Source organism: Streptomyces sp. JH34 (genome assembly GCF_029428875.1).
Lineage (GTDB): Bacteria > Actinomycetota > Actinomycetes > Streptomycetales > Streptomycetaceae > Streptomyces.
Genome location: NZ_JAJSOO010000001.1, coordinates 2,226,835 through 2,342,177, shown reverse-complemented (window position 1 = coordinate 2,342,177; position 115,343 = coordinate 2,226,835). Strand labels below are relative to the sequence as shown.

The 115,343-nt window shown below is 70.4% G+C and carries 95 protein-coding genes, 1 tRNA gene and 3 pseudogenes (1 of these 99 running past the window's edge); 65 read left to right on the top strand and 34 right to left on the bottom strand.

Going from position 1 to position 115,343, the window contains the following annotated elements; translation table 11 throughout:
- The 12 genes from LWJ43_RS10060 to LWJ43_RS10005 form a co-directional block, all read left to right on the top strand.
- Positions 1 to 1,614, top strand: partial view of an RNase A-like domain-containing protein gene (locus tag LWJ43_RS10060; RefSeq protein ID WP_277331942.1) — the 3' portion only. Its footprint begins 63 nt before the window's first position; only the last 1,614 of its 1,677 coding nucleotides appear in the window; the start codon falls outside the window, past its left edge; its stop codon occupies positions 1,612 to 1,614.
- A 31-nt stretch (positions 1,615 to 1,645) separates the two neighbouring features.
- Complete coding sequence (locus LWJ43_RS10055) at positions 1,646 to 2,203, top strand: hypothetical protein (RefSeq protein ID WP_277331941.1); 558 nt, start codon at positions 1,646 to 1,648, stop codon at positions 2,201 to 2,203.
- A 9-nt stretch (positions 2,204 to 2,212) separates the two neighbouring features.
- Positions 2,213 to 2,512: an RNase A-like domain-containing protein gene (locus LWJ43_RS10050; RefSeq protein ID WP_277331940.1), complete on the top strand. Its 300-nt coding sequence runs from the start codon at positions 2,213 to 2,215 to the stop codon at positions 2,510 to 2,512.
- A 10-nt stretch (positions 2,513 to 2,522) separates the two neighbouring features.
- Positions 2,523 to 3,200: a contact-dependent growth inhibition system immunity protein gene (locus LWJ43_RS10045; RefSeq protein WP_277331939.1), complete on the top strand. Its 678-nt coding sequence runs from the start codon at positions 2,523 to 2,525 to the stop codon at positions 3,198 to 3,200.
- A 140-nt stretch (positions 3,201 to 3,340) separates the two neighbouring features.
- Positions 3,341 to 3,973 carry an Lsr2 family DNA-binding protein gene (locus LWJ43_RS10040; RefSeq protein ID WP_277331938.1) on the top strand — a complete coding sequence of 211 codons (633 nt, stop codon included), beginning with the start codon at positions 3,341 to 3,343 and terminating at the stop codon, positions 3,971 to 3,973.
- Between the two features lie 209 nt (positions 3,974 to 4,182).
- Entirely contained in the window at positions 4,183 to 4,635 is a 453-nt protein-coding gene (locus LWJ43_RS10035) for an ATP-binding protein (protein ID WP_277331937.1), read from the top strand.
- A gap of 103 nt (positions 4,636 to 4,738) precedes the next feature.
- A complete protein-coding gene (locus LWJ43_RS10030; RefSeq protein ID WP_277331936.1) occupies positions 4,739 to 6,007 on the top strand; it encodes a DUF262 domain-containing protein in 1,269 nt (422 codons plus the stop codon).
- Positions 6,004 to 7,191 carry an AAA family ATPase gene (locus tag LWJ43_RS10025; protein ID WP_277331935.1) on the top strand — a complete coding sequence of 396 codons (1,188 nt, stop codon included), beginning with the start codon at positions 6,004 to 6,006 and terminating at the stop codon, positions 7,189 to 7,191. Before LWJ43_RS10030 ends, LWJ43_RS10025 begins: the two co-directional genes overlap by 4 nt.
- A 48-nt stretch (positions 7,192 to 7,239) precedes the next feature.
- Entirely contained in the window at positions 7,240 to 8,181 is a 942-nt protein-coding gene (locus LWJ43_RS10020; RefSeq protein WP_277331934.1) for a hypothetical protein, read from the top strand.
- 94 nt (positions 8,182 to 8,275) lie between these two features.
- The gene (locus tag LWJ43_RS10015; RefSeq protein ID WP_277331933.1) at positions 8,276 to 15,007 is read left to right on the top strand and encodes a DEAD/DEAH box helicase; all 6,732 of its coding nucleotides are present in this window, start codon (positions 8,276 to 8,278) and stop codon (positions 15,005 to 15,007) included.
- Complete coding sequence (locus LWJ43_RS10010) at positions 15,004 to 17,268, top strand: UvrD-helicase domain-containing protein (protein WP_277331932.1); 2,265 nt, start codon at positions 15,004 to 15,006, stop codon at positions 17,266 to 17,268. Before LWJ43_RS10015 ends, LWJ43_RS10010 begins: the two co-directional genes overlap by 4 nt.
- A gap of 198 nt (positions 17,269 to 17,466) precedes the next feature.
- Complete coding sequence (locus tag LWJ43_RS10005) at positions 17,467 to 19,323, top strand: DUF262 domain-containing protein (protein WP_277331931.1); 1,857 nt, start codon at positions 17,467 to 17,469, stop codon at positions 19,321 to 19,323.
- 216 nt (positions 19,324 to 19,539) lie between these two features.
- Here LWJ43_RS10005 and LWJ43_RS10000 read toward each other — a convergent pair.
- Positions 19,540 to 19,611 (bottom strand) — tRNA-Arg (locus LWJ43_RS10000).
- 229 nt (positions 19,612 to 19,840) lie between these two features.
- Here LWJ43_RS10000 and LWJ43_RS09995 point away from each other — a divergent pair.
- From LWJ43_RS09995 to LWJ43_RS09870, 26 genes are all read left to right on the top strand, one after another.
- On the top strand, positions 19,841 to 20,263 hold the full coding sequence (locus LWJ43_RS09995; protein ID WP_277331930.1) for a response regulator transcription factor: 423 nt from the start codon (positions 19,841 to 19,843) through the stop codon (positions 20,261 to 20,263).
- Between the two features lie 79 nt (positions 20,264 to 20,342).
- A complete protein-coding gene (gene nrtL / locus LWJ43_RS09990; RefSeq protein ID WP_277331929.1) occupies positions 20,343 to 21,404 on the top strand; it encodes an ArgS-related anticodon-binding protein NrtL in 1,062 nt (353 codons plus the stop codon).
- A 27-nt stretch (positions 21,405 to 21,431) separates the two neighbouring features.
- On the top strand, positions 21,432 to 22,823 hold the full coding sequence (gene lysA, locus LWJ43_RS09985) for a diaminopimelate decarboxylase (protein WP_277331928.1): 1,392 nt from the start codon (positions 21,432 to 21,434) through the stop codon (positions 22,821 to 22,823).
- A gap of 95 nt (positions 22,824 to 22,918) precedes the next feature.
- Entirely contained in the window at positions 22,919 to 24,220 is a 1,302-nt protein-coding gene (locus tag LWJ43_RS09980; protein ID WP_277331927.1) for a homoserine dehydrogenase, read from the top strand.
- A 6-nt stretch (positions 24,221 to 24,226) separates the two neighbouring features.
- Positions 24,227 to 25,297 carry a threonine synthase gene (gene thrC / locus LWJ43_RS09975; RefSeq protein ID WP_147959508.1) on the top strand — a complete coding sequence of 357 codons (1,071 nt, stop codon included), beginning with the start codon at positions 24,227 to 24,229 and terminating at the stop codon, positions 25,295 to 25,297.
- A 261-nt stretch (positions 25,298 to 25,558) separates the two neighbouring features.
- Complete coding sequence (thrB, locus tag LWJ43_RS09970) at positions 25,559 to 26,476, top strand: homoserine kinase (protein ID WP_277331925.1); 918 nt, start codon at positions 25,559 to 25,561, stop codon at positions 26,474 to 26,476.
- Between the two features lie 387 nt (positions 26,477 to 26,863).
- Positions 26,864 to 28,930: a transcription termination factor Rho gene (gene rho, locus LWJ43_RS09965; RefSeq protein WP_277331924.1), complete on the top strand. Its 2,067-nt coding sequence runs from the start codon at positions 26,864 to 26,866 to the stop codon at positions 28,928 to 28,930.
- A gap of 207 nt (positions 28,931 to 29,137) precedes the next feature.
- On the top strand, positions 29,138 to 30,922 hold the full coding sequence (locus LWJ43_RS09960; protein ID WP_277331923.1) for a trypsin-like serine protease: 1,785 nt from the start codon (positions 29,138 to 29,140) through the stop codon (positions 30,920 to 30,922).
- 355 nt (positions 30,923 to 31,277) lie between these two features.
- Entirely contained in the window at positions 31,278 to 32,381 is a 1,104-nt protein-coding gene (locus LWJ43_RS09955; protein WP_277331922.1) for an LCP family protein, read from the top strand.
- A 177-nt stretch (positions 32,382 to 32,558) separates the two neighbouring features.
- The gene (gene rpmE / locus LWJ43_RS09950; RefSeq protein WP_099174467.1) at positions 32,559 to 32,783 is read left to right on the top strand and encodes a 50S ribosomal protein L31; all 225 of its coding nucleotides are present in this window, start codon (positions 32,559 to 32,561) and stop codon (positions 32,781 to 32,783) included.
- A 152-nt stretch (positions 32,784 to 32,935) separates the two neighbouring features.
- A complete protein-coding gene (gene prfA / locus LWJ43_RS09945) occupies positions 32,936 to 34,012 on the top strand; it encodes a peptide chain release factor 1 (protein ID WP_277331921.1) in 1,077 nt (358 codons plus the stop codon).
- 52 nt (positions 34,013 to 34,064) lie between these two features.
- Entirely contained in the window at positions 34,065 to 34,910 is an 846-nt protein-coding gene (gene prmC, locus LWJ43_RS09940) for a peptide chain release factor N(5)-glutamine methyltransferase (protein ID WP_203182474.1), read from the top strand.
- 67 nt (positions 34,911 to 34,977) lie between these two features.
- On the top strand, positions 34,978 to 35,625 hold the full coding sequence (locus tag LWJ43_RS09935) for an L-threonylcarbamoyladenylate synthase (protein ID WP_277331920.1): 648 nt from the start codon (positions 34,978 to 34,980) through the stop codon (positions 35,623 to 35,625).
- Complete coding sequence (locus LWJ43_RS09930; protein ID WP_277331919.1) at positions 35,622 to 36,263, top strand: arsenate reductase/protein-tyrosine-phosphatase family protein; 642 nt, start codon at positions 35,622 to 35,624, stop codon at positions 36,261 to 36,263. Before LWJ43_RS09935 ends, LWJ43_RS09930 begins: the two co-directional genes overlap by 4 nt.
- Positions 36,264 to 36,400: 137 nt before the next feature.
- The gene (locus LWJ43_RS09925; protein ID WP_277331918.1) at positions 36,401 to 37,690 is read left to right on the top strand and encodes a serine hydroxymethyltransferase; all 1,290 of its coding nucleotides are present in this window, start codon (positions 36,401 to 36,403) and stop codon (positions 37,688 to 37,690) included.
- A gap of 84 nt (positions 37,691 to 37,774) precedes the next feature.
- Positions 37,775 to 39,151, top strand: coding sequence for an MraY family glycosyltransferase (locus tag LWJ43_RS09920; RefSeq protein WP_277331917.1), 1,377 nt, complete (start codon positions 37,775 to 37,777; stop codon positions 39,149 to 39,151).
- A 262-nt stretch (positions 39,152 to 39,413) separates the two neighbouring features.
- Entirely contained in the window at positions 39,414 to 39,851 is a 438-nt protein-coding gene (locus LWJ43_RS09915; RefSeq protein WP_277331916.1) for a hypothetical protein, read from the top strand.
- 222 nt (positions 39,852 to 40,073) lie between these two features.
- Positions 40,074 to 40,889 (top strand): F0F1 ATP synthase subunit A, encoded by an 816-nt coding sequence (atpB, locus tag LWJ43_RS09910; protein ID WP_277331915.1) that lies wholly within the window; start codon positions 40,074 to 40,076, stop codon positions 40,887 to 40,889.
- Between the two features lie 75 nt (positions 40,890 to 40,964).
- The gene (atpE, locus tag LWJ43_RS09905; RefSeq protein ID WP_073727291.1) at positions 40,965 to 41,207 is read left to right on the top strand and encodes an ATP synthase F0 subunit C; all 243 of its coding nucleotides are present in this window, start codon (positions 40,965 to 40,967) and stop codon (positions 41,205 to 41,207) included.
- A gap of 39 nt (positions 41,208 to 41,246) precedes the next feature.
- Entirely contained in the window at positions 41,247 to 41,792 is a 546-nt protein-coding gene (locus tag LWJ43_RS09900; protein ID WP_205022362.1) for a F0F1 ATP synthase subunit B, read from the top strand.
- On the top strand, positions 41,789 to 42,604 hold the full coding sequence (locus tag LWJ43_RS09895) for a F0F1 ATP synthase subunit delta (RefSeq protein ID WP_277331914.1): 816 nt from the start codon (positions 41,789 to 41,791) through the stop codon (positions 42,602 to 42,604). Before LWJ43_RS09900 ends, LWJ43_RS09895 begins: the two co-directional genes overlap by 4 nt.
- A 146-nt stretch (positions 42,605 to 42,750) precedes the next feature.
- Complete coding sequence (atpA, locus tag LWJ43_RS09890; RefSeq protein WP_031091493.1) at positions 42,751 to 44,322, top strand: F0F1 ATP synthase subunit alpha; 1,572 nt, start codon at positions 42,751 to 42,753, stop codon at positions 44,320 to 44,322.
- Between the two features lie 3 nt (positions 44,323 to 44,325).
- Positions 44,326 to 45,243: a F0F1 ATP synthase subunit gamma gene (locus LWJ43_RS09885; RefSeq protein ID WP_205022365.1), complete on the top strand. Its 918-nt coding sequence runs from the start codon at positions 44,326 to 44,328 to the stop codon at positions 45,241 to 45,243.
- Positions 45,243 to 46,685, top strand: a complete 1,443-nt coding sequence (gene atpD, locus LWJ43_RS09880; protein ID WP_203182484.1) for a F0F1 ATP synthase subunit beta — start codon at positions 45,243 to 45,245, stop codon at positions 46,683 to 46,685. The genes LWJ43_RS09885 and atpD overlap by 1 nt, the downstream gene beginning before the upstream one ends.
- A 109-nt stretch (positions 46,686 to 46,794) precedes the next feature.
- The gene (locus tag LWJ43_RS09875; protein ID WP_014154046.1) at positions 46,795 to 47,169 is read left to right on the top strand and encodes a F0F1 ATP synthase subunit epsilon; all 375 of its coding nucleotides are present in this window, start codon (positions 46,795 to 46,797) and stop codon (positions 47,167 to 47,169) included.
- 143 nt (positions 47,170 to 47,312) lie between these two features.
- On the top strand, positions 47,313 to 47,759 hold the full coding sequence (locus LWJ43_RS09870; RefSeq protein WP_277331913.1) for a DUF2550 domain-containing protein: 447 nt from the start codon (positions 47,313 to 47,315) through the stop codon (positions 47,757 to 47,759).
- Positions 47,760 to 47,902: 143 nt separating this feature from the next.
- On the opposite strand, the gene LWJ43_RS09865 is transcribed toward LWJ43_RS09870, so the two are convergent.
- From LWJ43_RS09865 to LWJ43_RS09855, 3 genes are all read right to left on the bottom strand, one after another.
- Positions 47,903 to 49,777 carry a glycoside hydrolase family 18 chitinase gene (locus tag LWJ43_RS09865; protein ID WP_277331912.1) on the bottom strand — a complete coding sequence of 625 codons (1,875 nt, stop codon included), beginning with the start codon at positions 49,775 to 49,777 and terminating at the stop codon, positions 47,903 to 47,905.
- A 156-nt stretch (positions 49,778 to 49,933) separates the two neighbouring features.
- Positions 49,934 to 50,596, bottom strand: a complete 663-nt coding sequence (locus LWJ43_RS09860) for a response regulator (protein WP_277331911.1) — start codon at positions 50,594 to 50,596, stop codon at positions 49,934 to 49,936.
- Positions 50,593 to 51,789 (bottom strand): sensor histidine kinase, encoded by a 1,197-nt coding sequence (locus LWJ43_RS09855; RefSeq protein ID WP_277331910.1) that lies wholly within the window; start codon positions 51,787 to 51,789, stop codon positions 50,593 to 50,595. Before LWJ43_RS09855 ends, LWJ43_RS09860 begins: the two co-directional genes overlap by 4 nt.
- A gap of 151 nt (positions 51,790 to 51,940) precedes the next feature.
- Here LWJ43_RS09855 and LWJ43_RS09850 point away from each other — a divergent pair, with 151 nt between their 5' ends.
- Positions 51,941 to 52,498 (top strand): hypothetical protein, encoded by a 558-nt coding sequence (locus LWJ43_RS09850; RefSeq protein WP_277331909.1) that lies wholly within the window; start codon positions 51,941 to 51,943, stop codon positions 52,496 to 52,498.
- Here the strand turns inward: LWJ43_RS09850 and LWJ43_RS09845 are convergent, their stop codons facing one another.
- The 3 genes and pseudogenes from LWJ43_RS09845 to LWJ43_RS09835 all read right to left on the bottom strand — a co-directional run.
- Positions 52,499 to 53,071: a cob(I)yrinic acid a,c-diamide adenosyltransferase gene (locus tag LWJ43_RS09845; RefSeq protein ID WP_014154040.1), complete on the bottom strand. Its 573-nt coding sequence runs from the start codon at positions 53,069 to 53,071 to the stop codon at positions 52,499 to 52,501.
- A gap of 13 nt (positions 53,072 to 53,084) precedes the next feature.
- Positions 53,085 to 53,218, bottom strand: a pseudogene (locus LWJ43_RS09840) (ABC transporter permease); the annotation flags it as partial.
- Positions 53,218 to 53,404, bottom strand: a pseudogene (locus LWJ43_RS09835) (ATP-binding cassette domain-containing protein); the annotation flags it as partial. The pseudogenes LWJ43_RS09835 and LWJ43_RS09840, both read right to left, overlap by 1 nt.
- Between LWJ43_RS09835 and LWJ43_RS09830 the strand changes: the two are divergent.
- The 4 genes from LWJ43_RS09830 (at position 53,345) to LWJ43_RS09815 (ending at position 57,807) form a co-directional block, all read left to right on the top strand.
- Positions 53,345 to 53,545 (top strand): hypothetical protein, encoded by a 201-nt coding sequence (locus tag LWJ43_RS09830; protein WP_385455651.1) that lies wholly within the window; start codon positions 53,345 to 53,347, stop codon positions 53,543 to 53,545. The pseudogene LWJ43_RS09835 and the gene LWJ43_RS09830 sit on opposite strands and share 60 nt — an antisense overlap.
- 125 nt (positions 53,546 to 53,670) lie before the next feature.
- A complete protein-coding gene (locus LWJ43_RS09825) occupies positions 53,671 to 54,519 on the top strand; it encodes a 3-hydroxyacyl-CoA dehydrogenase family protein (protein ID WP_277331908.1) in 849 nt (282 codons plus the stop codon).
- Between the two features lie 247 nt (positions 54,520 to 54,766).
- Entirely contained in the window at positions 54,767 to 55,090 is a 324-nt protein-coding gene (locus LWJ43_RS09820) for an STAS domain-containing protein (RefSeq protein WP_014154038.1), read from the top strand.
- Between the two features lie 239 nt (positions 55,091 to 55,329).
- Positions 55,330 to 57,807, top strand: a complete 2,478-nt coding sequence (locus LWJ43_RS09815) for an ATP-binding protein (RefSeq protein WP_277331907.1) — start codon at positions 55,330 to 55,332, stop codon at positions 57,805 to 57,807.
- Between the two features lie 119 nt (positions 57,808 to 57,926).
- Here the strand turns inward: LWJ43_RS09815 and nucS are convergent, their stop codons facing one another.
- Complete coding sequence (nucS, locus tag LWJ43_RS09810) at positions 57,927 to 58,598, bottom strand: endonuclease NucS (protein WP_277331906.1); 672 nt, start codon at positions 58,596 to 58,598, stop codon at positions 57,927 to 57,929.
- 257 nt (positions 58,599 to 58,855) lie between these two features.
- On the opposite strand from nucS, the gene LWJ43_RS09805 reads away from it, so the two are divergent.
- Complete coding sequence (locus LWJ43_RS09805) at positions 58,856 to 59,248, top strand: SCO5389 family protein (RefSeq protein WP_030971516.1); 393 nt, start codon at positions 58,856 to 58,858, stop codon at positions 59,246 to 59,248.
- A 97-nt stretch (positions 59,249 to 59,345) separates the two neighbouring features.
- Here the strand turns inward: LWJ43_RS09805 and LWJ43_RS09800 are convergent, their stop codons facing one another.
- Positions 59,346 to 60,377 carry an LLM class flavin-dependent oxidoreductase gene (locus LWJ43_RS09800; protein WP_277331905.1) on the bottom strand — a complete coding sequence of 344 codons (1,032 nt, stop codon included), beginning with the start codon at positions 60,375 to 60,377 and terminating at the stop codon, positions 59,346 to 59,348.
- Positions 60,378 to 60,588: 211 nt separating this feature from the next.
- Between LWJ43_RS09800 and LWJ43_RS09795 the strand changes: the two genes are divergently transcribed.
- On the top strand, positions 60,589 to 60,918 hold the full coding sequence (locus LWJ43_RS09795; RefSeq protein ID WP_277331904.1) for an ATP/GTP-binding protein: 330 nt from the start codon (positions 60,589 to 60,591) through the stop codon (positions 60,916 to 60,918).
- Between the two features lies 1 nt (position 60,919).
- Here LWJ43_RS09795 and LWJ43_RS09790 read toward each other — a convergent pair whose 3' ends face one another.
- From LWJ43_RS09790 to mce, 7 genes are all read right to left on the bottom strand, one after another.
- Complete coding sequence (locus LWJ43_RS09790) at positions 60,920 to 61,804, bottom strand: ABC-2 transporter permease (RefSeq protein ID WP_277331903.1); 885 nt, start codon at positions 61,802 to 61,804, stop codon at positions 60,920 to 60,922.
- Positions 61,801 to 62,943, bottom strand: coding sequence for an ABC transporter ATP-binding protein (locus LWJ43_RS09785; RefSeq protein ID WP_277331902.1), 1,143 nt, complete (start codon positions 62,941 to 62,943; stop codon positions 61,801 to 61,803). Before LWJ43_RS09785 ends, LWJ43_RS09790 begins: the two co-directional genes overlap by 4 nt.
- A 136-nt stretch (positions 62,944 to 63,079) precedes the next feature.
- Complete coding sequence (locus LWJ43_RS09780) at positions 63,080 to 63,859, bottom strand: ABC transporter permease subunit (protein ID WP_277331901.1); 780 nt, start codon at positions 63,857 to 63,859, stop codon at positions 63,080 to 63,082.
- Positions 63,860 to 63,864: 5 nt separating this feature from the next.
- Positions 63,865 to 64,872: an ATP-binding cassette domain-containing protein gene (locus LWJ43_RS09775; protein ID WP_277331900.1), complete on the bottom strand. Its 1,008-nt coding sequence runs from the start codon at positions 64,870 to 64,872 to the stop codon at positions 63,865 to 63,867.
- 101 nt (positions 64,873 to 64,973) lie between these two features.
- Complete coding sequence (locus LWJ43_RS09770) at positions 64,974 to 65,912, bottom strand: coiled-coil domain-containing protein (protein WP_277331899.1); 939 nt, start codon at positions 65,910 to 65,912, stop codon at positions 64,974 to 64,976.
- A gap of 175 nt (positions 65,913 to 66,087) precedes the next feature.
- Positions 66,088 to 69,882 carry a polarized growth protein Scy gene (gene scy / locus LWJ43_RS09765; protein WP_277331898.1) on the bottom strand — a complete coding sequence of 1,265 codons (3,795 nt, stop codon included), beginning with the start codon at positions 69,880 to 69,882 and terminating at the stop codon, positions 66,088 to 66,090.
- Positions 69,883 to 70,123: 241 nt separating this feature from the next.
- Positions 70,124 to 70,552, bottom strand: coding sequence for a methylmalonyl-CoA epimerase (mce, locus tag LWJ43_RS09760; protein ID WP_277331897.1), 429 nt, complete (start codon positions 70,550 to 70,552; stop codon positions 70,124 to 70,126).
- Between the two features lie 134 nt (positions 70,553 to 70,686).
- Here mce and LWJ43_RS09755 point away from each other — a divergent pair, with 134 nt between their 5' ends.
- Together LWJ43_RS09755 and meaB are read left to right on the top strand one after the other, a co-directional pair.
- Entirely contained in the window at positions 70,687 to 71,889 is a 1,203-nt protein-coding gene (locus LWJ43_RS09755) for an acetyl-CoA C-acetyltransferase (RefSeq protein WP_277331896.1), read from the top strand.
- A gap of 28 nt (positions 71,890 to 71,917) precedes the next feature.
- Complete coding sequence (gene meaB, locus LWJ43_RS09750; RefSeq protein ID WP_277331895.1) at positions 71,918 to 72,880, top strand: methylmalonyl Co-A mutase-associated GTPase MeaB; 963 nt, start codon at positions 71,918 to 71,920, stop codon at positions 72,878 to 72,880.
- A 78-nt stretch (positions 72,881 to 72,958) separates the two neighbouring features.
- Here the strand turns inward: meaB and LWJ43_RS09745 are convergent, their stop codons facing one another.
- On the bottom strand, positions 72,959 to 73,594 hold the full coding sequence (locus tag LWJ43_RS09745; RefSeq protein ID WP_277331894.1) for a PepSY domain-containing protein: 636 nt from the start codon (positions 73,592 to 73,594) through the stop codon (positions 72,959 to 72,961).
- Between the two features lie 118 nt (positions 73,595 to 73,712).
- Between LWJ43_RS09745 and LWJ43_RS09740 the strand changes: the two genes are divergently transcribed.
- On the top strand, positions 73,713 to 74,372 hold the full coding sequence (locus tag LWJ43_RS09740; protein ID WP_277331893.1) for a response regulator transcription factor: 660 nt from the start codon (positions 73,713 to 73,715) through the stop codon (positions 74,370 to 74,372).
- Positions 74,369 to 75,829, top strand: coding sequence for a sensor histidine kinase (locus LWJ43_RS09735; protein ID WP_277331892.1), 1,461 nt, complete (start codon positions 74,369 to 74,371; stop codon positions 75,827 to 75,829). The genes LWJ43_RS09740 and LWJ43_RS09735 overlap by 4 nt, the downstream gene beginning before the upstream one ends.
- 3 nt (positions 75,830 to 75,832) lie before the next feature.
- Here the strand turns inward: LWJ43_RS09735 and LWJ43_RS09730 are convergent, their stop codons facing one another.
- The 4 genes from LWJ43_RS09730 to LWJ43_RS09715 all read right to left on the bottom strand — a co-directional run bounded on the left by LWJ43_RS09730 (position 75,833) and on the right by LWJ43_RS09715 (position 78,462).
- A complete protein-coding gene (locus LWJ43_RS09730; RefSeq protein WP_277331891.1) occupies positions 75,833 to 76,312 on the bottom strand; it encodes a MarR family winged helix-turn-helix transcriptional regulator in 480 nt (159 codons plus the stop codon).
- 97 nt (positions 76,313 to 76,409) lie between these two features.
- Complete coding sequence (locus LWJ43_RS09725; protein WP_277331890.1) at positions 76,410 to 77,183, bottom strand: AIM24 family protein; 774 nt, start codon at positions 77,181 to 77,183, stop codon at positions 76,410 to 76,412.
- Positions 77,180 to 77,830 (bottom strand): AIM24 family protein, encoded by a 651-nt coding sequence (locus LWJ43_RS09720; RefSeq protein WP_277331889.1) that lies wholly within the window; start codon positions 77,828 to 77,830, stop codon positions 77,180 to 77,182. The genes LWJ43_RS09725 and LWJ43_RS09720 overlap by 4 nt, the downstream gene beginning before the upstream one ends.
- The gene (locus LWJ43_RS09715) at positions 77,830 to 78,462 is read right to left on the bottom strand and encodes an AIM24 family protein (RefSeq protein WP_277335850.1); all 633 of its coding nucleotides are present in this window, start codon (positions 78,460 to 78,462) and stop codon (positions 77,830 to 77,832) included. Before LWJ43_RS09715 ends, LWJ43_RS09720 begins: the two co-directional genes overlap by 1 nt.
- Before the next feature lie 209 nt (positions 78,463 to 78,671).
- Here LWJ43_RS09715 and LWJ43_RS09710 point away from each other — a divergent pair, with 209 nt between their 5' ends.
- The 6 genes from LWJ43_RS09710 (at position 78,672) to LWJ43_RS09685 (ending at position 83,742) form a co-directional block, all read left to right on the top strand.
- A complete protein-coding gene (locus tag LWJ43_RS09710; RefSeq protein ID WP_014154016.1) occupies positions 78,672 to 79,022 on the top strand; it encodes a DUF3817 domain-containing protein in 351 nt (116 codons plus the stop codon).
- The gene (locus LWJ43_RS09705) at positions 79,019 to 79,312 is read left to right on the top strand and encodes an MTH1187 family thiamine-binding protein (RefSeq protein WP_015578763.1); all 294 of its coding nucleotides are present in this window, start codon (positions 79,019 to 79,021) and stop codon (positions 79,310 to 79,312) included. Before LWJ43_RS09710 ends, LWJ43_RS09705 begins: the two co-directional genes overlap by 4 nt.
- A gap of 154 nt (positions 79,313 to 79,466) precedes the next feature.
- A complete protein-coding gene (locus LWJ43_RS09700; protein WP_277331888.1) occupies positions 79,467 to 80,867 on the top strand; it encodes a glycosyltransferase family protein in 1,401 nt (466 codons plus the stop codon).
- Between the two features lie 183 nt (positions 80,868 to 81,050).
- Positions 81,051 to 81,560: a MarR family winged helix-turn-helix transcriptional regulator gene (locus LWJ43_RS09695; protein ID WP_277331887.1), complete on the top strand. Its 510-nt coding sequence runs from the start codon at positions 81,051 to 81,053 to the stop codon at positions 81,558 to 81,560.
- 65 nt (positions 81,561 to 81,625) lie between these two features.
- Positions 81,626 to 81,958: a DUF3817 domain-containing protein gene (locus LWJ43_RS09690; protein ID WP_277331886.1), complete on the top strand. Its 333-nt coding sequence runs from the start codon at positions 81,626 to 81,628 to the stop codon at positions 81,956 to 81,958.
- 83 nt (positions 81,959 to 82,041) lie between these two features.
- A complete protein-coding gene (locus LWJ43_RS09685) occupies positions 82,042 to 83,742 on the top strand; it encodes an acyl-CoA mutase large subunit family protein (RefSeq protein WP_277331885.1) in 1,701 nt (566 codons plus the stop codon).
- Positions 83,743 to 83,770: 28 nt separating this feature from the next.
- On the opposite strand, the gene LWJ43_RS09680 is transcribed toward LWJ43_RS09685, so the two are convergent.
- Positions 83,771 to 84,415, bottom strand: coding sequence for a TetR/AcrR family transcriptional regulator (locus tag LWJ43_RS09680; RefSeq protein WP_277331884.1), 645 nt, complete (start codon positions 84,413 to 84,415; stop codon positions 83,771 to 83,773).
- 319 nt (positions 84,416 to 84,734) lie between these two features.
- On the opposite strand from LWJ43_RS09680, the gene LWJ43_RS09675 reads away from it, so the two are divergent.
- The 4 genes from LWJ43_RS09675 (at position 84,735) to LWJ43_RS09660 (ending at position 88,904) form a co-directional block, all read left to right on the top strand.
- Positions 84,735 to 85,712 carry a tetratricopeptide repeat protein gene (locus LWJ43_RS09675; RefSeq protein WP_277331883.1) on the top strand — a complete coding sequence of 326 codons (978 nt, stop codon included), beginning with the start codon at positions 84,735 to 84,737 and terminating at the stop codon, positions 85,710 to 85,712.
- Between the two features lie 600 nt (positions 85,713 to 86,312).
- The gene (locus LWJ43_RS09670) at positions 86,313 to 86,954 is read left to right on the top strand and encodes a DUF6230 family protein (RefSeq protein ID WP_277331882.1); all 642 of its coding nucleotides are present in this window, start codon (positions 86,313 to 86,315) and stop codon (positions 86,952 to 86,954) included.
- A 95-nt stretch (positions 86,955 to 87,049) separates the two neighbouring features.
- Positions 87,050 to 87,616 carry a DUF6114 domain-containing protein gene (locus tag LWJ43_RS09665; protein WP_277331881.1) on the top strand — a complete coding sequence of 189 codons (567 nt, stop codon included), beginning with the start codon at positions 87,050 to 87,052 and terminating at the stop codon, positions 87,614 to 87,616.
- Positions 87,606 to 88,904 (top strand): hypothetical protein, encoded by a 1,299-nt coding sequence (locus LWJ43_RS09660; RefSeq protein WP_277331880.1) that lies wholly within the window; start codon positions 87,606 to 87,608, stop codon positions 88,902 to 88,904. The genes LWJ43_RS09665 and LWJ43_RS09660 overlap by 11 nt, the downstream gene beginning before the upstream one ends.
- 79 nt (positions 88,905 to 88,983) lie before the next feature.
- Here LWJ43_RS09660 and LWJ43_RS09655 read toward each other — a convergent pair whose 3' ends face one another.
- The 4 genes from LWJ43_RS09655 to pta all read right to left on the bottom strand — a co-directional run bounded on the left by LWJ43_RS09655 (position 88,984) and on the right by pta (position 94,484).
- Positions 88,984 to 89,445 (bottom strand): DUF4279 domain-containing protein, encoded by a 462-nt coding sequence (locus tag LWJ43_RS09655; RefSeq protein ID WP_277331879.1) that lies wholly within the window; start codon positions 89,443 to 89,445, stop codon positions 88,984 to 88,986.
- A gap of 217 nt (positions 89,446 to 89,662) precedes the next feature.
- Positions 89,663 to 91,090, bottom strand: a complete 1,428-nt coding sequence (gene pyk / locus LWJ43_RS09650; protein ID WP_277331878.1) for a pyruvate kinase — start codon at positions 91,088 to 91,090, stop codon at positions 89,663 to 89,665.
- A gap of 74 nt (positions 91,091 to 91,164) precedes the next feature.
- Positions 91,165 to 92,415: an acetate kinase gene (locus tag LWJ43_RS09645; protein ID WP_277331877.1), complete on the bottom strand. Its 1,251-nt coding sequence runs from the start codon at positions 92,413 to 92,415 to the stop codon at positions 91,165 to 91,167.
- Complete coding sequence (gene pta, locus LWJ43_RS09640) at positions 92,412 to 94,484, bottom strand: phosphate acetyltransferase (RefSeq protein WP_277331876.1); 2,073 nt, start codon at positions 94,482 to 94,484, stop codon at positions 92,412 to 92,414. The genes LWJ43_RS09645 and pta overlap by 4 nt, the downstream gene beginning before the upstream one ends.
- A 242-nt stretch (positions 94,485 to 94,726) precedes the next feature.
- Between pta and LWJ43_RS09635 the strand changes: the two genes are divergently transcribed.
- Positions 94,727 to 95,752: an ATP-dependent 6-phosphofructokinase gene (locus tag LWJ43_RS09635; RefSeq protein WP_277331875.1), complete on the top strand. Its 1,026-nt coding sequence runs from the start codon at positions 94,727 to 94,729 to the stop codon at positions 95,750 to 95,752.
- 100 nt (positions 95,753 to 95,852) lie between these two features.
- On the opposite strand, the gene LWJ43_RS09630 is transcribed toward LWJ43_RS09635, so the two are convergent.
- From LWJ43_RS09630 to LWJ43_RS09620, 3 genes are all read right to left on the bottom strand, one after another.
- Positions 95,853 to 96,476 carry a helix-turn-helix domain-containing protein gene (locus LWJ43_RS09630; protein WP_277335849.1) on the bottom strand — a complete coding sequence of 208 codons (624 nt, stop codon included), beginning with the start codon at positions 96,474 to 96,476 and terminating at the stop codon, positions 95,853 to 95,855.
- Between the two features lie 165 nt (positions 96,477 to 96,641).
- Complete coding sequence (locus tag LWJ43_RS09625) at positions 96,642 to 97,316, bottom strand: response regulator (protein ID WP_277331874.1); 675 nt, start codon at positions 97,314 to 97,316, stop codon at positions 96,642 to 96,644.
- Positions 97,313 to 98,971: a sensor histidine kinase gene (locus LWJ43_RS09620; RefSeq protein ID WP_277331873.1), complete on the bottom strand. Its 1,659-nt coding sequence runs from the start codon at positions 98,969 to 98,971 to the stop codon at positions 97,313 to 97,315. The genes LWJ43_RS09625 and LWJ43_RS09620 overlap by 4 nt, the downstream gene beginning before the upstream one ends.
- A gap of 154 nt (positions 98,972 to 99,125) precedes the next feature.
- On the opposite strand from LWJ43_RS09620, the gene LWJ43_RS09615 reads away from it, so the two are divergent.
- Positions 99,126 to 100,493 carry a cation:dicarboxylate symporter family transporter gene (locus tag LWJ43_RS09615; RefSeq protein ID WP_277331872.1) on the top strand — a complete coding sequence of 456 codons (1,368 nt, stop codon included), beginning with the start codon at positions 99,126 to 99,128 and terminating at the stop codon, positions 100,491 to 100,493.
- A gap of 143 nt (positions 100,494 to 100,636) precedes the next feature.
- Here the strand turns inward: LWJ43_RS09615 and LWJ43_RS09610 are convergent.
- Positions 100,637 to 102,119 (bottom strand): annotated as a pseudogene (locus LWJ43_RS09610) (glycoside hydrolase family 16 protein).
- 126 nt (positions 102,120 to 102,245) lie between these two features.
- On the opposite strand from LWJ43_RS09610, the gene LWJ43_RS09605 reads away from it, so the two are divergent.
- The 3 genes from LWJ43_RS09605 to LWJ43_RS09595 all read left to right on the top strand — a co-directional run bounded on the left by LWJ43_RS09605 (position 102,246) and on the right by LWJ43_RS09595 (position 103,715).
- Positions 102,246 to 102,665 (top strand): MerR family transcriptional regulator, encoded by a 420-nt coding sequence (locus LWJ43_RS09605; RefSeq protein ID WP_277331871.1) that lies wholly within the window; start codon positions 102,246 to 102,248, stop codon positions 102,663 to 102,665.
- A complete protein-coding gene (gene trxA / locus LWJ43_RS09600) occupies positions 102,662 to 103,006 on the top strand; it encodes a thioredoxin (RefSeq protein WP_277331870.1) in 345 nt (114 codons plus the stop codon). The genes LWJ43_RS09605 and trxA overlap by 4 nt, the downstream gene beginning before the upstream one ends.
- 85 nt (positions 103,007 to 103,091) lie before the next feature.
- Positions 103,092 to 103,715 (top strand): hypothetical protein, encoded by a 624-nt coding sequence (locus LWJ43_RS09595; protein WP_277331869.1) that lies wholly within the window; start codon positions 103,092 to 103,094, stop codon positions 103,713 to 103,715.
- A 76-nt stretch (positions 103,716 to 103,791) separates the two neighbouring features.
- On the opposite strand, the gene glgB is transcribed toward LWJ43_RS09595, so the two are convergent.
- From glgB to LWJ43_RS09575, 4 genes are all read right to left on the bottom strand, one after another.
- The gene (gene glgB, locus LWJ43_RS09590) at positions 103,792 to 106,212 is read right to left on the bottom strand and encodes a 1,4-alpha-glucan branching enzyme (RefSeq protein ID WP_277331868.1); all 2,421 of its coding nucleotides are present in this window, start codon (positions 106,210 to 106,212) and stop codon (positions 103,792 to 103,794) included.
- A 145-nt stretch (positions 106,213 to 106,357) separates the two neighbouring features.
- Positions 106,358 to 107,800 (bottom strand): maltokinase N-terminal cap-like domain-containing protein, encoded by a 1,443-nt coding sequence (locus LWJ43_RS09585; protein WP_277331867.1) that lies wholly within the window; start codon positions 107,798 to 107,800, stop codon positions 106,358 to 106,360.
- A 249-nt stretch (positions 107,801 to 108,049) separates the two neighbouring features.
- Positions 108,050 to 109,756 (bottom strand): maltose alpha-D-glucosyltransferase, encoded by a 1,707-nt coding sequence (gene treS / locus LWJ43_RS09580; protein WP_277331866.1) that lies wholly within the window; start codon positions 109,754 to 109,756, stop codon positions 108,050 to 108,052.
- Entirely contained in the window at positions 109,753 to 111,864 is a 2,112-nt protein-coding gene (locus LWJ43_RS09575; protein WP_277331865.1) for an alpha-1,4-glucan--maltose-1-phosphate maltosyltransferase, read from the bottom strand. The genes treS and LWJ43_RS09575 overlap by 4 nt, the downstream gene beginning before the upstream one ends.
- Positions 111,865 to 112,583: 719 nt before the next feature.
- Here LWJ43_RS09575 and glgP point away from each other — a divergent pair.
- On the top strand, positions 112,584 to 115,193 hold the full coding sequence (glgP, locus tag LWJ43_RS09570; RefSeq protein ID WP_277331864.1) for an alpha-glucan family phosphorylase: 2,610 nt from the start codon (positions 112,584 to 112,586) through the stop codon (positions 115,191 to 115,193).
- The last annotated feature ends 150 nt before the right edge of the window (positions 115,194 to 115,343 follow it).

Genomic DNA, 115,343 nt, shown 5'->3' with positions numbered 1-115,343 from the left:
CTGCACGCGCTCTCGGGCTACGTCGCGTACCTCCAGGACGGTCTGCACAAGGGGGCCAACCAGCTTCTTGATGAGCTCGGCCGGTACCCGGACTGCGGGGGTTACGGAACCGCCGCATGGGAGTTTGCCACCGCGTACAAGAAGGTCGGTAACCGCTTCGTCGAGGTATGGGCCAAGTCGGTGGCGAGCGTCGGAGGCGCCGCGGTCGGCTTCGCCCATACCGCGAACAACTATGCGACCGCCGATGCGGCCACCGACCCTTCCGGCGCCCCGGCCCAGACCCAACCGCCGCCGGCCGTGATCGACACGCCGCCGAATTACGGGGCCGTGACGGACCTCAAGTGGGCGGACATCGACCAGAGCCAGGACATGTTCCAGCTGGCACTGGAAGCAGTGGAAGCCGGAGTCCTGGCGATCATCAGACCTCTCCTGGAAGACGCCTATCGCATGGGCAAGGCGGCCGAGATCATGCCGCTGCCGGACTATCTGGGCTTGGACAACATGTCCGTCGCCTGGGTGTCCGCGAGCATGGTCGTCACCACGACGGACGGCAACCTCAGTAGCGCCCTGCACAACTACACCGATCGGTCGAACGGTGAGTGGGCTGGGGCGATGCGGCAGTTCTGCAGCGCTGTCTGGGGCACGAGCGCGTGGGGCAAGAGCCGCGAGGGCTATGAGTGGAAACATGACACGGCTCAGCCAGGAAAGGCTGGCAGCCACCCGGTCATGGACGTGATGGTCAAGACCTGTGACGTCATGAGTGACGCTCTGGGTGCCTGGGCGATTGCCGCGCAGGATGTGCGGGACGATATCCGCAGGCTCTACTACGAAGCCGTCATCAAGGCCCTGCCGCACATCGACACGAGCGACGGTCTGGGCTTGAAAGATCTCAAAAGCTTCGGGAAGGGTCTTCTCAACATAGGAAAGGGCTTCGCTGAGGGGTTCGCCCTCGAGGTGGACGAGGAAGCGATGAATTCGGCGGTCGAGGCATATAACAACCGCGTGCACCGACAGGTCGTCGAGCTCAACAAACTGCACGAAGCTCTGGATGAGGCATACAACAGTGCCCCCACGTTCCGGGCTGAGTCGGCGCGTGCAGAGTCCTTCGGTGCCCGAGCTCTGACCGATTTCAAGGACGATCCGCTTTACACCGTGGCCGGGGACGACGAAAGCAATCACAAGTACCCCCTCGACCTTGCGAATCAAGAGGGTATGCTCGGGTCCCACGTTGTGGACAAGCATGTAGGCAAGAATGATGAGCAGTTGGAGCAAAGGCTGCGAGACCAGCAAATCGTCAGGCCTTCCGGTATCCGGCCCGAAGCGGTGTCGTCATTCGGGAGCCTCGCGGACGCGCAGCGGTATACTCAAGCGGCCCTTGATGAACCGTCGAATCAAAGAAAGATCGACAATTGGCTCGCAGGTAACCCGGGACCCAACTCGTCACGCTCGCTTCTCTTGACGACGAACGACACCGTAGGAAGATCCTGGGATCGAGGCGACACCGCCGCGCGTGATGTGACCAATGTGTGGGTCGTCCTGAGACCCAACCCGGGGAGTAGCCCGCCGTTCGTCGTCCTTACTTCTATGCCCACAGACAAGACTCAGCACCCGTAGTGCGCACTCCTGGAAATTTGAGGTACGGGCCGTGACACAGATTAACGACGTCTCGTGGAGCCGCTCCCTGCGGGCCATTTTCGGGGAGGGCATGTTCGCAGCAGTGGGAGCGCGGCGACGCGATGACTGGCGACTGGATGCCCTCGACGTCATGCAACTCCGGACTGACGACCCGCGAGGCTGGCCGAGGATTGCCGTGGCGCCGGCAGGAAGCGATTACGGTGCGGGCTTGGAAAACCCGTTCGGTGCTGTCACGCCGGGCGACTTCGATGCGGCTTTCCCTGTGGCCAGGAGTGGGGCCGAACAAATCATGATCACTCTCCAGGGTGAGTGGTTCCAGACGGAGGACATTCAGGATTTTGATGCGCGAGAGGCTGAGTTGATCTCTCACGCGCGAGTGGTCCTGGAGAGGTTCGGAGCAGACGCGCTGTTTTTCACCAACGCGGTGTCGGCGCGCGAAAATCCCCATGCCGACATGTTCGGTCGTGAGGGTATCTATGAGGGATTCACCAGCCACGTAATGGACTGTGGTGTAATCGCTGTCTCTGCCGCGGAAGTCGGCATCTTCTGGGGCTTCACGACTGACTGAGGATTTCCCGTGCGTACTCGTTCCGCCACCTACCCCGACCGCGCGACCGCACAGTGGTGTACCCAGCAGGTCGTCACGCGCAACGAGCAGGCCGTGCACCGCTGGCTGGCCCAGGGAACGCGGCCGAGGCTCACCATCGAGGCCGCTTGGCCCTCCCGTGAGGAGCCCGTCGGACGCGTGTTGCTGCAGGCGATGATGCTCGCTGGTCGCGAACCCGTCGATGTGCGGGCCGCGCGGGTGACGTTGAGACGTGAAGCGTCGAGTCCGCACGGATTCGTCGTGCACGCCACCTACCCGATCTACCTCTGAAGGTGCCGCAGTGTCCATGAAGCCGCTTGAGTTCGACCGCCGGTACGGCGAACTCGACGTCGTCGTCGCAGCCTTCGCCGGACAGGAAGCCGACAGTCCGGAAACGGACACAGCGCCGCCGGCTCTTCAGGCGTACCTCCGGCACACCTGGCACACCAGGCCCTGGGCGCTCTCCGTCGCCGAACAACAACTCCGCGAGTACGCACGGAATCCGCCCGGCCGCCTGCGACAGCGCCTCGGCGAGTTCTATCCGGTGCCCGATCTCGGGCTGTCCGAACCCCAGACGCAGAGCTGGCTGTCCAGGATGGCCGATCACATCAAGCGCAGCATCGAGTCCGGCGATGTGCCTTCGCCGACCACGCCCCAGACGCATTGGGAGTGGCACGCCCGCTTCGGGGAGCTGGGGCAGTTCCTCGGCGGTTGGTTCTCGCAGGACATGCCCGACGAATTCGCCGACCACGATGCCGCGATCCGCGACTACAGGGAATCTGTCGATACCCTGCTGACCGCCAGGCTGGTCGGTGAGATCCACGAACTGCTGGCCCTCGGACTGGAGGACCACGACTACGCCGTCGGCGTGGCCGAGCTCGGTATGGAGGTTGAGCCACCGGCCCCGTTCACGGTCGGGAGTTGGCTCCGGACGGTTGCGGAGCGCCTCGCGACGGCAATGCCCGACTACGGAAAGTGACTGGATCAGTCGGACTTGCTGCTGACGGCCATGGATGGACCACCGGGCTTCCCGCTGAATGGTTCGACGAAACGACGCGCCGGAGGTATCCAGTGACCGCCTTCGCTGCCCTGACCCGACTCTGCCCGCCACCAGAAGAGGTGAGTCGCCGCCGCCCCATCGACTGGCACCAGGTCGAGAGCGTTCTCGGCGTGCCGCTTCCCGAGGACTACAAGCGTCTCGCGTCCACCTACGGCCCGGGGTCCTTCGCCGACTACTTGCGCATGTACCAACCGGACGGGGTCACCGAATGGGTCGACCTCACCGGCCCGATGCCCGCCAGGATCCGGGAGCAGCTGCAGCTGGACCACGACCGAGGCACCTACCCTGTTCCGTACGACCCGCGTCAACTCCTCCCTATGGGCGGCACCGACAACGGAGAGCACCTCTTCTGGATCACTGAACCGCGGTCTACTCCGGACGCCTGGCGTGTCGCCGTGAACGAAGCCCGCGGGCCTCGGTGGTTCACTTACGACGGGACCCTCACCGAGTTCCTCGTCTCCGTACTGAGCGGCGAGACGTCCGTGCCCCAGTTCCCCAAGGACGTCCTCGAGCCGACGACGGAGTTCGTCCCCTCGGACCCCACGCTCTGGACACCACCGCAGGCCCCGGCCCGGCCACCCGTCGACAGCGAGACCATCCGGGAATGGGCTCGTGCCAACGGTCACCAGGTATCCGCCGGCGGACGCATTCCGGCCACGATCCGGGAGGCATGGGAGAACGCCCACAGCTGACTGAACTAGTCGAGGCCGAGCCCCACCGGTTCCTGTAAGAAGAGTCCGGCGAATGCGGACGGTGGTGAGCGGCTCACGGGGGGCGAGCTTCCCGGGTTCTGTCGGCGGCGCACTTTCTTCGATACCGCCCTGGTGCGTGCGCGTACGCTCACACAGCGTACGCGGGTGTCTGCTGGTGATCGGTCCTGATATGCCCCCAGATTGGGCGCATGACACCACCGCTCAACCCTGCGACCGGTCAAACGCTCCCCACGGTCGGCGTGTTCGCCCAGCGCTTCAGCTCCACCCCGCGCGGCGCGCGCCTCGCCCGCCTGCTCGTGCTGCACCAGCTCGACGCGTGGGGCGTGCCGCACGGCAGCCAGGCGTCCGACTCCGTCGCCGTGCTGGTCGCCGAACTCGCGGCCAACGCCGTCACGCACGGCCGCGTCCCCGGTCGGGACTTCGAGCTCGCCGTCCGGCTCCTCGGCCGGACCCTGCGCATTGAGGTCTCCGACGCCCGGGGTGAACGCCGCCCGCTCGTCCCTGGCGTGACCGCCCCCGCGCCGCTCGCCGAGGGCGGCCGGGGGCTGCTCCTGGTGGAGGCGCTCGCTGACCGGTGGGAGGTGCTGGACCGCTTCCCCGTCGGCAAGACCGTCGTCGCCGAGCTGGACCTGCCGCACTGATGGCGCAGGGGGCGGTATTCCACGCGCTTGTCCCAGCGGACCCATCGCACCGTCTATAGGCTGAGCCGGGCACGGCATCGGGCGACGGAGGGCGACGGGCGGCATGGCAGAGGCCGAGGATCACGAGGGCGGCCGGAGCTCCACGGAGAGACGGCCGTACGCCGTGGCGGAGGACGTCGATCAGCCGGACTCGCTGTTCCTGCCGCTGGGGCCCCGCCTCGAAATCGGGTCCGACGGCCGGCTGACCGGGGTCGAACTGGAAGTCACCGACGACGAGGACGGGGGCTACGGGGACGCCGACGGCATCTTCGCCCCGTTCCCGCCCGACAGCATCAGGATCCACACCGAGACCACCATGGTGGATCTGCTGCTTTCGCGGCTGCGGGAGGGCATGCTCGACCTGGCACCGGACTTCCAGCGCCGCTCCGGCATCTGGAGCGACCGTAGGCAGAGCCGGCTGATCGAGTCGCTGCTGCTCCGCATCCCTATCTCCAACTTCCACATGGCGCAGGGCGACGAGGACACGTGGGCCGTCGTGGACGGCGTCCAGCGGCTGACCGCCATCGCCCGGTTCATGGAGCCCGGACTCACCAGCCTGGGGCCGCTGGCGCTCAAGGGCATGGACTACCTGAAGCAGCTCGACGGCAGCACGTACCAGGACCTCACCGGGCGGCTCAAGATCCGGCTTCGGGAGACCCAGCTCACCGTCCACATCATGCAGCAGGGCACCCCGGAGGAGGTCAAGTACAACGTCTTCGCCCGGATCAACACCGGCGGGGTGCCGCTGAAGCCCCAGGAGCTGCGGCACGCGCTGGTGAGCGGCCCGGTCCGGACCTTCCTCGCCGACCTCGCCGAGGACCCGGCGTTCGGCGAGGCCACCCGGTGGAGCGTGTCCGACGAACGGATGGCCGACCGCGAGATGGTGCTGCGCTTCCTCGCCTTCCGCGAGAGCAATCCCGTCGAACACACAGAGAAGGACTTCGACAAGTTCCTCATCGACGCCATGTACCGGATCAACATGCTCACCGAGGAGCGGCGGGAGCAGCTGGTGAGGGAGTTCCGGATGGCCATGCGGTGCGCACGCGAGCTGTTCGGCGACCACGCGTTCCGTAAGTGGCGTGGCGAGGAACGCAGCTCTCCGGTCATCAACAAGGCCCTCTTCGAGACGATTTCCGTCAATCTCGCGCTATTGGATGATCAGGAGCGGAGCCGGCTGGTAGCTTCGCGAGCGAAGGTGCACGACCGCTTCTTCGAGCTGATGGACGACTGGGACTTCGACCGGTCGATCTCCGTGAGCACCGGAGACCCGGGACGGATCCGCACCCGATTCCAGCACGTCGCACGGCTTGTCCGGGGGGTAGCCGAACAGTGATCGACCGTCTGACGCTCCACAACTTCAAGGCGTTCCAGCACACGGAGCTCCAGCTCGGCCCGCTCACCCTTCTCACCGGGCTCAACTCGTCCGGTAAGAGCAGTGTCCTCCAGTCCCTCGCCCTGCTCCGGCAGTCGTACGACTCCGGCGACCTGGCGGTCTCCGCCCTCCTGCCCGAGGGCCACCGGGCAGGCCTCCGCACGAGCGTCAGCAACCAGGGATTCCTGCTCAACGGTGAACTCCTCAGCCTTGGCACAGGAGAGGACGTCCTGCATGAGGACTTCACGGAGGACGAGCCCCGGATCGGCCTCGCCGTCGACGAAGGTCCGTACCACTACGGCTGGACCGCCGAATACGAGGGCGAGCAGAATTTGCTGCCCCTGCGGACAGTGGAACTGCCACGCGACGCGGAAGGAGCCGCCACGCCCACCGGGCCGGAGGCCGTCACGCCCGCGTTCCTCACGGCCCCCTTCCAGTACCTGCACGCCGACCGCATCTCGCCCGCCGAGTTCTACCCGCGCGACCATCACGCCGCCGTTGGACGCGGATTCCTCGGCGTACGCGGCGAACACGCCGTCAACTACCTGCGGCACCACCGTGAGGACCCCGTCCCTCAGGGACCCCTGCGCCACCCCAAGGCAACCTCCGATCTCCTCATCGACCAGGCCGCCGCCTGGATGGGCGATCTGTGCCCCGGGGTGGACATCCGGGCCGACGCCATCGCGGGCGCCGACGCCGTACGGCTCTCGTACGGTTTCCAGGGCACGCTGGGGGCCACACGACGCCGCCGCCCCAGCAATGTCGGCTTCGGCCTCACCTATGTCCTGCCCGTCGTCGTCGCCTGCCTGAGCGCCCGCCCCGGCACGCTGATCCTCCTGGAGAACCCGGAGGCGCATCTGCATCCGCAGGGGCAGACGCAGATGGCCACGCTCACCGCGTCGGCGGCCGCGCAGGGCGCACAGGTGATCATGGAGACGCACAGCGATCACGTGATCAACGGGGTGCGGCTCGCCGTCAAGTACGGGCGGCTGACGCCCGCGCAGGCGGTGTTCCACTACTTCCGCGGCGACGGTACCGGGGTCGAGATCGTCAGCCCGCGGATCGACGCGGACGGCATGCTCGACAAGTGGCCCGAGGGCTTCTTCGACGAGTTGGAGAACACGCTCGACCAGCTCATCGGCTGACACCCGCCGGGGGGCGGGGCACAGCGCACACCATCCGGAGGGGGAGACGTGCCGCAGCTGTTCCTGAACGAGAATTCCTGTGAGACGACAGCGGATCCGGACCGGGTCAACCGGGCCATGACCGAGCTGGTGAAGGCCATCGTCGCCGTCGCCAGGGTGGACCGGCAGGGCACGGAACTGGTGTCCCGGGAACCCGTGAACGCCTTACAGCTGGCCCAGGGGCATCCGATCGGCAAGTGGATCGGGACGCCGGCCGCCAAGGACCTGTGGAAGCGGCTGCTGCAGATGCAGACCAAGTGGCCCCACCAGAAGGTCTTCCCGGAGGGCGAGACCTTTTCCGACGTGGCGTACTACCACGACGACGAGCTCGCGACAGGACTCGGTATCGCCCACCTGATGGACGGGATGGGCATCTCCCTGCCTCTGGAAGCCCGTTGGCAGACTGATCGGATCGCACTGGTCCGAGCGGAGCTCGTGGACGGTGAAGAGGGCCTGGAGCGCACCGAGGTCGACATCCGGCACGCCGCCCGTGCCGAACATGTCAACGTGCACGCGCCGTGGATCCGTGCGGAGCAGGAAGCCGCCCTGCGCGACGACCTGCACACCCTTCGTACCGGGGCCGAGCTGTGGGACCGATGCGCCGACCTTTTCCCCCACCTCCGCTTCCTTCCGCACGTCGAAGCGCAGGTGCGGGAGCTGAAGCAGTACTGGGTGCACCCGGTCCGCAAGCGACTGGCCGAGATGGACCGTGCCGTTCGGCTCTGGGACGAGGCGACCGAGCTCGACGGACCCCTGTGGGGGTCAACCGTCACGCCGGAACACGGGGCTCGCAAGCGTGACTACTGCGCATTCGTCGACCTCGACGGTACGACCGAGTACTTCGACACCCACCTGCGCTTCACCCCTGACGAAGGACGGCTGCACTTCCGGTTCGTGAAGGCCACCAGGCGGGTGCACATCGCACACATCGGGCGGAAGCTCGGCATCTGAGGCGCCGCCGAAGCCGGGTGGGACGCCCCGCTACCGTAGAGCGTCACGGGGTGACGGGCCTCACCCGCCCCACCAGCACCAAGGAGGACCGCGCGTGCGTCCCACACTCGCCGCCGAACAGGTACGGGCCAGTCTGAGCCAGTACCTCGCGACGACGTACGCGCTGGCCGACGAGAGCACCCGCCGCGCCCTGGAGGGCTTCCTCGGCGACGCCGACGACGGCATCTTCCGCGGCCCCTACCTCCGCATCCGCACCCCTTTCCGGAGCGCCGAGGGCGACGACTGGAAGCGGCACCTGACCTGGTGGCCCCGCGGCTTCAATCCGCACCGGCACCAGGAGCTCGCCTGGGAGCGGCTGTCCACCCTGCACGGCCCCGCACAGCCCACCCTCGTGACCACCGGCACCGGGTCCGGTAAGACCGAGTCGTTCCTGATCCCTCTGCTCGACCACTGCAGGCGCGAGCGTGAGGCGGGCCGGGAGGGCGTCAAGGCGATCCTGCTCTACCCCATGAACGCCCTCGCCACCGACCAGGCCCACCGCATCAACAAGCGGCTCGCCGACGAGAAGGACACCCGCCTCAAGGAGGCGGGCGTGCGGGCCGGGCTCTACATCGGCGACAAGCCGTCGCAGGAGTTCAAGCAGGCCAACCCCGCCATCACCGTCGACCGGGACGAGATCCGGCGCACCCGGCCGGACATCCTGATCACCAACTACAAGATGCTCGACCTGCTCCTCCAACGCCCCGAGGACCAGCGGCTGTGGCAGGACCACGCGCTCTCCTACGTCGTCCTCGACGAGTTCCACACCTACGACGGCGCCCAGGGCACGGACGTCGCGATGCTGCTGCGCCGCCTCGGCTCCGTCACCGGACTCGCGGAGGACGGCCGCCCGCTGGGCCCCGTCTGCCCCGTCGCCACGTCGGCCACGCTGGGGGAGAACGGGCGGACGGGCGGCATGCTGGAGGTCGCCGAGCAGGTCTTCGGCGTGCCGTTCCCACCCGAGTCGGTCGTCGGTGAGGACCGGCGCTCCACCAAGGACTTCACGGGCGAGAGCAACTTCACCCTGCCGTTCCCCTCGCCTCAGGAGGTCGTCGCGCTCGGTGACCCCACCCGCGACGAGAGCGCCATGGACGACCTCGTCGCGGCCTTCACCGGCCTGAGCCGACCCAGCCCGGAGAAGCTCGGCGGCGTGCTTCGCCGCCACCGGCTCACCGGAGCCGTCCTGGAGATCCTCGACGGCACGCCCAAGACACTCGCCGAGGTCACGGAGGTACTGCCCCGCTACGCCTACCACTGGGGCATGGCCGTGCAGCAGAGGCCCCGGGTGGCCGCCCAGGCACTCGCCCGCTACATCGCCCTCCTGTCGTACGCCCGCGACCCCGAGCACCCAGAGCGTCCTCTCCTGGCCATCGAGATCCACCACTGGGTCCGGTCCGTCTCCCGCGTGCTGCGCGGCATCAGCGCCGCCCGTGCCGAATTCCGCTGGGACGACGAGCGGGTCACCTCGCACGGCGCCCTGGCCCGCAAGGATCAGGGTGTGTCGGCGCGGACCTCGCCGTACGACGGGGAAGGACCCGTCGTACCGGCCGACGTTGCCGACCAGGCCGTCGTACCGGCGGGTGACAGCGCCCCGCCCCCCGCCGAGGTGTTCCTGCCGGCGGTCTTCTGCCGCGAGTGCGGGCGCTCCGGCTGGGCTGCCTACTCGCCGGAGGTCGACCCTGCCGAACTCGACCTGAACGCCTCGAAGATTCGCCGTGCCTCGGTCGGCCGCGACAAGCGCCGGGTGCGCAACATGATCGCCGCCACCCCGCGGGAAGTGCATGACGCGGCCTTCGCGGCCGGGGCGGAACGGCGACGCGGCGGGCCCGCCCTCATGGTCCTGGAAGGCGCCGGCGGACGGCTGCGCCCGCTCTCGCCCGAGACCGACTTCGACGCCCCCGACGACGGCGACGGACCCCGCCGGCCCAGGCCCCTCCACAACGCCGCATTCGTCCACGCAGACCTCGACGGTGACCGGGCCGCGGAACGCGACCAGTGCCCCGCCTGCCGCACCTTCAACTCCATCCGCTACCTCGGTACCGGCCTCGCGGCGCTCGCCGCCGCCTCCGTCACCCAGCTCTTCACCGGGGGTGAGCTGGACAAGAACAAGGGCGAGAACAAGACCCTCCTCTTCAACGACTCCGTCCAGGACGCCGCCCACCGCGCCGGATACGTCGCCAGCCGCTCCTACACCTTCTCGCTGCGCGCCCTGCTCGCGAGCCGCATCGACCAGGACGAGCCGATCACCCTGGGCGATCTGGCCGCCGACCTGATCGCCGACGTCGTCGACAGCAAAGAGGTGCAGGCAGCGGTCATCCCGCCCGACCTCCACCTGGTCCGGGGCGTGGACACCCTGCTCTCCGGACGCAGCCGCGGGTCCCGGCCCACCTGGGAACTGATCGCGCAGCGACTCGCGTTCGCCACCGTCATGGAGTTCGGTCTCCGGTCCCGGCAGGGCCGCACCCTGGAACTCACCCGCACCGTCGCCGCCGACGTGCCCCTGCCCGACGCCGACGCCGTGGCGGACCTCGTACGCGAGATCCTCCTCACCACCCCTGGAGAGATCGCGCTGCCCGACGGAACCCTGCCCGGCCCCGACCGCTACACCGGCTTCGTCCGGGGCCTGCTGGAGCGCCTGCGCATCCGCGGTGCCGTCCGGCACGCCTGGCTGGACCCCTGGCTCGACCAGGCGGGGGTCCGCCGGTGGGCGATCTGGGGCGGGCGCGAGGCCGGTATGCCCGCCTTCCCGCGCGGGGTCTCCGCGCCCGCGTTCCTGCTCGGCGCCCCGAAGCAGGGCAGCGAGGACTTCGACGTGCTCACCGGCCGGCTCGGCTGGTACCAGGACTGGGCCGTACGTGCCCTCGGGCTGCGCAGGGAGGCCGCCACGGACTTCCTGACCCGGCTGCTGCCCGCACTCGTCGACATCGGGGCCCTCTCCGCGCGCACCGCACTCGACGGGGCCACCCGCGTCTACGGCCTCCAGCCCGGACACATCCAGGTCCGTAAACTCGCCGACGACGCGCTGCCGGACGCGACCGCGCACTGCCCGGTCTGCTTCTGGGAGCAGACCGTGCACCCCGACCTCGCCGACCAGTGGCACGGACAGCCGTGCCCGCGCTACCGCTGTCCCGGAATCCTCGCCACCGGCCGGGACCTCGACAGCGGCCTGCGGCAGAGGGACTTCACCGACGACTTCTACCGGCGCATGTACCGCGAGGCCGGCGTCTTCACCATCAACACGGCCGAACATACCGGCACGCTGAGCCGTGCCCGACGAGAGGCCGTCGAGAAGGCGTTCCGCGAAGGCACCCGCGTCCACTACGCCAACCCCCAGGTGCTGTCCTGCACCCCCACTCTCGAACTCGGCATCGATATCGGCGACCTGTCGGCCGTCGTCCTCGCCTCCCTGCCCAAGGGGCCGGCCAACTACATCCAGCGCGTGGGCCGGGCCGGACGCGCCACCGGAAACTCGTACCTGCTCACCATGGTCGACCGCGGCCCGCGGGACCGCTACTACCTGGAGGAACCCCGGCTGATGATCGCCGGGGACGTCCTGCCGCCCGGCTGCTACCTGTCCGCGGCCGAGATCCTGCGCCGCCAGTACCTCGCGCATCTCCTCGACCTCGCGGGCGCCGGACGGCTGACTTCTCCCGACGGGACCCCCCTGCGGGCGCTGCCCGGGCGCGCCACCGAGCTGTTCGGCGCCTCCGCCTGGCAGGCCGAGTTCACCGAAGCCGCGCTCGCCCAGGGGCCGCGGCTGGCCAAGGGTTTCCTGAGACTGTTCCCCCCCTACGACGAGAGCCGTGGCACCGGCGTCAGCCCGCAGGCCCGCTCCGCTCTCGTCACGTATGCGACCGATCCAGGCGAGGAGGGTCTGGGAGGCGCGCTGGAAGCCGCGTGCAGGCGCTGGGAGGACCGCCGCGCCGACCTGCAGCGCCGGACCGAGGCCATCGACCGGGCCCATGGGCTGCTCGTCGCAGGCGACCCCGAACAGGAACGGCAGGGGCGAGAACTACGCGCCGAGCGCCGGGACGTGGCACGTGTGTCCCGCGAGATCAGCCGTACCACGGCCCACGGCGCGCTCGTCGATCTCGGCCTGCTGCCGAACTACAGCCTGATCGACTCGTCCACGGAACTGGAGGCCACCCTCACCTGGACCGAGAAGCAGGCCGACGGCACCCGTAAGGACCACAGCAAGACCCTCCACCACAGACGCCCCGCACGCCTCGCCCTGTCCGAGTACGCCCCCGGCAATCATTACTACGCCCAGGGCTACAAGCACCGTGTCACCGGACTGGACATCGGCAGCCCGGGTCGGCCCGCCTGGATCTGGTGGCGTGTCTGCCCCGACTGCGGGCACGTCCGCACCCACCGCGCCGAGCAGGACCCCTCGCCATGCCCCCGCTGCAGATCCGCGGCCATCGGAGACGTCGGCTGCCTGCACAAGGTCCTGGTGCCGCGCCGTGTCACCGCACGGGACGAACGCGACGACGTCCGCGTCCGCGACGACAGCGACGAACGGGAGCGTCGGCTCTACACCGTCGTACCCGCCGTCGACATCGACGTACGGGACGTCGAACAGGCGTGGAAGCACCGAAACGCCACCTTCGGATGGGAGTTCAGCCGGCAGGCGCGCATCCGTCATATCAACGCCGGAGCCACCCGCGTGGACAGCGGCACCGACACCGCCTTCGCCGGGCGTGAGGTTCGCCTCAACCCCTTCTGGGTGTGCGACGCCTGCGGCTTCGCCGACCCCGACGGCGGTCCCGCCGCCCAGGACACCGCCGACGCGTCCGTGTACGGCAGGTACCACCGCCCCTGGTGCCCCAGGCGTCGCGGGGGAGCGGACGTCGCACGACAAGGCGAGCGGGTGCTGCTGGCCCACGAACTGCGCACCGATGCCCTGCGCATCCTCATTCCCGCCGTCACCGCCCACACCCAGGAACGGCTCGTCTCCTTCAAGGCACTGCTGCTGGCCGGTATCGCCCGAAGCTACGGCGGTGACCCCGACCACCTGGCCGTCGTCACCGACTCCATGCCCGAGGAAGGCGGCGACACCGCGCTGCGCCGTCACTTCCTCGTGCTGTACGACACGCTGCCCGGCGGTACCGGATATCTGCACCGCTTGGCCGGCCAGGACGGTCTCAGAGACGTCCTGGACCATGCCCGCCAGGTCATCGAGACCTGTGTGTGCGTCGCCGAGGGCCGTCCCGCGTGCCACCGCTGCATGCTGCGGCACGTCACCGACGGCGAGTACGAACTCGTCTCCCGCGAGCACGCGCTGGACATGCTCGGTGAACTCTTCGGCCGCGCCGCGGACCGATGGAGCGTCGAGTCCGTCGCCACGACCCGGGACATCACCCTCGTGCACCAGGTGGAGAGCGAACTGGAGGCACTGTTCCGGAGCGGACTGCTCGAATGGGCGGAGCGGGTGGACGAGGTCAGTGTCCGCACCGCGCTCACCGCCGACGGCACCAGGGACACCACCCTGCGCTTCACCGCACCTGACGGCACGGTCCGCGGCTGGCAGATGGAGACGCAGACCCCGCTCGGCTTCACTCGGCCCGACGTCGTCTTCCGCAGCACCGACGACGACCGGCGGGTGGCGGTGTACCTCGACGGATACCGCTACCACGCGAGCCCCGAGCAACTCTCCGCCGAGGACGACGCGGATAAGCGCACCCGTCTGCGGGCGGACGGCTGGCAGGTCTTCCAGCTCACCTGGGACGACGTGCAGGCGTGGACCGGCCGGACCAAGCCGCCGGCCGATCCTGTCTGGAAGCCGTACCCCAACACCGCGCAGAAGACGGCCATGGACGTCCACCGGCGGATGCACGAGGGAGACCCCCGAGATCTGTCGCGCCTGGTGTGGGCCAACCCCGTGGAGACACTGATCGGATACCTCACCGACCCGGACCCCGACATCTGGCGGCGCCGCACCCAGAGCGCGCTCGCGGGCTTCGCCGCCGTATCGGCGACCAGCCGGGCGCTCGCCGACGGCGAGGAGACCGGCCGCAGGATCGGTGAGGCGCTGTACGGGCAGCGCCTCGGCGGAGGGCACGGAGCCGTTCAGGTCATGGCGACCCGGGACGCGTCAGGATGCCCGCTCACGATCGCCCTCGACCTGCGCAGGGGACAGTCCGGGGCGGTATGGACCGCGCTGACCCTGCTGGACGACAGCGCGGAGACGGTCGCGGCGGACGAGGCCGCACACCGGCGGCGCTGGCAGGGCTGGCTCTACTGGAGCAACCTCCTCCAGTTCCTCGACGCGGGCGAAGGGGACGGGGTCCAGCTCACAGCCGGCATGCTGCCGGGCTTCGACCCGGCTGAACTGGCGGTGACCGGGGGAGCCGGATGGCTCACCTCCCAGAGAGGGGACCGTGGACCCGAGGCGGCCGGGCAGATGCCGGAGGGAACCGCCTCGGCCGTACGCGACCCCGCCTGGCACGAGGTCATCGAGTACCTCATCGACGACCCCGGCCTTCCCGCCCTCGCCCGTACGCTTGCAGGCCTCGGCCTGCCCGCTCCCGTGGCCGGCCACGAACTCGGAGCAGCCGCCTGGCCCGCGGAACTCGCCTGGCCCGAAGAGCGGATCGGTGTCGTTCTCGCGCACCGGCCGGATCCGGGCAGCGACCGGGACATCGATGCCGAACAACGCGACCGTGCCTACCTGGACGCCGGCTGGCAGGTCCGCACCGCTACGGAATGGGACGCCGACGAACTCGCCGCGCTGGTGACCGGAGTCGCCCGCCCGGCAGCGAACGACCACGAGGAGAACGAGCGATGACGGTCACCGGCGCGCCCAGGACCGGCGTGACCCTGCGTCTGCTGGACAAGGCCGACAAGGAAATCATCAAACTGGACCGCACCGTGCTCGGCGCGTTCTACAAGTTCCAGCACGACTTCCGCCGCAACCCGGAAGCCGGCGGCTTCGACCTCAAGCAACTGGAAGGCCACGACCGTCTCTGGTCCGCCCGCGTCAACCGTGAGTGGCGGGCCCTGATGATCCGCCTCGGTGGTGACGACTGGCTCCTCGTCTCGGTCAAGCACCGCAGCCACGTCCACAAGAACATGGACCGGCTCAATTACGGCATCAACCACATCACGGGTGCCATCGAGTACGTGGATCTCCAGGTCGTCGAGGAGAACGTACAGCGCGTAGAGCCCGCTCCGACCGCGGTTCCCGCCCGGAAACCCGCTCCGGGCAAGCCGGTCGAGGAGCCTCTCTTCGCCGCGTTCACCGACGAACAGCTCGCAGACCTCGGCGTCGCCGGACCGCTCATCCCGATCGTCCGGAAACTCACCACGGACGACGAGCTGCTCGGTCTCGCCGAGTACGCGCCCCGCCACACCGGGGAAGTCCTTCTCCGGCTGCGCGACGGCGTCCCCTACGACGCGGTCATGGACCAAGTCACCGCGCCCGTCGCCGTGAGTGAGCCCGAGCAGACCTTCGACGCCGATGACTGGCAGGCGGCCGTCGACCGCTCCCAGACCGTGGTCATCACCGACGACGAGTCCTTGCAGAGCATCCTGGAGGAAGGCGACTTCGGCCGGTGGAAGATCTTCCTCCACCCCACCCAGGAAAAGGTGGTGCATCGTCGGTACTCAGGCCCGGCACGAGTGGGAGGCGGGCCGGGAACCGGCAAGACGATCGTCGCCCTCCACCGCGTGTGCCACCTGGTGCGAGCCCTCCCGCCCGGCCGCAACAAGCCGGTCCTGCTCACCACGTTCAACAAGAACCTCGCCGCGGACCTGCGGGCGCGGCTCCTCTCGCTCGGCGGCCCCGACGTACTCGCCCGGGTCGACATCACCCACGTCGACCAGCTTGCGACCCGGCTCGTCAGCGAGGCCGACCCGGGCAGCGCCAAGCGGCGGATCGACGACGCGACGGCCTTGCGTGAATGGCGCGAACTGCTGGTGGAGGCGGGAGAAAACCGCTGGAGCGCGGAGTTCCTCAGCGACGAGTGGAACCAGGTGATCCTCGGCCAGGCCGTGACGTCCCGGAGTGACTACTTCGCCGCCCGGCGCGCGGGCCGGGGCCGCAGTGTCACACGCGTCGAACGAGCCGGCATCTGGCAGCTGGCAGAACGCTTCACCCAGCGCCTGGAGACCAAAGGGCTGGAGACGCACCGTCAGGTAGCCGAGCGGGCAGCCCGGCTGGAGATCGCCCGTAAGGCCAGGATCGACCGGCGGTCGGGGGAGCGTGACGACCGAGGAGGCCTGGACAACCTCCACGTCGAAGCCGGCTCGGGCGCCTGGTTGCGCTATCGCTACCGGCACATCGTGGTCGACGAGGCGCAGGACCTCAGCGCCGCCCACTGGAAGATGCTGCGCGCCATGGTGGCGTCCGAGCCCGACGACATCTTCCTCGTCGGCGACACCCACCAGCGGATCTACGACAACCAGGTCACGCTCGGAAGTCTCGGCGTCCACATCCGGGGCCGGTCCTCCCGTTTGTCCTTGAGCTACCGCACCACGCGCGAGATCCTGCGCGACGCCGTACGGGTTCTGGACGAGGGGGAGTACGACGACCTCGACGGCGGCTCCGAGACGATCGCGGGATACCGCTCGGTCCTCCACGGTTCGAGCCCGTCCCTGCAGGGCGCACACAGCTGGGACGAGGAGATGGACCTCGTCGTCGCTCAACTGCGTGCCTGGCACGACGTACCCCGTGAGTCGACGGCGATCTGCGTTCCGACGAACGACATGGTCACCCAGCTCGCGGACCGGCTTGCCCGGCGAGGCATCACCCCGACCGAGATCACGCAGGACGGGCCGCGGAACGACCAAGGCGTTCACATCGGCACGATGTACCGGTTCAAAGGACTGGAGTACCGCTGCCTGATCATCGCCGGTGTGGCCGAGGGGCTCGTGCCCCGTACCTCCGTGGATGCGTGGGAGCGTACTGATCCGAGCCGCCACCGGCGTGAACTGCACCGGGCGCGCTCGTTGCTCTTCGTCGCGGCCACCCGGGCCCGTGACGCACTCGCCATCACCTGGCACGGTGAGCCGAGCCGTTTCCTTTCACCGCTGCTTCCTGGAAGGTGAGTTCGGCCCGTGCGTCAGGGCTCCCGGGTGGAAAATGACCAAGAAGGAGGACGCAGCGCAGAGGCTCAGGCAGGGTGGGACATGTAAGTCATGAGCCGGTGGCCGACGGGACCGAAGCCGGGCGAACCCTGAGCGCCCCACCCCCTCGGCTCCGACGAGCGAGCGCCGACGCACGTGTTGGGTGCACAAGGAGAAGACGTGGCGACAGAGACCTTCAGCATCGACAAGCGGCCTTTGCAGGGCCTGCTGGGTCAGGTCGAGGCGGGGAAGATCCAGTTGCCCGAGTTCCAGCGTGGCTGGGTCTGGCCCTGGCCCAACATCGCGAGTCTGCTGGCCTCGGTGTCCCTCAACTACCCGATCGGCACGGTGATGCTGCTCCAGGGTGGCGGGGATGTCCGGTTCAAGTACAGGCCGATCGAGGGGGCGGCCCCGGGCAGGCAGGTACAACCGGAATCGCTGATTCTGGATGGACAGCAGCGGCTCACCTCGCTGTTCCAGTCACTCGCGATGAACAGCCCGGTGGAGACCCAGGACGAGCGCAAACGCCGGGTGCGTGGCTGGTTCTACGTCGACATGGTCAAGGCGATCGACGAGAACGAGGATCGCGAGGAGGCGATCCGGTTCATCCCTCCCTCACGCAAGGTGGTCAACTTCCGGGGCGAGATCCTTGAGGATTATTCGACCCGGGAGCTCGAGTACCAGCACCGCGTTTTCCCGTTGCGATGTCTCTTCGACAACTCATGGGGCGACGGCTTCGCCCGCCACTGCAATTTCGCACCGGAGGCGATGGAGCTCTGGTACCGCTTCCGCGACAGCTTCATCAAGTCATTCGACCTCTACCACTTCCCGGTCATCGAACTCGGCAAGGGCACCCCACGTCAGGCGGTCTGCCAGGTCTTCGAGAAGGTCAACACGGGGGGAGTCACCCTCACCGTCTTCGAGTTGCTGACGGCGACGTACGCCGCCGACGAGTTCGATCTGCGGCGGCACTGGCACGAGTGCCGTTCTGCCTGGGAAGCACCCGAATACGCCATCCTGAAAGACGTCTCCAACACCGACTTCCTTCAGGCGGTCACTCTCCTCGCCACTGCCGAGCGTCGACGCCGGGAGGTAGAGGCCGGCACGGACGAGGAGCGTCTGCCGCGCATCGGGTGCAAGCGCAAGGAGATGCTCGTGCTGGGCCTGGAGGACTACAAGCGGTACGCCCCCGATGTCGTCGCAGGCTTCAAGGCCGCCGCCAAATTCCTGCGCCAGCAGTTCGTCTTCGATACCCGATTCCTGCCGTACGGCACGCAGCTCATCCCCCTCGCGGCGATCTTCGCCCTTGCCGGCAAGGACGCGGAGACCGCGGGTGCACAGGAGAAGCTGGCCCGCTGGTACTGGTGCGGGGTGTTCGGCGAGCTGTACGGCGGCACAACCGAGACCCGGTTCAACCTCGACCTCCCCGACGTCGTCGACTGGATCCGCGGATCGACTCAGGAGCCCCGTACGGTCACCCAGGCGCAGTTCGCGGCGAGCCGCCTGCTGACCCTTCGGACTCGACAGAGCGCCGCCTACAAGGGGATCTACGCGCTCCTGCTCAAGGCGGGCGCGACGGACTGGCGTACGGGGGAGAAGGCGGAGGTGAGCGTCTACTTCGACGAGGCGATGGACATCCATCACATCTTCCCGCAGGCCTGGTGCCAGAAGAACGGACACGAGCGCTCCGTCTACAACTCCATCGTCAACAAGGCACCCTTGACGGCACGGACCAACCGGATCATCGGTGGCCACGCACCGTCCGACTATCTGCAGCGGCTCGCCAAGGCGGCTGAGACCAGTCCGGAGAGCGTGGAGCGGCGTATCAGGACGCACCTCGCGGACCCCGGGCTCATGCGGGCCGACGACTTCGACGCCTTCTTCGAGGGGCGGAGGAGGGTGCTCCAGGAACACATCTCCACGGCGATGGGAAAGCCGGTGGTCGACGACCACATTCCGGGACAGCGGCCCGGGGAGGCGATCCAGGCGGCGGAGAACGAACTGCAGAACGGCGTCCCGTTTCCCGCAGTTCCCTGAAAACCCGGTCCGGGGCCGAACGCCGGGTGCGCGCCGGGACCGTCCGTCACCAGCGGTTGTAGCCACCACGGCCCGGACGCCGGGCCGTGGTTGTCGCCAGGGACGGCCGTGGGACCCGCGCCTTCCGGCGATAGCCGTCGGCGGCGGAGGATGCAAAAAGACCCCCTGCGCAGTGTTTCCACTGGCGAGAGGGTCTTTTCGGCACTTCCTGCGAAGTGCCCCCGGCAGGATTCGAACCTGCGCACCCGGCTCCGGAGGCCGATGCTCTATCCCCTGAGCTACGGGGGCGATGTCGCTGCGCTTGGCGGCGACGAGTGAAACCCTACCAGCTACCGGCGGGTGTCCGGGAACAGATATCCCCGCGTCGTCCGGGCCGGCGCGGGAGGTCGCGGGGGTGCCTGACGGCCCGGGTGCGGAGCTCTCCACGGCGGGCCCCGGACGGGCCCCGGCCACCTCTCCGGGGGCGGAAGTGGGCAAAACCCGGACGCAGCACCTCCGCCCGACCTACCCTCGAAGGGTGTCAGGGGCGTACGGCCGCGTGCTTGTTGTGGACGACAACAAGGTCATCCGGCAGCTGATCAGGGTCAATCTCGAGCTGGAGGGCTTCGAGGTCGTGACCGCGGCCGACGGCGTCGAGTGCCTGGACCTGGTGCACGAGGTCTGCCCGGATGTGATCACTCTCGACGTGGCGATGCCCCGGCTCGACGGCCTGCAGACCGCTGCCCGGCTGCGCGCCGATCCGACGACCGGGCATCTGCCGGTGGCCGTCATCAGCGCCTGCACCCCCTGCGAGGTGGCCGCCGGGGTCGACGCGTTCCTGGCGAAACCCTTCGAGCCGAGCGAGCTGGTGCGGATGGTGCGCCGTCTCGCCCGCCGGGAGGACGCGGCGCGCTCCGGCAGCAGGCGGGGTGCGGGGACGGCCAGGAGTGCGACCGGCTGACCCCGTGGGCGGGCGGGTCTCTGCCCGTATGGCGAAACCGGTTGGCGAAGTGCCCCCCTTCCTCCCATACGCTGGTGCCGTGACACCCGCAGATCTCTCCAGGACCGTGCTGCACGCTGTGCGCCGCGCGGTCGACGAGGACGCCCTGCGCGCGCCGGTGCCCGCGCGCGTGCGGGTCGAGCGGACACGGCCCGGCGGCAGCGGCGACTACGCCTGCGCCGTGGCCCTGCAACTGGCGGGCCACGCGGCGCTCCCCGCACGCGAGGTGGCCGCACTGCTGAGGGACCGGGTCGTCGGCGCTCCCGGGATCGGACGGGTCGAGATCACCGGGCCGGGCTTCCTGAACTTCACGCTCGACGCCTCCGCCGGTGCCGAGGCCCGCGCCGCCCGTGTGCGCGAGGTGCTCGACGCGGGCCTGCGGTACGGGCGGGTCACCACCGAGGCCGGGCGGCTCCACCGCCTCCACCACCCGCCTGAGGTCAGGGCCGCCGTCCTCGCGCAGAGCGTGGCGCGCCTGCTGCGCACCCAGGGCGGCCAGGTGCTCGTCGGCTGCACCGAGGAGACCGACCCCCGCTGGGAGGACCTCGGCGTCCGGGTCGGCCTGCGGTACGGGGCCGAGGAGAGCGCCGGGATCCGTCCCGTCCCGGCCCGTGCGACCGCCGCCGCCCTGCTCGACCGCCTCGGACGCGACGCCGCGCTGTGGGGGCTGCAGCGGCCCGCAGCCCATGACCACGCGACCCTCGGCGACGACCTCCTCGTGCAGGGGGAGCCCAACCCGCTCTTCCTGGTCCGCTACGCCCACGCCCGCGCCCGTGCCCTCCTGCGTGAGGGAGAGCGGTTCGGCCTCACCGCCGCGTACGAGACCGACGTCGACGCGCCCGCGCTGCACGCCGCGCTCGCCGACCACCCCGGGGTGCTCGCCGCCGCCGCGCTCCACCACGCGCCCGACCGCGTCGCCCGGCACCTCGAGACCGTCGCGGACGCCTTCTTCGACTTCCACGCCACGACCCCGCCGCTCCCCGTCGGCGACGAGAAACCCTCGGCCGCCCACCGCTCCCGGCTGGCCCTTGCCGAAGCCGCCGGGAAGGTGCTGGCAGGCGGCCTGTTCGTGCTCGGCATCAGCGCGCCCCCACACCTCTGACGAGACCTGAGAGAACAGAGCAGAACGATGAGCCGATCCGCACACCCCGCCGGGCCCCGTCACGCCGACGTCCTCCCCGAGGGCCACTACACCGCCCCGGCCACCGACCTGAACGAGCTGGACCCGAAGGTCTGGTCCCGCACGGTCACCCGTGACGCGGACGGTGCGCTCACGGTAGGCGGGATCGAAGTCGCCCGGCTGGCCGAGGAGTTCGGGACGCCGGCGTACTTCCTGGACGAGTCCGACTTCCGGGCGCGCTGCCGTGCCTGGGCCGATGCCTTCGGGGCGGACGCCGATGTCTTCTACGCGGGGAAGGCCTTCCTGTCGCGCGCCGTGGTGCGCTGGCTCAAGGAGGAGGGGCTGAACCTGGACGTGTGCTCCGGCGGCGAGCTGGCCACGGCGCTGGACGCCGGGATGCCCGCCGAGAACATCGCCTTCCACGGCAACAACAAGACCGTCGCCGAGATCGAGCGGGCCGTCGAGGCGGGCGTAGGGCGGATCGTGCTCGACTCCTTCCAGGAGATCGCCCGCGTCTCCCACATCGCCCAGCGGCTCGGTACGCGCCAGCGCGTGCAGATCCGCGTCACGGTCGGCGTCGAGGCCCACACCCACGAGTTCATCGCCACCGCGCACGAGGACCAGAAGTTCGGCATCGCGCTGGCGGACGGACAGGCGGCCGAGGCGGTCCGCAGGGCGCTGACCCTGGACGGCCTGGAACTCATCGGCATCCACTCGCACATCGGCTCGCAGATCTTCGACATGGCCGGCTTCGAGGTCTCCGCACGGCGCGTCGTGCAGCTTCTCGCCGAGGTCCGTGACGAGCACGGCGTCGAGCTCCCCGAGATCGACCTGGGCGGCGGCCTCGGCATCGCGTACACCTCCGAGGACGACCCCCGCGAGCCGCACGAGATCGCCAAGGCGCTCTCCGGCATCGTGACCCGGGAGTGCGAGTCGGCCGGCCTGCGGACCCCGCGCATCTCCGTCGAGCCGGGCCGGGCGATCGTCGGCCCCACCGCCTTCACGCTGTACGAGGTCGGCACCATCAAGCCGCTCGAGGGCCTGCGGACGTACGTGAGCGTCGACGGCGGGATGTCGGACAACATCCGCACCGCGCTCTACGACGCCGAGTACAGCGTCGCCCTCGTCTCGCGCACCTCCGACGCGGAACCCATGCTCGTACGCGTCGTCGGCAAGCACTGCGAGAGCGGTGACATCGTGGTCAAGGACGCGTTCCTGCCTGCCGACCTGGCGCCCGGCGACCTGATCGCGGTGCCCGCCACCGGTGCGTACTGCCGCTCCATGGCCAGCAACTACAACCACGCCCTGCGCCCGCCCGTCGTCGCCGTGCGTGACGGACGGGCCCGGGTCATCGTCCGGCGTGAGACGGAGGAAGATCTCCTGCGTCTCGATGTCGGCTGATGAAATTCACATCTCAAAATCCGGACGGGTGGCAGAAACCCCCGTCCGGTGAGTGAGACTGGTCCACACATCAGAAGTAGGAGAAACGAGGTCGGATGATGCGTACGCGACCGCTGAAGGTGGCGCTGCTGGGCTGTGGAGTGGTCGGCACAGAGGTGGCGCGCATCATGACGACGCACGCCGACGACCTCGCCGCGCGTATCGGCGCGCCGGTCGAGCTCGCCGGTGTCGCCGTCCGCCGGCCGTCCAAGGTGCGCGAGGGCATCGACCCCGCGCTGATCACCACCGATGCGACCGCCCTGGTCAAACGGGGTGACATCGACGTCGTCGTCGAGGTCATCGGAGGCATCGAGCCGGCCCGGACGCTCATCACGACCGCCTTCGAGCACGGCGCCGGCGTGGTCTCGGCCAACAAGGCGCTGCTCGCCGAGGACGGCTCCGCGCTCCACGCCGCCGCCGCGAAGCACGGCAGGGACCTCTACTACGAGGCGGCCGTGGCGGGCGCCATCCCGCTCGTACGCCCGCTGCGTGAGTCCCTCGCGGGGGACAAGGTCAACCGGGTGCTCGGCATCGTCAACGGCACGACCAACTTCATCCTCGACAAGATGGACACGAGCGGCGCCGGGTACTCCGAAGCCCTCGACGAGGCCACCGCCCTCGGGTACGCCGAGGCCGACCCGACCGCCGACGTGGAGGGCTTCGACGCCGCCGCGAAGGCCGCCATCCTCGCGGGGATCGCCTTCCACACCCGGGTCCAGATCGGTGAGGTGCACCGCGAGGGCATCACCGAGGTCACCGCCGCGGACATCGCCTCCGCGCGCCGCATGGGCTGCACCGTCAAGCTCCTCGCCATCTGCGAGCGCGCCGCCGACGGCAGGTCCGTCACCGCCCGCGTGCACCCCGCGATGATCCCCCTCAGCCACCCGCTGGCCTCCGTGCGCGAGGCGTACAACGCGGTCTTCGTCGAGGCGGAGGCCGCCGGGCAGCTGATGTTCTACGGCCCCGGCGCGGGCGGCTCACCGACCGCGTCCGCCGTCCTGGGCGACCTGGTCGCCGTCTGCCGCAACATCGTCGGGGCGACCACCGGCCCCGGTGAGTCCGCCTACACGCGCCTGCCCGTCAGCCCCATGGGCGACGTCGTCACGCGCTACCACATCAGTCTCGACGTGGCCGACAAGCCTGGCGTGCTCGCCCAGGTCGCGACGGTCTTCGCCGAACAGGACGTATCCATCGATACGGTCCGCCAGCAAGTCCGACAGGACGGCAGCGGCGAGGCATCCCTCGTCGTCGTCACCCACCGCGCGCCCGACGCCGCCCTCTCCGGGACCGTCGAAGCGCTGCGCAAGCTGGACACCGTGCGCGGTGTCGCCAGCATCATGCGTGTTGAAGGGGAGTAAGGACCCATGACCAGCAAGGGCACCCACCAGTGGCGCGGCATCATCGAGGAGTACCGGGACCGTCTTCCGGTCACGAGCACCACACCGGTCGTCACACTCCGTGAGGGCGGCACGCCGCTCGTCCCGGCGCAGGTTCTCTCCGAGCGCACGGGCTGCGAGGTGCACCTCAAGGTCGAGGGCGCCAACCCGACGGGTTCGTTCAAGGACCGCGGTATGACGATGGCGATCACCCGGGCGAAGGAGGAGGGCGCGCAGGCCGTCATCTGCGCCTCCACCGGAAACACGTCCGCCTCCGCCGCCGCGTACGCCGTGCGCGCCGGCATGGTCTGCGCCGTCCTCGTGCCGCGCGGCAAGATCGCGCTCGGCAAGATGGGGCAGGCCCTCGTCCACGGCGCGAAGATCCTCCAGGTCGACGGCAACTTCGACGACTGTCTGACCCTGGCCCGCAGCCTCTCGGACAACTACCCCGTGGCGCTGGTCAATTCGGTGAACCCGGTCCGCATCGAGGGCCAGAAGACCGCCGCGTTCGAGATCGTCGACGCGCTCGGCGACGCCCCCGACATCCACGTCCTGCCGGTGGGCAACGCGGGCAACATCACGGCCTACTGGAAGGGTTACAAGGAGTACGCGGGGGACGCGATCTCCACGCACACCCCCCGCATGTGGGGCTTCCAGGCCTCCGGCTCCGCGCCGATCGTCCGCGGCGAGATCGTCAAGGACCCGGCGACCATCGCCACCGCGATCCGCATCGGCAACCCGGCGTCCTGGCAGTTCGCGCTGGACGCGCGGGACGAGTCCGGTGGCTTCATCGATGAGGTGACGGACCGTCAGATCCTGTCGGCGTACCGCCTGTTGGCCTCCCAGGAGGGCGTCTTCGTCGAGCCCGCCTCGGCGGCGTCCGTGGCCGGTCTGCTCAAGGCCGCCGACGAGGGCAAGGTCGACCCCGGGCAGAAGATCGTCTGCACCGTCACGGGCAACGGGCTGAAGGACCCCGACTGGGCCGTCGCGGGTGCCCCGCAGCCGGTCACCGTCCCGGTCGACGCCGTGGCCGCGGCGGAGAGGCTGGGCCTCGCGTAGCCGGCCCCCGCCGCAGCTCAACCGCCCTGCCCGGGTGAAGAGCGCACGGGAGGTGTGCGACACGCATCGTGCGCCTCCTGTGCGCCCTATGTCGCCACAGAACCTTCCTTCGATAAGCTGTACCCGGCCCCCGCCGCATCCGCCGCGGTGCAGCAGCCGTCGTGACTGCCGGGCCCTCCCCGTCCCCGCACCGGCGTCCCACGCACGTCGAAACACCCCGCACAACATCCCCGCCGCCGTACAGGAAGAGTCGTCCAACCGATGGCCGGTCCCGCGTTCCGAGCCGCCGCCGTCCGGGTGCGCGTCCCCGCAACCAGCGCCAATCTGGGCCCGGGTTTCGACGCCCTCGGCCTCTCGCTGGGGCTCTACGACGACGTCGTCGTCCGGGTCGCCGACTCCGGGCTGCACATCGACATCGCGGGTGAGGGCGCAGAGACGCTGCCCCGCGACGAGAACCACCTGCTCGTACGCTCCCTGCGCACGGCCTTCGACCTGCTCGGCGGACAGCCCCACGGCCTGGAGATCGTCTGCGCCAACCGCATCCCGCACGGCCGCGGCCTCGGCTCCTCGTCCGCCGCCATCTGCGCCGGGATCGTCGCCGCGCGCGCCGTGACGACGGGCGGCGAGGCCCGTCTCGACGACGCCGCGCTGCTGGAGCTGGCGACCGAGATCGAAGGGCACCCCGACAACGTCGCCGCCTGCCTCCTCGGCGGATTCACCCTCGCCTGGATGGACGGAGGAGCCGCCAGGGCCATCCGGATGGACCCCGCGGACTCCGTCGTTCCGGTGGTCTTCGTCCCGGCCACCCCGGTGCTCACCGAGACCGCCCGCGGCCTCCTGCCGCGCACCGTCCCCCATGTGGACGCAGCGGCCAACGCCGGCCGTGCGGCCCTGCTCGTCGAGGCCCTGACCAGGCGCCCCGAGCTGCTGCTGGCCGGCACGGAGGACAGGATCCACCAGGAATACCGGGGGCCCGCGATGCCGCGGAGCGTCGAGCTGGTGAACCGGCTGCGCGCCGACGGCGTGCCTGCTGTCATCTCCGGAGCCGGGCCCACGGTGCTCGCGCTGACGGAGGAAGGGTCGGCCGACAAGGTCGCCCGGCTGGCGGGAGAGGGATGGGCCGCGAACAGGCTCACCCTCGACGCCACCGGGGCGAGCGTGTTGCCGCTCGCCGCGTAATCCCACGTGATTGCCGGTGCATGAGAGGGGGAATGTTTGTTGGAGCCGGTAGTGTTAACCTCAAGTCAGCAATCGACGTCTTCGTGGCGCGTTGCTTCGTGTCCCCTTCCGGGACCACCACTCTTCCGGGAGCCTCCCCGACTGCCTGAGCAGCCTGCCTGAGCTTTCGAGCACGCTCCGGAACCGGCACGACACCCTCTTGCTCACCCAGGAGTGGGCCGAGCAGGGGGATCTCGCGCCGGAACCCCGCACTTTCGTCTCTCCGCCGTACCCGGCGGACCATCGCCCCGGCAAGGTCCGCGATCGACACGATCAACAGACCCAGTCGGACAGCACAACCGGTCGCCGAGCCAGAAGGCCGACGTCCGCTCCAGGGAAGGACCCTTCGTGAGCGACACCACCGATCTGATGGGCGTGACTGCCGACAAGAACGTCGACAGCTCCGTGCCCGCCGAAGGTGCTGCCTCTGGCACCACCGCACGGCGCCGCCGCTCCGGCACCGGCCTCGAGGGCATGGTCCTGGCCGAGCTGCAGCAGGTCGCGTCCGGCCTCGGCATCAGGGGAACCGCGCGGATGCGCAAGAGCCAGCTGATCGAGGTCATCAAGGAGACGCAGGCCGGAGGATCCTCCGCGCCCGCCCCCAAGGCCGCCGCGTCCACCGGTACGGACGCCGGGAGCAAGCCGAAGCGGCGTGCCACCTCCAAGTCGCGCACCGGTGACGAAGCCGCTGCCGCGCCCGCCGCCGACAAGGCCGCCGCGCAGCAGCAGATCGACATCCCGGGCCAGCCGGCCAGCGACGACCAGCCGACGGGCGAGCGCCGCCGTCGCCGGGCGACCGCGCAGGCGGGCAGCCCGGACACCAAGGCCGAGTCCAAGGCGGAGGCCGCGTCCGAGCCGAAGTCCGAGCCCAAGGGCGAAGGCCGTCAGGACCGCGCGGACGAGCGCGGCGAGGCGAAGGCCGACGCGAAGGCCGAGTCCGCCACGGACAACGCCGAGGGCCGTCGGGGCGACCGCCAGGACGGCCGCCGCGGTGACCGTCAGGACCGTGGCGACCGTCAGGACCGCGGTGACCGCCGGGACCGCCAGCGTGACCGCCGTGGCAAGGGCGACGACCAGGGCCAGCAGGGCGGCGGACGCCGTCAGGGCCAGCAGGGCGGCGGCCAGAGCCAGGGCCAGCAGGGCGGCGGCGGCCCGCAGGACGACGGTTTCGACGACGACGGCGGCCGGCGTGGCCGTCGCGGCCGTTACCGCGACCGCCGTGGCCGTCGCGGCCGCGACGACTTCGCGACCGACGTCCAGGTGGCCGACGACGACGTCCTGATCCCCGTCGCCGGCATCCTCGACATCCTCGACAACTACGCGTTCATCCGGACCTCCGGCTACCTGCCGGGCCCGAACGACGTGTACGTCTCGCTCGCCCAGGTCCGTAAGAACGGCCTGCGCAAGGGTGACCACGTCACGGGTGCCGTGCGCCAGCCCAAGGACGGCGAGCGCCGCGAGAAGTTCAACGCGCTGGTCCGCCTCGACTCGGTCAACGGCATGGCGCCGGAGTCCGGCCGCGGCCGGCCCGAGTTCCAGAAGCTGACCCCGCTGTACCCGCAGGACCGGCTCCGTCTGGAGACCGACTCCAACGTCCTGACCACCCGGATCATCGATCTGGTCGCACCGATCGGCAAGGGCCAGCGAGGCCTGATCGTGGCCCCGCCGAAGACCGGTAAGACCATGATCCTGCAGGCCATCGCCAACGCGATCACGGTCAACAGCCCCGAGTGCCACCTGATGGTCGTCCTGGTCGACGAGCGTCCGGAAGAGGTCACCGACATGCAGCGGTCGGTGAAGGGCGAGGTCATCTCCTCGACCTTCGACCGTCCCGCCGAGGACCACACCACGGTCGCCGAGCTCGCCATCGAGCGCGCGAAGCGCCTCGTGGAACTCGGTCACGACGTGGTGGTCCTGCTGGACTCGATCACCCGTCTGGGCCGCGCCTACAACCTGGCGGCTCCGGCCTCCGGCCGCATCCTGTCCGGTGGTGTCGACTCGACCGCGCTCTACCCGCCGAAGCGCTTCTTCGGTGCCGCGCGCAACATCGAGGACGGCGGCTCGCTGACCATCCTGGCCACCGCGCTCGTCGAGACCGGCTCGCGCATGGACGAGGTGATCTTCGAGGAGTTCAAGGGCACCGGCAACATGGAGCTCAAGCTCGACCGGAAGCTCTCGGACAAGCGCATCTTCCCGGCGGTGGACGTCGACGCGTCCAGCACCCGTAAGGAAGAGATCCTGCTCGGCACCGACGAGCTGGCCGTCACCTGGAAGCTGCGCCGGGTGCTCCACGCACTCGACCAGCAGCAGGCCATCGAACTCCTCCTGGACCGCATGAAGAAGACGCAGTCCAACGCGGAGTTCCTGCTGCAGATCCAGAAGACGACGCCGGGCAACGGCAACAGCAACGACTGACGTCACATCAGCAGCCCCATGGAACTGCCCTCGTCACATCAGTGACGAGGGCAGTTTTGCGTTGTACTATCAGCGAGCTGTATGTGGGGGGGAACGTATTTTCTATACGCCCACTGTGTCGCGATTCCAGTGGGAGTTTCTCTCCCTTCGAGTGCAACTACCCGACGCCGCCAAGGCGTTGCGCCGGGTCCATCGAAGGGATCTTCAGTGACATCTGGCAGACGGAAGAGCTCCATCACCTTGTCGGCGGCGGTGACGGCGCTCGCTCTGGGGACCGCGGCCCTGTCCGCCGTGCCCGCGCAGGCGGACACGCCCCAGCCGACGGCTAAGCGGAGCGTCCAGCCGCGCACCACGGCCTCGCAGGCCGAACTCCTGCAGACCGTCAAGGACTCCACGGACCGGCTGCAGCGCGGCGAGTCCGGCGCACCCGCCGACGCGGACGCCGGTGACGGCTCCCGGCCCGCGCCCGAGCAGTCCGGGCGTACTGCGGACCCGAAGATCATCGGAGGCGCCGCCGCCACGCTCGGCGAGGCGCCGTGGATGGTGCAGCTGCACTACTACGACGACAAGGGCACCGCGGACACGGCGGACGACGAGGGTTACTTCTGCGGAGGCACACTCGTCGCCCCCGCGAAGGTCCTGACCGCCGCGCACTGCGTGGACGGGCTCGACTGGGAGACGAACGGCGCCGTCGTCGGCGGCACCACCCAGCTCCCGGAGGGCGGCGACCTTCACGGAGGGACGGCGACCGGCGTCTGGAAGCAGTGGGTCCACCCGGACTTCGACGACGTCAACCTGGACTTCGACGTCGCCGTGCTGACGTTGGGTTCCGCGCTTCCGTACCAGACGCTGCAGCCCGCGGCGTCCGGTGACACGGCGCGCTACAAGACCGGCACCCCGGCGACCGTCTACGGCTGGGGGCGCACCAGCTCCACCAGCGACGACATCTCACCGGTCCTGCTCAAGGCCTCCGTGCCGGTGCAGGCGGACTCGGCATGCTCGGGGTACTTCGGCAGTGAGTTCGTCCCGGAGAAGATGGTGTGCGCCGGGCAGCCGGCCAGTGGGCAGGACACCGGCACGGTCTCGCCCTGCAACGGCGACTCGGGCGGACCGCTGGTGGTCAACGGCCGGATCGCAGGGGTCGTCTCCTGGGGGGTGGCCGACTGCGTGGAATCGGGCGCGTACAGCGTGTACGCCAAGACCGCCACGTTCGCGGGTGAGGTGAACCCGCGCATCGACGACGCCAACCTCAACTTCGACGACAAGGCGGACCTGTTCGCCCGCGCGTCGAACGGCGAGGGCTTCAACTACTACTCGCGCGGTGGCTCGCTCGGCGACCGCGAGTCGGTGGGCGACTGGCAGGGCATCGACCTGGTCCGCCAGGCCGACGTCAACCGCGACTTCTACCAGGACTACGTCTACCGCAACACGGCGGGCGAGCTGTACTGGTGGGGGTACGACAGCGCCGCAGAGACCTACCTGGACCACAAGATCGGACCCGGCTGGGGAAGCCTGCGCAACATCACCCTCACCGGCGACGTGACGGGCGACGGCTTCGTGGACCTCACGGCGAACGACTCGGCCGGTGCGCTGTGGATGTGGACGGGCCGTGGCAACGGCACGTTCGCGGCCAAGGTCCAGATCGGCGTGGGCTGGAGCACCTACCAGGTGTACGGCAGGGGCGACTACAGCGGCGACGGCAAGCCGGACCTGATCGCTCGTGACGCCAGTGCGGTGCTCTGGATGTACAAGGGCACGGGCTCCGCGTCCGCCCCGTTCTCCGGCCGGGTCAAGGTCGGCACCGGCTGGAACTTCACCGCCTACGCCACCACCGGTGACGTGACGGGCGACGGCCGCGCCGACTTCATCGTCCGCGACACCGCGGGCGTGCTCTGGGCCTACAAGAGCACGGGCTCCGCCACGGTGCCGTTCGCCACCTCGGCACGGATCAAGCTCGGCGTGGGCTGGGGTTCCTACAGCCTCCTCGGCTAGAGAGGCCCTGCCGTCGGCGCACGGACCGGCCCCGGACCCCTGTGGTCCGGGGCCGGTCCCGTACGCGGGTACCGCTCTCCCCGCCGCCCCGAGGCGAGGAGACCTTGCCCACAGCGGCAGGACGGCCGGGAAACGGCTGCGGGACCGTTACGAGCATGCGAATCCGCAGGTGGGGCGTGTGATGCCACGCCGGGTGCGAAGCGCCGCACGGGCTCGTGTCCGCCGTGCGGCTCATGTCGGGGCGTCGTTCGGCTGTGCAACCCTTTTCCCTGCTTCGGCTTCGGCGCAGCGCCGGCCGGCCACGACTGAATCTTCTGGCAGGGGACCAGGAAGCACCGCCGAACGAGGGAGCCGTATGACCGAGCAGAGCAGGAGCGCCGGCCGAATACGCGGCACCGGCAGCCGCCGGAGGAAGCCGCCACGGGCCCGCCGTGTGAAGAGGATCGCCCTGTGGGGCGCCGCCGCCCTGGTCGTCGTCGGGGGATCCGGACTCGGTTACGCCTACTACACGCTCAACGGCAACCTGAAGGGCGTCGACATCGACGCCGCCCTCGGGACCAGCCGTCCCGACGACGTGGACGACGGGTCCGAGGACATCCTGGTGCTGGGATCGGACTCCCGCTCCGGCGCCAACTCCGCGTACGGCGCGGACGAGGGCTCCGCGCGGGCGGACACCGCGATGATCGTGCACGTCAACGAGGGGCACACCTCCGCCAGCGTGGTCTCGGTCCCGCGGGACACCCTCGTCGACCGCCCCGCCTGCACGAGCGACACCACCGGCGAACAGGTCGCCGCCGAGCACCAGACGATGTTCAACTCGGCCTACCAGGTCGGTGGTCCCGCCTGTGCGGTGAAGACCGTCGAGTCCATGTCCGGCATCCGCATGGACCACTACCTCGAGGTCGACTTCACCGGGTTCAAGAAGCTCATCGACGAGCTCGGCGGCGTCGAGATCACCACCTCGCGGGCGATCGACGACCCCGACAGCCACCTCGCGCTGAAGCCCGGCACCCACACCCTGAGCGGGGAGCAGTCGCTCGGCCTCGTCCGCACGCGCCACAGCGTCGGCGACGGCAGCGACCTGGGCCGCATCCAGCTCCAGCAGGCCTTCGTGAAGGCCCTGATGGACCAGGCGAAGAGCGTCGGGGTGTTCTCCGACCCGAAGACCCTGTTCGGGCTGGCCGACACGGCGACCAAGGCCGTCACCACCGATTCCGAACTGGCCTCCGTCAAGAAGCTCACCGGCTTCGCCGACGGGCTCAAGGGGCTCGGTTCCAAGAACGTCGACATGATCACGCTTCCCGTGGAGTACGACCCCCAGGACCCCAACCGCGTGCTGCCCCAGGAGAAGGCCGACCGCAAGGTGTGGGCGGCGCTCAAGAAGGACGAGCCCGTACCGGCGTCCGCCACGGCGCAGTCGGCGGGCGACAAGGGCGGGGCGGGAGACGTCGTACGGTAACGGCACATCGCGTCACCGGGTGATCGCGGAACGTCCGCGGTTCGCGCGGGAATACACACGGCCGGGTCCTCGTTTTGGGAGATACGGCCGGTCCTGGCAGACTGGTACGTCGGTCCCGGTTCACGGACGCGCAATCCGCGCGAACGACCCGGCACCCTCCCGAACCTAGGAGACACCTTGAAGCGCGACATCCACCCCGAGTACGTCGAGACGCAGGTCAGCTGCACCTGCGGTGCGTCGTTCACCACCCGGAGCACCCTTGAGGGCGGCGCCATCCGCGCCGACGTCTGCTCCGAGTGCCACCCGTTCTACACGGGCAAGCAGAAGATCCTCGACACCGGCGGCCGCGTGGCCCGCTTCGAGGCCCGCTTCGGCAAGGCCGCCGGCTCCGCCAGCAAGTAGCGAGCCACTGCGCCGGTTCCCGACGCCCTCCAACGGGCGCCGGGACCGGCGTTTTTTCCGGCTGTGCGGCCGGGCGTACCCGAGGGGTACGCGTCGACGGCACACCTCCAGCAGGCCCGCAGACGTATGACGCAGAAACCAGGAGCCCGAAGATGTTCGAGGCGGTCGAGGAACTGATCGGCGAGCACGCCGATCTCGAGAAGAAGCTCGCCGACCCGTCGGTCCACGCCGACCAGGCCAACGCGCGCAAGCTCAACAAGCGCTACGCGGAGCTGACCCCGATCGTCTCCACCTACCGGTCCTGGAAGCAGACCGGCGACGACATCGGGACCGCCCGCGAATTCGCGGCCGACGACCCGGACTTCGCCGCCGAGGTCAAGGTCCTGGAGAAGCAGCGCGAGGAGATCACCGAGAAGCTCCGCCTCCTCCTGGTCCCGCGTGACCCCAGTGACGACAAGGACGTGCTCCTGGAGATCAAGGCGGGCGCGGGCGGCGACGAGTCCGCCCTGTTCGCCGGGGACCTGCTGCGCATGTACCTGCGCTACGCCGAGCGCGTGGGCTGGAAGACCGAGATCATCGACTCCACCGAGTCCGAACTCGGCGGCTACAAGGACGTCCAGGTCGCCGTGAAGACCAAGGGCGGCAACGGCGCCACCGAGCCCGGCCAGGGTGTCTGGGCCCGGATGAAGTACGAGGGCGGTGTGCACCGTGTGCAGCGCGTGCCCTCCACCGAGTCGCAGGGCCGTATCCACACCTCCGCCGCCGGTGTGCTCGTCACGCCCGAGGCGGAGGAGGTCGACGTCGAGATCCACGCCAACGACCTGCGCATCGACGTCTACCGCTCCTCGGGCCCCGGCGGCCAGTCCGTCAACACCACGGACTCCGCCGTCCGCATCACGCACCTGCCGACCGGCGTCGTCGCGTCCTGCCAGAACGAGAAGAGCCAGCTCCAGAACAAGGAGCAGGCCATGCGCATCCTGCGGTCCCGGCTGCTGGCCGCCGCCCAGGAGGCCGCCGAGCAGGAGGCCTCCGACGTGCGCCGCAGCCAGGTGCGCACCGTGGACCGCTCCGAGAAGATCCGGACGTACAACTTCCCGGAAAACCGGATCTCGGACCACCGCGTCGGCTTCAAGGCGTACAACTTGGACCAGGTGCTCGACGGTGAGCTCGACGCCGTCATCCAGGCCTGTGTCGACGCCGACTCCGCAGCGAAGCTCGCCGCCGCGTAAGCAGTGAGCCCCACCGCCCCGCCCCGCCCGTGAACCCGTACGGAGAACCGCGATGAACCTGCTGCTCGCCGAGGTGGCCCAGGCCACCCAGCGGCTGGCCGACGCCGGTGTCCCCTCACCGCGATTCGACGCCGAGGAACTCGCCGCGTTCGTGCACGGCGTCAAGCGGGGCGAGCTGCACCATGTGCAGGACGCCGACTTCGACGCGCGCTACTGGGAGACGATCGCCCGCCGGGAGGCCCGCGAACCGCTCCAGCACATCACCGGCCGCGCCTTCTTCCGCTACCTGGAGCTCCAGGTGGGCCCCGGTGTCTTCGTCCCCCGCCCGGAGACCGAGTCGGTCGTCGGCTGGGCGATAGACGCCGTCCGCGCGATGGACGTCGTCGAGCCGCTGATCGTCGACCTCTGCACAGGATCGGGCGCGATCGCGCTCGCCATGGCGCAGGAGGTGCCGCGCTCGCGTGTGCACGCCGTGGAGCTGTCCGAGGACGCCCTCAGGTGGACCAGGAAGAACGCCGAGGGGTCCAGGGTCACCGTCCACCGCGGCGACGCCCTGAGCGCCCTTCCCGAGCTCGACGGCCAGGTCGACCTGGTGATCTCCAACCCGCCCTACATCCCGCTGACCGAGTGGGAGTACGTGGCGCCGGAGGCCCGTGACCACGACCCGCAGATGGCGTTGTTCTCCGGCGAGGACGGCCTCGACACCATCCGCGGCATCGAACGCACCGCGCACCGCCTGCTCCGGCCCGGCGGGCTCGTCGTCATCGAGCACGCCGACACGCAGGGCGGCCAGGTGCCGTGGATCTTCACCGAGGAACGCGGCTGGGCCGACGCGGCCGACCACCCGGACCTGAACAACCGGCCCCGGTTCGCGACGGCCCGCAAGGCCATGCCGTGACCACCGGGACACCGGCACCGCACGAACCCCACCCGTCATACCCGTACACGTCCGAGGAGGCCGGCTGATGGCACGGCGATACGACTGCAACGACGCGACCGACCGTACGACCGGCCTGCGTGAAGCCGCGTCCGCCGTCCGCCGCGGCGAACTGGTCGTGCTGCCCACCGACACCGTGTACGGGATCGGCGCGGACGCCTTCAGCTCGGAGGGCGTGGCCGACCTCCTCGACGCCAAGGGCCGCGGCCGCAACATGCCGACACCCGTCCTGATCGGCTCCCCGAACACCCTGCACGGCCTGGTCACCGACTTCTCGGAGCAGGCCTGGGAGCTCGTCGACGCCTTCTGGCCCGGCGCCCTCACGCTCGTCGCCAAGCACCAGCCGTCGCTCCAGTGGGACCTCGGCGACACCCGCGGCACCGTCGCCGTCCGGATGCCCCTGCACCCGGTCGCCATCGAGCTCCTCACGGAGGTCGGCCCGATGGCCGTATCCAGCGCCAACCTCACCGGACACCCCTCGCCCGAGACCTGCGACGCCGCCCAGGAGATGCTCGGCGACAGCGTCTCCGTCTACCTCGACGGCGGCTCGACCCCCGGGATCGTCCCGTCCTCGATCATCGACGTCACCGGCAAGGTCCCGGTGCTGCTGCGGGCCGGCGCGATCTCGGCCGAGGAACTCCGCAAGGTGGTACCGGACCTCGAGGTGGCCAATTGACCGCCCCTGAGGGGCGTGGCATAGCGGGGCAGCACGACACTTTCCGCATCCTCCACGTCAGCACCGGCAACGTCTGCCGCTCGCCCATCACCGAGCGGCTGACCCGCCATGCCCTCGTGGACCGCCTGGGGGACCCGCTCAGCGGCGGCCTCATCGTGGAGAGCGCGGGCACCTGGGGGCACGAGGGCGCGCCCATGGAGGCGAACGCCGAGGTGGTCCTCGCCGACTTCGGAGCCGACGCCACCGGCTTCGTCGGCCGGGAGTTGCTCGACGAGCACGTCATCCGCGCCGACCTGGTCCTCACCGCCACCCGGGACCACCGCGCCCAGGTGATCTCGATGGGGCATTCGGCGGGACTGCGGACCTTCACGCTCAAGGAGTTCACCAGGCTGGTGCGGGCCATAGACCCCGCCACGCTGCCCGACGCCCGCGAGGAGGGCGTCGTCGAGCGTGCCCGTGCGCTGGTGCGTGCCGCGGCCGCACTGCGCGGCTGGCTGCTGGCCCCGACCGCGGAGGCGGACGAGGTCTACGACCCGTACGGCGCCCCGATCACCTTCTTCCGTTCCATCGGCGACGAGATCAGCCAGGCGCTCGATCCCGTCATGACGGCACTGACCGGGGTGCACGCCCCGCGCTGAACCGCCGACGGCCCCGCGCGCGCACCGGGGTGCGCCGACCGGCGTAGAGGGGCGCCCGGCAGCGGGCAGGCGGCCGGGGGCGGGCCTACATTGGATCTGACGCCACGCACCCCCCTCCTCCAGGCCCGGAGCCCTCGATGCCGGTCACCACTCCAGCCGCACGCGAAGCCGCGCCGACGCCCTTCCCGTCCGGCAGCGCCATGCCCCAGGACTTCGGCGCCCTGGCCCGCCAGGACCCGGAGATCAGCGGCATCCTGCTGGCCGAGGCAGGGCGGCAGTCGAGCACCCTCCAGCTCATCGCCGCCGAGAACTTCACCTCGCCCGCGGTCCTCGCCGCCCTGGGCTCCCCACTCGCCAACAAGTACGCCGAGGGCTACCCCGGTGCCCGTCACCACGGCGGCTGCGAGCAGGCCGACGCGGCGGAACGCGCCGCGGTCCGGCGGGCCATGTCGCTGTTCGGCGCCGAGCACGCCAACGTCCAGCCGCACTCCGGCTCCTCGGCCGTCCTGGCCGCCTACGCCGCGCTGCTGCGCCCCGGTGACACGGTGCTCGCCATGGGACTCCCGTACGGCGGGCACCTCACGCACGGTGCTCCGGGGAACTTCTCCGGACGCTGGTTCGATTTCGCCGGCTACGGCGTCGACCCCGACAGCGGGCTCATCGACTACGCACAGGTGCGGGCCCTGGCGAGGGCCCGGCGCCCCAAGGCGATCGTCTGCGGTTCGATCTCGTACCCACGGCACCCCGACTACGAGCAGTTCCGGGCCATCGCCGACGAGGCCGGTGCGTATCTGATCGCGGACGCCGCCCATCCGATGGGGCTGATCGCCGGGGGAGCGGCGCCCAGCCCGGTCCCCTACGCGGACGTGGTGTGCGCGACGACGCACAAGGTCCTGCGCGGACCGCGCGGGGGCATGATCCTGTGCGGCGTCGAACTGGCGGAGCGGATCGACCGGGCGGTGTTCCCCTTCACGCAGGGCGGCGCCCAGATGCACACCGTCGCGGCGAAGGCCGTGGCGTTCGGCGAGGCGGCGACCCCGGCCTTCGCGGTCTACGCCCACCGCGTCGTCGCACACGCCCGGGTCCTGGCGGCCGCCCTGGAGTCCGAGGGCCTCGAGATCGCCACGGGCGGTACGGACACCCACATCGTGGTCGCGGACCCCGCCCCGCTGGGCGTGGACGCCCGCACCGCCCGGGACCGGCTCATGGCCGCCGGTATGGTCCTGGACACATGCGCCCTGCCGTACGGGGACGCACGCGGAATCCGGCTCGGGACCGCGGCCGTGACCACGCAGGGCATGGACGAGGACGACATGACACGGATCGCCGAGCTGTTCGGCGCGGCGGTGCGGGAGGAGGGCGACGCGGGCCGGCTGCGTGCCGAGGTACGCGGACTGGCCGAGCGCAATCCGCCGTATCCGGGGTAGCCGAGCCATGTGGAACCATCACCGGTGGATCGTTGTCCTTGCACATGAGACTAGGGTGTGGGGCTGAGATGGCCGGCGAATTCTGTGGGGCAGCCCGTGCGTGATTACCTGCTGACGCTCTGTGTCACGGCCGCAGTTACCTATCTGCTGACCGGACCGGTGCGGAAGTTCGCCATCGCGATCGGGGCGATGCCCGCGATCCGTGCGCGTGACGTACACCGGGAACCGACACCTCGGCTCGGTGGCATCGCCATGTTCGGCGGACTGTGCGCGGGGCTGATCGTCGCGGACCACCTGTTCAACCTGAACGGCGTGTTCGAACTGTCCGACGAGCCGAGGGCGCTGCTCTCCGGCGCCGCCCTGATCTGGCTGATCGGCGTCCTGGACGACAAGTTCGAGATCGACGCGCTGATCAAGCTGGGCGGGCAGATGATCGCCGCCGCGGTCATGGTCATCCAGGGTCTGACGATCCTCTGGCTTCCCATCCCGGGCGTGGGCACCGTGGCGCTCACCCAGTGGCAGGGCACGCTGCTCACGGTCGCGCTGGTGGTGATCACCATCAACGCGGTCAACTTCGTCGACGGCCTGGACGGCCTCGCGGCGGGCATGGTCTGCATCGCGTCCGCGGCGTTCTTCCTCTACACCTACCGGCTCTGGTACGGGTACGGGATCGAGGCGGCGGCCCCCGCGACACTCTTCGCCGCGATCCTGATGGGCATGTGCCTCGGCTTCCTGCCGCACAACATGCACCCCGCCCGGATCTTCATGGGCGACTCCGGCTCGATGCTGATCGGCCTCGTGCTGGCCGCCGGGGCGATCTCCGTCACCGGCCAGGTGGACCCGGACGCGATGAAGCTCTTCGAGGGCAGCGAGCGCCAGGCGACCCACGCGATGCTCCCGGTCTTCATCCCGCTGCTGCTGCCGCTGACGATCATCGCGATCCCTGCCGCCGACCTCGTGCTGGCCATCGTGCGCCGCACCTGGAACGGGCAGTCGCCGTTCGCGGCCGACCGCGGACACCTGCACCACCGGCTGCTGGAGATCGGCCACTCGCACAGCAGGTCCGTGCTGATCATGTACTTCTGGTCGGCGCTGATCGCCTTCGGCGCCGTCGGGTACTCCGTGCACTCCGCGTCGCTGTGGATCGTGCTGGTGATCGTCGGGCTCAGCGCCGTGGGCCTCGTCCTGCTGCTCATGCCGCGCTTCACCCCGCGCGCCCCGCGCTGGGCCGAGTCCTTCGTGCCCCCGCGCTACCGGCGGCGGCAGGCCGGCCACGGGGAGCCCGGGGACGCCGACGACGTCACCCCCCAGGGGCAACAGCGTGCCGACGGTCCGCACATGGCACCCCCGGTGCCGGAACCGGCCTCCGTGGCCGTGGGCGTCTCCGGCGTCAACGGAGCGACCGCGATCGGCCCCCGTTCGCGCTTCACGGATCGGGATCGTGCCGACTCTTCGCGTTGAGCCCGAGGTACAGAAATCCCCATACCAGACAATGCGCCGTGATGTTCTGCACACACGCGCGGAGTAGCTCTCATGTGTGACAGTTGGCACACTTTCTGAGTAAAGACCTCATCAAATAGTTTGTGATACCGTTCACGAAGCCCGGTGAGGAGGCCGAAGGACCTGAGTAGCACGGTTCATTGGCCCGAAACATCGACTCGGACCGGGCCTACGCTCGTCCCTGACGATCACTGACCACCCCCTGCAACGCGGAGTAACCGCCATGCCGTCCAACGACGCCCGGACTCTCCTCCACACCGCCGTGCCCACTGCCGCCGCCGGTGTCGTCACCGTCGCCGTCAGCGCTGCACTCGCCGGCGGCAAGGGGGCGATCGGGGCGGCGGCCGGAACGCTGGTGGTGATCCTCTTCATGGGGATCGGGCTCGGCGTCCTGCAGCGCACGGCCAGGTCGATGCCGCACCTGTTCCAGTCCATGGGGTTGCTGCTGTACACGACCGAACTGCTGCTGCTCTTCGTCTTCGTGGCCGCGTTCAAGAACACCACGCTGTTCAATCCCAGGGCCTTCGCGGCTGCGGTGATGGTTGCCACCCTGGTCTGGGTCGCGGCGCAGATCCGCGTCCACATGAAGACCAAGATCCTTTACGTCGAGCCGGACTCGTCCGCGGGCAAGACGCCCGGGAACATGGGGTCTTCGACGTGAGGGGTAGGGCCGGGATAAGAGCGCGTTCGAGACCCTGCTATCGTCCGGTGCCAACTGCGGCACTGCGGGCGCGGGCATCAAATTCGGCGCCTGTTCCATCGCGAGGCGTAATGCCTGAGCCGCCCCCCATCCGTAACACCAGTCCAGTGCCGACCAGCGGCTGCTTGCCGCGCCGACACAACGAGGTTGCCGTACCTATGCGCCACGCTGAAGGAGCCCGCGGTGAGTGCTGACCCGACGACGGTGCTCGCCTTCGAGACCGACTGCCACATCTTCGACGGATGCGGCTTCCCGGCTCCTGGCCTGCACTCCTTTGTTTTCGAGCCGATGGCCACCGTCGGCGGCTTCGAGATCAACAAACCGATGCTGCTGGCGGTCCTTAGCACCGTTGTCGTCGTCGGTTTCTTCTGGGCGGCTTTCAACAAGCCGAAGCTGGTGCCCGGAAAGCTCCAGATGGTCGCGGAGGCGGGTTACGACTTCATCCGCACCGGTGTGGTGTACGAGTCGCTCGGCAAGCGCGAGGGCAAGAAGTACGTGCCCCTCATGGTCTCGCTGTTCTTCTTCATCTGGATCATGAACCTCTGGGCGATCATTCCCCTCGCCCAGTTCCCGGTGGTCTCGGTCATCGGGTTCCCGGTGGCGCTGGCCGCGATCGTGTATGTCCTCTGGGTCAGCCTGACCTTCAAGCGGCACGGCTTCGTCGGCGGCTGGAAGAACATCTCCGGCTACGACCCGTCGATCGGTCCGGCTCTGCCCTTCGTCATGCTCATCGAGGTCATGTCGAACCTGCTGATCCGGCCGTTCACCCACGCCGTGCGACTCTTCGCCAACATGTTCGCCGGTCACGTGCTGCTGCTGATCTTCACGATCGCCAGCTGGTACCTGCTGAACGGCATCGGCATCGCCTACGCCGGTGTCTCCTTCGTGATGGTCATCCTGATGACCGCCTTCGAACTGTTCATCCAGGCGCTGCAGGCCTACGTGTTCGTCCTTCTGGCCTGCAACTACATTCAGGGCGCTCTCGCCGAGCACCACTGACGCAGCCCAGCTCCACCCCCGATAGTCGTCCGGTGGCCAACCCCCACCGGTTCTGAAAGAGAAGGAAGAAACGGCATGTCCGCTCTTGAGACCCTCGCCGCCGTCAACATCTCGGGCAACCTCGGTTCCATCGGCTACGGCCTCGCCGCGATCGGCCCCGGCGTCGGCGTCGGCATCATCTTCGGTAACGGCACCCAGGCTCTGGCCCGTCAGCCCGAGGCTGCCGGCCTGATCCGCTCGAACCAGATCCTCGGCTTCGTGCTCTGTGAGGCGCTTGCCCTGATCGGTCTCGTCATGCCCTTCGTCTACCCGTTCTAGTCGCGGCATTTCCAGCCCGAAGCGACGAAAGGCATTGATGTGAACGCCCTACAGCTGGCGTCCGAGGGAGAGATCCAGAACCCGCTGCTCCCGGCGGTACCTGAGATCGTCATCGGCCTCATCGCCTTCGCCATCGTCTTCGGTTTCCTCGCCAAGAAGCTCCTCCCGAACATCAACAAGGTTCTGGAAGAGCGCCGCGAGGCCATCGAAGGCGGTATCGAGAAGGCCGACGCGGCCCAGACCGAGGCCCAGAGCGTTCTTGAGCAGTACAAGGCTCAGCTCGCCGAGGCCCGCCACGAGGCCGCTCGTCTGCGCCAGGAGGCGCAGGAGCAGGGTGCCGTCATCATCCAGGAGATGAGGGCGGAAGGTCAGCGGCAGCGCGAGGAGATCATCGCGGCCGGCCACACCCAGATCGAGGCCGACCGCAAGGCCGCGGCGTCCGCGCTGCGTCAGGACGTGGGCAGTCTCGCCACCGCCCTGGCCGGCAAGCTCGTCGGTGAGTCCCTCGAGGACCACGCACGACAGAGCGGCACCGTCGACCGGTTCCTCGACGAGCTCGAGGCGAAGGCCGAGGCCGTCCGATGAACGGAGCGAGCCGCGAGGCGCTGGCCTCCGCACGTGAGCGTCTCGACGCACTGACCGACTCCACATCGGTCGACGCGGCGAAGCTCGCCGAGGAGCTGGCAGCCGTCACCGCGCTGCTCCACCGCGAGGTATCGCTGCGCCGGGTCCTCACCGACCCGTCGCAGGGCGGCGAGGCCAAGGCCGAGCTGGCCGGACGACTGCTGAGGGGACAGGTGGGCGGCGAAGCCGTGGACCTCGTCTCCGGCATGGTGCGGTCCCGCTGGTCGCAGTCGCGTGACCTGGTCGACTCGGTCGAGGAACTGGCGAACACCGCAGACCTCACCGCGGCCCAGCGCGCGGGTGCGCTCGACGACGTCGAGGACGAGCTGTTCCGGTTCGGCCGGATCGTCGGCTCCGACGTGGCACTGCGCTCGGCCCTCACGGACAGGGCGGCTCCCGCCCCGGCCAAGAGCGGGCTGCTCCGCGGCCTGCTCGGCGGCAAGGCCCAGCCGGTCACCGAGCGCGTGATCACGCGCCTCGTGACGCAGCCCCGAGGACGTAGCCTGGAGGCGGGACTCGACTCCCTGTCCAGGCTCGCCGCGGAGCGCCGGGACCGCATGGTCGCCGTCGTCACCTCGGCGGTGCCGCTGTCCGACCACCAGAAGCAGCGCCTCGGCGCCGCGCTGGCGAAGATCTACGGCCGTCAGATGCACCTGAACCTGGACGTGGACCCCGAGGTCCTCGGCGGGATCTCGGTGCGCGTCGGTGACGAGGTCATCAACGGCACGATCGCGGAGCGCCTCGAAGAGGTCACCCGCAGGATGGCCGGCTGACAGCGCGCAGCGCCCGCACCGCACCAACTGAACGAGCAAGAACAGCGGCCCGGTTGGGCCGTGCAGAAATTGCAGAAGATTCCTGGGGGTCGCCCCCAGACCCCCTTAAGAAACTTCGGGCCCAACAAGGAGAGCAGGGAACCCAGATGGCGGAGCTCACGATCCGGCCGGAGGAGATCCGGGACGCACTGGATAACTTCGTCCAGTCGTACCAGCCGGACGCGGCCTCGCGCGAGGAGGTCGGAACGGTCAGCGTTGCCGGCGACGGCATCGCGAAGGTGGAGGGTCTGCCCTCCGCCATGGCGAACGAGCTGCTGAAGTTCGAGGACGGAACCCTCGGTCTCGCCCTCAACCTCGAGGAGCGCGAGATCGGTGCGATCGTCCTCGGCGAGTTCAGCGGAATCGAGGAGGGCCAGCCGGTGCAGCGCACCGGTGAGGTGCTCTCCGTCGGCGTCGGCGAGGGCTACCTCGGCCGCGTCGTCGACCCGCTCGGCAACCCGATCGACGGTCTCGGCGAGATCGCGACCGAAGGCCGTCGCGCCCTCGAGCTGCAGGCCCCTGGCGTCATGGTCCGCAAGTCGGTGCACGAGCCGATGCAGACCGGCTACAAGGCCGTCGACGCCATGGTGCCGATCGGCCGCGGCCAGCGTCAGCTGATCATCGGCGACCGTCAGACGGGTAAGACCGCTCTGGCCGTCGACACGATCATCAACCAGCGCGACAACTGGCGCTCGGGCGACGTGAACAAGCAGGTGCGCTGCATCTACGTCGCCATCGGTCAGAAGGGCTCCACCATCGCCTCCGTGCGCGGTGCCCTCGAAGAGGCCGGCGCGCTCGAGTACACCACCATCGTCGCCGCCCCGGCGTCCGACCCGGCCGGCTTCAAGTACCTGGCGCCGTACACCGGTTCGGCCATCGGCCAGCACTGGATGTACGACGGCAAGCACGTCCTCATCATCTTCGACGACCTCTCGAAGCAGGCCGACGCCTACCGCGCCGTGTCGCTTCTGCTGCGCCGTCCGCCGGGCCGCGAGGCCTACCCGGGCGACGTCTTCTACCTGCACTCGCGTCTGCTGGAGCGCTGCGCCAAGCTCTCCGACGACATGGGCGCGGGTTCGATGACGGGTCTCCCGATCGTCGAGACCAAGGCGAACGACGTGTCGGCGTTCATCCCGACCAACGTCATCTCCATCACCGACGGCCAGTGCTTCCTGGAGTCCGACCTGTTCAACGCGGGTCAGCGTCCGGCGCTCAACGTCGGTATCTCGGTCTCCCGAGTCGGTGGTTCCGCCCAGCACAAGGCCATGCGCCAGGTGTCCGGCCGCCTCCGTGTGGACCTCGCCCAGTACCGCGAGCTGGAGGCGTTCGCCGCCTTCGGTTCCGACCTGGACGCGGCCTCCAAGGCTTCGCTGGAGCGCGGTAAGCGCATGGTCGAGCTGCTGAAGCAGCCGCAGTACGCCCCGTTCCCCGTCGAGGAGCAGGTCGTCTCCGTCTGGGCCGGCACCACCGGCAAGATGGACGACGTCCCGGTCGAGGACATCCGCCGCTTCGAGACCGAGCTGCTGGAGTACCTGCGCCGTGAGCGCAAGGACCTCCTGACCAGCATCGCCGAAGGTGCGAAGATGTCCGACGACACGCTGCAGTCGATCGCCGACGCGATCGCCGCCTTCAAGCAGCAGTTCGAGACCTCGGACGGCAAGCTCCTGGGCGAGGGCTGATCGATGGGCGCTCAGCTTCGCGTTTACAAGCGCCGCATCCAAGCCGTCACCGCGACCAAGAAGATCACCAAGGCGATGGAGATGATCGCCGCCTCGCGCATCGTCAAGGCGCAGCGCAAGGTGTCGGCGTCGATGCCGTACGCGACCGAGCTCACCCGTGCGGTGACCGCGGTGGCGACCGGCTCGAACACCAACCATCCGCTCACCACCGAGGCCGAGTCCCCGGCCCGGGCCGCGGTCCTGCTCCTCACGAGCGACCGCGGTCTGGCCGGCGGCTACTCCTCCAACGCCATCAAGGCGGCGGAGCGGCTGAGGGAGCGGCTGGCAGCCGAGGGCAAGGAGGTCGACACGTACATCGTCGGCCGCAAGGGTGTCGCGTACTACGGCTTCCGCGAGCGCAAGGTCGCGGAGTCGTGGACCGGCTTCACCGACAGCCCCGAGTACTCGGACGCCAAGAAGATCGCCGAGCCCCTCATCGCGTCCATCCAGAAGGACACGGCCGAGGGCGGCGTCGACGAGCTGCACATCGTCTTCACGGAGTTCGTGTCGATGATGACGCAGAACGCGGTCGACGGCCGGATGCTGCCGCTGTCGCTCGACGAGGTCACGGAGGAGAGCACCGAGAAGGGCGAGATCCTTCCGCTGTTCGACTTCGAGCCGTCGGCGGAGGACGTCCTCGACGCCCTTCTGCCGCGCTACGTCGAGAGCCGTATCTACAACGCACTGCTGCAGGCCGCCGCTTCCGAGCACGCCGCCCGCCGTCGTGCGATGAAGTCGGCGACCGACAACGCCGGGGATCTGATCAAGAGCCTCTCCCGGCTTGCCAACGCGGCCCGCCAGGCCGAAATCACCCAGGAAATCAGCGAGATCGTCGGCGGTGCAGGTGCGCTGGCCGACGCGTCCGCGGGGAGTGACAAGTAATGACGACGACAGTTGAGACGGCCGCTGCCACGGGCCGCGTCGCCCGGGTCATCGGCCCGGTCGTCGACGTGGAGTTCCCCGTCGACGCGATGCCGGAGATCTACAACGCCCTGCACATCGAGGTCGACGACCCGGCCGAGGCCGGCGCTCGTAAGACGCTGACCCTCGAGGTCGCCCAGCACCTGGGTGACGGCATGGTCCGCGCGATCTCGATGCAGCCCACCGACGGCGTGGTCCGCCAGGCCCCGGTGACCGACACGGGTACGGGCATCACCGTGCCGGTCGGCGACATCACCAAGGGCAAGGTGTTCAACACCCTCGGTCAGATCCTGAACGAGCCGGAGGCCGAGGCGCAGATCACCGAGCGCTGGCCGATCCACCGCAAGGCCCCGGCCTTCGACCAGCTCGAGTCCAAGACCGAGATGTTCGAGACCGGCCTGAAGGTCGTCGACCTGCTGACCCCGTACGTCAAGGGCGGCAAGATCGGTCTGTTCGGTGGTGCGGGCGTCGGCAAGACGGTCCTCATCCAGGAAATGATCATGCGTGTGGCGAAGCTGCACGACGGTGTGTCGGTGTTCGCCGGTGTCGGCGAGCGCACCCGTGAGGGCAACGACCTCATCGACGAGATGACCGACTCGGGCGTCCTGGAGAAGACCGCGCTGGTCTTCGGCCAGATGGACGAGCCGCCGGGCACCCGTCTGCGGGTCGCGCTGTCCGCCCTGACCATGGCGGAGTACTTCCGCGATGTGCAGAAGCAGGACGTGCTGCTCTTCATCGACAACATCTTCCGCTTCACGCAGGCCGGTTCCGAGGTCTCCACGCTGCTCGGCCGCATGCCGTCCGCGGTGGGTTACCAGCCGACCCTGGCCGACGAGATGGGTGTGCTCCAGGAGCGCATCACCTCGACGCGTGGTCACTCGATCACCTCGATGCAGGCGATCTACGTCCCCGCGGACGACCTGACCGACCCGGCCCCGGCCACCACGTTCGCCCACCTCGACGCGACGACGGTTCTCTCCCGTCCGATCTCCGAGAAGGGCATCTACCCGGCCGTGGACCCGCTGGACTCCACGTCCCGCATCCTGGACCCGCGCTACATCGCGCAGGACCACTACGACACGGCCAGCCGCGTCAAGGGGATCCTGCAGAAGTACAAGGACCTCCAGGACATCATCGCGATCCTCGGTATCGACGAGCTGGGCGAGGAGGACAAGCTCGTTGTCCACCGTGCCCGTCGCGTCGAGCGCTTCCTGTCGCAGAACACCCACGCCGCCAAGCAGTTCACCGGCCTGGACGGTTCGGACGTTCCGCTCGACGAGTCGATCGCCGCGTTCAACGCGATCTGCGACGGGGAGTACGACCACTTCCCCGAGCAGGCGTTCTTCATGTGCGGTGGCATCGAGGACCTCAAGGCCAACGCCAAGGAGCTCGGCGTCTCCTGAGCCTCCGGCTCACCGAGGGGGGTGGGTGTGTCCCGCCCCCCTCACCACGCCCCGTAGAATTGAAACGACACCCGGCACGACCGCCGGGTGGTGACCCGAGGAGCCACCCTTGGCTGCTGAGCTGCATGTCGAGCTGGTCGCCGCGGACCGCAGTGTCTGGTCCGGCGAGGCCACCCTCGTTGTCGCACGTACCACGTCCGGCGACATCGGCGTCATGCCCGGTCACCAGCCGCTCCTGGGTGTGCTGGAATCGGGCCCCGTGACGATCCGTACGAGCGACGGCGGGACGGTTGTCGCCGCTGTGCACGGCGGTTTCATCTCGTTCGCGGACAACAAGCTCTCGTTGCTCGCTGAGATCGCGGAGCTTGCCGACGAGATCGACGTCCAGCGCGCCGAGCGTGCGCTGGAGCGTGCGAAGTCGGACACGGACGCCGGCGCCGAGCGCCGCGCGGACGTGCGACTGCGTGCGGTGGCGGCGCACTGAGCGTCCCCACGAGGAGTTTCTGACTCAGCCGCGGCCCGAACTGGAGAGATCCAGACCGTGTCGCGGCTGAGGCGATGCAGGTGCAGTCCGGTTCGGCTCGGTTCGGTATCCGTTTACTCGACGATGCGAGGAGGTCGGTGGAGATGGTCCTCGCATTGTGGCTGGGCGGTCTGGTCGTCGTACTGGTCGCGGTGGGGCTGTTCGTCTTCGGTCTCCGCAGGCGGCTGATCCAGCGGTCCGGCGGCACCTTCGACTGCAGTCTGCGCTGGGACGTCTCGGAGGAGCCTGACCCGTCGGGCAAGGGCTGGGTGTACGGGGTCGCCCGCTACAGCGGCGACCGCGTCGACTGGTTCCGGGTCTTCTCCTACTCGCCCCGTCCCCGCCGCGGCCTGGAGCGCTCCGCCATCGAGGTCGTCGCCCGCCGGCTGCCCGAGGGCGAGGAGGAGCTGGCGCTCCTGTCCGACTCCGTCGTGCTCGGCTGTCTCCACCGGGGGACGCGCCTGGAGCTGGCGATGAGCGAGGACGCCCTGACGGGTTTCCTCGCCTGGCTGGAGGCGGCACCGCCCGGCCAGCGAGTCAATGTGGCCTGATTGAAGGTGTCTCTCCCCCGGACGGAGTCTGGGGGAGGGTGAACGTGGCCTGAGACAGGCCCGCAGAACAGGCGAGAACCGGGGAGACAGGGGGCGGACCTGTCTCCCCGGCGCTTTTCCGGGGTGCGACTGCCTCGGGGGTGCTAGTTGAGGCCGCTGTCCATCGCACTCACGAGCTCACCGTTCGCGGTGTCACCGCTGAACTCCCAGAAGAAGGCCCCGCCCAGTCCCTGGCCGTTGGCCCAGGCCATCTTGGACGCGATCGTCGCCGGGGTGTCGTAGCTCCACCAGTTGGTGCCGCAGTGGGCGTAGGCGGTGCCGGCGATCGTGCCGGTGGCCGGGCAGCTGCTCTTCAGGACCTTGTAGTCCTCGATGCCCGCCTCGTACGTCCCCTGGGCCGCCCCGGTCGCCGTGCCACCGGGTGCCGCCTGGGTGACGCCGGTCCAGCCGCGGCCGTAGAAGCCGATGCCGAGCAGCAGCTTCTTCGCCGGGACGCCCTTGGCCTTCAGCTTGGCGATGGCCGCGGCGGAGTTGAAGCCCTCCTTCGGTACGCCGCTGTAGGAGGTCAGCGGGGAGTGCGGGGCCGTCGGACCCTTGGCGTCCCAGGCGCCGAAGAAGTCGTACGTCATCACGTTGTACCAGTCGAAGTACGCCGAGGCGCCCGCGTAGTCGGCCGCGTCGATCTTGCCGCCGTCGGTGCCGTCCGCGGTGATCGCCGCCGTGACCAGGTTGTTCGTCCCGAACTTGGTGCGCAGCGCGGAGGAGAGGTTCTTCAGCGCGGCGGGACCGCTGGTGTCACAGGTGAGACCGCAGGCGTTGGGGTACTCCCAGTCGATGTCGATGCCGTCGAAGACATCGGCCCAGCGGGGGTCCTCGACCAGGTCGTAGCAGGACTGGGCGAACGCGGCGGGGTTCTGCGCCGCGGCGCCGAAGCCGCCGGACCAGGTCCAGCCGCCGAACGACCAGATGACCTTGATGTTCGGGTACTTCGCCTTGAGCTTGCGCAGCTGGTTGAAGTTGCCGCGCAGCGGCTGGTCCCACGTGTCGGCGACGCCGTCGACGGACTGGTCGGCGGTGTAGGCCTTGTCGTAGTCGGCGTAGGCGTCACCGATGGTGCACTTGCCGCCCTGGACGTTGCCGAACGCGTAGTTGATGTGCGTGATCTTCGCCGCGGAGCCGGAGGTCACCAGGTTCTTGACGTGGTAGTTGCGCCCGTAGACGCCCCACTCGGTGAAGTAGCCGAGGTTGACCTTGCCGCCGGGGCCCGGGTCGGTGGTGCCGGTGGTGCGGACGGCGACCGAGGCGCTGACCGGACCTGTCTGGTCGGCGGTGTCACGGGCCTGCACCGTGTACGAGTAGTCGGTGCCCTTGGTGAGCCCGCTGTCGGTGTACGTCGTCGTGGTGACCGTCGCGACCTTGGCGCCGTCGCGCAGGACGTCGTAGTTCTTGACTCCCTTGTCGTCCGTGGCGGCACTCCAGCTGATCTTCGCCGAGGTGTCCGTCACGTTGCTCGCGGTCGGGGTGCCGGGCTTGGACGGGGGGTTGTCACCGGGCACGCTGCCGCCGTCACAGGAGGCGCCGTTCAGCTTGCAGCCGGTGGGGGAGCCGGAGCCGGTGCCGTTGAAGCCGAAGCTGATGCTGGCGCCCGGGGCGACCGTGCCGTTCCAGCCGAGGTTCTTGGCGGTCCAGTGGGTGCCGGAGCTGGTGACGGAGGCGTCCCAGGCGGAGCCGACCGCGGTGCCGGAGGGGAAGTCCCACTCGATCGTCCAGGAGGAGAGCGCGGTGGTGCCGGTGTTCTTGACCGTCCACTGGCCCTCGAAGCCGGTGCCCCAGTCGGTCTTCTTCACGTAGGTGGCCGTCGCGGAGGTGGCGGCCTCGGCGGGTGAGGCCAGGCCGACCATCGCGGCGAGGGGGAGCAGCAGCGCGGTGAGGCCCGCGACCGCCTTGGACCTGGTGGCTGTGCCTGCTCCGCGTCTCCATCTGAGTCGGGTGAGGCGTACGGGGTTGTCAGTGCTCAACGGTGCTCCTCGGGTGAGGTCCGGCAAACGGGGAAGATCCGTAACCTGCGAACCCTGCGTCGCCCTGAGCTCGCCTTGTCATGGCTTACTCACCGCAGCGTGTCCGGTGAGATTAGGAAGGTCTGGACCAATCGTCAAGAGGTCCAGACCAAAGATTCACTCCCCGGGCCGAAGGCCCAACTCCTGCGCGAGTACCGCGGCTTGCACCCTGCTGCGCAGCTCCAGCTTTCCGAGCAGCCTGCTGACATGCGTCTTCACCGTCGCCTCGGCCATCGAGAGCCGCTCGGCGATCTCCATGTTGGACAGCCCCTGGCCGAGACAGCCCAGCACCTCACGCTCCCTGCGCGTCAGCGATTCCAGCGCCTCGGGAGGGGGCGCGGACGGCCTGTGCCCGGAGGACGCCGAGGCGAACTCCGCGATCAGGCGCCGCGTCACGGCCGGGGCGATCAGGCCCTCGCCGCGAGCCACCGTACGGACGGCGTCGAGGAGGTCGCCGGCCTCCGTGTTCTTCAGCAGGAAGCCGGACGCGCCCGCGCGCAGCGCGCCGAAGACGTACTCGTCCAGATCGAAGGTCGTCAGCACCAGCACGTCCGCCAGTCGCTCCGCCACGACCTGCCGTGTCGCCGACACCCCGTCCAGCCGCGGCATCTGCACGTCCATCAGGACCAGGTCCGGGCGCAGTTCACGGGCCAGGCGCACGGCGGCCTCGCCGTCCGCGGCCTCTCCCACCACCTCGATGTCCGGGGCGCTCCTCAGGATCAGCACCAGCCCCGCGCGTACGGCCGACTGGTCCTCCGCGACCAGCACCCGGATCGTCATCCCCGCCCTGCCCTCTCATCGACGGGCAGTTCGGCCCGCACCACCCAGATCCTCACGCCGTCACCCCTGGGCCCGGGCCCCGCCCCGATCGTCCCGCCCAGCAGGGTCACCCGTTCCCGCATCCCCACCAGGCCGGCTCCCGAACCGGGCGCGCGCGGTCCCGGCCGGTCGCCGAACACGCTGCTCACCTCCACCGTCAGTGCCGTGTGCGACCGCTCCAGCCGAACCGTCACCGGGCCGGGCGCCGCGTGCTTCAGCGCGTTCGTCAGCGACTCCTGGACGATGCGGTACGCCGCCAGCTCGACCGGCGCCGGCAGTGGCCCGGACGCCTCGCGGCCGTCGTCCAGAGTCACGGTGAGCCCGCTGGACGCGGAGTTCGCACCGGCCTGTTCCACCAGGGCGTCCAGTGAGGCCAGGGTGGGCGCGGTACTCGGCGGACCGGACGCTCCGCTGTCCCGCAGGAGCCCGATGAGCCGCCGCATCTCCGTCAGTCCGTCGACACTGTTCTGCCGGATCACCCCGAGGGCGTCCCGTGAAGTGCCCTGATCGTCGATGGAGAGCGCCGCGGTGGAGTGGATGGCGATCGCGGAGAGATGGTTGGCGACCATGTCGTGCAGCTCGCGCGCCATCCGTGACCGTTCGGCGGTCACCGCCTGGACCCGGTCCATCTCCGCCAGCAGCGCGGTCTGGTCGGCGCGCAGCCGGGCGGCCTCGGCGGCGTCACGGTGGTTGCGGACACTGACACCCGTGAGGGCGGGGCCGAAGGAGACCATGCCGACGACGATCCCGATGAGCACGGCGTCCGCGGACGGCTTCCAGGCGATGAAGCCGACCGTCGTGGCGACCGTGACCAGCAGCGTGACGACCGGGATGCGGCGCGACGCGGCGGGCGGACCGTACAGCACGGCCGCGTACACGAGGTCGGTGAACATCAGCAGTGTGGCCAGGCTGCCCACGGTGAACTGATCCGCCACCAGGGCGAGCGTGCCGACGGACAGAGCGGTTCGCGGGGCGGTGCGCCGCAGCAGTTCGAGGGCCGACATCAGCACGAGCGGCAGCAGGGACACCCAGGGGGCGTCGAAGAGCCGGCCGTTCTGGACGTGGATGCCGATCATCCACAGGACCGCACCGCCGGACAGTCCGCTGACCGCGAGCAGGACGTCGGCGCGATGCGGGCGCGCAGGGGAGAACACCCTCCCATCCAACACGTCGGAGTGACCCGGCACGTCAGCACCCGGGCCGAGCCCCGGCTACATCGAAGGATGCAGTCACGAGTCGTCACTGCCGACGAGGATTCCGCGGCGCACGGACGGGAGCCTGGTGAGGACCGGAAGGAGAAGGACCGTGATCGTCACGCTGATCGTGCTCTGCGAGGTCGGCTTCTGGGTGCTGCTGGCCGCCGGACTGGCGCTGCGGTACGTCGCGAGGCAACCCCGGCTGGGCGCGGCGGTCCTGCTGTGCGAGCCCCTGCTGGAGGTCGTCCTGCTCGTGGTGACGGCCATCGACCTGAGGAACGGCGCCGAGCCGGGGCTGAGGCACGGCCTGGCCGCCGTCTACATCGGCTTCACCGTGGGGCTCGGGCATTCCACGGTCAAGTGGGTCGACGCCAGGGTCGCCCACCGCTTCGCGGGCGGCCCGCCGCCGGTGAAGCCCCCGAAGTACGGCATGGCCCGGGCCGCCCACGAGTGGCGCACCGCGGCCCGCTGGACCGTGGCCGCGGTGACCGCCGTCGTCCTGCTCCAGGCGGCGGCCTGGTACGTCGGAGGGGACGGCGACACCGGCTCGCTGCGGATGTGGCAGCAGAAGATGCTCTGGGTGATCGGGATCAACCTGATCGTCGCCGGTGGTTACACGCTCTTCCCCAAGCGGGAGCCGGGGGACCGGGTCGGGGCGGGCCGCTGATCAGCGCTCGCCGCCCGGCACCCACAGCACGTCCCCGACCTCCTTGTTCGCCGTCCGGGCGAGGATGAACAGGAGGTCGGAGAGACGGTTCAGGTAGGTCGCCGTCAGCGCGTTCATCACGTCCCCGTGCACCTCCAGCGCCGCCCAGGTGGATCGCTCGGCCCGCCGGACGACCGTGCAGGCCTGGTGCAGCAGCGCCGCCCCCGGAGTGCCGCCCGGAAGGATGAAGCTGCGGAGCTTCTCCAGCTCCTCCAGGAAGGTGTCGCAGTCCGCCTCCAGCTTGTCGACGTACGACTGCTCCACCCGCAGCGGCGGGTACTCCGGGTTCTCCACCACCGGCGTGCACAGGTCCGCACCCACGTCGAAGAGGTCGTTCTGCACACGGACGAGGACCTTCACGACGTCCTCGGGGAGGTTCCCGAGCGCGACGGCCGTACCGATCACGGCGTTGGCCTCGTTGGCGTCGGCGTAGGCGGAGATCCGCAGATCGGTCTTGGCGGTCCGGCTCATGTCACCGAGGGCGGTGGTGCCCTTGTCGCCGGTACGGGTGTAGATGCGCGTCAGATTGACCATGGGGCCAGCGTAGTTACGCTCCGGCCCTGCGGAAGACGCGTGTGCCCACCGTCACGGCCAGAAGGGCGAACGCGAGCGCCACCAGGACCCGTACAGCATGTGCGCCGTGGCGTACGAGCCGACGGACGCGTCCCGCACCGCGTCTGGTGGGTGGTGAGCACGACCGTCGTGCCGAACTCGTCCCGCAGCCCCCGGACCAGGTCCCACAGGTCCTCCCGGCTGCCCGGGTCGAGCCCGGTGGCCGGCTCGTCGAGGAAGAGCAGGGGGCGGGCGGTGGGTGAGACCCGTCGCGATGTCGAGGCGGCGCCTCCGGCCGCCGGACAGCGCGGACGTCCGGCGGCGTACATCGGCCGGGAGATGGCCGCGGGCCGCGCCCCGGTCGAGGTCTCGCGCGACGCGCTCGTCCTGCTCGGCGACATGGAGGACCTCCTCGGCGAGAAGGTCCTCAACTACGCGCGGCGCGCGACCGCGTGACGGGGACGGTGTGATGTCCGTCATGTGAGACGTGACGCGCATCTCTTCACGGCCTCACGGACCCTCACGGGTACTAACCTCCGCCGGAGAGCATGTGCAGAACTGAGAAGATTGGGGTGCGGAACGTGGCCAGGAAGCTCGCCGTCATCGGCGCCGGACTCATGGGGTCCGGTATCGCGCAGGTCTCCGCCCAGGCGGGCTGGGACGTCGTGTTGCGTGATGTCACGGACGAGGCCCTGGCCCGCGGGCGTGGCGGCATCGAGGCCAGTTACGGCAAGTTCGTCGCCAAGGGCAAGCTGGAGGCGGCCGACGCGGAGGCCGCTCTCGCCCGGATCACCACGACCACCGACCTCGACGCCGTGGCCGACGCGGACGTCGTCGTCGAGGCCGTCTTCGAGAAGCTCGAGGTCAAGCACGAGATCTTCCGTACCCTCGACAAGGTCGTACGGGAGGACGCCGTGCTCGCCTCCAACACCTCCGCCATCCCGATCACCAAGATCGCGGCCGTGACGGAGCACCCGGAGCGGGTCGTCGGTGTGCACTTCTTCTCGCCGGTCCCGATGATGCGGCTCTGCGAGCTGGTGCGCGGGTACAAGACCAGCGACGAAACCCTCGCCACAGCAAGGGAGTTCGCCGAGTCCGTGGGTAAGACCTGCATCGTCGTCAACCGTGACGTCGCGGGCTTCGTCACCACCCGGCTGATCTCGGCGCTGGTCGTCGAGGCGGCCAAGCTCTACGAGTCGGGCGTCGCCTCGGCCGAGGACATCGACACCGCCTGCAAGCTGGGCTTCGGCCACGCCATGGGGCCGCTCGCCACGGCGGACATGACCGGCGTCGACATCCTCCTGCACGCCACCGGCAACATCTACACCGAATCCCAGGACGAGAAGTTCGCCGCTCCGGAGCTGATGCGCCGGATGGTCGATGCAGGTGACATCGGGCGCAAGAGCGGGCAGGGCTTCTACACCTACTGATCACGACCGGGACCCCGGGCTGTCCGATGCGCCGTCAATCAGCCCCGGGGGTCCGGGATCCGGCGCCACCCGGCGCATGGATCCGACGGGGTACCGCCGGGCCCGCTTCACCCCTCGGGGTGAATTCGGTATCGGTTCGCTTACAGACGGCAACTTACCTGTCGCTGCGGCAGTCAGTTGTGGCAGAGGCAGAAAGCGAAAACACAGGCAGACAGACCATGCTGCGGAGTACTTCCGGGGAGCGCATATGCACATCAGGGGCGACCACGCCGAGCTGGTCGTCGGGGGCCGCCTCGACGTCCGAAGCGCGGCGGACGCCCGTACGGTCCTGCACTCGGCCGTCGACGACGGGGCCGGCGATCTCGTGCTGAACCTGACCGAGCTCGACTCCTGGGACGCCACCGGACTCGGCGTCATCATGGGCGCGCACCGCAGGGCCGGCCGGGCCGGCCGGCGGCTGGTGCTGCGCGGCGTCCCGCCGCAGATGCAGCGCCTGCTCGTGGCGACGAGACTGCACCGGATCCTGGCCATCGAGGGCGGTCTCGCCGCGGACTCCCTGCCACGCGTGTAGTCCGCCCGTACGGCCCCCGCTCGTGTCCCCGGAAGTGCGATACACGCACAATCCTCACGAGAACGTGATGTCAGGGGCGGCGCGGCCCCCCGCCCGTTCGTAGATACTGTGCGAAGGTTTAGGGTTCGGCCGTCTGCTGATAGACGAGGACCCACTGGCGGACACCGGACCGGAAGCGACAGCGGGGCGTGTGAGGCCGGAAGGGCAACAGCGCGCTGCGCGTCTGGGGGACTTTGGCGATGGACCCGACCAACCGGGGACCGGAAGAGTACGGCAACGACCATTCCGGTGACGACGGTGCGCGGCGACGGCAGTCCCGCGACCCGCTCATGCCTGACTTCGGGCACCAGACGCCGCAGCAGTCGCGCACGGTGCGGCTGATATCGGGCGACTTCCTGCTCACCGTCAACCCGGTCGACGGCAGCGAGATCGAGCCCTGCAGGCCGGGCGAGCAGCCCGACGCGCCCGTACGGCACACCGCCGCACGGCGTGTGGACCGCGAGCGCGCCGCCGCGCCGCCCGTCCCGGCGGGGCCGCCCGCGCCCCAGACGCCCCTCCTGGAACGCCAGGACGAGCGCGAGCGGTTGCAGCGGCTGCTGGCCCGCGGCCGCTCGGTGTGCCTCACCGGGCCCGCCGGGTCCGGCCGCACGGCGCTGCTGGACGCCGTGGCCGCCGACTGCGCGGACCTGGCCCCCGACGGGGTCGTACGCCTCTCCGGATACAAGCGGACCGCCTCGGAGCTGCTGTACGGGCTGTTCGAGGCTGTCTACAGCGCTCCGCTCCACCGTCCCGACCGCGAGGGCCTCCTCGCGCTCGTCCACGGCGTGGGTGCCGTCGTGGTCGTCGACGACCTGGAGCTGGGCGGTGCCGCGCTCCAGGAACTGCTGGACGCCACCCCGGAGTGCGCGTTCCTGTTCGCCACGACCCCCGACGTGCCGTCGCCCGCGGCCGACGCGAACCTCGAGGAGGTCTTCCTCTCCGGTCTCGGCCGCAGCGCCTCGATCGAGCTCATGGAGCACGTCGTCGAACGCGCCCTCACCGACGAGGAGGCGAACTGGGCGGGGGACCTCTGGTTCGAGTCCGAGGGACTGCCGCTGCGCTTCGTCCAGGCGGGCGCCCTGCTGCGCCAGCGCGACGATCTGCGGGTCGGCCAGGACGCGTTCGACGGCGACGACGAACCGGGCGACGCGCCCTTCGGCAGGGCCGAGTCGGCCGGCCTCCCGCTGCCCAGCCTCGGTGAGGGCGCGGCGCCCGCCGCCCTGCTCGCCTCCCGGCTGAGCGAGGCCGCCCGCGAGACCCTGCGCTTCGCCGTCGCCCTCGGCGGCGAGGTGCCGCACCAGGCTCACCTGCCCGCGCTCGTGGGCGACACCCACGCCGACGCCGCCCTGGGTGAACTCGCCCTCAGCGGCCTGCTCTCCCCGGCGGGTCCCCGCTACCGGCTGGCCGCCGGGGTCCTGACCCAGCTGGAGGCGAGCGGCTACGACGAGAGCGCGGAAGCGCACGCCCGCAGCGCCGCCCAGCACTACACCTGGTGGGCCGGACACCCCTCCGTCACCCCGGAGCGCGCGATCGCGGAGTCGGACGCCCTCCTCGCCTCGATGACCCGCCTGGTCCCGGGCGACGCACCCGGACAGGCCAGCGTGGCCGTCCTGCTGGCCCGCAGCGCCGCTCCCGCGTTCGCCGCGGGGATGCAGTGGGGCGCGTGGGAGAAGGCCCTCAGGGCCGGCCAGGAGGCCGCGCGGATCGCCGGCGAGGTGGCGGAGGAGGCGTACTTCCACCACGAGCTGGGTGTCCTCGCGCTCTGCACCGGCCACTTGGACCGGGCCCGCGCCGAACTGGAGACGTCCGTCGGCATGCGCGGGGCGCTCGCCGACAAGGCCGGCGCGGTGGCCGGGCGCCGGGCGCTCGCCCTCGTCGCGGACCGCTCGGGCGAACCGGTGCGCACCACCCTCGCGGGCGACGACGTGCCGCTGGTCCCGCGTCACGACGAGACGGCCCCGTCGCTCGCCGGCGCCCCGGCGGCCAAGCCGCTCTTCCCCCGGCTGACCGACACCTCGGCGACCATGGTCTCCTACCAGGCCCCGCCGACCGCCGGTCCGCCCGCCGGGCGCATGGGAGTCCTCCGCGGCGCCCGGCGCAACCTCGTCGCCGTGGGCGCGGGCGCGCTGCTGGCGGCCGTGCTCGGCACGGTGGTGACCCTGGGAGCCACCTCGGGCAGCGAGGACCCGGAAGGGCAGAACGTCACGACCGAACAGTCGGCGGAGGAGGACGACGGCGAGAACGGTCTGCCCGCGGACGAGCCGACCGACGACCCGGCCTCCGAGGAGGGCACGGCCGGCGGCGGCTCCCCCTCCCCGGGGGCCTCGGGCCGGGCCACTCCGTCCGGCAGCGCGACCCCGTCCCCCGGCACGTCGGAGCCCGGCGCGAGCCCGACGTCGGGCTCCCCGTCCAGCGAGGGCCCCAGCAGCGAGCCGACCACCGGGAACCCGTCGCCGACGAGCCGGCCGCCGAAGCCGACGACGACTCCGCCCACCACCGAGCCGACGCCCACGGACCCGACCCCTTCGGAGCCGACCCCCTCGGAACCCACGCCCTCGGACCCGACGACGGAGCCGGAGACCTCCAACTCGGCGAGCGGTCCGGCCGATTCGGCGACCGCGTCGTCGACCGTCGGCGGGCCCGGCCAGGAGACGTCCGGCAGCACACCGACCGCCTGAGGGCTGTCCCGCAGCCGAGAACCCCTCGGCGGGCCCGGATCCGGGCCCGCCGAGGGGTTCTCATGTCTGTGTGGCGCCTTGTGGGAGTCCCGCGGCACCAGCCTCAGGTCGTGACAGCGTCAGAACAACCGCAGCTTGTCGTCCTCGATGCCGCGCATCGCGTCGTAGTCGAGGACCAGGCACCCGATCCCGCGGTCCGTCGCCAGCACCCGGGCCTGCGGCTTGATCTCCTGCGCCGCGAACACGCCCCGCACCGGCGCCAGATGGGGATCGCGGTTGAGCAGCTCCAGGTAGCGGGTCAGCTGCTCCACGCCGTCGATGTCGCCCCGCCGCTTCAGCTCCACGGCCACCGTCGCGCCGTCCGCGTCCCGGCAGAGGATGTCGACCGGGCCGATCGCGGTCGGGTACTCACGGCGGATCAGGGTGTAGCCCTCGCCGACGATCTCGATGCGGTCGGCGAGCAGCTCCTGGAGATGCGCCTCCACGCCGTCCTTGATGAGCCCCGGGTCGACACCCAGCTCATGGGACGAGTCATGGAGGATCTCCTCCATCGTGATGATCAGTTTCTCGCCCGCTTTGTTCACCACGGTCCAGACGCCCTCGCTGTCGTCGGCGCCCTCCTTCAGGGTGCACGGCGGGGACATCCAGTTGAGAGGTTTGTACGCCCGGTCGTCGGCGTGGATCGAGACGCTGCCGTCCGCCTTCACCAGGATCAGACGGGGGGCGGAGGGCAGGTGGGCAGTGAGCCGGCCCGCGTAGTCGACGGAGCAACGGGCGATGACGAGACGCATGGTCGGCAACGCTACTCGACGACCCGTGCTCCACGCGATTCCCGGACCCGTCCCGGCGGCCGCCCGAAGGGCGCGTTTCGGGCTTGCCCCTCTTTGCGACCGTTCGTTATTGGCCGGTTGTGTTCCCAATCTCCTGGTGCGGCCTGGACTGCGCCCTTACCGTGGAAGCAGGAGGTCGCCGTCTGTGTACGCAGCGTCGCCATCCTGCCCTGCCCGTAAGGCCCCGGCCACCCGTCGGGGTCGCGAGAGGAGAACCCATGTCGCTCGACGTCTCACCGGCGCTGTTGGAACAGGCCGAGCGAGGCGAGGTCGACGAAGCCGACTTCGTCGACTGCGTCCGGACCTCCCTGCCCTACGCATGGGAGATGATCAGCTCTCTGGTGGCCCAGCTGAAGGTCGACGGCGGAGAATTCGCCGACAACCAGACGCCCCCGCCGGACGAGCAGGCACGTGGTCAGCTGCTGCGTGCGCTCGCGAGTGATGCGATACGCGGCGCGCTGCAGCGGCACTTCGGAGTGCGCCTCGCATTCCAGAACTGCCACCGCGTCGCGGTGTTCCCGCTGGACGCCTCGGTCGACGAGCGCCTTGCCCGATTCACCTCGGTCAGGGGTCAGTTGCTCAACCAGTCGCCCGAACTACGGGACTGCTGAACGCTTCTGCTGCCGCTTCGGGCCGCGGGAGGTGCAACTGGCTCCGGGGCGGCAGCTCCCGCACCACCGCACCACCAGGACCATCAGCGTGAACGGGTCATTCCAGCAACGGCAGCACTTCCGTGCCCAGCCGCTGCACATTCGTCTCCGTCGCCGCGAGATCGCCCGAGCCCTCCACCATGAGGGCGAAGCGGGTGATGCCCGTGCGCTCCGCCGTGGCCGCCAGCCGGTCCGCCGCGAAACGGGGCGGACCCACCGGATGCAGGCCGCACAGGAACTCCGTGTAGGCGACGGGGTCGCGCATCACCCGGTGGCGGCCGTCGACCGTCACATGGGCGTCGAGCCCCTGCCGCAGCCAGCCCGGCATCGCCTTCACGAGCGTCTCCACGGCATCGGCGGGGCGGTCGGCGATCTGCGCCACCCCTGCGGACACATGTGCTACCCGCTCCGCGACCTCCGCCGGCTGACCGGCCTCCCGGGCGGCCGATCGCCACAGGGCGACCATGTCGGCCTTCTCCTCGTCACCGCAGTGCATCCCGAGGAGCATGGGCAAACCCTTTTCAGCGGCGATTTTCACGCTTTTCGGCGACGTACAGGCGACGACCACCTCGGGGCCCGCCGGACCGTCCCCGAGGAGCTCGTCGGCCCGGGGCACCACGGCGACCTCGCGGAAGCCGTAACGCTCCCCGGTGCCCGCCACCCGGGGTTTGTCCAGCCACTCCAACAGCAGCTCCAGCGCCTCGGGGAAGCCCTTCTCGTACGCGTCGAGCCCGCCGCCGAACACCTCCAGGTCGACCCACGGACCGCCGCGCCCGACCCCGAGGGAGAAGCGCCCGCCGCTGGTCAGGTGCAGCAGCGCGGCCTGCTCACCCAGCATGACCGGGTGCTGGTTCGGCAGCACGCTCACCGCCGTGCCCACCCGGATCCTGCGGGTGCGGCCGAGCAGCAGTGCGGCGAGGGTCGTGGCGGACGGGCACACTCCGTACGGCACGAAGTGGTGTTCCGCCAGCCACACGGAATCGAGTCCCGACTCCTCCGCGACCTCCGCGGACCTGACGGCCCGGTGCAGAGCCTCGCCCTGTCCCTGGCCCGGGAACTGGGCCGCCAGTACGAATGTTCCTACGCGCATCGCCTATCGCCTCCTTACGGCCGACGCGGTCCCCCTACCGGCAACAACGTCTGACACGTGCCAAAGGCACGGTCCACGGCGAAGTTGTTGCGATTTTCCGGTAACCCACCCGCCCCGCCGCTGCTCACAGGCATCGGGCGCCTCAGGCCGGCGGCCGATGCCTCTAGGCTGGACGGGACGTTCCGTCCGTTCCGGCCCCGTGAGGTGTCCCGTGTCCCCGCGCCGCAACCGCCCACGAGGCGGCGATGGTCCCACCGGCAACCCAGCGGGCGAAGGCGGCCGGTACGGCGGGGGCGGTGCCACCGAGAGCTGGCAGGGCGAGGAGTGGTCGGTGCGCCCGGTGAGCGGCGCGAGCACGGTGGGCAAGCGCTACCGCTGCCCCGGCTGCGACCAGGAGATCCCGTCCGGGGTCCCGCACCTCGTCGCCTGGCCGGAGTACGGCGGGATCGACGACCGCAGGCACTGGCACAAAGCCTGCTGGAACGCGAAGGACCGCCGCACCACACGGGTGCAGCGGTCCAGGAACGCTCCGCGGTACTGAGTCAGACGTCCCGCCGGTCCAGCGCCGCGAAGGCGCCGGCCATGGCCACCGCGGTCACGCCGAGGACGACCCACAGCGGCTCCCAGCCAGACGGCCCCGACGAGGTGACCGACGCGTCGTACATCGCGCCGAGCTGGTTGGGGATGGACCACTCGAAGAGCGCCTGCTGCACGGACGCCAGCGACGGCGAGAGCATGAAGATCGCCATGACGAGCGGGAGCAGCACCACCGCGATCATGATCGTGATGGCTCCCGCCGAGTGCCGCACGATCGCGCCGACCGCGAGCGAGAGCAGCCCGAGGGTGGCGACGTAGAGGCCGATCCCCACCGTGGAGCGCACCCAGACGCCCGTGCCGGGCGTGGCTCCGTCGAGCATGGCGGTCTGGAGGACGCCGACGATCCCGGTCGTCACCGTCGTGATCGCGAACGCGAGCAGGAAGAAGACGACCGACTTCGCGATCAGGATCCGTGCCCGGCTCGGGCAGGCGGTCAGCGTCGTACGGATCATGCCGGTGCTGTACTCCGACGCGATGGTCAGCACGCCGAGTGTGATCACGCAGATCGAGCTGAGCAGCACGCCGAAGAAGCCGAGCGTGAGCACGGGCGCCTTTTCCCGGGGGGCGTCCGACAGGCTCACGACGAACGCGACGAGCAGACCGATGCCGAGCAGCAGCACGACCATCACGCCGAGCGTCCACATCGTGGAGCGCACGGAGCGGATCTTCGTCCACTCGGAGGCGATGGCGTCGCCGAGGCCCGGGGTGCGCACGGGGATGGGAGAGGCGTAGAGGCCGGCGGGGTCACCCCAGCCCTGCCGCGGCTGCTGAGGAGCCGCCTGGTGCACCTGCGGGGGCATCTGCTCCTGCGGCGGCGGAGGCATCGTCATCGGGGGTCCTCGTCGGTCTTGCGCCCGGTCCGCTCCGCGGTGGGCGCGGGGGCGGGTGCCGGTGCGGCGGCGTACGGGTTCTGTCCCGGGGGCGGCGGGGCGTACCAGCCCTGCTGCGGTACATCCGGCGGAGGCAGCTGCGCGTGACCCGGCTGCCCCTGGCCCTCATGACCGGGGTAGCCGTAGCCGGGCGGCGGGGGCTGGAGCCCTTCCTTGGCGTCCGCCGTCGAGCGGTAGTCCACGGCGCCCTGCGTCATCCGCATGTACGCCTCCTCGAGCGAGGCCCGGTGCGGGGAGAGTTCCCAGAGCCGGACGTCCGACCCGTGCGCCAGGTCGCTGATCCGGGGCAGCGGGAGTCCGGTGACGCGCAGGGCGCCGTCCGGTTCCGGCATGACCTGGCCGCCCGCCTCGGTGAGCGAGGACGTCAGCTTCTCCCGGTGCTCCGGCCGGTCGGCCGGGACGCGAACCCGGGCGAAGTCCGCCGAGTTCGCCGAGATGAAGTCGGTGACGCTCATGTCGGCGAGGAGCTGCCCGCGGCCGATCACGATCAGATGGTCGGCGGTGAGGGCCATCTCGCTCATCAGATGGCTGGAGACGAAGACCGTACGGCCCTCCGAGGCCAGCTGCTTCATCAGGTTCCGGACCCAGAGGATGCCCTCGGGGTCGAGCCCGTTGACCGGTTCGTCGAAGAGCAGCACCTGCGGGTCGCCGAGCAGCGCCGCCGCGATCCCGAGCCGCTGTCCCATTCCCAGGGAGAAGCCCTTGGACCGCCTCTTCGCGACGTCCTGCAGTCCGACCACCCCGAGGACCTCGTCCACCCGGGCCGCCGGGATGCCCGCCAGCTGGGCCAGGCTCAGCAGGTGGTTACGGGCGCTGCGCCCGCCGTGCACGGCCTTCGCGTCGAGCAGCGCACCCACCTGGCGCGGTGCGTTCGGCAGACTGCGGAAGGCGTGACCACCGATCGTCACGTGTCCGGACGTCGGCCGGTCCAGGCCCAGCATCATGCGCATGGTGGTGGACTTGCCCGACCCGTTGGGACCGAGGAACCCCGTCACGGCACCTGGCCGCACCTGGAAGGAAAGGTTGTGCACGGCCGTCTTCGCGCCGTAGCGCTTGGTCAGGCCGACTGCCTCGATCATTCTCCAGCCCCATCGACTCATCCGTCGTCGGGGCCCAGGCCTCAGGCCCTGTGCCCCCGTCAAGAGTTAGGAGGATAACCAGCCGCAGGCGGTTCCGGCCAAGTGGTCGCGCGGAGCGTCGGAGCCCGGCCCGTGCTCAGGCGTCCCGCTTCTTCAGCACGAGGTAGCCGCCGACGAGCGCGGCCACCACCCACAGCGCCATGATCCCGAGCCCGGCCCACGGACCGTACGGCGCCGGGTCGCTGTTCATGGCGTCGGGGACCACCTGCATGATCTTGGATCCGGCCCGGTCGGGGAAGTACCGGGCGACGCTCTTCGCGCCCGGGACCGCCGAGAGGATCTGCGAGACGAGGAAGAAGAACGGCATCAGGATGCCCAGCGACAGCATGGAGCTGCGCAGCATCGTGGCCACGCCCATCGAGAAGACCGCGATCAGACCCATGTAGATGCCGCCGCCGACCACCGCGCGCAGTACGTTCTCCGCACCGATGTCCGTGCCGCGGTCGCCGAGCAGCGCCTGGCTGAGGAAGAACGTCACGAAGCTGGTGGCGAGGCCGACCACCAGCGCCAGGACGCCCGCGACCGCGACCTTGCTGAAGAGGAACGACCCGCGCTGCGGCACGGCCGCCAGCGAGGTGCGGATCATGCCCGAGCTGTACTCGGTGCCCACCACGAGGACACCGAAGACGACCATCGCCAGCTGCCCGAGGACCATCCCGGAGAAGCTCACGAACGTCGGGTCGAAGGTGGCCTGCTCGGCGGCGGAGAGATCGTCGAACTGGCTGTTCAGCAGAGCGCTCAGCGCCGCGCCCATGGCGACGGTGACGAGGAACGCGCAGATCAGCGTCCAGGTGGTCGACGAGACCGTACGGATCTTGGTCCACTCGGAATTCAGGACCGCGGGTACCGATGCCATCGCCGTCACACCCCCGTCGTACGTTCGCCGGCCGTGCCGCCGGTCTGCCGCTCGTTCCACTGCTCGCCCCAGTGCGGGCCCACCGGCGGTGGAGGGGCACCGTCGCGATCGGAATGGGCGTGGTACTCGACGGAGCCCGCCGTCATCTGCATGAACGCCTCCTCCAGGGAGGCCCGCTGGGCGCTGAGCTCGTGCAGCACGATCCCGTGCCGGCCGGCGAGCTCCCCGAGCCGCTCGGGTGCCTCGTCGTCGATCTCCAGCGTCCCGTTGCCCGATTCGACCGCGACGACGCCCTCCGCGTGCAGGAGATCGCGCAGACGCTCCTGTTCCGGGGAGCGCATCCGCACGAAGCTGCGGGAGTTCTCGTGGATGAAGTCCGCCATGGAGGTGTCCGCGAGCAGTCTGCCCTGTCCGATGACGATCAGATGATCGGCGGTCAGTGCCATCTCACTCATCAGGTGCGAGGAGACGAAGATCGTCCGGCCTTCCGCCGCGAGGGTCTTCATCAGATTCCTGATCCAGTGGATCCCCTCCGGGTCCAGTCCGTTGACGGGTTCGTCGAACATCAGGATCTCGGGGTCCCCGAGCAGCGCGGCCGCGATTCCCAGCCGCTGGCCCATACCGAGCGAGAAGCCCTTCGACTTCTTCTTCGCCACCGCGGTCAGGCCGACCGTGTCCAGCACGTGGGAGACGCGGCTCGCCGGGATGCCGTTGCTCTGGGCGAGACACAGGAGGTTGTTGTACGCGCTGCGCCCGCCGTGCATCGACTTGGCGTCCAGCAGGGCCCCGATGTGCTTGAGCGGCTCCTGGAGGTCGCGGTAGTGGCGGCCGTCGATCCGCACCGTGCCGCTGGTCGGGTTGTCGAGGCCGAGCATCATCCGCATGGTCGTGGACTTGCCCGCGCCGTTGGGGCCGAGAAATCCCGTCACCATCCCCGGTCTGACCCGGCATGACAGACGGTCGACGGCAACCTTGTTGCCGAAGCGTTTGGTGAGGCCGTCGAGCTCGATCATGCGTTCACGCTAGAACGGCCGCGCGCCCGGCGCCACCACAAAGGGCGGAACCGGGCGCGCAAGGGGTACAGCTGATGTACGTGCCCTCGGGCCGTTCGTGCTCAGCGGGTCTGCTGGGCGGGGACCCCACGGGTGGCGGACTCGTCCTCGGCCGGGGAACCGGCGGCGGCGACCGCGGCACCCGTCAGCGTGGCCAGCATCTCGCGGACGTTGGTCAGCTGGGCGTTGATCGAGTCGCGGCGGTTGGTGAGCGCCGCCAGCTCGCGCTCCGACTCGCTGCGGATCCGGTCGGCCTTGGCGTTCGCGTCGGCCACGATGTCCTCGGCCTGGCGCTGAGCGGTCTCCACCGTCTGGCGGGCCCGGCGCTCGGCGTCCGTGCGGAGCTTCTCGGCCTCCAGGCGGAGCTGCTCGGCGCGGTGCTCGATCTCGGCGAGGCGCTTCTCGGCCTTCGCCTGACGGGACGCGAGGTCGCGCTCCGACTGCTCACGGCGCTTGGCGAGGTTCGTCTCGAAGTCCGCGGCGGCCTGGGCGGCCTTGGCGCGGGTCTCCTCGAAGAGGGCGTCCGCCTCCTCGCGCTTCTGCTGGGCGTCCTTCTGGGCGTCGGAGCGCAGCGTGGTCGCCTCGCCCTGGGCCTTCTCGACGATACGGACGCCCTCGTCCTCGGCCTTCGCCTTGCGCTCCGCGGCGAAGGTCTCCGCGTCGTTGCGCACCTGCTGGGCGGCCGACTCGGCCAGCTCGCGGTGCTGCTCGGCCGCGCGGCGGGCCTCCTCACGCAGGTCCTTCGCCTCCTCCTCGGCGAGGCGGAGGATCTTCTCGACGCGGGCACCGAGACCGGCGTACGACGGCTCCGCGTCGTTGACCTGGGCCTGGGCGTTCTGCGTCTCGAGATGGAGCTCCTCGATGCGCTTTTCCAGAGAGGTGATGCGTGCGAGCGCGCTGTCACGGTCGGCGACGAGTTTGGTAATGCGGTCGTCCACCTGACCGCGGTCGTATCCACGTCGCACGAGCTCGAAGCCGAAGGGGGAGGAAGGGTCGCTCATGGGGTTCCTGTCGAATGAGACCGGTGAGGTGTTAGAGGGAATCCTAGGGGCCGGAGCGGCGTGTCAACGTGAAGATGCCGCTTTGATATGGAGAATGACACCCCTTTTGAGTGGCTGGCCCCCGGAGGGCTTGTGATCCGAAGGGTCGCATGTTCATGGCGAAATGCATGAGCCGCTACCCGCCCGACGCCTTGCCACCCGACCGGGTACCCGCCGTCGCACCGGCCTTGACACCTGCGGCACCACCGCCCGCGGCCTTGCCCGTTCCGCCCGGAGCCTCGAAAGACTCCAACGCCTCCAGGACGTCCTGGACACGGGAGATCTCCGTATTGATGTCCTCGCGTCTGCGGACCAGCAACTCCAGCTCCCGACGGCCCTCATCGACCATCTGCGTCGCCTCGGCCTCCGCGTCGGCGCGCAGCTTCTCGGCCACCCGGGTCAGCTCGGCCTTCTTGGTCTCGGCCTCCTTGAGGAGCGACTCGGCGCGCTTGACCGCGGCGATACGGACCTTGCTCGCCTCCGAATTGGCGTCCGACAGCAGTTCCTTGGCCTTGGCCTCGGCCTCGGCCCGCTGCTCCGTCGCCGCCTTCATCAGCTTGTCGACGCGCTCGCCGGCCGTCTTCATCTGCTCGGAGGTCTCGCGCCGGGCGCGCTCGTGCAGTTCCTCGATCTCGCTCTCGATCCGGGTCCTGAGCTCCTCCGCACGCTCCCGGGTCGCGGTGGAGTCCCGGCGGGCGCCGACGAGGAGCTCGTCCGCGTCCGTACGGGCCCGCTCCACCAGGGAGTTGCCCTTGACCGTGGCCTCGGACGTGATCCGGACGGCCTCGTTGCGGGCGGCTCCGACCATCCGGTCGGCCTGTTCCTCGGCCTCGGTGGCGGCGCGCAGTGCCTCCTCCTGGGCCTTCTCGACGAGCTGGTCGGCCTGTTCGGCGGCGTCCGCACGACGCTTCGCCGCGGCCTCCCGCGCCTCGTCCAGCAGCCGGTCGGCCTCCTGGCGGGCCTCCGCGCGAAGTTGCTCCGCCGCCGACTCGGCGTCGGCGCGCAGCCGCTCGGACTCCTCGCGGGTACGGGCCGCGTGCTCCTGGGCCGAAGCGACGGTCTGCGCCGCCTCCGCGCGCAGCCTCTCCGCCTCGTCGGTCGCCTCACCGACGAAGCGTTCCGACTGCTCGGCGGCCTCGGTGCGGACCCGCTCGCTCTCGCTCGTGGCCTCCGCCATGAGCCGGTCGGCCTGGGCGGCCGCCTCGGAACGGATGCGGTTGGCGTCCTCACGGCCGTCGGCACGGGCGCGCGAGGCGTCCTGCTCCGCCGCCGCGAGGGCGTCGGAGGCCTCCGTACGGACCCGCTGGCTGTACTCGGACGTGTCCGAACGCAGCTTCTCCGACTCGGTGATGGCCTCGGAGACGGTCCGCTCGGCCAGTGTCTTCGCGGCCTCCGACTCCTCGTGCGCGACCTGGCGGATGCGGTTGGCGTCCTCGCTCGCCCGCTCGCGCTCGGCGTAGGCGTCGGACCTGACCCGGTCCGCCTCCTCCTGGGCCTCGCTCTTCGTCCGTTCCGCCACGTGCTCGGCGGCGGACCGCAGACCGGTGATCTCCTCCTCGGCCTGCTCCTGCAGTCCGGCGACCGAGTCCCGCACCTGCTGGGCGGTCTGCTCGGCGGCGGAGACCAGCTCGGCGGCCCGGCTCTCCGCCTCCTGGACCAGACGCTGGGCCTCGGCCTGTGCCTCCTCGACCCGCTTCCGGGCCGACGCGAGGAGCTCCTCGCTCTGTTCGCGGGCGCGCTCGCGCTCCTGCTCCGCCTCGGCGCGCGCGGAGTCGAGTGCCTCCTCGGCGGCGCGGCGCCGACGGTTGGCCTCCTCCTGCGCGGCGGCCAGGGCCTCGGCGGCCTCCGTGCCGACGCGCTCGGCGGCGGCCGCGGCCTCGGAGCGAACCCGGTCGGCCTTCTCCTGCGCCTCGGTCTTCAGCCGCTCCGCCTCGGCGGCGGCCTCGCCGCGCAGCCGTACGGCCACGGACTCGCCTTCGGCGCGGGACCGCGCCGCGTCCGCGGCGGCCTCGGTCCGCACGCGTTCGGCCTCCGTGGCGGCCTGCTCCTGGAGCGTCCGCACGCGTTCGGCGGCCTCGGCGCGCAGCCGCTCGGACTCCTCGCCCGTCTCGCGGCGGATCCGTTCCGCCTCCGTGCGCGCCTCGCCCAGGGCCTCCTCGGCGGCGGCGACCCGGGACTCGGCCTCGGTGTGCAGCCGGGCCAGCTCCTCGGCCGCCTCGGCCTTGCGTGCCTCGACCCCGCGCTCGGTCTCCTCGCGCAGTTCCCCGGCCGCCTTCTCCGCCGCGGCGGTCAGGGCGGCGGCCTGCTCCTCCGCCTCGGCGCGCAGCTTCTCGGCCTCGGCGCGGCTGCGTTCCAGCGCTTCCTCGGCCTGCTTGCGCAGGGTGGCGGCACGCTCGGCCGCCTCGGTCCTGACGCGCTCGCTCTCGGTGCCGGCCGAGGTGCGCAGCTCCTCGGCGTCGGACTTGGCCTTGGTGAGCAGCTCCTCGGCGGTGCGGGCACCCTCCTCGAGCTGCTGCACGGCCTCGCGGCGGGCCTCGCCGCGGATCCGCTCGCCCTCGGCCACGGCCTCGGAGCGGAGCTGCTCGGCCTCGCCGCGGAGGCGGCGCGCCTCCTCCTGCAGCTCGACGGTCTTGGCCCGGTACTCCTTGGTGTCGTCCTTGGCGGCGCCCTTGAGCTGGTCGGCCTGCTCGGCGGCCTCGCCGCGCAGCCGGTCCGCCTCGGCCTCGGCCTCACGGCGGATCCGGTCGGCCTCCTCGCCGGCCGCCTTGGTGGTCGACCTGGCGTCCTCGGAGGCCTTGGTCAGGACCTCCTCGGCGCTGCGGGCCGCCTTCGCGAGCTGGGCGGCGGCGTCCTCCGCGGCGAGGGTGCGGGCCTTCTCGGCGGCCTCGGCGACCACGCGCTCGGCCTCCGCGCGGGCGTCGACCAGGGCCTGCTCGGCCTCCTCCTTGAGCGTCTCGGCCTGCTTGGTGGCCTCGCCGACCAGCCGGGCGATCTCGGACTTGGCCGTACGGGTGCGCTGCTCGTTCTGCGACTCGGCGCCGGCCAGCCGCTTGACCGCGGCCTCCTTCGCCTCGGCGAGGACCTTCTCGGCCTCCAGCCTGGCCTCGCGCAGCCGGGTCTCGGCCTCCTGCGTGCGCTGCTCCGCGGTGCGGTTCAGCTCAGCGGTCTGCTGACGTGTCTGCTGGGTCTCGGCGGTGGCCGTCGAGCGGAGCTGCTCGGCGTGGCTGGTGGCCTCCTGCGCCTGGGAGGAGGCGGCCTCCAGCAGTCGCTCGGCGTCCCTGCGGGCCCGCAGCAGCGTGGCCTCGGCCTCGCCACGCGCCGCCTCGGCCTCGGAGTTGAGGCGCCGGCGGGTCTCGTCCGCCAGCCGGGCCGCCTCGGCGCGGGCGGCCGCCAGCGACTGCTCGGCCTCCGTGCGCGACTCGTCCAGCAGCCGGCGGGCCTGGGACTCGGTCCTGGCCCGCAACTGCTCGGCCCAGGCGACGTTCTCGTTGACGTGGGACTCGACGGTCTGCCGGCGCTCGGCCAGCTCCTGGTCGAGCCGCTGCCGCCGCTGGACCGCCTCGGCGTGCAACTCGGCCTGCAGACGGGCCTGGTGCTCCGCGTGCTCCTGCAGGATCCGCTGCGTCTGCGCCCTGGCCTCGCGGAGCTCGCGCTCGGCGTCGGTGCGCAGCTGGTCGGCCTGGATCTGCGCGTTGCGGAGCATCTGTTCGGCCTGGTAGCCGATGTCCGCGCCGTCGTGCGCGGGACGGGTCGCCAGACTGCGCCGTGCCTCGTGCAGCTTGGCGCGCAAGACCTCGACCTGGTAGCCGAGGTCCTCGGCGTGCTGGACGGCCTTCTCCCGGTCGGTCTTCAGCCGGTCCATCTCGGCTTCGAACCGCGAGAGATGGTCGTCGTCAGCTCGGTGGCTCTGCTGGCTCTCGTAGCCCCGCACTGCGCGGTCCCATCCTTCCCCGAGCTCTCAACTTCTTCCCCGCTCCAACTTCGTTCGAGCGGGGAATGCTTCACTGAGCAGGGAAGACCCCAACCCTGGTCGCAATTCTCCATACGAGAACCGCTCGCCGGCGAGCGGTCCCCCCGGGGAATGGTGACAGATCAACGGCGAGGACGCGGCACGGCCCCGACCCGGCTCCGGCCCGGAACCGCCCACTCTACCGGGCCGGGTATCGGTCGGGTCAGTGCTCTTCGGCCGAGGTGACCAGTTCGGTCAGCACACCGTGGCAGTCCTTGGGGTGGAGGAAGGTGATCCGGGAGCCCATCGATCCGGTCCTGGGCTCGTCGTACAGCACCCGGACGCCCTTGTCGCGGATGCCGGCGGCGTCCCCGTCGACGTCCGCCGTCCCGAAGGCGATGTGGTGCACGCCCTCGCCGTTCTTGGCCAGCCACTTGCCGACGGCCGAGTCCTCCCGGGTCGGTTCGAGCAGCTGGAGGTAGGAAGACCCGCCGTCAGAGGTGTCGTTGATCTTCAGCATGGCCTCCCGGACGCCCTGCTCCTCGTTGATCTCGGTGTGGTGCACTTCGAAGCCGTAGGTCGCGCGGTAGAACTCCACCGTCCTGTCGAGGTCGAAGCAGGCGATTCCGATGTGGTCGATTCGCGTCAGCATGGAACCAGTGCAGCGCCCCGGGGATGGTTACGCAACGTGCGCGCGATCACACCGACAGCCGGATGACGGGCGCCGTACCGCTCAGTACATTCAGGTAAACCCTCGTTCACAACCAATCCAAGGGGCTGTGCCTCATGTCTGGAACGACCGGAACCACCTCAGTGATCGTCGCGGGCGCGCGTACGCCCATGGGCCGGCTCCTCGGCTCGCTGAAGAGCTTCTCCGGGGCCGACCTCGGAGGCTTCGCCATCAAGGCGGCGCTGGACCGCGCCGGGATCGGCGGCGACCAGGTCGACTACGTGATCATGGGCCAGGTGCTCACTGCCGGGGCCGGGCAGATCCCGGCGCGCCAGGCCGCCGTCAAGGCCGGGATCCCGCTGAACGTCCCCGCGCTCACCGTCAACAAGGTGTGCCTCTCGGGTCTCGACGCGATCGCCCTCGCGGACCAGCTGATCCGGGCCGGCGAGTTCGACGTCGTGGTGGCCGGCGGCCAGGAGTCCATGACCAACGCCCCGCACCTGCTGCCGAAGTCCCGCGAGGGATACAAGTACGGCGCGATCCAGATGCTCGACTCGATGGCCCACGACGGTCTGACCGACGCCTACGAGAACATCCCGATGGGCGAGTCCACCGAGAGGCACAACACCCGGCTGGGCCTGACCCGCGCCGACCAGGACGAGATCGGCGCCCTATCCCACCAGCGCGCCGCCGCCGCCCAGAAGAACGGCGTCTTCGAGGCCGAGATCACCCCGGTCGAGATCCCGCAGCGCAAGGGGGACCCGGTCCTCGTCTCGAAGGACGAGGGCATCCGCCCCGAGACGACCACCGAGTCGCTCGGCAAGCTGCGCCCCGCCTTCTCCAAGGACGGCACCATCACCGCCGGCACCGCGTCGCAGATCTCCGACGGGGCCGCCGCGGTCGTCGTCATGAGCAAGGCGAAGGCGGAGGAGCTGGGCCTGGAGTGGATCGCCGAGATCGGTGCCCACGGCAATGTGGCGGGCCCGGACACCTCGCTCCAGTCGCAGCCGTCCAACGCCATCCGGCACGCGCTGAAGAAGGAGGGCATCGGCGTCGAGGACCTCGACCTCATCGAGATCAACGAGGCCTTCGGGGCCGTCGCGGTCCAGTCGATGAAGGACCTCGGCGTCACCTCCGACAAGGTGAACGTGAACGGCGGCGCGATCGCGCTCGGCCACCCCATCGGCATGTCCGGCGCCCGTGTGGTGCTGCACCTCGCGCTGGAGCTGAAGCGGCGCGGCGGCGGCACCGGGGCGGCGGCGCTGTGCGGCGGCGGCGGTCAGGGCGACGCGTTGATCATCCGCGTACCGGGCAAGTAGTCACCGTACGAGCGAGCGAGGAGGCCGCGTGAAGGTGGACGTCCCCACCCTGGTCGAGCAGGCACGTGAGGGCAGGCCGCGTGCGGTGGCCCGGCTCATCTCCCTGGTGGAGGGTGCCTCGCCGCAGCTGCGGGAGGTGATGGCGGCGCTGGCACCGCTCGCGGGCCACGCCTACGTCGTCGGCCTGACCGGATCGCCGGGTGTCGGCAAGTCCACCTCGACCTCGGCGCTCGTCTCCGCCTACCGGAAGGCGGGGAAACGCGTCGGGGTCCTGGCGGTCGACCCGTCGTCGCCGTTCTCCGGGGGCGCGCTCCTCGGCGACCGGGTCCGGATGTCGGAGCACGCCTCCGACCCGGGCGTCTACATCCGCTCCATGGCCACCCGGGGCCATCTGGGGGGCCTCGCGTGGTCGGCGCCGCAGGCGATCCGGGTGCTGGACGCGGCGGGCTGCGACGTGATCCTCGTGGAGACGGTGGGAGTCGGCCAGTCGGAGGTGGAGATCGCCTCCCAGGCCGACACTTCCGTGGTGCTCCTCGCGCCCGGAATGGGCGACGGGATCCAGGCGGCCAAGGCCGGGATCCTGGAGATCGGCGACGTGTACGTGGTCAACAAGGCCGACCGGGACGGGGCGGACGCCACCGCCCGCGAGCTCAACCACATGCTGGGCCTGGGGGAGTCCCGGGGGCCCGGCGACTGGCGGCCGCCGATCGTGAAGACGGTCGCCGCCCGGGGCGAGGGCGTCGACGAGGTCGTCGAGGCGCTCGAGAAGCACCGGGCGTGGATGGAGGAGCACGGCGTCCTGGACGGGCGGCGCACCGCGCGTGCGGCCCGCGAGGTCGAGACGATCGCCGTCACCGCGCTGCGCGAGAGGATCGCCGATCTGCACGGCGACCGCCGGCTGGACGCGCTCGCGGAACGGATCGTGGCCGGCGGCCTCGACCCGTACGCGGCGGCGGACGAACTGGTAGCGGGACTCACCGGCAGGCACTGACGGGCTCCCGGGCGGCGTGCGGGCCGTCCGGGAGACCTGACCGGCCGGCGCCGGACGGGACGTGCCCGACGGGACGGATCAGTCGTCGTCGCCGTCGTTGTCGTCGTCCCGGTCCGCGGTGACCTTGCCGCTCCCCGCGTCGACGTGCAGTTCGTACTGCTTTCCGTCGTTGCCCGTCACGTCGACGTCCCAGTGCGGCGCCCGCTCACCGCGGTCGTCGTCGCCGTCGTCGTCCAGGTCCACGGACGTCACCGTGCCGGGCCGCGCGCCGAGCGCCGCCTTCACCGCCGCGTCCAGGGAGACCGCCGCGGAGCGGGGCGCGCGCCCGTCGCGGTCGTCGCCGTCGTCCTTCCGGTCGGACAGCACCTTGCCGCTCGACGCGTCCACCGTGACGTCGTGCCAGGCATTGTCCGAGCCGTACACGTCGAGCTCCCAGACGGCACGGGCGTGGTCGTCGTCGTCATCGTCCCGCTCGGCCTCGGTGACCGTGCCCGGTACGGCCTTCAGCGCGGCGCCCACGGCCTCGTCGACGCCGACGCGCCCGGTCGTCGCCGCGTTCCCGGCGGGTACGGAGCCCCCGTCCGCCCGGTCGGCCGACGCCGTCCGGTCGTCCCGGACGCCGCTGTCGGAGTCGGCGAAGGCGGCGGTCGTGACGAGCCCGCCGCCGACGAGTACGGCCGCGGTGAGGGTGGCGATGGCGATGTTGCGCTTCATGACGGGTCCTCCCCGATGGGATGTGTGGTGCGACGGGAACCACACTGGCCGGGCGATGCTGAACACAGCCTGAAGCCGCCTGAAGCCGCCTTCAGGTTCGGTTTGGGAAGCTTTCCCCATGCGCCTGTTGATCGTGGAGGACGAGAAGCGCCTCGCGACGTCCCTCGCCAGGGGACTCACCGCCGAGGGCTTCGCCGTCGACGTCGTGCACGACGGACTGGAGGGCCTCCACCTGGCCGGCCAGGGGGTCCACGACCTCGTGGTCCTCGACATCATGCTGCCAGGGATGAACGGCTACCGGATCTGTGCCGCCCTGCGTGCCGCCGGGCACGAGACGCCGATCCTGATGCTGACCGCGAAGGACGGGGAGTACGACGAGGCGGAGGGCCTGGACACGGGCGCCGACGACTACCTGACCAAGCCGTTCTCCTACGTCGTGCTCGTCGCCCGGGTCCGGGCGCTGCTGCGCCGCCGCGGCGGATCCGCCTCGCCGGTGCTGACCGCGGGGACGCTGCGGATGGACACGGCCGCCCGGCGGGTCCACCGCGGTGAGGACGAAGTCGCCCTCACCGCGAAGGAGTTCGCCGTCCTTGAGCAACTCGTGCTGCGGGCGGGCGAGGTGGTGAGCAAGGCGGACATCCTGGAGCACGTCTGGGACTTCGCCTACGACGGCGACCCGAACATCGTCGAGGTCTACATCAGCACCCTGCGCCGCAAGCTGGGCGCCGCCTCGATCCGTACGGTACGGGGCGCGGGCTACCGGTTGGAGACGCTGTGAGGTCCGTGCGGGCCAGGGCCGCGCTCGGAGCCACCCTGGTCGTGGCCGTCGCCCTGACGGCCGCGGGACTGGCCGTACTCCTGGTGCTGCGGGGCAATCTGACGGACCGGGCGGGGCTGGAGGCCGAGGTGGCGGCACGGGAGGTGGCCGGGCAGCTGGCCCTCGGATCGACGTACGCGGAGCTGGAGCTGGGCGACGAGGAGATCCACCCCGTCCAGGTGGCCGACGAGGAGGGGCGCGTGGTGGCCGTCTCCAAGGACCTGGAGGCGATCTCGGGGACGGGCGCGGCAGGGGTCGAACCGGTGCCGTCGGCCCCGGCCCCCAGCCCGGGGGACGATGACGACGACGATGACGGCGGGGGCGTCCCGGCCCGCGGTGAGGTGTCCTCCGACCAGCCGGACTACGCGAACGGCACCGCCACCGTCGACGGCGACACGGCCGACTACCGTTTCGCCGCCGTCGAGCTGACCACGGACAAGGACGTCACCCTGACCGTCCACGCCGGCGCCCCGCTCGCGGCCGAACAGGAGGCCGTGGACACCGTGCGCGACTCCATGCTGACCGGGCTGCCCCTCATGCTGCTCGTCGTCGCCGGAGTGACCTGGCTGGTCACCCGGCGCGCACTGCGGCCGGTCGAGGGCATCCGGCGGGAGCTGGCCGCGATCACCGCGTCCGAGGATCTGGGCCGCCGTGTTCCCGAGCCGGACTCACGGGACGAGATCGCGCGGCTGGCCCGCACCACCAACGAGACCCTGACCGTGCTGGAGGCGTCGGTCGACCGCCAGCGGCGTTTCGTCGCCGACGCCTCGCACGAACTGCGCAGCCCGATCGCCTCGCTCCGCACCCAGTTGGAGGTGGGGGCGGCCCACCCCGAGCTGCTGGACGTCCCCGGCGCGGTCGCCGACACGGTGCGGCTGCAGGGGCTGGCCGCGGACCTGCTGCTGCTCGCCCGGCTGGACGCGGGGGAGCGGCCGGGGCGCGCGGCGGTCGACCTGGGCGCGCTGGTCCGCGAGGAGGTCTCCCAGCGGACGGGCGACCGGATCCCGCCGGAGGTGTCCGTGGCGGGTGCGGTGCCGCTCGAAGCGACCGGATCGCGTGGGCAGTTGGCCCGGGTGGTGGGCAACCTCCTGGACAACGCCGAGCGCCACGCGGAGCGTGCGGTGGCGGTCTCGGTGCGGGCCGGCCGGGGTGAGGTGGTCGTCGAGGTCACCGACGACGGCGCGGGCGTGCCGGAGGCGGAGCGGGACCGCATCTTCGAGCGCTTCGTACGTCTGGACGACGCGCGCAGCCGCGACGACGGCGGGGCCGGGCTCGGTCTGGCCATCGCCCGTGACGTGGCCTCCCGGCACGGGGGCACCCTCTCGGTGGGTGCGGCGCCGGGAGGCGGGGCGCGGTTCACCCTGCGGCTGCCGGCGGCCGGGCCGGAGCCGGCGGCCGACAGCGGCCGGGAAGGGTGAGGGTTACGGCTTGCCGCGCCGGCCGCGCAGGTGCTCCGCGATCGGGGTCAGCGCCGCGTGCAGTTCGGAGAGCTCGTCGGGGGAGAGCAGGTCCATGAAGTGCCGGCGCACCGACTCGACGTGGTGCGGCGCGACCTTCCGCATCGTGTCACCGCCGACGTCGGTGAGGACCGCGAACAGTCCGCGCCGGTCCGACTCGCAGTGCTCGCGCCGGACCAGGCCGGCGTTCTCCATGCGGGTGACCTGGTGCGACAGCCTGCTCTTGGACTGCAGGGTGGCGGCGGCGAGATCGCTCATCCGCATCCGCTGGTCGTCGGACTCGGAGAGATTGACCAGGATCTCGTAGTCGTTCATGGTCAGGCCGAACGGCTGGAGGTCCCTCTCCAGCTGATGTGTCAGCAGCCTGCTGACGTCGAGGTGGGTGCGCCAGGCGCACTGCTCCGCATCGGTCAGCCAGCGCGTGGCTGTCTCCGTCATCTCCATGTATGAATTCTACCTAAGATGTTGAAAGTCGGACGAATTCTGGGAGTGTGAGTCAGCGCACGTGCCCCCCTGGACATCACCCTCCGCAGACTACCGTTCACAGCCCGAAGCGACGCTGAAGGTCCCCCAGCTGACCGGGCATGCGGGGTGTGGAGCCGTGTTGACCCGCCCCCGGTCCGCCGCCCGGTACGCCCGGCTCGTGCGGAACGCCACCGGTCGCCTGCTCGGGCATCAGCACCTCGGTCGACTGGAGCAGTACCGTGCCCGCCCCGACGAACTCGAACTGATGCTCCTCGCCCGACGTTCCGCCGATCCCGGTCAGCGAGCGCAGTCCGCCCATCACGCCCGTCATGTAGCCGTGGTCGTAGTGGTGGCACGGCGAGGGGCAGTCGGCCCACCCCACCAGTGCCTGCGGGTCCACCCGCAGCGGCGGTTCCATGAAGACGACCGGTCCGTTGGACGCGGCGACGAACTTGCCCGTGCCGATCAGGGTCAGGAAGCCGGGGACGATCGACTGCTTCAGCGCGAGGGTCGGCTGGTACGCCAGCAGATTGCCGGACCGGATCGTCAGGTTGCCGTCCGCCAGGTCGAACGAGTTCACGTCGAAGGCCCGGTCGGCGAGCAGCATCTTGCCGCTGCCCTCGGCCACCACCCAGTCGCTCGCGTGCAGCGGGGAGTGGAAGCTCGTGCGGATCAGCCGGTCGAAGCGTCCGTGTCCGATGCCGTCGAACTCGATCTGCCCGTAGTAGGCGATCATCTTGCCCTTCTGCAGGAACCACTGGCTCCCCTTGAGCTCCACGCAGAAGGTGTACGCGTTGACGTTGTCGTCCGACGGCAGCGTCATCGGGTCGAAAACCACCGGTGTGCTCACAGCTTCTCCTCCGACGCCTGGACGTACACCGCTCCGCTGCCGCTGAGCTCCAGCTGGAAGGCCTCGCCGGAACCGCGACCCACCATGTCGCGCCAGCCGAGCGCGGTGGACAGCTTGTTGGTCACGTCCCCGTGGTGGGCGACGTACGCCTGCGGGTCCACGTGCACCGGCCGTCCCGGCGTGATCGGCAGCTCGACGACCCCGCCGTGCGCCATCACGGCCACCGAGCCGTGGCCCCCCAGCGTCGTCGTGAACAGGCCCTGTCCGGTCACCTGGCCGCGCACCATGCCCATCACCCCGCCCTGCGACCCCATGAACATGGTGCCCTGCCGGAGCGTCCCGTCGAAGGCGAGCAGCCGGTCGGCCTCCACGTAGAGGGTGTCGCCCGCCAGCTCGATCACCTGGATGTGGTGTCCGCCGTGGCCGAACATCACCGTGCCGCTGCCCTCGACCGTCATCAGGGGGGTCGCCTCGTTGGCCACCCGCCGGCCGATCATCGACGCCAGGCCGCCCTGACCGCCCTGGATGTTCGGGGTGAAGGAGACGTCGCCGCGGTAGGCGAGCATCGCGCCGCGCTGGCTGTACATCTTCTGGCCGGGCTCCACCTGGGCCTCGACCATCTTCGAGTTGATCTCACGGAACGGCATCAGACATCGCCCCCGACGGTGTTCCGCTCGCTGGGCTGCACGTAGACGAGACCGTCGCCCTCGAAGCGGATCTGGAAGGACTCGCCGGAGCCCTCACCCATGAGCGTCCGGAAGTTCACCCCGGACTGGAAGTGCTGCTGGAGCCGGCCCTGGTGGGCGATGTAGGCGCCGGGGTCGACGTTCAGCGGGTACTGGGGCGTCACCCGCAGCACCACGGCGGAACCGTCCGACATGATCGCCGCCTGGCCGGTTCCCTCGACGGTCGTGGTGAACAGGCCGTTGCCGCTCGCCCCGCCGCGTAGGCCCGTGAAGGAGGTGCCCGTGCGCAGCCCGGCGTCCGTGGCCAGCAGATTGCTCGCCTCGACGTACAGGGTGTCGCCGCGGAGCGAGACGAGGTTGATCTCGCTCGCCCGGTCGGCGAAATAGCAGGTGCCCTGCCCCTTCACCTCCATCACTTCCATCTGCTCGCCGGTCAGCCGGCGGGTCACCATGCCTCGGAGCCCCTCACCGCCGCCCGACATCTTCTTGAACGCCATCCGGCCGTCGTACGCGACCATCGAGCCGTTCTTCGCCTTGACGGCGTCGCCTGTCAGGTCGACGGCGAGCGTCTTGCTGCCTTGGAGTCGGAACATCGCCACGGTGCGACGTTAGCCGCCGGGGACTCCGGCGGACAGGGCCCGACGGCGGATCCCGACCCCGAGACGACCCTGATATGCGCCGATACGTGCCGCACGGACCGGACCCGGACCCCCCGCTCCCGGGGGCCGGGAGCGATGCCACAATGGCTGTGCTTGTGCCTGCGTTCACAAGCCGACACGCCCCTCCCACCGAAGGTGCCCTCGTGGACATCAAGACCGCTTCCGCCCTGCACCGGCTGCGCCTCATCTCGCTTCCCGAGGCGCTCTCCTTCCCGGCGCTGCTCATCTTCGGCTCGCTGCTCATGCGGGTCTCGGACATCGACTTCCTGATGCCGCCCCTCGGAGCGCTGCACGGCCTCCTCTTCACGATCTACGTGGTGTTCCTCCTGGACGTGTGGGTCAAGGCGAAGTGGCCGCTCAAGCGCGTCGCGCTGTTCTTCCTGCTCGCGGTCGTGCCCTTCGGTGGCCTCTACGGCGAGAAGCTGCTCAAGAAGTACGAGGCCGACGGGGTCATCGCCGCGCGCGCCCGCGCCGAGGGCACGGTGAACGCATGATCGTCGCCTTCTCCGTCAGTCCGCTGGGTGTCGGCGAGGACGTCGGTGAGTACGTCGCCGACGCCGTCCGTGTCGTCCGCGAGTCCGGGCTGCCCAACCGCACGGACGCCATGTTCACGTCGATCGAGGGGGAGTGGGACGAGGTCATGGACGTCGTCAAGCGCGCCGTCGCCGCCGTCGAGGCCCGCGCGGGCCGTGTCTCCCTGGTGCTGAAGGCCGACATCCGGCCGGGCGTCACCGACGGCCTGACCTCGAAGGTCGAGACGGTGGAACGGCACCTCGCGGGCTGACGGCCCGTCCATGCCCGACACGCGCACGAAGAGCCCCCGGTGCGCCGGGGGCTCTTCCTCTTCCCGTTCGGGCGAACTGATCCCCTCATCGGACCTGTCGGGTCGACATGCTGTCATATCTCCCCTTCTGTGGGGATACCGGCACAGTCCGACCATGGGAGGCGTGATGCCGTCGGAGGGTCACGATCACGACAGCGGCCCCGCGGGGCCGCCCGCGACGGGGTACCGGGTGCGCTACCGCCGTCCGGCCCGCACCGGGAGGCGCCGGGCAGGCGCCGCCCTGCTGATGCCGGCCGTCCCCGCGGTCACCGGGCTGCTGCTGCTCCACGTGCTGTGGCCCACGCACTGGACCCAGGGCGGGAGCGGCCGGAGACTGCTGGTGCTCGCCGACTCCCTGACGCTGGTGTCCGTCGGTCTGGTCGAGCTGTTCCTGCTGGCCCACGTGGCCGTCGTGGCCTACGCCGTGTCGGTGGCAAGGGAGCCGGTCCCCGCGACGCCGGAGCCCGGCACGGGGCTCGCCCTCCTCACCACGTATGCCCCGGGCACGGAGCCGCTCTCCGCGGTACGGGCCACGCTGGAGGCCGCCGTACACATGCGGCACCCCGGACCGCTGGACGTCTGGCTGCTGGACGAGGGTGACGACCCCGAGGCCCGGATGCTCTGCGCCGAACTGGGTGTACACCACTTCACCCGGCTCGGGGTGCCCGAATGGAACCGGGGGACAGGTCCGCACCAGGCCGGGACGAAGCGCGGGAACGTCAACGCCTGGCTGGCCAAGCACGGCGACGCCTACGACCTCGTCGTGTCCGCCGACGCGGGCCACGTCCCGCGGCCTGGCTCCCTGGAGCTGACGACCGGCTGGTTCCGTGACCCTGACATCGCCTTCGTCGTGGGGCCGCGGGGTGACGGGGGCGAGGCTCCCCCGTCGCCCCGGCCGCTCTTCGGCACGCTGGTCCAGCAGGCGGGCAACCGGTACGGTGCGCCCCTGCTCGACGGTGCCTGCCCGGTCGTACGCGTGGCGGCACTGCGCCAGGCCGGCGGCTTCCACGACTCCGTCACGGACGCCACGGCCACCGGCTTCGAGATCCACCGGCTGCGCAACCCGCTGACCGGACGGTACTGGCGCTCCGTCCACACCGCGGATCCCCTCGGCGCGGGGGAGGCGCCCGTCTCCTGGGCGGACCTGGGCGACCGCCGGCCGTGCCGGGCCCGCGGGGCGTACGGAACGCTGCTGCGGCAGTACGGCAAGGCGCTGTTCCGGGTGCCGCCCGGACGGCTCGTCGCCTACACGCTGACCCTCGCCCGCGGCCCCGTGGAGGCCGTCACCTGTCTGTTCGCCGCCGTGAGCTGCCTGCTCGTCCTCACCCACGCGCAGCTGCGCCTCTGGGCGGTGACCGCCCTGGTGAGTGCTCTCGTGCCCTTTGCGCTGTGGTCCCTCGCCCTGCTGCGCGAACGCACGGCCCGCACCGTGCCCCGCGCCGCGCGTCCCGCCCAGGAGTCGGAGTCCGCGCTGACGACGACCGCCGCCGCGAGCACCCCGACGGGCGGGAGCTGACGCACACGCCCGGCCGCGGCGTGGCCTCAGGCCCCCCGCGCCGACGGAGTGATGCCGAGCGGCGTGCGCTCGTACAGCATCTGGTGCCGCTCCTGCTGGTCGTGGAGGTGCGTAGAACGCGTGTCCGGTACCGAAGTGCGAGACAGGGCTGACCACCAAGTGACCAGTGGGTAAGGTCGTGCCGTGCCGAAGCCGCTCAGCCTCCCCTTCGATCCCATCGCCCGCGCCGAGGAACTCTGGCACCGGCGGTGGGGGCCGGTGCCCTCCATGGGGGCGATCACCTCGATCATGCGTGCGCAGCAGATCCTGCTCGCCGAGGTGGACGCGGTGGTCAAACCGTACGGACTGACCTTCGCGCGCTACGAGGCCCTCGTCCTGCTGACCTTCTCCCAGGCGGGCGAGCTGCCGATGTCCAAGATCGGTGAGCGTCTGATGGTGCACCCGACCTCGGTGACGAACACCGTCGACCGGCTGGTGCGCTCCGGCTTGGTCGACAAGCGCCCCAACCCCAACGACGGCCGCGGAACCCTGGCCTCCATCACCGACAAGGGCCGTGAGGTCGTCGAGGCGGCCAGCCAGGACCTGATGGCGATGGACTTCGGGCTCGGTGTCTACGACGAAGAGGAATGCGCCGAGATCTTCGCGATGCTCCGGCCGCTGCGGGTGGCCGCGCAGGACTTCGACGACGCCTGAGCGCACCGCGCGTGAGGGCCGGGGCGCCCGAAGATCGCCCCGGCCGTCCGGTTACGCTCGATGCCATGAAACGCAGTGTGCTGACCCGCTATCGGGTGATGGCCTACGTCACCGCCGTCATGCTGTTGATCCTGTGCGTCTGCATGATCTTCAAGTACGGCTTCGACACCGGTGAGGGTCTGACGCTCGTCGTCTCGCAGGTCCACGGTGTCCTCTACATCATCTACCTGATCTTCGCCTTCGACCTCGGCTCCAAGGCGAAGTGGCCGTTCGGCAAGCTGCTCTGGGTGCTGATCTCCGGCACGATCCCGACCGCCGCGTTCTTCGTCGAGCGCAAGGTGGTCCAGGAGGTCGAGCCGCTGATCGCCGACGGATCCGCGCAGGCCGTCAAGGCCTGACGGGCGCCACCGAACCGCCCCGCGCGAAAGCGCCGGGCGGTTTGCCGTCGACATTTACTAGGACGTCCTAGTAAATTTGAACCATGGACGCATCTGCGATCGAGGAAGGCCGCCGCCGCTGGCAGGCCCGTTACGACAAGGCCCGCAAGCGCGACGCGGACTTCACCACGCTCTCCGGTGACCCCGTGGAGCCCGTGTACGGGCCCCGCCCCGGTGACACGTACGAGGGTTTCGAGCGGATCGGCTGGCCCGGCGAGTACCCCTTCACCCGGGGGCTCCACGCCACCGGCTACCGGGGCCGCACCTGGACGATCCGCCAGTTCGCCGGCTTCGGCAACGCCGAGCAGACGAATGAGCGGTACAAGTCCATCCTGGCCAACGGCGGCGGCGGACTCAGCGTCGCCTTCGACATGCCGACCCTGATGGGCCGGGACTCCGACGACGCCCGCTCGCTCGGCGAGGTCGGCCACTGCGGTGTCGCCATCGACTCCGCCGCCGACATGGAGGTCCTCTTCCAGGACATCCCGCTCGGCGACGTCACCACCTCGATGACGATCAGCGGGCCCGCCGTCCCCGTCTTCTGCATGTACCTCGTCGCCGCGGAGCGCCAGGGCGTCGACCCCGCCGTGCTCAACGGCACGCTCCAGACGGACATCTTCAAGGAGTACATCGCTCAGAAGGAGTGGCTCTTCCAGCCCGAGCCCCATCTGCGCCTCATCGGCGACCTGATGGAGCACTGCGCCCGCGACATCCCCGCCTACAAGCCGCTCTCCGTCTCCGGCTACCACATCCGCGAGGCGGGGGCCACGGCCGCGCAGGAACTCGCCTACACCCTCGCCGACGGCTTCGGGTACGTCGAGCTCGGCCTCTCCCGCGGTCTGGACGTCGACGTCTTCGCGCCGGGGCTCTCCTTCTTCTTCGACGCGCACCTCGACTTCTTCGAGGAGATCGCGAAGTTCCGCGCCGCCCGCCGGATCTGGGCCCGCTGGATGAAGGAGACCTACGGCGCGAAGACCGACAAGGCGCAGTGGCTCCGCTTCCACACCCAGACCGCGGGTGTCTCGCTCACCGCCCAGCAGCCGTACAACAACGTCGTGCGCACCGCGGTGGAGGCGCTGTCCGCCGTTCTCGGCGGCACCAACTCCCTCCACACCAACGCCCTGGACGAGACGCTCGCCCTGCCGTCCGAGCAGGCGGCCGAGATCGCGCTGCGGACCCAGCAGGTCCTCATGGAGGAGACCGGCGTCGCCAACGTCGCCGACCCGTTGGGCGGTTCCTGGTACGTCGAGCAGCTCACCGACCGCATCGAGGCCGACGCCGAGAAGATCTTCGAGCAGATCAGGGAGCGGGGCACCCGGGCGCACCCCGACGGCAAGCACCCCGTCGGGCCGATGACCTCCGGCATCCTGCGCGGCATCGAGGACGGCTGGTTCACCGGTGAGACCGCGGAATCCGCCTTCCGCTACCAGCAGTCGCTGGAGAAGGGCGAGAAGAAGGTCGTCGGCGTCAACGTCCACCACGGATCCGTCACCGGCGACCTGGAGATCCTGCGGGTCAGCCACGAGGTCGAGCGCGAGCAGGTGCGGGTGCTCGCCGGGCGCAAGGAGGGCCGTCAGGACGCGAGGGTCCGCGAGGCGCTGGACGCCATGCTGGCCGCCGCGCGCGACGGCTCGAACATGATCGGACCGATGCTGGAGGCCGTACGGGCGGAGGCGACCCTCGGAGAGATCTGCGGGGTCCTGCGCGACGAGTGGGGCGTCTACACGGAGCCGCCGGGCTTCTGATTCGCCCAGCGGCCGCGGGCCCGGCCCCTCAGACCCCCGGCTGCGGCTCGGCCGCCGCGGCGCCCAGTCCGGAGAGCAGCAGCATCGTGAAGCGCCGGGCCCAGTCGTGGTCGACGGGCTCGGCGCTCACCAGCGTGCGGTGCACCACGGCGCCCGCGATCACGTCGAAGATCAGGTCGGCGGTCCTGGCCGCCGTCACCGCGTCCGGCTGGGCGGGCAGTTCACCGCGGTGCTGCGCCCGCTCCCGCCCCTGCAGGACGAGGTGCTTCTGCCGGGCGACGATCGAGTTCCGTATACGGTCCCGCAGTGCCTCGTCGCGCGTCGACTCGGCGACCACCGCCATCAGCGACGTCTTGGTCTCCGGCCTTTCCAGCAGGGCCGCGAACTGGAGGACGACGGCCTCCACGTCGGCCGGGAGGCTCCCGAGGTCGGGCAGCTCCAGCTCGTCGAAGAGGACGGCGACCGCGTCCACGACGAGCTCGTTCTTGCCGGCCCAGCGGCGGTAGAGAGTCGTCTTGGCGACCCCCGCGCGCGTCGCCACATCGCCCATCGTCAGTTTCGACCAGCCGAGGTCGACCAGTGACGCACGGGTCGCCTCCAGGATCGCGGCATCCGCCTCGGCACTGCGGGGACGGCCGGACCGGGCGGGTCCGGCGGGGCTGCGGCTCGGCATGCGGCGAACCATACCGGCCGGTAAGTACTGCTGACCGGCCCCGGAGCCCGTGAGACAGATCACCGTGCGCTCTTGCCTCGCAGGGGGGCCGGGCAGTTACGCTACGGCTCGTAGCGTAAGGACCGACGGTCCGTCCGTCGTTGCGCCACGACCGATCGACAGCCACAGGCGCCGGGTGGGGACCCGGCACCGAACACGGGGTTTTTCAGGGCCTCGGGGCCGTTTCCGTCCCCGTGCCACGCACACCGGCGTGGCCGCGGACGGAAGCGGTTCGCGGATCGCTTTCCGGAACAGTGCGCACAGGGGGGAGGATGTACGTATGCAGCCTAGGAACATGTCCATGAGCGGCGTCGTCGACCTCGCCGCTGTGAAGGCGGCCGGCGACGCCAAGGCGAAGGCCGAACAGGCCCGCGCGGAGTCCGCCCGGCAGGGGGGTGGCGGTGCCGTGGCACCCGCCTCCCTGGTGATCGACGTCGACGAGGCGGGCTTCGAGACCGACGTCCTCCAGCGCTCCACCGAGGTGCCCGTCGTCATCGACTTCTGGGCCGAGTGGTGCGAGCCGTGCAAGCAGCTCAGCCCGCTCCTGGAGCGTCTCGCCGTCGAGTACAACGGCCGCTTCCTGCTGGCCAAGGTCGATGTCGACGCCAACCAGATGCTGATGCAGCAGTTCGGTGTCCAGGGCATCCCCGCGGTCTTCGCGGTGGTGGCCGGGCAGGCCCTCCCGCTCTTCCAGGGCGCGGCCCCCGAGAGCCAGATCCGGGAGACGCTCGACCAGCTGATCCAGGTCGGCGAGGAGCGCTTCGGTCTCACCGGGATCGTCGTCGACCCGGACGCCGGTGCCGGGGACGCGGACGGTGCCCCGGCCGAGGTGCCCGCCGGACCGTACGACGCGCAGCTGGAGACCGCCGCGCAGGCGCTGGACGCCAACGACTTCGACGGGGCGGTCCGGGCGTACCGGGGCGTCCTGGCCGACGACCCGGTCAACACCGAGGCCAAGCTGGGCCTCGCGCAGGCCGAACTGCTGGGCCGCGTCGCGGGCATGGACCCGCAGCAGGTCCGCAAGGAGGCGGCGGAGAACCCGGCGGCTCCGGTGGCGCAGATGGCCGCCGCCGATCTGGACCTCGTGGGCGGCCACGTCGAGGACGCCTTCGGGCGGCTCGTCGAGACGGTCCGGCGTAATTTCGGTGACGACCGTGACGCCGTCCGCGTGCGGCTCCTCGAACTCTTCGAGGTGATCGGCCCCGACGACCCGCGCGTCTCCGCGGCCCGGACCGCCCTGGCGCGTGTCTTGTTCTGATGTGACAACACGGCCGTGGAGCCCTTCGGGCGCCACGGCCGTTTTCGCGGGTGAACGACAAGGTACGCCTCCGCTTTACCAAAACTTGATAAAAGTACGCACTGTTACTCGCAGTAAATCACCCCTGAGGGTCTGTCCGTTTTAGGGCTGTAATCCCGCGATTCGTACGTCCCTTCGGTGCCACCCTGTGTGGCCGGACGGCACCCCCCTGTCGCGTCCTGGTTATCTGGTCGTTACTAGTCAGTAACGACCCCCCTTGTGTCACGGCCGCGAATGCACCACGATCGGCCACGCTCGGTCCAATACCCGCCGGCCCGACCACCAGTCGGCGCAGGTGGGTCTGTTGGGTCCCCACCGGGTGGTCGGCGGCAGTGGCGCCGATCGCGGACAGGGGGGTTCCTGCCCCTGGGCAGGGCCTGTCCGAACCGGCCGCGCAGACGCGCGGCCAGTGGTTGTCGCTCGGGGGTGATCGCCGGTGATTCGGATGCGGTACGCGCCTCCGGTCCGGGCGCTCTCCTTCCCGAGGACGTAGCACTTCTCCCATCCCAGGGCGGGCACGATGCCCGTACCGGAGATGTACGTCCGAGAAGGAGGAAACATATGAGTTCGCAGGTTCGCGGTGGTACCAGATGGAAGCGTTTCGCTCTGGTCATGGTGCCGAGCGTCGTCGCGACCGCAGCGGTCGGCGTAGGCCTGGCGCAGGGCGCGCTCGCCGCGTCGTTCAGCGTCTCCGGCCAGAGCTTCAAGGTCTCCACCGACAAGCTCGTCGGTGAGGACTTCGTCCAGTACGGCAGCGTCGCTGTCGGCAAGGACATGAAGGGCGGCGACGCCGCGCACCCGGTGGCCGTGTCGGGCTTCAGCAAGGCCACGATCACCAACATGTGCCAGTCGGTGGTCACGCCGGACCTCCCCTTCGGTCTGGGCAGCGTCAGCCTCAACCTGACGGCCGGCACCGACCCGAAGAAGCCCGTCGAGGCGACAAACCTGTACCTCGACGTCGCTCAGCTCGACGCGGACGCGTACTTCGAGAACATCGACATCGGCGTCGCCGCCGGTTCGGTGGGCAAGCCCGGCATCCAGTCCGGCACCGAGAAGGCCGTCAACCCGAACGGCTTCGCGCAGCGCGCCAAGACGGCGACGCTGTCCAACGTGGAGCAGACGGCGTGGGCGACCACCGCCGGCACCTTCAAGCTGAGCAACCTGAGCCTGAAGCTGCACAAGGGCGTCAAGGAGTGCTTCTAAGCACTCGCCCGGGTGGCCGGAGTGTTCCGTGAGGACCTCCGGCTGCCCACCCCTTCTCTTCTCACAGCAGTACCGGTTCCAGGGAGCTGTTTTCCATGAGCCCCGAGTCCACAGGGCAGAACGAGCACTACCTCACCGTCTACCGGCGGGGATTCCGCACCTGGCGGGGTAACCGGCCGTTCTGGGCGGGCCTGTTCACCATCTTGGGTGGTCTACCCATCGCGTACTTCCCGTACGCCAACATGCACCTCGGCAACATGACGATCGCGATGTCCACCACCGCGGGTGCGGGGTCGCTGATCATCGGGGTCCTGCTCGTCACGCTGGGTCTGACGATGTGGTTCCACCACATCGTGCGGGTGTTCGCCGGCGTCGCCGCGATCCTGCTCGCGCTGATCTCCATACCGGTCGCCAACATCGGCGGCTTCATCATCGGCTTCCTGTTCTCGCTCCTCGGCGGAGCCCTCTCCATCTCCTGGGCCCCCGCCGACGCGAAGGACGCCGAGGCGCCCGAGGGCCGCCGGGCGCCGATGACCCGCGACGACACCCAGCAGATTCCGGAGCAGGGCCAGGAAACCCACGACACGGCTGAGGGCCCGCGGGGGCCGATGCTGTTCAAGGCGGCGGCGGAGGCCGACGGCGGGAGGCATCGTGCAGGGTGACGAGAGCCGTACGGACGACTTCGGACCGGAGAGCCCGTCGGAGCGAAGAGGGCCCCGCCACGCGGCGCCCAGGAAGTCGCTCATGACGAAGCTGCACATGCCCGCGGGCAAGAAGGCCTTCGCGCTCGCCGCGATGCCGACGGCGGTCTTCGTGGGCATGGGGCTCACCCCCAAGCTGGCCATGGCCGACGACAGCTCGGACATCCCCTTCGCGCCCGGCCCCTGTGTGACGCGCTCCGACGAGCCGTCCGAGTCGCAGGAGCCCGAGGAGAAGCCGGCCCCGAGCGCCACGCCGTCCGAAGACGCCGGCAAGGACGACACCGGCAAGGACGACGCGGACGCCGGCAAGGACGACGCGGGCAAGGGCGACGAGACCGGTACGCCGAAGCCCTCCGCGAGTCCGAGCGCGGGCGCGTCCGAGGACGACACGCCCACGGAGACGTCCGGGGACGAGGCCGCCACGTCGGCCTCTCCCGCACCCACCGAGTCGAAGAACCCCCTCGACCCGCTGGGCGTCGGCGACGCGCTCAAGGACCTCCTCGACGGCCCGGACAAGGAGACGGCCGAGCCGTCCCCCAGCGCCACGGAGAAGACCCCGGAGCCGTCGGAGAGCACCGCGACCACCAAGCCGGCGGAGAAGGTCACGGAGGCCGCGAAGGACACGGTCGACAAGACCACCGACGCCATCCGCGACGCGGCGGAGAAGGCGGGCGAGGGCGTCGAGGAGCTCGACGACGACGTCAAGGGCCTCGACCCGGTGAAGGACGAGGACATCCCGGACGGCGCCAAGGAGCGCTTCCCCTGCCCGACCGCCGACCCCGAGGCGCTCGCCGCGGCCGACCTCGAGCAGGGCATCCCGCTGCTCCCGGACGACCCGTGGACGCTGGAGACCTCCAAGCTCACGCTCACCGGGCTCGACTACGCGGGCATCGTCGAGGTGAAGACGTACAACGGCAGCATCAAGAAGGTGCTGAAGTTCACCGCCGACACCATCGACATCAAGGACCTGCACCAGCTGACGACGGGTCCCGCCGGCACCACCGGTCACGTCAAGGCGGCGGAGGGCTCGACCTCCACCATCCGCAACGGCACGGTGACCATGTACACGGAAGAGCTGAAGGGCAACCTCTTCGGCCTCATCCCGATCACCTTCAGCCCGGAGACCCCGCCGCCGCTGAACGTGCCGTTCGCCTTCTTCACCGACGCGACGGTGAAGCAGGCGGGTCAGTTCGGTGGATCGCTCAAGGTCCCCGGCCTGCAGAACTACTTCACCGGCGGCAAGAGCTAGTCGGCGCGGAACGGTCCGGGGCCCGCGAAACGACTGTGGCCCGCACCCCCTTGCCGGGGGGTGCGGGCCACGGTCGTACTCACTTCGAGGCGGGCTCCTCGCACTCGTGGAAGATGTGCTGATCGAGGTCCACGTAAGCGCGAGCGGTGGCGAGCCACGAGATCAGTTCGGCGCGGAGGACGATTCCCACCGCCATCTCGTCGTCGAGATCGTCGATGTTCTGGACCAGGACCAGAGCCACCTCCGCCTCGCCGCTGTCGGACAGCCTGCCCAGGGCCCGGGCGAACGGCTCGCCCCAGCCGGTGACGATCCGTTCGAGGTCCTCCGGGCGGGCGCCCGGTTCGGGTACCCGGGCATACCGCACCCAGCGGTTGTGCCGACGTGGCACCGCCTGAGGATGCCTGCGGCTGCCGAGGGCGTACGACTCATCGGCCGGCGTCCCGAGCCGGTCGTCGATCTCGCCCGGCGCGAGCGTCTCGCTGATCACTCGCACGTACATGGTGAACGGGGTCACGAACGGATCCGGAGGTTTGTCGGACACAGGAACTTTCCGCCCTTCCTGACGAAGATCTCCGGCCGGTAGCCGTTCGCCATGCCGCCCTGTTCATCGGCCCGACGCACCCCCTTGCCCCTCACCGAAGACATGGGCGCCACCCCCGGCAAGTGCTGGTCACCGGCGGCACGGGAAGCGGCCGTGGGCCGCACCCCGGCTGTCGCCGTGGTGCGGCCCACGGCCGCCGCGTCACCGCACCGTCGCGTCAGGCGCGCTCGCCGCTCAGGTGGTGCACCCGGACCATGTTGGTGGTGCCGGGGACGCCGGGGGGCGAGCCGGCCGTGATGATCATCGTGTCGCCGTCGCTGTAGCGGTTCAGCTTCAGCAGCTCCGCGTCCACCAGGTCGACCATGGCGTCCGTGTTGTCCACGTGCGGCACGACGTAGGACTCGACGCCCCAGCTCAGCGCGAGCTGGCTGCGGGTCGACTCCTCCGTGGTGAAGGCCAGGATGGGCTGCGCCACGCGGTAGCGGGAGAGGCGGCGGGCGGTGTCACCGGACTTGGTGAAGGCGACGAGCGCCTTGCCGTCCAGGAAGTCCGCGATCTCGCAGGCCGCGCGGGCCACCGAACCACCCTGGGTACGGGGCTTCTTGCCCGGCACCAGCGGCTGGAGGCCCTTGGACAGAAGCTCCTCCTCGGCGGCGACGACGATCTTCGACATCGTCTTGACCGTCTCGATCGGGTACGCGCCGACCGAGGACTCCGCCGACAGCATGACCGCGTCCGCGCCGTCCAGGATCGCGTTGGCGACGTCGGACGCCTCGGCGCGGGTCGGCCGCGAGTTGGTGATCATCGACTCCATCATCTGGGTCGCCACGATCACCGGCTTGGCGTTGCGGCGGCACAGCTCGATGAGGCGCTTCTGCACCATCGGGACCTTCTCGAGCGGATACTCGACGGCGAGGTCACCGCGGGCGACCATCACACCGTCGAAGGCGGCGACGACGCCCTCCATGTGCTCGACGGCCTGCGGCTTCTCGACCTTGGCGATGACGGGGACCCGGCGGCCCTCCTCGTCCATCACCTTGTGCACGTCCTTGACGTCCTCGGCGTCCCGCACGAAGGACAGCGCGACCAGGTCGCAGCCCATCCGCAGGGCGAAGCGCAGGTCCTCGACGTCCTTCTCGGACAGCGCGGGCACGTTGACCGCCGCACCGGGCAGGTTGATGCCCTTGTGGTCGGAGATGACACCGCCCTCGATGACGATGGTGGTGACCCGCGGGCCGTCGACCGAGACGACCTTCAGCTCGACGTTGCCGTCGTTGATGAGGATCGGGTCACCCTTGGTGACGTCGCCGGGCAGCCCCTTGTAGGTGGTGCCGCAGACCGACTTGTCGCCGGGGACGTCCTCGGAGGTGATGACGAACTCGTCCCCGCGGACCAGCTCGACGGGGCCCTCGGCGAACTTCCCGAGACGGATCTTCGGGCCCTGGAGGTCGGCGAGCACGCCGACGGCACGGCCGGTCTCGGAGGCGGCCTTGCGGACGCGGTCGTAACGGCCTTGGTGCTCCTCGTGAGTACCGTGACTGAAGTTGAAACGGGCCACGCTCATGCCGGCCTCGATCAGAGCGACGAGCTGCTCATGGGAGTCGACGGCGGGACCGAGGGTGCAGACGATTTTGGAACGGCGCATGAGGCGGATCCTATCGGTTTGTTTCACTGCGGAATATTCCGTCTGGTGGAAGATACAAAAGGGCGCGGGCCCGCTCAGTTGTGGACCAGGGCGAAGGTCTGACCTGCGATCTCCAGCTCCTCGTCCGTAGGCACGACGGCGACCGCCACCCGCGCGTCCTCGGGCGAGATCAGCCTCGGTTCGCCGGACCGCACGGCGTTGCGGTCCGCGTCGACGGCCAGGCCGAATCCCTCCAGCCCCGCGAGCGCAGCCTCCCGCACCGGGGCCGAGTTCTCCCCGACCCCCGCCGTGAAGACCACGGCGTCCACCCGGCCGAGGACCGCCGAATAGGCGCCGATGTACTTCTTCAGCCGGTGGATGTAGATGTCGAAGGCGAGCGCGGCGCGCTCGTCCCCCTCGTCCACCCGGCGCCGGATCTCCCGCATGTCGTTGTCGCCGCAGAGGCCGACCAGGCCGCTCCGCTTGTTCAGCAGGACGTCGATCTCGTCCGCCGACATCCCCGCCACCCGCTTCAGGTGGAAGGTGACGGCCGGGTCGATGTCTCCCGAACGCGTACCCATGACCAGCCCCTCCAAGGGGGTCAGTCCCATGGACGTCTCCACGCAGCGGCCGCCCGCCACCGCGGAGGCCGAGGCGCCGTTGCCGAGGTGCAGCACGATCACGTTCACCTCGGCCAAGGGCCGGCCCAGCAGCTCGGCCGTCCTGCGCGACACGTAGGCGTGCGAGGTGCCGTGGAAGCCGTAGCGGCGGATGCGGTGCGCGTCGGCCGTCTCGACGTCGATCGCGTACCGCGCCGCGTGCTCCGGCATCGTCGTGTGGAACGCCGTGTCGAAGACCGCGACCTGGGGGAGGTCCGGGCGCAGCGCCTGCGCCGTACGGATCCCGGTGATGTTCGCCGGATTGTGCAGCGGGGCCACCGGGACGAGCCGCTCGATCTCCTTCAGCACCTCGTCGGTGATCACGGTGGGCTCGCTGAACTTCAGCCCGCCGTGCACCACCCGGTGGCCGATCGCCGCGAGCTCGGGGGAGTCGAGGCCGAGCCCGTCGGCCGCCAGCTCGTCCGCCGCGGCCTTCAGCGCCTCCTCGTGGTCGGCGATCCTGCCCGTGCGCTCGCGGGGCTCCCCGCCCTTCAGCGGGGTGTGCACCAGCCGGGACGACGACTCGCCGATCCGCTCGACCAGACCGGTGGCCAGCCTGGAGCGGTCGCGCATGTCCAGCAACTGGTACTTCACCGACGAGGAGCCGGAATTGAGCACGAGCACGCGGTGGGCGTCATTCATGGAGCGGGAACCTCCGCTGGTCGGGTCGGTGGTCATGGCGGTCATGCCTCGCTCTGCGCCTGGATCGCCGTGATGGCCACCGTGTTGACGATGTCCTGGACCAGCGCGCCGCGGGACAGGTCGTTGACCGGCTTGCGCAGCCCCTGCAGCACCGGGCCGACCGCGACCGCGCCCGCCGAACGCTGGACCGCCTTGTAGGTGTTGTTGCCGGTGTTGAGGTCGGGGAAGATCAGCACGGTCGCCCGGCCCGCCACCTCCGACGACGGCAGCTTGGTCGCGGCGACGGACGGTTCGACCGCGGCGTCGTACTGGATCGGGCCCTCGATCCTCAGGTCCGGCCGTGAGGCGCGTACCCGCTCGGTGGCCTCCCGCACCTTGTCGACGTCCGCGCCCGTGCCCGAGGTCCCCGTCGAGTACGAGAGCATCGCGATCCGGGGGTCCACGCCGAAGCGGGACGCGGTGACCGCCGACTGCACCGCGATGTCCGCCAGCTGCTCCGCGTCCGGATCCGGGTTGACCGCGCAGTCGCCGTAGACCAGCACCTTGTCGGCGAGGCACATGAAGAACACCGACGAGACGATCGAGGCCTCGGGCTTCGTCTTGATGATCTCGAACGCCGGCCGGATCGTGGCCGCGGTGGAGTGCACCGAACCGGACACCATGCCGTCGGCCAGGCCCTCCTGGACCATCAGGGTGCCGAAGTAGTTGACGTCCGAGACGACGTCGTACGCCAGCTCCACCGTCACCCCGCGGTGCGCGCGCAGTGCGGCGTACCGCTCGGCGAAGCCCTGGCGCAGCTCTGAGGTCTGCGGGTCGACGACATGGGTCCCGGCGAGGTCGATGCCGAGGTCGGCCGCCTTCTTCCGGATGACGTCGGTGTCCCCGAGCAGGGTCAGGTCGCAGACGTCGCGGCGGAGCAGCACGTCCGCGGCGCGCAGGACGCGCTCCTCGGTGCCCTCGGGCAGGACGACCCGGCGCCGGTCGGAGCGGGCCTGCTCCAGCAGTTCGTGCTCGAACATCATCGGGGTGACCCGGCCGCTGCGGGCCACCGAGATCCGCTCCAGCAGGGCGCCGGTGTCCACGTGGCGCTCGAAGAGGCCGAGGGCGGTCTCCGCCTTGCGGGGTGTCGCCGCGTTCAACTTGCCTTCCAGCGCGAAGAGTTCACCTGCGGTGGGGAAGGACCCGCCGGCCACCGCGATGACCGGGGTGCCCGGTGCGAGGCGGGCCGCCAGCCGGAGTATCTCCTCGCCGGGGCGCTCGTTCAGGGTCAGCAGGACGCCGGCGATGGGCGGGGTGCCGGCGCTGTGCGCGGCCAGCGAGCCGATGACGAGGTCCGCGCGGTCGCCCGGGGTGACGACCATGCAGCCCGGGGTCAGGGCCTTCAGGAGGTTCGGCAGCATGGCCCCGCCGAACACGAAGTCCAGCGCGTCCCGTGCCAGCCCGGAGTCGTCGCCGAGCAGAACCGTTCCGCCCAGTGCGGTGGTGATCTGGGCGACGGTGGGCGCGGAGAGCGCGGGATCGTCCGGCAGCACCGAACAGGGGACGGGGAGCTGCGTCCGCAGCCGCTCCGCGATCTCCGAGCGGTCCTCGGACGCCACCCGGTTCACGACCACGGCCAGGACGTCGCAGCCGAGGCCGGCGTACGCCCGGTACGCGTTGCGCGTCTCGGCGTGCACGGATCCGGCGTCCTGGTCCTTGCCCCCGACCACCGTGATCACCGAGGACCCGAACTCGTTGGCCAGCCTCGCGTTCAGGGCCAGCTCGTCGGGGAGCTGGGTGGCGGCGAAGTCGCTGCCGAGCACGAGGACGACCTCGTAGTCGCGCGCCACCCGGTGGAAGCGCTCGACGAGCAGGGAGACCAACTCGTCGGTGCCCTTCTCCGCCTGGACCGCGGAGGCTTCCTGATAGTCGAGACCGAAGACGGTCTCCGCGCTCTGCGACAGCCGGTAGCGGGCCCGCAGCAGTTCGAACAACCGGTCGGGTCCGTCGTGGACCAGTGGGCGGAAGACTCCGACCCGGTCGACCTGACGCGTCAGTAGCTCCATGACTCCCAGATCGACGACCTGACGGCCGTCTCCCCGGTCGATCCCGGTCACGTACACGCTGCGCGTCACGCGTGGTCTCCCGTCCTGTTCGGCTGCCCTTGTCCTCTTGACGATACCCAGCAGGGCAGGTATGCCGCCCGCCGGGCCGAGGGGCCGGGGCGGGCCGTTCCCGGCCCCTGGAGGGCCCCCGCCCGATGAGCCGGAAGAGCGAGTGCCCGGCCGGGCGTGGGACAATCGTCATGGCTCACGGTACGGGGGTTTCTCGACGGTCCCCGGAACGCATGGCACTAGCGAGCAGGAGACAGAGCAGGATGCGCATCGGAATTCTCACCGCAGGCGGCGACTGCCCAGGTCTGAACGCTGTGATCCGGTCGGTCGTGCACCGCGCCGTGGTGGGCCACGGCGACGAGGTCATCGGCTTCGAGGACGGCTTCAAGGGGCTGCTCGACGGCCACTTCCGGCCCCTCGACCTGAACGCGGTCAGCGGCATCCTGGCCCGCGGCGGCACGATCCTCGGCTCGGCGCGACTGGAGCGCGACCGGCTGCGCGAGGCCGCCGAGCACTGCGCGGAACTGTCCCTCCGCTACGGCATCGACGCGCTCATCCCGATCGGCGGCGAGGGCACGCTCACCGCGGCCCGGATGCTGTCCGACGCGGGGATGCCCGTCGTCGGCGTCCCGAAGACCATCGACAACGACATCTCCGCCACCGACCGGACCTTCGGCTTCGACACGGCCGTCGGCGTCGCGACCGAGGCCATAGACCGTCTCAAGACCACCGCGGAGTCGCACCAGCGCGTGATGGTCGTGGAGGTCATGGGCCGTCACGCGGGCTGGATCGCCCTGGAGTCCGGCATGGCCGGCGGCGCCCACGGCATCTGCCTGCCGGAGCGTCCCTTCCAGGTCGACGACCTGGTCAAGATGGTCGAGGAACGCTTCGCGCGCGGCAAGAAGTTCGCCGTCATCTGCGTCGCCGAGGGAGCGCACCCGGCCGAGGGCTCCATGCCGTACGCCAAGGGCGAGATCGACCAGTTCGGTCACGAGCGCTTCCAGGGCATCGGCAACCGCCTCGCCGCCGAGCTGGAGATGCGCCTCGGCAAGGAGGCCCGGCCGGTGATCCTGGGCCATGTCCAGCGCGGCGGAACGCCGACCGCGTACGACCGTGTGCTCGCGACCCGCTTCGGGTGGAACGCCGTGGAGGCGGTGCACCGCGGCGACTTCGGCCGGATGACGGCGCTGCGTGGCACCGAGATCGTGATGGCCCCGCTGGCGGACGCCGTGACGCGTCTCAAGACCGTCCCCAGCGACCGGATGTACGAGGCCGAGTCGGTCTTCTGAGTCCCGGGCAGACCGCTCGTGCGGCCCCGGCCGTCCCCGGTGGACGACCGGGGCCGCCGCCGTTCCGTCCGCCCGTGCTGGGCGAGGGGCTCGTGCCGGCTCAGATGCCCGCCGTCCGCCAGAACTCCTCGACCACCCGGTCCAGGAACTCCCGGCCCTCGTCGCCCGCCGCCCCCGCACGGTCCCGGCCCGTGGTGTTCCAGCTCAGTGTGGACACCATCAGGGCCTGGTAGTCGGTGTGCAGCTGCTCCAGCACGTCCTGGACCAGGATCCGGTCCAGCGGGACCAGCTTGTCCACCGGCCGTACGTACGCCTGCCAGCGGGTCGTGACCGCCCGTGTCAGCAGGCCCTCCAGCTCCTCGTTGCGGCCCGTCGCCGTCAGGAACTGCGCCGCTGACATGTCCAGCGCGTCGCAGAGCGCCACGGCCTGGCGCTCGTTGCCGCGCCAGCGGCCCGACTCCTCGATCCGCTGGTAGGCGGACGCCGTGATGCCCAGGGCCCGTGCCAGGTCGTCCACCGCGAGGTCCCGGGCGACGCGGTGCTCGCGCAAGGTGCTCGCGGCGGCCAGCAGTTCGCCCGGCGCGCACCACAGCACACCGGCCAGCGCCATGAGTTCGCGTTCACCGGGAAGGGAGGTACCACGCTCCCAGGCCATCACGGTCTCGGCCGTGACACGCATGCCGTACTGGGCGCCGAGCCCGTACGCAACATGTCCGGGAGCCATTCCCAGAGCCTCGCGGAGACGGCGCGCGGCGGGAGCGTTGAAGGGCGGGGTGGGGTGCACGGCCCCACCGTAGAAGGCCGGGAACCGCCTGGCTACAGGCTGTTCCTATCAGTTCACCCTTCGTATGATCCTCCTAGGGTGCGCCGCCGCGGCGGCGCACGCGTATCAGCGGGTTTCGGCCACCCAGTGGTAGTGCAGCTCGGGCCGGCCCACCTGGCCGTAGCTCGGGCGGCGCGCGGCCCGGCCGGCCGTCACCAGGTGCTCCAGATAGCGCCGGGCGGTGATCCGGGAGATCCCCAGCCCCTCCCCGGCGGCCGCCGCGGTCACTCCGTCCGGGGCCTCCCGCAGAGCTCGTGTCACCGCCTCCAGCGTCGGACCGCTCAGCCCCTTGGGCAGCGTGGCCGGATCGGCGACCCGCAGCGCGCCCAGCGCCCGGTCCACCTCCTCCTGGCCGCTCGCCTCGCCCGCCGCCGCCCGGAACTCCGCGTATCGCGTGAGCCGGTCCCTCAGTGTGGGATACGTGAACGGCTTCAGGACGTACTGCACGACGCCGAGCGACACGCCCTCCCGCACCACCGCCAGGTCGCGCGCCGACGTCACCGCGATGACGTCGGCACCGTGCCCGGCCGCCCTCAGCGAGCGCAGCAGCTGCAGACCGTGCCCGTCGGGCAGGTAGAGGTCGAGCAGCAGGAGGTCGACCTCCGTCCGGTCCAGGGCCCGTACCGCCTCCGCCCGGGAGTGGGCGACGGCGGCCACCTCGAAGCCCGGCACCCGGCCCACGTACAGCTGGTGGGCGTCTGCCGCCACCGGGTCGTCCTCCACGACCAGCACCCGGATCACGGTGCCACCACCTCTCTCACCGCCGTACGGCCGGCGAGCGGCAGCCGCACCGTGAACTCCGCGCCGCCGCCCGGAGCCCGGTCCAGCGTCACCACCCCGCCGTTGCGGTGGACCGCCTGCCGCACCAGCGCCAGGCCGAGGCCGCGACCCGTGCCGTGGGTGGTCCAGCCACGCCGGAAGACCTCGTCCGCGTCGTCCGGACCGATCCCGGCGCCGGTGTCCGTCACCCGCAGCAGCAGCTCACCGGACCCGGTCCGCGCCGTCACGGTGACCAGTGCCCGTGTGGCGGTGCGCTGCGTGGGCACCGACTCGCCGGCGTCGCCGGTCGCCGTCTCGGACGCGGCGTCCACCGCGTTGTCGATCAAATTGCCGAGGATCGTCACCAGGTCACGCGGTGCCAGTGAGTGCGGCAGGGCGCCGTCGTCGATCAGGCTGTCCTCGGCGAGCACCAGCTCCACACCGCGCTCGTGGGCCTGCGCCGCCTTGCCGAGCAGCAGGGCCGCGAGCACCGGCTCGGCGACCGCGTCCACGACCCGGTCGGTGAGGACCTGGGCGAGTTCCAGCTCGGCCGTCGCGAAGTCCACGGCCTCCTCGACGCGGCCCAGCTCGATCAGCGAGACCACCGTGTGCAGCCGGTTCGCCGCCTCGTGCGCCTGCGAACGCAGCGCCTGGGTGAAGCCGCGCTCCGAGTCGAGCTCGCCCGACAGCGCCTGCAGCTCCGTGTGGTCCCGCAGCGTCACGACCGTGCCGCGCCGCTCGCCGCCGACCACCGGACTGGTGTTGACGACGATCACCCGGTCCGCCGTCAGGTGGACCTCGTCCACGCGTGGCTCCGAGGCCAGGAGCGCCCCGGTCAGCGGCGCCGGCAGCGCGAGCTGGTCGACCCCGAGCCCGACCGAACCGGGCGCCAGCCCCAGCAGCTCCCGGCCCGCGTCGTTGATCAGGGCGACCCGGCGCTGTCCGTCCAGCATCAGCAGCCCCTCGCGCACCGCGTGCAGGGTCGCCTCGTGGTAGGTGTGCATCCGGCTCAGCTCCCGTGCGTTCATCCCGTGCGTGTGCCGCCGCAGCCGGGCGTTGACCACGTACGTACCGAGCGCACCGAGCGCCAGGGCGGCACCCGCGGCCGTCCCCAGGGCGCCGAGCTGCTCGCGCACCTGTGTGGACACCCTCTCGACGGTGATGCCCGCGCTGACCAGGCCGACGATCCGGCCCCCGTCACGGACGGGCGTGACGACGCGTATCGAAGGGCCGAGCGTGCCGGTGTAGGTCTCCTCGAACGTCTCGCCGAGCAGGGCGCGCTCGGTGTGCCCGATGAAGCGCCTGCCGATCTGGGAGGTGTCGGGATGGGTCCAGCGGACCCCTTCGGGATTCATGATCGTCACGAAGGCGATCCCGGTGTCCTCGCGGACCTGCTCCGCGTACGGCTGGAGTACGGCGGACGGATCCGGGGTACGGATCGCCTCCCGTACCGACGGAGATCCGGCCATGGCGAGGGCGGCCGCCCGCACCTGGCGGGCCGCGGTCTCCTCCGCCTGGGACCGGCCGGAGGCATAGGCGAAGACGGCGCACCCGGCCACGACCGCGGCCACGAGCAGGGCCTGCATCGCGAACAGCTGGCCGGCCAGGCTGCGGGGGAGGGTACGGGGCAGGCGCATGCACCCCAGTCTGCCTGGCGGCGCCCTGCGGCCCAAGGTGGCTGATAAGCATCTGTGAACTATATGAACGCAAGGGTGACGGCCGTCACAGGGAAGTGAATAGTCACCGGGGCCCCCAGGGACGGGGAGCCGCCGCATACCCGAGGAGACCCCCGTGGCAGAGAAAGCCGCACGACGGGACCGCACCCACTATCTGTACATCGCCGTGATCGCCGCCGTGGTGCTGGGCATCACGGTGGGCCTGGTGGTTCCGGACTTCGCCGTGGAGCTGAAGCCGATCGGTACAGGCTTCGTCAACCTCATCAAGATGATGATCTCGCCGATCATCTTCTGCACGATCGTGCTCGGGGTCGGCTCCGTACGGAAGGCCGCCAAGGTCGGCGCCGTCGGCGGTCTGGCCCTCGGCTACTTCCTGGTGATGTCGACCGTCGCCCTGGCCATCGGCCTGGTCGTCGGCAACCTCCTGGAGCCGGGTTCCAGCCTCCACCTCACCGAGGCGGCCCGCGCCGCCGGTGAGAAGCAGGCCTCGGGTGCCAGCGAGTCCACCGTCGACTTCCTGCTCGGCATCATCCCCACCACCATGGTGTCCGCCTTCACCGAGGGCGAGGTCCTGCAGACCCTGCTCATCGCCCTGCTCGCGGGCTTCGCGCTCCAGGCCATGGGCTCGGCCGGTGAGCCGGTCCTGCGCGGCATCGGGCACATCCAGCGCCTCGTCTTCCGCATCCTCGCCATGATCATGTGGGCGGCCCCGGTCGGCGCCTTCGGCGCGATGGCGGCGGTGGTCGGCGAGACCGGCGTGGACGCGCTCAAGTCACTCGCGATCATCATGATCGGCTTCTACGTCACCTGTGCGCTCTTCGTCTTCGTGATCCTGGGCGCGATCCTGCGCCTGGTCGCCGGGGTCAACATCTTCACCCTGCTGAAGTACCTGGGCCGTGAGTTCCTGCTGATCCTCTCCACCTCCTCCTCCGAGTCGGCCCTTCCGCGGCTGATCGCGAAGATGGAGCACATGGGCGTCAGCAAGCCCGTCGTCGGCATCACCGTGCCGACCGGCTACTCCTTCAACCTCGACGGCACCGCGATCTACCTCACGATGGCCTCGCTCTTCATCGCCAACGCGACGGGCGACCCGCTGACCATCGGTGAGCAGATCTCGCTGCTGGTCTTCATGGTGATCGCCTCCAAGGGTGCGGCGGGCGTCACCGGCGCCGGCCTCGCCACCCTCGCCGGCGGCCTCCAGTCGCACCGCCCCGAGCTCGTCGACGGGGTCGGCCTGATCGTCGGCATCGACCGCTTCATGAGCGAGGCCCGCGCCCTGACGAACTTCGCGGGCAACGCGGTCGCCACGGTGCTGGTCGGCACCTGGACCAAGGAGATCGACCGGGAGCGGGTGGACCAGGTCCTCTCCGGCGCCCTTCCGTTCGACGAGAAGACGATGACGGACGACCACGCCCCCGCGGACGCCGAGGTCCCCGAGGCCAGGGACGGCGGCGAGGAGAAGCCCTCGCTCGCCAAGGTGTAACTGTGTGACGATGCGGCCGGTACGGGGACTCCCGTACCGGCCGCATCCGCGTGTCCGGGACCTCAGGCCGGGGCACGCGCTCACCGGCCGCCCGGCACGGGCCGGAACGCGGCTCCCGTCCCGCGCCCGCGGACGGCGCTGCCTCAGCCGTACGGGATGTGGACCACCGACTGGTTGCCGACGCCCACGGAACTCGTACCGTTGCCGATGGCGTTCCAGATCTCGACCCTCACCGTGCCGTTGGACAGATTGCCGTGGCTCCCGGTGGAGGCCTTGAGGCCCTTGGCCTGGGTGTAGTGCTCGAACCCGTTGACGGGATCGGTGGCGAAGTAGTCGTACGTCTCCGTGCGGTCCCAGGTCCCGTCGCCCGTACGGTCGTAACTAACCCGTACCTGCTGCCCGTTCGCGATGCTGGTGCCCGAGTCGGCGAACACGTCGAACTGGGTCGAGCCGCCGTCGTACGCCCGGGTGACGCCCGTCGCCGTGAAGGTCTGCGGGTTGTGCGGGGTGCCGTCGTAGTTGCCGCCGCCGGCCGAGGCGACCGTCACCGAGGAGGCGGTGGACTGCGCCGCGCCGAGGCCGCCGGCGCTACGCAGGACGAGGGTGGAGGAGCCGGTCGGCGGATCCGTGGGCGGTTCGGTGGTCCCGCCGCCCTTGGTCCAGACGCCCACGTAGTCGACCAGCATGGGCCGCCCCGGCACCGTCTCGGCGGTCGGGGTGGAGCCGCCGAGCGCGTTCGGGAAGGCCCCGCCGACGGCGAGGTTCAGCAGGAGGAAGTATCCGGCGTGGTCCGTCATGTTCGCCCAGGTCGCGGCGGGCAGCTGGCTCTGGGTGACGCTGTGGAAGAGCTGGTCGTCGACGTACCAGCGCAGGGCGTTGGGGGTGACGGCGCGGTCCCACTCGAACCGGTAGGTGTGGAAGGCGGACTGGCAGCTCGCGCCGGGGCAGGTGCGGCTGTTGCCGAGGCCGGTGGTCTCGTTGCACGGGCCGCCGGGGTTGACCCCGCAGTGCAGGACGCCCCAGACGGAGTTGATGCCGTTGACGTTCTCCATGATGTCGAACTCGCCGATGCCCGGCCAGTTCCAGTAGTTGCCCCGGTACGGCGATCCGAGTGCCCAGAAGGCCGGCCAGTAGCCGAGGGCCGCGTTGCCGGTCACGTTCGGCATCTGGACGCGGCCCTCGATGCGCAGGGTGCCGCCGGCCGGGGCCTTGAAGTCGGCCCGCTTGGTCTCGATGCGGCCGGAGGTCCAGTTGCCCGCACCGTCGCGCAGCGGGGTGATGCGGAGGTTGCCGCTGCCGTCGAGGCTGACGTTGTCGGGGCTGGCGGTGTAGTTCTGGATCCCAGTTGCCCGGGCCTCCGGGATAGCCGTGCCCCGTGTCGATCTGCCAGTTCGCCGAGGACGGCAGGGTGCGGTTCGCGCCGTTGAAGTCGTCGCTCCACTGCAGGTTCCAGCCGGGCGTCGTCGGCACGTCACCGCGGGCGGACCCGGAACCGGCGACGGTGAGCACGGCGGCGAAGGTGAGGGCCAGGGCGGTGAGGGAGGCGAGCAACGTCGTGCGTCTGTGGGGGATGGTGCGGCTCGTACGCAAGGGAACCTCCGGTGGGGGACGTGCCGGGAAGGTCATTGATGAGAGCGCTCTCAGACTTGTCTAGATGCACCCGGGGCGGCCGTCAATGGCCCCGGCGCCTCTACTTCCCGAAGGAGCCGAGCGGCTTGCCTTGACGCCGACGTCAAGGAATACGGTCGCGGTATGCGAATCGGGGAGCTGGCCGAACGCGCCGGGACGACGACACGGACGCTGCGGTACTACGAGTCGCGGGGCCTGCTGCACGCGCGCCGCGCGGAGAACGGCTACCGCACGTACGACGAGGGCGACCTGCGGATGGTCCAGCAGATCCGGACCCTTCAGGACTTCGGGTTCGACCTGGAGGAGACCCGCCCCTTCGTCGACTGCCTGCGCGCCGGCCACCCGGCGGGCGACTCCTGCCCGGCCTCGCTGGCCGTCTACCGGCGCAAGCTCGGGGAACTGGACGCGCTCATCGGCCAGTTGCAGGGCGTCCGGGCGGAGGTGGGCGCACAGCTGACCCGCGCCGAACTGGAGGCCTCGGCCGAGGTGCCGGGAGGCCCCGAACCACGGTGCGAACTGAACTGGGAGGACGAGAAACGATGATCCACGCAGAAGGTGTGGCCGAGGTGACCGACGCCACGTTCGACGAGAAGGTCCTGGGAGCCGGGATCCCGGTGCTGGTCGAATTCACCGCCGACTGGTGCGGCCCGTGCCGTCAGCTGGCCCCGGTACTCGGCGCGATCGCGAAGGAGGAGGCCGGCCGGCTCGAGGTCGTACAGATCGACGTGGACCACAACCCGGGGATCACCAGCCGCTACGCGGTGCTGTCGATGCCGACCCTGATGGTCTTCCGGGACGGCGAACCGGTGAAGTCGATGGTCGGCGCCCGGCCCAAGCGCCGGTTGCTCCAGGAGCTGGAGGACGTACTGCCCGCGGCGGTCTGACCTTCCGCCTCCTCAACATCGCGGAAACATTGATGTACGGTCCACTCGCATGCGGAGCCGACCAGTTCTCGCGTGGACCTCAACCGTGGCCGCCACCCTCGCGCTCACGGCCGCAGCCAGCCCGGTGGCCGCCGCGCCGGCGGCCGCCCGCGTGAGCCACGGCGCCCTTGCCGCCCGTCAGGGCAACGTGCTCATCGTGTACTCGTCACAGGGCGAGACGCTCCCGCTGGGACGGCTCAAGCGGGACGCACTCGCCGTGCTGGGCCCCGGGGCCCTCGTCGAGAGTGTGGGACAGGGGTGGATAGGAGGGGCTGTCCTGCTCTCCTCTCAACTGCGCTGGGTGACTGTCCTCGGTGTTGCGGGGGTGGGACTGGTGGCGCTGGCAGCCGCGTTGAACTGCCTCGCCGAAGTTGTGCGCTTCGCCCGTTCCATCGCACCGGTGTCCGTGGTGACCGGGAGACGTCGGGTGTACGTGACGGTGGCCGCCTGGACTCTTGCCGCGCCCCTGTGCGCCGCAGCCGTACTGGGTGCGGTTAGCGCGGTCTGGGTGACCCTCCCCTACACGACACCGCCGAGGAACGGGGAGCTGCCGCCCCAGATGCTGAGCGCCTCGGTGGCCGTGCTGTGTCTGCTGGCGGTGCTCGTGGCCGGTCTGGCCGCCCTGAGTGCCGTACGGGAATCTAGGCGCTGGCGCCCCCGGCACGACTGAGCGGCACACCGGCACCGAAGAGGGGCGGCACACCTGGACCTCCAGGTGTGCCGCCCCTCTTCGATGTCCCGTCCCGTCAGGCCGGCCGCAGCCACACCGTCGCCAGCGGAGGCAGCGTCAGCGTCACGCTCGTCCCCCTGCCGTGCGCCGGTACCGCCTCAGGCTTCAGTGGCTCCTCGTTGCGCACGTCGCTGCCGCCGTACCGTGCCGCGTCCGTGTTGAGGACCTCCACCCAGGCCTCGGGCCCGTCCGGGACGCCGATGCGGTAGCCGTCGCGCACCACCGGGGAGAAGTGGGAGACGGCGATCAGCGGCGATCCGTCCGCGTCGTACCGGACGAACGCGAAGGCGTTGTCCTCCGCCGCGCCGCCGTCGATCCAGCTGAAGCCCTCCGGAGACGTGTCCCGCTGCCAGAGTGCGGGCAGCGCGTTGTAGACCGCGTTGAGGTCCGTGACCAGGGTGCGAACGCCCCGGTGGTCACCGGAGGCCTCGTAGGTCTCGTCGAGCAGCCACCAGTCCGGGCCATGCCCCTCGGACCACTCCGCTCCCTGTGCGAACTCCTGCCCCATGAAGAGCAGTTGCTTGCCGGGGTGGGCCCACATGTAGCCGAGGTAGGCGCGATGGTTCGCGCGCCGCTGCCACCAGTCCCCGGGCATCTTGCTCACCAGGGCCTGCTTGCCGTGCACCACCTCGTCGTGCGAGACCGGCAGCACGTAGTTCTCGCTGTACGCGTACACCATCGAGAAGGTCATCTCGTCGTGGTGGTACTTGCGGTGGACGGGCTCCTTGGACATGTAGACGAGGGAGTCGTGCATCCAGCCCATGTTCCACTTCAGGCCGAAGCCCAGGCCGCCGTGGTCCGTGGCGCGGGTGACGCCGTCCCAGGCGGTGGACTCCTCGGCCATCGTGACGACACCGGGGTTGCGGCGGTAGACCGTCGCGTTCATCTCCTGGAGGAAGGCGACCGCGTCCAGGTTCTCCCGGCCCCCGAACTCGTTCGGCGACCACTGGCCGTCCTCGCGGGAGTAGTCGAGGTAGAGCATCGAGGCGACCGCGTCGACCCGCAGCCCGTCGATGTGGAACTCCTCGCACCAGTACGTGGCGTTGGAGACCAGGAAGTTGCGCACCTCCTTGCGGCCGTAGTCGAACTCCAGGGTGCCCCAGTCCGGGTGCGCGGCCCGGTTGGGGTCGGAGTGCTCGTACAGCGGGCGGCCGTCGAACTCGGCGAGCGCCCAGTCGTCGCGGGGGAAGTGGGCCGGCACCCAGTCCATGAGGACCCCGATGCCCGCCGCGTGCAGCGCGTCGACCAGGAAGCGGAAGTCGTCGGGGGTGCCCATGCGGGACGTCGGGGCGAAGAAGCCGGTGACCTGGTAGCCCCAGGAGCCGCCGAACGGATGCTCCGAGACGGGCATCAGCTCCACGTGCGTGAAGCCGAGTTCCCTTACATAGGAGGGCAGTTGGGCGGCGAGCTGGCGGTAGGTGAGGCCCGGCCGCCAGGAGGGGAGGTGGATCTCGTAGACGGAGAACGGGGACTCGTGGACCGGGCGGTCACCCCGGTGCGCCATCCAGTCGGTGTCCTGCCACTCGTGGTGCGAGGCGGTGACCACCGAGGCGGTGGCGGGCGGCACTTCGGTGTGACGGGCCATCGGGTCGGCGCGCTGCGTGTGCGAGCCGTCGGGCCGGCAGATGTCGTACTTGTACACGGCGCCCTCGCCGACGCCGGGGAGGAAGAGCTCCCACACGCCGGTGGACCCGAGGGAGCGCATGGGGAAGGCCGTACCGTCCCAGTAGTTGAAGTCGCCGGCGACGCGGACCCCTCGCGCGTTCGGCGCCCAGACGGTGAACCGGGTGCCCGCCACGCCCTGGTGCTCCATCGGCTGTGCCCCGAGCGCCTTCCAGAGCTCCTCGTGCCTGCCCTCGCCGATGAGGTGCAGGTCGAGTTCGCCGATGGCGGGCAGGAAGCGGTACGGGTCGTCCACCTCGATCGTGTTGTCGTCGTAGGCGACCTTCAGGCGGTACCCGTCGGGCACGGCCGGCAGCGCCAGGACGCCGGAGAAGAAGCCGTCGCCGTCGCTCTGCAGCTCGGCCCGTTTGTCCCCGGCCAGCACGGTCACCGAGCGTGCGTAGGGGCGCAGCGCCCGGAAGAGCACTCCGCCCGAGGTCGGGTGCGCGCCCAGGACTCCGTGCGGGTCGTGGTGCTCACCGGCGAGCAGGCGGCCCCGGTCGGCGTCGTCCAGGACGTTGGCGGGCAGCACGTTCTTGCTGCCCCCGCCGCGGCGCGGGCGGGGCGGGGTTCCGGAGGCCGCGGCCGTCGTCCTCCTGGCGCGGGGCCGTTTGGCGGGAGCCGCCGGGGTGGGCTCCGCGGGCGTGTCCGCGCCTGGCCGGGCGGAGGTGGCCGGAGGCGCGGCCGGACCGGTGACCTCGGCGGTCACCGGCTTGGGCGTGGGCGGGGTCTCGATGGGATCGGACGGCTTGCGGGACGGCTTGCGGGCGGTCACAGGGACTGCCTCCTCGGAAGGCTCGGGGGATCGGAACGCTCGGGGGACTCGGGGGACTCGGGCACTCCGAGGGGCGGGGGCCGGAAGGTCCGGGCCCCCGGAACTCGGAGGGAGTGGTGGGAGACGGAGGGGGAGGGGGCGGAGGTCACGCCGGTGCGGCGGCGAGACGCTGGATCGCGGCCATGGGGACCGGCAGCCAGTCGGGGCGGTGGCGGGCCTCGTAGAGCACCTCGTACACCGCCTTGTCGGTCTCGTGGGCGCGGAGAAGCTCCGGTTCGCCACGTGGATCGGAGCCCGCCGCTTCGGCGTAGCCCTCGCAGTACGCGGTGCGGCAGCGAGCCGCCCACTCCGGGTTCCACGGATGGTGCGAGCGGGCCGCGTAGTCGAAGGACCGGAGCATCCCCGCCACGTCACGCACCGTCGGCTGAGGGCTCCGGCGCTCCGGCAGCGGCCTGGCCGGCTCGCCCTCGAAGTCGATCAGAGACCAGAAACCGTCGTCCCCGCACAGGGTCTGGCCGAGGTGCAGATCCCCGTGGACCCGCTGCGCGTCCCAGCCGCGTCCGGTCTCCCCGAGCGCGGCGACGGCGTCGAAGGCGGTCCGCAGGGCCGGTACGTACGGGACGAGCGCCGGGACCGCCTGGGCGGCGGCCTCCAGCCGTTCCACCATCCCGGCCACCAGGTGCTTCGTCCGGTCGTGGGGCAGGGGCGGTGTCGGGAGCGCGGCGGCGAGCGCCGTGTGCACCTCGGCGGTGGCCCGCCCGAGCGCGTGCGCCTCGGGCAGGAAGTCCCGCCCGGCGGCCAGGGCGGCCAGCGCGAGCTGCCAGCCGTCCCGCGCGCCGCTCAGGAACGGCTGCAGTACGCCGAGCGTGAGCGGCTCCGGGCCGGAGGCCGCCTCGAACCAGGCCACCGGGGCGGGTACCCGTCCGCAGCCCTCACGGCTGAGCGCCAACGGCAGTTCGAGGTCGGGGTTGGTGCCAGGGAAGACCCTGCGGAAGATCTTCAGGATGAAGGCGTCCCCGTAGACGAGCGAGGAGTTGGACTGCTCGGTGTCCAGGACGCGCGGGGTGAGGCCCGGGGGGATGGGCTCGGCACGGTCGAAGCGGAGGGGTCCGAGTGACCCGGGGTTACGGAATCGTTCCAGCAGAAGGTCGGCGACGCGCGGGTCGTGCAGTCCCTCGTACAGCGTGCGCCCGGCCAGCGGCCCATCGGCGACCTGGCCGATGCGTGCCCCGGCGAGCCGCTGGGGCAGCGCGGTGCGTACGCCGAGGAGGAGCTGGTAGCAGTCACCCTGGGGATGTGCCTGCCTGCTGTCCGGCTGGTGGACGCGGACGAGCAGGTGGAGCAGCCCGGGTCCCGTGGCCGTGGCGTCCAGGGGCAGTATCTCCGTCGCCGCCACCAACGAGAAACCGGTGACGGGCCGGCCCTTGCCCGCGAACCACCGCTGGCGGGGTACCCACTCGTGGAGCAGTGGGGCGAGTGACGGCAGCAGCGCCGTGGTGCCCGTGGTGCTCGTCGAGTGTCTTCTTGTCGTCTTTCTGGATGTTGTGCTCTTCGCCAGGGCGACTCGAGTGGATGCAGCCTCCGACATGGCATCGCGTCCTTTCCCCGGGCACACCACAGGATGCGAAGAGTGTCCCGGATTGCGGCAATGGCTGTCCGGCTGTGCGGGACGTGTCGGGTGAGGAAAGTCCGTACGGACTTGATCAATAGGCCCGAAGGGCCCGATGGAGCACGGAAGGGCTCGATATGGGGGAGAGTGCCCCGTGCGGGGCGGCGGAAACCGCCCCGCGGGTGGCGCCTCGGCGGTGAGGCGCCGTCAGCCGTCCGTCACCGGCGGTCAGCTGACCGGAGCGTCCTTCCGCAGCCTGAACCAGTAGAAACCGTGGCCCGCGAGAGTCAGCAGGTAGGGCCACTGACCCACGGCGGGGAAGCGGACCCCGCCGATCAGCTCCACCGGATGACGCCCGTCGAAGTCCCGCAGATCGAGCTCCGTGGGCTGCGCGAACCGCGAGAAGTTGTGGACGCAGAGCACGAGGTCGTCCTTGTACTCACGGGTGAACGCGATCACCGCCGGGTTCGAGGACGGCAGTTCGCTGTACGAGCCGAGGCCGAACGCGGGGTTCTGCTTGCGGATCTCGATCATCCGCCGCGTCCAGTGGAGCAGCGACGACGGCGAGGCCATGGACGCCTCGACGTTGGTGACCTGGTAGCCGTAGACCGGGTCCATGATCGTGGGCAGGTAGAGCCGTCCCGGGTCACTGGACGAGAAACCGGCGTTGCGGTCGGGTGTCCACTGCATCGGGGTGCGCACGGCGTCGCGGTCGCCCAGCCAGATGTTGTCGCCCATCCCGATCTCGTCCCCGTAGTAGAGGATCGGGGAGCCGGGCAGGGACAGCAGCAGCGCCGTGAACAGCTCGATCTGGTTGCGGTCGTTGTCCAGGAGCGGCGCCAGGCGCCGGCGGATGCCGATGTTGGCCCGCATCCGCGGATCCTTGGCGTACTCCGCGTACATGTAGTCCCGCTCCTCGTCCGTCACCATCTCGAGCGTGAGCTCGTCGTGGTTGCGGAGGAAGATGCCCCACTGGCAGCCGGACGGGATCGCCGGGGTCTTCGCCAGGATCTCCGAGACCGGGTAGCGGCTCTCGCGCCGTACGGCCATGAAGATCCGGGGCATCACGGGGAAGTGGAACGCCATGTGGCACTCGTCGCCGCCGGCGGTGTAGTCGCCGAAGTAGTCGACGACGTCCTCCGGCCACTGGTTGGCCTCGGCCAGCAGGACCGTGTCCGGGTAGTTGGCGTCGATCTCCTTGCGGACGCGCTTGAGGAAGTCGTGGGTCTCGGGGAGGTTCTCGCAGTTGGTGCCCTCGCGCTGGTAGAGGTAGGGCACCGCGTCGACCCGGAAGCCGTCGATGCCGAGGTCCAGCCAGAAGCGCAGGGCCGAGACGATCTCCTCCTGCACCGCCGGGTTCTCGTAGTTGAGATCCGGCTGGTGCGAGAAGAACCGGTGCCAGTAGTACTGCTTGCGGACCGGGTCGAAGGTCCAGTTGGACGTCTCCGTGTCGACGAAGATGATCCGCGCGTCCGGGAACTGCTTGTCGTCGTCGGCCCAGACGTAGTAGTCGCCGTACGGCCCGTCGGGGTCGGTGCGGGACTGCTGGAACCAGTCGTGCTGGTCGCTCGTGTGGTTCATGACGAAGTCGATGATCACGCGCATGCCGCGCTGGTGCGCGGCGTCGACGAACTCCACGAAGTCGGCGAGGTCGCCGAACTCGGGCAGCACGGCGGTGTAGTCGGAGACGTCGTAACCACCGTCGCGCAGCGGTGACTTGAAGAACGGCGGCAGCCAGAGGCAGTCGACGCCCAGCCACTGCAGGTAGTCGAGCTTGGCGGTGAGGCCCTTGAGGTCGCCCACGCCGTCCCCGTTGGAGTCCTGGAAGGACCGGACGAGTACCTCGTAGAAGACGGCGCGCTTGAACCAGTCGGGATCGCGGTCCTTGGCGGGAGTGTCCTCGAACAGGTCGTGGACAGGCTCATTGACGATCATGGTGTGGGTGACCCTCCGGTCGGCGGGGACGGTCGCAGGACCGCGATGTGCGCCGGTGTCACACCCGGCTCGAGACGCACGTAGAAGGTCCTGCCCCAGTGATAGGTGTCGCCGGTGAGCTCGTCGCGCACCGGCACGCTCTCGTGCCGGTCGAGGCCGAGACGCGGCATGTCCAACGAGACCGTGGCCTCCTGGGTGTGGTGAGGATCGAGGTTGACGACCACCAGAACGATGTCCGAACCGGAGCGCTTGCTGTAGGCGATCAGCGCCTCGTTGTCGACCGAGTGGAAGTGCACGTTGCGCAGTTGCTGGAGTGCCGGATGGCGACGGCGGATCCGGTTGAGGGAGGTGATCAGGGGAGCGAGCGAGCGGCCCTCACGTTCCGCCGACTCCCAGTCCCTGGGCCTGAGTTGGTACTTCTCGGAGTCCTGGTACTCCTCGCTCCCGGGATGCACCGGGGTGTTCTCGCACAGCTCGAAGCCCGCGTACACGCCCCAGGACGGGGACAGCGTCGCGGCCAGCACGGCCCGGGTCTCGAAGGCGGGACGGCCGCCCTCCTGGAGGTAACCCGGAAGAATGTCGGGCGTGTTCACGAAGAAGTTGGGCCGCATGTACGAGGAACTCTCGCCCGAAAGCTCGGTCACGTACTCGGTGAGTTCCCGCTTCGTGTTACGCCAGGTGAAGTAGGTGTACGACTGCTGGAAGCCGACGGCGGCCAGTGTGCGCATCATCGCGGGACGGGTGAAGGCCTCCGCCAGGAAGATCACGTCCGGGTCGGTGCGGTTGACGTCTGCGATCACCTTCTCCCAGAAGACCACCGGCTTGGTGTGCGGATTGTCGACGCGGAAGATCCGCACGCCGCGCTCCATCCAGAACCGCAGGATGCGGACCGTCTCGCGGACGATCCCGGCGAGATCCGCGTCGAACGCGATCGGATAGATGTCCTGGTACTTCTTGGGCGGGTTCTCGGCGTACGCGATCGACCCGTCGGCGCGGTGGTGGAACCACTCAGGATGCTCCGTCACCCAGGGGTGGTCCGGGGAGCACTGCAGGGCGAAGTCCAGCGCGATCTCCATCCGCAGGGTGCGGGCGGCCGCGACGAAGTGGTCGAAGTCCTCCAGCGTGCCGAGGTCCGGATGGACGGTGTCGTGGCCGCCCTCGGCCGACCCGATCGCCCAGGGGACGCCCGGGTCGTCGGCTCCGGGGGACAGGCTGTTGTTGGGGCCCTTGCGGTGGGTGGTGCCGATGGGGTGGATCGGCGGCAGATAGACGACGTCGAACCCCATCGCGGCGACGGCGGGAAGCCGCTCGGCGGCGGTGCGGAAGGTTCCGCCGACCGTCCGGGTGGCCGCCGGCCGCGGGATCTCCGCCGTGACCGCGGGGGTCTTCCTCCGCGTGGCGGCGGCTGATGTCTTGGCGGTCTTGGCGGTCTTCGTGGCCCTCGGCTTCCGGGCGGGCTTCGGGGGAGCCACCGGCTCCTGCCGCACACCCTCCGAGCGAGGGAACAGCTCGTACCAGGAGCCGTACAGGGCACGCCGTCGCTCGACGGTCAGCGGCAGCGGCCGGGACGCGGTGACCAGTTCGCGCAGGGGGTGGCGGCCGAGGGCCTCGTCCACCTCCGCGGTCAGCGCGGCCGCCAGCCGGGAGGCCGCCGGGAGGGACGCGTCGCGCAGTGCGTCGACGGCGGCGAGCACGGCCTCGCGCCCGTCCTTCTTGGGGACTCCCTCGGCGGCGCGGGCGTACAGCTCGGCCCCCTCGTCCAGGACGAGCGCGGTGTCGATGCCTGCGGGGATCTTGATCTGCGCGTGTGCGCGCCAGGTGGTGACGGGGTCGCTCCACGCCTCGACGGTGTACGTCCAGACGCCCTCGGAGCCGGGGGTGACGTCGGCGCCCCAGCGGTCCGTGCCGGGGGCGAGCTCGCGCATCGGCGTCCAGGGGCCGGGCCGTCCGTTCGCGTCGCACAGGACGACGTTGGCGGCCACGGCGTCGTGGCCCTCGCGGAACACGGTGGCGCTGACCTCGAAGGTCTCGCCCGCGACGGCTTTGGCGGGCCGTCTGCCGCAGTCGACGAGCGGACGGACGTCCAGGACGGGAATGCGACCGATCATGGAATCACCTGGGGGTCGGAGCTCGGCATGCACGGCGCGCGACGTGGGCGTGAAGGGCTGACCGCGCGCGCCGCGATGGTGGGGTTGCGTCCTTTGTAGCTGCTCGGTCGTCGGCTGGCGGGCTGTGGGCATGGCCGCTCCTGTCCGCATTCACTCGAATGGCACTCGAATGGCAGGTGCGCGGGCGGTTCGGGCTCGGACCGGGGCACCTGGGATGTGCAGCGCGGGAGTGTTACCGGGGGAGCCTTCCCACCGCTTGCGGGCTGCCGACCCGGCGGTGTGTCAACTCCGCGATGCAACCGGTGCACGCACCGTGGGCCGCGCGCCGGTCCCCCGGCCGCCACGCGGGCACCTCCGCAGCCTTCCCTGTGGTGCGGGGTGCCACAAGTCCGCGAGGGGAGGGGAAATCAGCCATATCGCCCGTGACAGACGGGTACGTAACTGGCGCATCTGGCCCATGGGGCGCCCGGGACCGAAGGTACTGGTGCGGCCCCGGAGACAGGGGTGTTCCAGGAGGCGGCAGGGAGAGGGCGCACACCGTGCAGCGCCCGGGGCGTGGGCGGTCGGCCCGCACCGGGCCGGACCCGGTGACGACGCCCGCGCCGGTCGCGCGCCGTGGCCGAGTGCGACGGCCCGCCGCTGACGTCGAGGGTGACGGAGAGGGCGCCCACCGTCGTGCGTCCCCTCGGATCCGTACGTCCCCTGTAAAGGTGGGATACGTGAAGGCCATTCGTCGATTCACCGTGCGTCCCGTCCTCCCCGAACCCCTGCGACCGCTCAGCGACCTCGCCCGTAACCTGCGCTGGTCCTGGCACACCGAGACCCAAGAGCTCTTCCGTGCGGCCGACCCGGAGGGCCGGCGCCCCTCCGACACCGACCCCGTGCGCCTGCTCGGCACCGTCCCCGCGGCGCGCCTCGCCGAGCTGGCCGGGGACCAGCACTTCATGCGCAGGCTCGCCGAGGTGTCCGAGGACCTGCGGGAGTACCTCGGCGGACCGAGGTGGTACCAGAACCAGCTCGCCCAGGGCGCGGAGCTCCCCGCCGCCATCGCCTACTTCTCACCCGAATTCGGTGTCACCGCCGCCCTGCCCCAGTACTCGGGGGGCCTGGGCATCCTGGCCGGTGACCATCTGAAGGCCGCCAGCGACCTGGGCGTGCCGCTCATCGGGGTCGGCCTGCTCTACCGGCACGGCTACTTCCGCCAGAGCCTGTCCCGGGACGGCTGGCAGCAGGAGCACTACCCCGTCCTCGACCCCAACGAGCTGCCGCTCACCCTCCTGCGGGAGGCCGACGGCACACCCAGCCGGGTGGTGCTCGCCCTGCCCGGCGGCCGCTCGCTGTACGCGTCGATCTGGCAGGCCCAGGTCGGGCGCGTCCCGCTGCTGCTCCTCGACTCCGACGTCGAGGAGAACGCGCCCGGCGAACGCGACGTCACCGACCGGCTCTACGGCGGCGGCAGCGACCACCGGCTCCTGCAGGAGATGCTCCTCGGCATCGGCGGCGTGCGCGCCGTGCGCACCTACTGCAGGCTGACCGGGCACGCGGACCCCGAGGTGTTCCACACCAACGAGGGGCACGCCGGATTCCTCGGCCTGGAGAGGATCAGGGAACTCTCGGAGAAGGGCCTGGACTTCGACGCCGCCCTGGAGGTCGTGCGGGCCGGCGCTGTCTTCACCACCCACACCCCGGTCCCCGCCGGGATAGACCGTTTCGACCGCCAGCTCGTGGCCCGTCACTTCGGCGACGACGGCGAGCTGCCGGGCGTCGGGGCCGAGAAGATCCTGCGCCTCGGCATGGAGACCTACGACGGCGGTGAGCCCGGCCTCTTCAACATGGCGGTGATGGGACTGCGGCTCGCCCAGCGGGCCAACGGGGTCTCCACCCTGCACGGAGCCGTGAGCCGGGAGATGTTCTCCGGGCTGTGGCCGGGATTCGACCCCTCCGAGGTGCCGATCACCTCGGTGACGAACGGGGTGCACGCCCCGACCTGGGTCGCGCCCGAGGTCCTGCGCCTCGGAGCCGGCGCGAGGGACACCACCGGGGACGGGCCGGCCGGGCACCTGGACGCCGTCCCCGACCGCGAGATCTGGGACCTCCGCAGGGGACTGCGTGAGCAGCTCGTCGCCGAGGTGCGCAGACGCCTCCACGCCTCCTGGCGCGGCCGGGGCGCGGGCACCGCCGAACTCGGCTGGATCGACGGCGTGCTCGACCCGGACGTCCTGACCATCGGCTTCGCCCGCCGGGTGCCCTCGTACAAGCGGCTGACGCTCATGCTGCACGACCGCGACCGGCTCCGGGAGCTGCTGCTCCACCCGACGCACCCGATCCAGATCGTCGTCGCCGGCAAGGCCCACCCGGCAGACGACGGCGGCAAGCGGCTCATCCAGGAGCTCGTGCGGTTCGCGGACGATCCCCGGGTGCGCCACCGCATCGTCTTCCTGCCGGACTACGGCATGGGGATGGCCCGGAAGCTCTACCCGGGCTGCGACGTCTGGCTCAACAACCCGCTGCGCCCCCTGGAGGCCTGCGGCACCAGTGGAATGAAGGCCGCGCTCAACGGCTGCCTCAACCTCTCCGTGCGCGACGGCTGGTGGGACGAATGGTTCGGGCCCGACTTCGGCTGGGCGATCCCCACCGCCGACGGGTCCGCCACCGACGAGGAACGGCGCGACGAGCTGGAGGCCAACGCCCTCTACGCGCTCATCGAGGACCGGGTCGCCCCCCGCTTCTACGACCGCAACGCCGAGGACCTGCCCGAGCGGTGGATCGAGATGGTCCGCAGCACCCTGGCCGACCTCGGCCCCAAGGTCCTCGCGGGCCGCATGGTGCGTGAGTACGTCGAAAGGCTCTACGCACCCGCGGCACGCTCCCGCCGGGCGCTGGAGCCCGCGGCCGCCCGCGACCTCGCCGCGTGGAAGACCAGGGTCCGCGCGGCCTGGCCGCAGGTGACCGTCGATCACGTGGAGGCCACCGCCGACACGGTCGTCGGCGGCTCCGCCGAGTTGGGGTCCACCCTCGCGCTCCGCGTCCGGATCGCCCTGGGCGGTCTCGACCCGGAGGACGTCGAGGTGCAGGTGGTCGCCGGGCGGGTCGACTCCGGGGACGCCATCGCGGAGGCCCGGACGTTCCCGTTGAAACCGGCGGGCGGTCACGACCTGGAGGACCGCTGGCTGTACGAGGGGCCGCTCGCCCTCGACCGTACGGGCCCCTACGGCTACACCGTGCGCGTCCTGCCCGCCCATCCGCTGCTCGCCTCGGGCGCGGAACTGGGCCTCGTCGCGGTGCCGAACGCGTCCACGGCCGACGGCGGCGGGATGCTGCTGCGCTGACTCCCTGTGCCCGTGGTGGGCCCGGCGCGTGTCCCGGCGCCGGGCCCACCGGCGTGCCCGGATTCCGTACCGGTCGTCCGGCAGGGGTGTTTTCGCCGCTATCTCGCTAACATGACAGCCTTGATGGCGCTGTCCAGCAGCCACCGACGT

What these genes read in the sequence shown, in the direction of transcription:
- LWJ43_RS09755 (WP_277331896.1), top strand. Translation starts at nt 70,687, where the DNA reads ATGTCTGGAACGACCGGAACCACCTCAGTGATCGTCGCGGGCGCGCGT.
- LWJ43_RS09980 (WP_277331927.1), top strand. Translation starts at nt 22,919, where the DNA reads ATGATGCGTACGCGACCGCTGAAGGTGGCGCTGCTGGGCTGTGGAGTG.
- LWJ43_RS09815 (WP_277331907.1), top strand. Translation starts at nt 55,330, where the DNA reads ATGGACCCGACCAACCGGGGACCGGAAGAGTACGGCAACGACCATTCC.
- LWJ43_RS09740 (WP_277331893.1), top strand. Translation starts at nt 73,713, where the DNA reads ATGCGCCTGTTGATCGTGGAGGACGAGAAGCGCCTCGCGACGTCCCTC.
- LWJ43_RS09605 (WP_277331871.1), top strand. Translation starts at nt 102,246, where the DNA reads ATGCGAATCGGGGAGCTGGCCGAACGCGCCGGGACGACGACACGGACG.
- LWJ43_RS09690 (WP_277331886.1), top strand. Translation starts at nt 81,626, where the DNA reads ATGAAACGCAGTGTGCTGACCCGCTATCGGGTGATGGCCTACGTCACC.
- atpA (WP_031091493.1), top strand. Translation starts at nt 42,751, where the DNA reads ATGGCGGAGCTCACGATCCGGCCGGAGGAGATCCGGGACGCACTGGAT.
- LWJ43_RS09620 (WP_277331873.1), bottom strand. Translation starts at nt 98,971, where the DNA reads ATGCGCCTGCCCCGTACCCTCCCCCGCAGCCTGGCCGGCCAGCTGTTC.
- LWJ43_RS09630 (WP_277335849.1), bottom strand. Translation starts at nt 96,476, where the DNA reads ATGGCTCCCGGACATGTTGCGTACGGGCTCGGCGCCCAGTACGGCATG.
- atpE (WP_073727291.1), top strand. Translation starts at nt 40,965, where the DNA reads ATGTCCGCTCTTGAGACCCTCGCCGCCGTCAACATCTCGGGCAACCTC.
- pyk (WP_277331878.1), bottom strand. Translation starts at nt 91,090, where the DNA reads ATGCGCCGTTCCAAAATCGTCTGCACCCTCGGTCCCGCCGTCGACTCC.
- LWJ43_RS09575 (WP_277331865.1), bottom strand. Translation starts at nt 111,864, where the DNA reads ATGATCGGTCGCATTCCCGTCCTGGACGTCCGTCCGCTCGTCGACTGC.
- LWJ43_RS09870 (WP_277331913.1), top strand. Translation starts at nt 47,313, where the DNA reads ATGGTCCTCGCATTGTGGCTGGGCGGTCTGGTCGTCGTACTGGTCGCG.
- LWJ43_RS09585 (WP_277331867.1), bottom strand. Translation starts at nt 107,800, where the DNA reads ATGTCGGAGGCTGCATCCACTCGAGTCGCCCTGGCGAAGAGCACAACA.
- LWJ43_RS09705 (WP_015578763.1), top strand. Translation starts at nt 79,019, where the DNA reads ATGATCGTCGCCTTCTCCGTCAGTCCGCTGGGTGTCGGCGAGGACGTC.
- LWJ43_RS09895 (WP_277331914.1), top strand. Translation starts at nt 41,789, where the DNA reads ATGAACGGAGCGAGCCGCGAGGCGCTGGCCTCCGCACGTGAGCGTCTC.
- prfA (WP_277331921.1), top strand. Translation starts at nt 32,936, where the DNA reads ATGTTCGAGGCGGTCGAGGAACTGATCGGCGAGCACGCCGATCTCGAG.
- lysA (WP_277331928.1), top strand. Translation starts at nt 21,432, where the DNA reads ATGAGCCGATCCGCACACCCCGCCGGGCCCCGTCACGCCGACGTCCTC.
- atpD (WP_203182484.1), top strand. Translation starts at nt 45,243, where the DNA reads ATGACGACGACAGTTGAGACGGCCGCTGCCACGGGCCGCGTCGCCCGG.
- treS (WP_277331866.1), bottom strand. Translation starts at nt 109,756, where the DNA reads ATGATCGTCAATGAGCCTGTCCACGACCTGTTCGAGGACACTCCCGCC.
- prmC (WP_203182474.1), top strand. Translation starts at nt 34,065, where the DNA reads ATGAACCTGCTGCTCGCCGAGGTGGCCCAGGCCACCCAGCGGCTGGCC.
- LWJ43_RS10030 (WP_277331936.1), top strand. Translation starts at nt 4,739, where the DNA reads ATGGCAGAGGCCGAGGATCACGAGGGCGGCCGGAGCTCCACGGAGAGA.
- LWJ43_RS09860 (WP_277331911.1), bottom strand. Translation starts at nt 50,596, where the DNA reads ATGACGATCCGGGTGCTGGTCGCGGAGGACCAGTCGGCCGTACGCGCG.
- LWJ43_RS09775 (WP_277331900.1), bottom strand. Translation starts at nt 64,872, where the DNA reads ATGATCGAGCTCGACGGCCTCACCAAACGCTTCGGCAACAAGGTTGCC.
- mce (WP_277331897.1), bottom strand. Translation starts at nt 70,552, where the DNA reads ATGCTGACGCGAATCGACCACATCGGAATCGCCTGCTTCGACCTCGAC.
- LWJ43_RS09800 (WP_277331905.1), bottom strand. Translation starts at nt 60,377, where the DNA reads ATGCGCGTAGGAACATTCGTACTGGCGGCCCAGTTCCCGGGCCAGGGA.
- LWJ43_RS09915 (WP_277331916.1), top strand. Translation starts at nt 39,414, where the DNA reads ATGCCGTCCAACGACGCCCGGACTCTCCTCCACACCGCCGTGCCCACT.
- LWJ43_RS09925 (WP_277331918.1), top strand. Translation starts at nt 36,401, where the DNA reads ATGCCGGTCACCACTCCAGCCGCACGCGAAGCCGCGCCGACGCCCTTC.
- LWJ43_RS09720 (WP_277331889.1), bottom strand. Translation starts at nt 77,830, where the DNA reads ATGCCGTTCCGTGAGATCAACTCGAAGATGGTCGAGGCCCAGGTGGAG.
- LWJ43_RS09715 (WP_277335850.1), bottom strand. Translation starts at nt 78,462, where the DNA reads ATGTTCCGACTCCAAGGCAGCAAGACGCTCGCCGTCGACCTGACAGGC.
- LWJ43_RS09780 (WP_277331901.1), bottom strand. Translation starts at nt 63,859, where the DNA reads ATGGCATCGGTACCCGCGGTCCTGAATTCCGAGTGGACCAAGATCCGT.
- LWJ43_RS09675 (WP_277331883.1), top strand. Translation starts at nt 84,735, where the DNA reads ATGCAGCCTAGGAACATGTCCATGAGCGGCGTCGTCGACCTCGCCGCT.
- LWJ43_RS09820 (WP_014154038.1), top strand. Translation starts at nt 54,767, where the DNA reads ATGCACATCAGGGGCGACCACGCCGAGCTGGTCGTCGGGGGCCGCCTC.
- LWJ43_RS09645 (WP_277331877.1), bottom strand. Translation starts at nt 92,415, where the DNA reads ATGACCGCCATGACCACCGACCCGACCAGCGGAGGTTCCCGCTCCATG.
- LWJ43_RS09635 (WP_277331875.1), top strand. Translation starts at nt 94,727, where the DNA reads ATGCGCATCGGAATTCTCACCGCAGGCGGCGACTGCCCAGGTCTGAAC.
- LWJ43_RS09885 (WP_205022365.1), top strand. Translation starts at nt 44,326, where the DNA reads ATGGGCGCTCAGCTTCGCGTTTACAAGCGCCGCATCCAAGCCGTCACC.
- LWJ43_RS09785 (WP_277331902.1), bottom strand. Translation starts at nt 62,943, where the DNA reads ATGATCGAGGCAGTCGGCCTGACCAAGCGCTACGGCGCGAAGACGGCC.
- LWJ43_RS09770 (WP_277331899.1), bottom strand. Translation starts at nt 65,912, where the DNA reads ATGAGCGACCCTTCCTCCCCCTTCGGCTTCGAGCTCGTGCGACGTGGA.
- LWJ43_RS10035 (WP_277331937.1), top strand. Translation starts at nt 4,183, where the DNA reads ATGACACCACCGCTCAACCCTGCGACCGGTCAAACGCTCCCCACGGTC.
- LWJ43_RS09745 (WP_277331894.1), bottom strand. Translation starts at nt 73,594, where the DNA reads ATGAAGCGCAACATCGCCATCGCCACCCTCACCGCGGCCGTACTCGTC.
- thrB (WP_277331925.1), top strand. Translation starts at nt 25,559, where the DNA reads ATGGCCGGTCCCGCGTTCCGAGCCGCCGCCGTCCGGGTGCGCGTCCCC.
- LWJ43_RS09700 (WP_277331888.1), top strand. Translation starts at nt 79,467, where the DNA reads ATGGGAGGCGTGATGCCGTCGGAGGGTCACGATCACGACAGCGGCCCC.
- LWJ43_RS10010 (WP_277331932.1), top strand. Translation starts at nt 15,004, where the DNA reads ATGACGGTCACCGGCGCGCCCAGGACCGGCGTGACCCTGCGTCTGCTG.
- thrC (WP_147959508.1), top strand. Translation starts at nt 24,227, where the DNA reads ATGACCAGCAAGGGCACCCACCAGTGGCGCGGCATCATCGAGGAGTAC.
- nucS (WP_277331906.1), bottom strand. Translation starts at nt 58,598, where the DNA reads ATGCGTCTCGTCATCGCCCGTTGCTCCGTCGACTACGCGGGCCGGCTC.
- LWJ43_RS09665 (WP_277331881.1), top strand. Translation starts at nt 87,050, where the DNA reads ATGAGCCCCGAGTCCACAGGGCAGAACGAGCACTACCTCACCGTCTAC.
- LWJ43_RS09845 (WP_014154040.1), bottom strand. Translation starts at nt 53,071, where the DNA reads ATGGTCAATCTGACGCGCATCTACACCCGTACCGGCGACAAGGGCACC.
- trxA (WP_277331870.1), top strand. Translation starts at nt 102,662, where the DNA reads ATGATCCACGCAGAAGGTGTGGCCGAGGTGACCGACGCCACGTTCGAC.
- LWJ43_RS09935 (WP_277331920.1), top strand. Translation starts at nt 34,978, where the DNA reads ATGGCACGGCGATACGACTGCAACGACGCGACCGACCGTACGACCGGC.
- LWJ43_RS09685 (WP_277331885.1), top strand. Translation starts at nt 82,042, where the DNA reads ATGGACGCATCTGCGATCGAGGAAGGCCGCCGCCGCTGGCAGGCCCGT.
- LWJ43_RS09730 (WP_277331891.1), bottom strand. Translation starts at nt 76,312, where the DNA reads ATGGAGATGACGGAGACAGCCACGCGCTGGCTGACCGATGCGGAGCAG.
- LWJ43_RS09955 (WP_277331922.1), top strand. Translation starts at nt 31,278, where the DNA reads ATGACCGAGCAGAGCAGGAGCGCCGGCCGAATACGCGGCACCGGCAGC.
- LWJ43_RS09790 (WP_277331903.1), bottom strand. Translation starts at nt 61,804, where the DNA reads ATGACGATGCCTCCGCCGCCGCAGGAGCAGATGCCCCCGCAGGTGCAC.
- LWJ43_RS09670 (WP_277331882.1), top strand. Translation starts at nt 86,313, where the DNA reads ATGAGTTCGCAGGTTCGCGGTGGTACCAGATGGAAGCGTTTCGCTCTG.
- LWJ43_RS09680 (WP_277331884.1), bottom strand. Translation starts at nt 84,415, where the DNA reads ATGCCGAGCCGCAGCCCCGCCGGACCCGCCCGGTCCGGCCGTCCCCGC.
- LWJ43_RS09805 (WP_030971516.1), top strand. Translation starts at nt 58,856, where the DNA reads ATGTCGCTCGACGTCTCACCGGCGCTGTTGGAACAGGCCGAGCGAGGC.